The following is a 109086-nucleotide window of genomic DNA, read 5'->3' on the forward strand; positions in this document are numbered from 1 at the left end:
TTGCCGTACCCGTCTGAAATTGTATCACTTCAGAAAATAGTTCCTTTGATTTTTAGCGATCTCTTCGGATATGATATCGGTATTTTTAAGAATTTTTATATGCCACGATACGGTTCCTTTATTGATGCCTATACTGTCTGCAAGCTGCTTGTTTGTAACTCCGGGCGAGTCCCTTATTGTCCGGATTATTTTCTTTCTGACGGCTCTGTTGAATTCCTCAAATAAATCAATGAAATAACAGATTGAATCGCTTTCGTACGGATATGGAGAATTATTTCGATCTTAATTTCTTTGACCCGACACCGATATTTTCGTGCCTTTGGATTTTTCTAAATCTTCTTTTAATGACTGAGAATGCTGTTTCGACGTTATATCTTTCATGATAACGTTCAGCTCTTTGAAAAAGATCTGTTTTCTCCTCTGTCAATGATTGTCCCGGAAGAAACGGCAGTGGCCCGATATTTTGCATACCCCCCCGCATTGCGGTTTTTTGCACTACAGACAGCCCGGCCGTGTGATATGAGAAGATAATTGATATATTTCCATCGGGACGGGTCAAACAGATTCATCAGATCTTTTTCAATGGTGTCCGGTGCTGTCGCATCAGAAAAACCAATTCTCTGTGACAGACGCCGCACATGCGTATCGACCGCTATTCCCACATTCTGCCCGAACGCATGGTTCAGGACAATGTTTGCCGTCTTCCTTCCGACTCCCGGCAGGGTGACCAGATCACTCATCGTCTGCGGGACCTCTCCATCGTAATGCGCGACCAGGGCCTGCGCTGTTAAAATAATGTTTTTGGCCTTTGTATGGTAAAAACCGGTCGGACGGATGATTGCTTCCACGTCTTCAGGAGAGGCGCCGGAGAGGGCGCCCGCATCGGGGGGGTAGTGTTGGAACAAGGGGCCGCTGATTCTGTTTACGATCTTGTCCGTCGTCTGTGCGGAGAGAATAGTGAGGATGAGAATCTGGAACGGATTTTCGAATACAAGAAAAGATACCACGCCATTACGGACCGGATAATCGTCTACAAGAATACAAAGAATCAGGTCTGCTTCTTCCTGAATCATAATAATAGATGGGGGGGCAGGCAGATTCGAACTGCCGTCAAAGCGTCCCAAACGCTCTAGGATGGACCAGGCTACCCTACTGCCCCCCCCTTGGTTGCACATTATATTGGCGAGGTGGGTAAAAATAGTTGTCGATATGATTCTTCAGAATACTGTCTGATCAGGGGTATATGACACCAGACTGCCGTTGTTTACGCCATTTTGTATGAGGCCGAGCACGTTTTCCGGCACTCTGCCGTCAACAACTGCCATCGGAATTTTACTCCGCTGAATTACTTTTGCCGCCACCAGGTCAATGACATTATTTGAGCCTGCGTCCATACGCCCGGTCTGCACGATCTCGATCAGTTCATCGGGAGTCAGGAACGGTATCTTTTCAGCAGATGCATCTTTCCGGGGGTCTGCCGTGTATATGCCATCGACTGCGGTGGCGTTGATCAAGAGATCCGCTCCGGCCCGTTCTGCGAGCACTGCGGCAACCGCATCGGTGGTCTGTGCAGGGGTCACGCCGCCCATCACAACAACCTTGCCACTTTCCCCCCCGGCGATCAGTGCATCGTTATAGGATTCCGGGATGTTTGGGTAGCAGTCTTTTGCCAGGGCATGCATCAGAAGACGGGCATTCAGCCGGGTAATGAGGATGCCGATCTCGTCTGCGGTGCCTTCATCAATGTTTAGATCACGTGCTGCACCGATATAGCGGCGGGCTTCGCCTCCCCCCCTCCGACAACAATAAAAATACGGCAGGTATCTTTGAGGCTGCTCAGCAGGTCACGGTATTGTTTGATATTATTATTTTCGATATCCGGTACCAACACTGAGCCACCCAGCGAGATCACTATGGTTTTCATTCAGGATACTGATTTGTCTGCAGGGCTTAAAGTTTATTACATATCCTCACTACTTTTCAGGGAGTGCCGGATGGGGGGGAGGATGATAAGGGTGACCGAAAGAAAGGCTGATATGTGTCATGTATGCGAGGATAATGTGATCTGCTGTGATCTCTGCGCACACCGGTGTAAAATCCGTGACGGAAAGACCGGAATATGTGGTGTCAGAAAGAATGCAGGCGGCAGACTGATTCCCCCCCTCACCTATGGGAAAGTGAGTGCCGAAGCAATCGATCCAATCGAAAAAAACCCCCCCTGAATCATTTTCTGCCGGGAACAGAGGTATATTCACTGGGAGGTATCGGGTGCAATTTCCGGTGTAAACATTGTCAGAACTGGGAAATTTCCCAGATCGCTGAATTCAGGGGTACACTCTATGACATATCACCTGAAGAGGGCGTGCGCCGTGCGGTAAAGACTGGATGTCGAAGTATTGCCTGGACATACAATGAACCGACCATCTGGCATGAATACACCAAGGATATGGGCAGGCTTGCAACCGAACAGGACTTGAAGACCATTTATGTGACAAACGGGTATATCACCGAAGAGGCGCTGAAGGATATATCGCCCGTCCTTGATGCGTTCCGGGTCGATATCAAATCCTTCTCCGATTCCTTTTACCGGTCGGTCTGTTCGGCCCGTCTGGAACCGGTGCTCGAATCAACCATTGTTGCAAAAGAGTGCGGGATGCATATTGAAACCGTGACGTTGATCATTCCCGGAATGAATGACAGTCCGGACGAGATTCGCGCTCTTATCCGCTGGGTCGTGGAACATATCGGCCCGGAAACCCCCCCGATGCACTTCACCGGATTTTATCCGCAATACCATATGACCGACAAAGTTCCGACAACTGCTGCCACCCTCGAACGTGCGTGCAGCATTGCAAAAGAGGAGGGCATCCTGTATCCCTACACCGGGAATGTGGGGGGGAATACCGCCTATCAGCACACCTACTGTCATGCCTGCGGCGCACTGCTTATTGAACGACGGGGGGGCTACCGGACGGATATCGTCGGGCTTGACGGCTCCCGCTGTCTGGCATGCGGGGGGGAAAAATCCCCCCCCTCGTGGTCTGAGGTTATTCAATCCAGCCGCGATTTTTCAGATACTCGTATTCATGCTGCATGGTCTCCCGGTTTGCACTGACCAGTGCAGACATATGCTTTCTCATCTCCGCATGGAAGACTTCCTGTTCGGGATAGGGTGTCTTGTTTCGGATGGCATGCACCAGTAACTCTCCCGTTTTTTCGGCCTCACTGATTCGCTGTTCAAATCTCTCCGAACCTTCCGCCATGACAGCACCGACACCGCCGCACATGTCTGCTCCCAGCACCTGCAGGGTGTTTCCCAGATATGCGATCACCTCATCGGTGCCCCCTCCGCCCCCCGGTGGTGACCACAATGCCGTATTTTCCGGCAAATGCCTGACAATGAATCACGTCTGCCATCCGGTCCAGCAGGGTTTTGAGCTGTGCCGTAACGGCATTAATGTATACCGGCGTTCCGATAATCAGACCGTCGGCCGCCTGCATTTTGGATAATATCCCGGCATAATCATCCTGAATCGGGCATTCCCCGGTCTGGTAACAGATGCCGCATGCGGTGCAGTATCCAATATCAGATTCGCACAGATCCAGAAATTCTGTGTCCGCCCCCCCTGCATCCGCAGCTCCGGTGAGTGCCGCCTCCACCAGCCGGAGTGTGTTGCTCTTTTTTCCACGGGGGCTTGCGTTTATTGCAAGAATCTTCATACCATGACTAACCAGTGAGAACGGATAATACTATTTCTGTATTTATTTTGGTCCGTTTGATGGGTCTCCGGGGGGGAACCCTGAATCCCGGAGGAATGAGAATCCCTTCCTGATGAAAAAATGTAATATTTATACGTTCACTCGGTGTCTGCTTTCACCACAATATAGTAGTCTTCATCGCATTTGCCATACAGCTGTGATACAAATGAAATGGGTTCGTTCGGATTTATCCGGGTGAAAGGTTTGCTGTCGACATATGCTCTTTCATCATCAGCCACACGCATGAGGTAGGAACGGATGACGACGTTCATTTCCGGGGTGTCCCCGGTATTGGTGACATGAATGCGGCCTTCCCAGAAACAGGTTCCATCAGGTTTCCAGTGCTGAACAAATTCCGGCACATCAATGACGATATTTCCGTAGACCTGTTCGCCGGTTGATGACGTGGGGGGAAACGGTGTCGGGTATCACAGTCCGGTTATCGTCCCTAATACCTGCAGGTGCAGAATCGGTACATCCGGCGCATACGGTCAGAACGATCATGCAGCAGATGGCGATGACGGACGGGTTCATTTTCCCTTTCTCTGGAATCATCATAATGAATCCATGTCGGGAGAGGAAATAAATAGATATTGCTCTGTTATGCAGATGCTGACCAGATGCATGAAGGTAAAATACGGTTGATCATCTGCTGTGCACCTCTTCCGGGTGCCTCCATGAGATAGTTTTTATTTGGACAGAGAATACATAGCAGTAGATTTTTGTTAAGGTGATATACTGAATGGAAATGGTTCGTGAACACAGAAAATATGTTGTCCCGGAGATTATTACCGGCGATGATGCACGAATTTATGCAGGTAGATATGCCTCCAATTTTCATTCGAATACCGTGCTTCTGGCAACCGATGAAAGTATCTTTCGCCAGAAATGGATGCGGGAAATTCTTCAGGGCCTTGATGAAGCGGGTACTGAGTATGTCGTCTTTTCTGATATTGAGGAGAATCCCCCCCGGGACTATAATGTGATGGCGGGGGCAGATGTCTACCTGAGTGAAGAGTGTACCGGAATTCTCGCCATAGGGGGTGGCAGTGTCCTTGACTGTGCAAAGGGAATCGGTATTGTTGCAGCAAACGGGGGGACGATTCTTGACTATGTTGGCGTTGATCAGGTGAGAAATCCCATGCCTCCGTTGATCTGTGTGCCGACAACCGCAGGGAGTGCGGCCGATGTTTCACAGTATGCCGTAATTCGGAATGCAGACAAAAAAGCAAAAAATATTATCATTTCAAAATCCCTTGTGCCGGATGTATCTCTTCTGGATACGGTTCCCCTGATGACTCAGCCTAAGGATGTAACGGTTAATTCCGGTATTGATGCCCTCACGCATGCCATTGAAGCGTATGTATCCAACGGTGCCTCTCATCTCAGCGACATGATGGCACTTGAATCAATAACCCTTTCAGCCGGGTTTTTTCCGTTTTCCGTGGACCGGGCGGATGACCCTGATTCTCGCTTTCAGTCCCTGATGGCGAGTATGTATGCCGGTATCGCGTTTTCAAACGCAGGACTGGGGCTCATCCATGCGATGTCCCATGCCATCGGGGGCCTGTATGATCTCCCCCCCATGGAGTTGCCAGTTCAATCGTGATGCGGAGTGCGATTCAGTATAATTATTCCTCATCAAAACGGAAATACCAAAAAATTGCTTATCTTCTGGGTGTTTCTCCGGATATAACAGACGACAAAAGAGTCATCACCGGAATGTTTGAACAGATTATGGAGATGCGGGGGGGAAATACTGATAATCCATTGTCTCTTTCCGCCTACGGCGCATCGAAGGCTGATATTCCCGATCTGGTGGCACGCAGTGCCGTTGACCCCCTGTATCGCGACCAATCCGAGAATACCATGCAGAAGAGATCTCTCAAATCTGTTTGAGCGTCTGTTCTGAAAAATGAGTTACATGAAATTATATGTCTCCCCGATATGTTCGTGGCGACGGGTATGGAAATGACGACTGAAGAACAGTATAAGGCAGATCTCAAAGAGATCAGAAACCGTATTATCGGATTTGGGGGGGAAACCTCTGTTAAAAAAAGTTATTATCCACAGCTTCAGTATAAACAAGAAGAACTGGAACGGTTCAGGGTTGCACTTGACAGCACCCTTGATATCGTATTTATTCTTGAACCCGTTTCCGGCCGGATTATTGACGCGAGCAGCCGGGCTGAAAGTGTGCTGGGGTATACCAGTAAGGAACTCCTGAACATGACCATTTTTGATGTGGCAGATAATGACCTGCTTCGTCAGGTTGTTGCAGGAATGAAATCTGAGATACAGGCATCTGATATCAGGACATCGGTGTCTGCAAGGGATGGTCAGACGATACGGATGGAGCTGAGTGTGAGTGCCGCCCGCTTTAATAAAGACCATTATTTTACGGTTGTATGTCGTGACATTACCGAACGTGAGGATATGGAGGCGGCAATCCGTCACTCTGAATTTCAGTACCGGACGACGATAAATACGCTCCACGATATTCTGGTGGTCATTGACGAATCGTTTTGTGTCATTATTTTTAACGATGCGTTTGAGGCACTGTGCCATAATAGCGGTATCAAAGGGCGGATTCAGGGAATGGATCTGGAAACGATGCTCCCGCTTTTTTCTTCAGAGAGAGATACGAATTGCTGGGATGCCATTTCATCCGGAGAGTATTATGAGGGGGATATAAAATATCGGCATGGGGGTAAGTTTGCGATTTATTCTCTGCGGAATCTGCCCATTATTGAAAATGGTGCATTTAAGCGGTCGGTACTCTATCTGAGGGATACGACTGAATATTATGTTCTTGAAAATATGAAGAAAGAGGCATTTTTACAGATTGACAAGAATATGGAACAGTTTGCGGTCTTAAATGACCATGTCCGCAATCCCCCCCTTCAGATTATTCTGAGTATCGTTGATCTCGAGTGCAGTGAACTGACGGAAAAAATCCTGCCCCCCCACATCAAAGAGATTGATGATCTGATAAATGGCCTTGATAACGGATGGATTGAGTCAGAGAAGGTCAGAAATATGATCGCACGGCATTATGGTATTTCTCTGATTGAACGGTCAGATATTGCCGATGTGATCCGCTATCTTCAGGAAAGATGTGAGTCTGAAGAGCGATGAAATCCTTTTTCGGTAACGGGTGAGATACCCCGTAATCGGTTTCTCTACGAATAAAAAAAGAGTTTTCAGATGAGTCCTGTTATGGGTTCTTCCTTTTCTGCATCATTTGCAAAATCCGGGTGTATCTCCTGCCGCACAATAAATGTCAGTATCAGGATGATGATGCCAAAGATAAATGCGACAAAGAACGCCAGATCAAATCCTGAGGAAAGGACTGACATCTTGATGTTTATGGGGGGGGCATCCTGGGTGACACCCCGGTGGGCTGCAATGGTTGTCATTCCCTGGACAAATACCAGATTGAATAATGCAATTCCAATAGTCATAGGAGCGAAACGCTCCAGACTGGTCAGGCTTGATACCATGCCCTGATGGTTTCTGGAAACGGAATTCATGATCATATTTGATATGGGGGGGGTGACCATCAGGCCCAGGCCGAAGCCGATGGTGAGCAGGCATGCGACCACAAACCCAAGTGTTGTATCAACACCGAGTTTTGTCATCAGGAAATACCCTGTCGCAAGGGCGACAGCGGCGACAATACAGAGAATTTTTCCACCGGTTTTATTGAATATTGCCCCCCCTGCAAGAATGCCTGCAATCATCATCGCAAACGAAAGTGAGGTTAAGATCAGGCCTGCCGATGATGTGTCGAATCCCTGGACGTATTCCAGATAGAACGGAAGCAGATAGTTGATGCCCGAATAACTGAAGAAGACCAGGGAAAGGACCAGGTTCGTGAGAAGGAAATTCCTGTTCTTAAAGAGGGAGAGTTCGAGGATGGGGGGGTCGGCAGACTTCAGTTCGTGCCAGACAAAGTATCCCAGGGATGCTACGGCGAGGACAAGAGATCCTGCAATCATGGGGGATGTCCATCCCAGTGCATCTCCTTCTGAGACGACAAAGAGCAGGGAGGCAAGGCCGACAAAGATAAGGGCAGCTCCGCTTTTGTCAAAGTTGGACAGGTTGCCACGGGCGGTTGTGGCGGGGGGGATGACTTTTGCTCCCAGAATGACCGCGATAATTCCGACGGGCACATTGATGAAGAAGATCCAGTGCCAGGACATATACTGGGTTAAAAAACCTCCAATGGTCGGTCCCAGTGCCGTACCCAGTGCCGCAATGGTCATGATGATGCCCATCGCTTTTCCCTTGAGATTCATGGGGGGGATGAAGCTGGTGATCATCGCAGGCCCGATGGCTGAGATCATGGCACCGCCGACTCCCTGGATGATGCGTGATCCGACCAAGACATAAAAGGAATCAATAATTTCCGGTAAAAACCCGCAGGAAAAGGATCCCAGGGTGAATATGATAAATCCTGACAGGAATATCTTCTTAAATCCGATGACATCGGATATTTTTCCAAAGATCAGGACACACCCTGCCATCACCAGAAGATATGCCGTGGAGACCCAGCTTACCGTACTGGATGATATATCAAAGGCTGCCGATATCGTTGGCAGGGCAATATTTACGATGGTTCCGTCCAGGGATGCCATAAAAGTGGCAAGAGCGATGGAGAGGATTAACAAGCCATATCTGGCTAAGGAATCACCGTTTTCAGGATTTTTCATATAGGTTTATTCCTCCGTAAATTCATTACCATTCCGATTCGGAAACTACGGCAGGATATCCAATTGTTTCGTGCGGTGGATGACTCGTAAAGAGAATACGGAACCATTGTTTGGGAGGAGATACTGGCTGGTAAGAAGGCCGGGCAGATGTGCAGACCGGTCGGACGGGTGATCAAAAACACAGGTGTTCTCACCCTTTCTTACCCTCTGTTTGAGGGGGGGATCGGGGGGGGTCGGAACGGACGTATTTTCTGCCCTATTTTTTCTGCCGGAAAATGACGCTGGAATGCCTTTTTTTGCTGAAATACCGGATTATTGCAGACTACTGAGGGGGGGTCGCTATTGGCGAGCATTTTGAGAGGATGTATGGGCTATCTCCGGGTGAGATCGGCCCGTTCCGGGCTTCTGTGTGGATGTGATTTTTCCGAATGCAGGCTAATCCGGGGGGGTTATTTATGTGTTGCTTAACCGGATGGCTATCATCGGGTTCATCATCTGTATTCCGTGAATGAAGACAGAGATGTGAACGGGAGTGCTGATCTGTCTTCCCGGATTCAGGGTCAGTATTTTATAGTCATTTGATCATTATGCAGTTCATTCCATCGGGGGGGGATGGCGAAATATGGCAAAACTTGCGCTCATTGTTACATCAGAAAAACTGGACAAATTGTTTCCGGCAGTCACACTGGCAACGACTGCGGCGATATCCGGATGGGAAGCGGATATGTTCTTCACCTTCTGGGGGTTACTGGCCCTGAAAAAAGGGTATGAACCGTCATCGGTGAGCGAGGATTACCAGGAATATCAGGACATGCTGGCGGGGGCAATCGATTCCGGGACGATGCCGGGCTGGCGGGAGGTGCTGGAACAGGGGGGGAGAGAAACGGGCAAGATCAAGATATATGCCTGCTCGACAACCCTCGGTCTCTTTGGGATGAAAGAAGACGATCTGGAGACCTTTGTGGACGGCGTGGCGGGGGCCGCCACCTACCTCGGTATGGCCCGCGATTCGGATGTATCCCTGTTCATATCATGAGGGATTTGCATGAAAGCCGACATCACGTTGATGCGAAATTCAAGTCGTGTCCGGGCCCCCCCTGATTGCGTTGAGTCAGGCCATGTCCGGGGGGGCCGTCCCGTCACAGGTGGTGAAGCTGCTGGCAACAGATCCGGCCGCACCAATGGATGTAAAGGAATGGACGGCGAGTGTCGGCCACAAGCTCCTTGCGGTCGAGAAGGCCGGGGGGGAGGTATTTGAGATCTACGTCGAGGTCATGGAATGATATCCAGCGATGTCACGAAGGATATCGCGGATCTGCTGGCTGCGCATGGCATCCCGGAACGGGAGGTGTATCTCGACGCGGAGAACTCGGGGGGGCCGGTGTTCCCGGAGGCCCTTGAGGCGATGCACAATGCGTATCTGGGTGCCGGGAGGGGGGGGCATCCCTCCATCACCCACCGTATCGGGTGGGAGACCTACGAAACGCTCTATACCCGTTCATTGATGATCGGTGAGGCGTTACACTGCAAACCGGACGAGATTGTGTATACCCACAGCGGCACGGAGGCAAACAATCTCGCGGTCACCGGTCTTGCACAGGCGGGGGGGGAAAACGGAAAAAAATCATTGTTTCTGCCATTGAGCACCTGAGTGTGATCTTTCCGGCCGAACGCCTGCAGGAGCATGGGTATACGGTGGTAAAAGTTCCGGTGGACGGTGAGGGGGGGTTTGTGGATTTGGACTTTCTCTCTGAACAGGTCGATGGCGATACGCTGCTGGTCAGTATCGCTCCCGTGAACCATGAAGTCGGGGGGGTGAAGCAGGATATTCGCGCCATCATTGAACTGGTGAAGGACAAGGATGAAGCGGTGAAGATACACTGCGATGCATGCGATGCCTTCTGCCGGATGCCGCTGGATATGGAGAGGCTCGGTATTGATCTCGCCTCCTTCAGCAGCCATAAGGTCTACGGGCCAAGGGAGTCGGTGCCCTGTATGTGAAAGAGGGAACGGAGCTCGAACCATTGTCCGGGGGTCAGCTCAGTACCCAGAAGCTCTGGGCAGGGGGGGTGGAGAACATACCGGGGATTGTGGGTTTTGCCAAGGCAGTTGAGATGATGACGCAGAATCGTGAGGACTACATCACCCGTATGACCGCATTACGGGACCGGCTCATCCGGGGGTATCCTCGATGAGATTGACGATACGCTGCTAAACGGGCCCGCAGGGGGGGAGGCACGTGCACCGGATAATGTGAACATCAGTTTCCTGAACTGTGAGGGAGAGGCGATGACGGTGGAGATGAGTCTGAAGGGTGTGTATCTGTCCAGCGGGAGTGCATGCACCAGCCGTATCCTTGAACCAAGCCACGTGCTCCTTGCGTTAAAGAGAAAATACGAGGAGGCCCACGGGAGTGTACTCATGAAGACCACGCCGTTTCTCACGGTATCGGATATTGAATATGTATTGACGTGTTTCCCTGAGGCGGTGCAGAGGATCCGGTCAATTAGTCCATTTAGAGGAGGTTAGTGTTGTGTCAAGCAGAATTCCGTTAGCGTATAACCCAAAAGTTCTGGAGTTGTTTAAAAACCCGAAAAATCTGGGGAAGATGGAGGATGCGGATGTCGAAGCGCTCGTGGGCAGCAGGGCCTGCGGCGATATGATCGCCATCTATCTGAAAATCGATGACGAGACCCGGACGATCACGGATGTAAGTTTTGAAAGTTACGGGTGTGCGGCAAATATCGCGGCATCAAGCATTATCACCGAGATGGTGAAGGGAAAGACCCTTGAAGAGGCATGGAATGCCAGCTGGAAGGAAGTCTCTGAAGAACTCGGCGGACTTCCCAGTGTGAAATTCCATTGCGGCGTTCTCGCGGTGGGGGCACTCCGGCGGGCGATCCGGAATTATTTCGAGGGAAAGGAGCTGCCTCCCTGGATACCGGAGAAGCTCACCCCGGATGAAAGGCATGCCCTGGAAGAAGAGCAGCTCATGGAAGTCCTGACGAAAAAGATGGAGCGGATGGACGAGAGGATTGCGAAGGAAGAGGAGGAAGAATCTCAGGAGGAGGGGGGGAAGGAGAAGACAGCGGTTCCTCTGTGAATCGGTGTGAGTGGGCGGGGGGGAGGGATCATTCATATCCGGAGAAGACGGAGAAGGTCGCCCAGAATACCGTGGACACAACTGCCACCTCGAGGTAAAATCCGAGCGTCACCCCCCCGATGGAGAAGAGCAGACTTGATCCTGTCTGTCCTGCGAGGCCGAGTGCTGCCACACCTGCATCAAGGATGTGTCCCAGTCCGGGAATAAATTCCGCGAAGAGGGGGGGTGGCGGAGCACCTGCCCAACCGTCCGGATTTACGAGCAGCGCAACCAGAAACGGGATCTGGAACATCGACCCGATTAAGAGGGCAAGAGTTTTCATTCTCCCGGAAATTGCCGGTGTGAAGTATATTTGTGTGAAGCAGATGTAGGGCATGACGACGGCCATCGCGGATATGGTCAGGAGTAGGGCGAGGAGTGTGTATGACACCAACAGATTCGGTGGCGGCGCAGGGGAAAGTGTCGCCCCCGCCAATACTCAGAAGGAGTGCAAGGGATGTGATGACTGCGTAAACGGGAATCCTCCTTTTTTCTCTGACCAATGTGAACAGTCTGTCGAGAATAAACGGGTATATCAGTATGAATACGATTGCAAGCGGGATAATGAAGGGAGCAATCAGTCCGAAGAGTGTATTGTTTGACATTTTTTGAGTACCTTTAGGAAATAGGTGCCGTATCGCTAGGAGATGAACTCAGGTTCTGGTGCCATGCATCATCGTTCGTGCACCATCGTTCTGATGTCACGTGCCAAACGTTTGACGTTGCTTTATTAATGGTTTATGGCCCAACCGTTTACACGTCATCCACCTGCTTCCGTTCAGATGGATGATTCATGGTGTTTCATCGTTGAAACCGGTGTTTGCAGAATATTTCCGGGATTTTACAGAGGTTTGCGGTCAAATCATTCACGGGAAAATTCAGACCGAATGAAATGGATGATCCGTCAGAGCAACCGCGGGTACTGGCATTTACCTGCAAAGAGATGCTCTTTCGGTCTCTCACATCATTTTCATATATATTTACAGCTCTGTAGAAATCCATACCTTTTTCCAAATAGTCATATTATGAAGAATCATTCGGATTTTGCGTATTATAATTTAGGTATAGAGGATTTCTACAAAGCCGAATTACCCAAATTATCATGGACAATTCATTGACTCATCAGAGAATTCTTGTTGTCCTAATGGATAAATATCAAACCAAAATATAGATTTTAAAAAGAAAGAGAATATTGAAATTAAAGGTGATCAGGGTCTATGAGATATTCATCATCTGTCATTGTTGAAATTCGCTCAAGGAGAGTTTGCAGGTATGTTTTTGCTTCATTTTCATCAACAAAACCATCTCTGATTATGTAGTCTACTGTACCCTCAGAATCAGGCACTTTTGCTGCATAAACAGAATACTCTTTTTGTTGAGGATATAATTTCCCCGCGAAAAAAAAGTCAATTTGGTTAAAATTGAGGTAGAGTTCGCTTCCTAATCTGGCTTTGATAAATACGGGTTTAGATCTCTTCTCCATGATACAATTATTGTAATTGTTTGAAATAACTCTATGGGATTAATAATTGGTCATTTCATCATCTATGGATATTTCCCCGCTGGATTCTGTGGAAGTGGGTTAAGATGGAAATGTGCAGGTATTTCACCCTGATGATAGATTTCCTTCAAAGAAATCGTCAAAAATATCCATTCCGCTCTGAATAAACACTCAAAAAAGTTTCAGTATGCTGATATGGGGGGGATTCGAACCCCAGTCGCTGGCGTGAAAGGCCAGCATGATTGGCCCCCCCTACACTATATCAGCAGTGGGCACAGTTGTGCCTGAATATATACGGGCCGGTTAGATATATAATTTTCGAATTGAAATTTTGAAAAAAATTGTGGAAAAAAATTGTGGAAAAGAATTGTGGAAAAGATTGGAATAAATTAGTAGATCGGCGTCCCCCCCTCGTTCTCGGTCTTGGTTGTGAATCCGGCCATCAGCTGTTTGACAACCGGCCCCGGCTTTCCGGTACCAATCTCCCGGCCGTCAATCTTTGTCACCGGTGCTACTTCTGCGGCAGAGCCTGTTACGATCACCTCGTCTGCGGTATAGAGATCAAAATATCCCATGTTCCGCTCAACGATTGGAATGCCCAGTTCGTCAGCCACTTCAAGCAGCACCATACGGGTGATGCCCCGGAGATTGTTCAGCGTGTCCGGGGGGGTGATGATGACGCCGTTTTTCACCACATAGATATTGTCGCCGGAGCCTTCCGCGACATAGCCGTTGGTGTCAAAGAAGATGGCCTCGTCCCCGCCCTTGTAATTGGCCTCAATCTTTGCCATGATATTATTGAGATAATTGAGACTCTTCACATTCGGAGGCAGGGATTCTGCCGGGTTCCTTCTGATTGAGCAGGTGATGGCGGTCAGCCCCTTATCATAGAGATCACCGTACATGGCGCCCCATCCGGTTGCAATCACGATAATGGTGGGGGGGGTACTGCATTTATGCGGGTCAAGCCCCAGGTCACCGACCCACGGGTGATGATTGGGCGTATGTAGGCATCCTTAAGATCGTTCTTTCGGAGCGTCTCAAGGATGACTTCGGTCATATCTTTTTTTGATATGGGTATCTGCAGGTCAATCGTCTTTGCAGAATCCCACATCCTGTCGATATGTTCCTGGAGACGAAACACATGCCCGTTATAGGCACGGATGCCTTCAAAAACGCCATCTCCGTAGAGCAGACCATGATCAAAGACGGAAACCTTCGCATCCTCTTCCTGGACAAACGCTCCGTTCAGGTAAATCAGCATAGAGTAGTATACCGTGCGGGAATTCAAATGGTTTGCGATCAAAAAATACGCAGACTCCAACCGATGCCCTGACAGCAGTCGCGGACGTTCGGTCGGGTATGCGTTCGGTTGGTTATCTTTCAGACCGGCACCGGTTGGTAAATTTCCGGAACATGCCGGGAACCGAGGACGGGTGCAGGTGGGTATATCCGGCCATCGTATTGTTGCACACCGCTCCGTCAAGATTGTCTTTGATACCCTTCCCCCCCCGTGTCAGCCGGTATGCATACTCCGTATCATCCGCCAGACGCACATCGGTGTGGTGGAACTCGTGGCCTGCGAAGGCACCGCTTCCGAGGGGGGGACTCTTATCCGACGCGGTTCCCTGCACATAGCCGATGACCCGTCTCACCGGCATCCGGGTCTCTCCCCCCCTGAAGACACCTGCCATCGTGTAGTGCTCGTCTCTCGTCCGGTTGTCATGCCCTGCCGCAAGAACGAGATCTTCCGTGAGATAGATGAGACCGCCGCATTCTGCATAGATGGGCGTGCCGTTGGCGGAGACCTCCCGTACAGCCTCCCGCATCCGAGTGTTCTGTTCCAGCTCGTCTGCAAACAATTCTGGGTAGCCCCCCCCGCCGATGATATATCCGTCGGCGTCCGGCAGGCGGTCATGGATGGGGGGGCTGAAAAAAACAGGCTCTGCCCCCCCTGTGCCCGGAGGAGATCGAAGAGATCGTTGTAGTAAAAATTAAACGACTCGTCAAGGGCCACACCGATTCTGATGTCCGTTGTATCCGCAGGCTGAAACAGGGCGGGCCTTTCTGTGGGTGCGGGGTTTCCTTTGCGATATCAAGGAGCTGGTCAATATCGACATGATCCCCCCCGATGATGTGGGTGATCGCATGAATTTTTTCATGGAACACCTCTTTTTGCGAACCTTCAAGGAACGGCACCAGCCCCCCCAGATGCCGCATCGTCAGTTTCATCTCTTCCCGCCGGGGAATCGCACCGATCACCGGGATGCCACAGGCATGCTCTATTGCTGTCGTCGCCTTTTCGCGGTGGATATCCCCCCCGTTGATCTGGTTGAGGATGACCCCCCCCTCGATTCGGACGGCAGGATCAAACGCCTGAAAGCCCTTGACCAGCGCCGCTGCACTGCGGGTGATGCTCCGGGCGTCCACCACCAGAATCACCGGCAAATCAAGCGTCTTTGCGACGCTTGCCGTCGAACCCCTGTCGGTGAGGGCATCCGATCCCTCGTAGAGCCCCCCCCTGACTCCCTCCACAATCGAGATATCCACACCGACGGCACCATTGGCATACACATCATGCATCAGGGCGCGTCCATGACAAAACTGTCCAGATTTCTGCAGGGCCTGCCGGTGACACCGGTGAGGTAGGACGGGTCGATATAGTCCATTGCCACCTTAAAGGGCTGGACAACATGATCTTCGGAGAGCAACGCGGCTATCGCAAGGGTGATGCTTGTCTTGCCACTGCCCGACCGGTCACCGGTAATAAGCAGGCTCTTCATGAAAGGCTCCGGACAATATCCCCGAATTCACTCGCCACAATCTCCTGCACTCCCAGCGTCTTCGGGTGCAGGTCAATCTCCACCACCACATGCTGGTGGCCGATGTCATGCAGCGGTTCGACCTGCCGGGGGCCGTTGGTGACCGAGAAGACCTCGACACCTTCGGTATACTGCGGGGGGGAATGGCGTGCGGCACTCCCACAATGACGGCAAAGTCCGGTTGCACGTCTTGGATGATCTCGCCCACGCTGTCGCCGAGGACACCGTATTCATCCAGCGCCCCCGGTCATCACCGGGTCAATGCCCTGTGCCTTCAGGCCGTCCCGGATATTTTTTGCATCCCGGCGAACCTTCGCAAGGCCGAGGTCGGAGAGATTCGCATAATACTGCATGTCAGCGTCAGGAGACGATGCATGCACCGCGACGAGAACGTCGGCGAACATATACGCCGTCTCCTTTTTCGCATTCATAATGACCATACCTTTCTTTCCGGCACGGATGCATTCCAGGAGGCGTCCTGCCACCACGTGTTTCAGGTCACCGCGGGAAGGCTCGATATAGGGTTTGCATGCAGCGCCGCGGGCCCGTTCAACCGCATTCGCACCGTCCAGCAGGCGCTTTTGACGGCCCAGTTCTTCTTCGCTGATCCATCCGGCATCGGCCGCCGGGCGCAGCGCCGCCATGACTCCGTCGATATTCTCCCGGAACCCGGCATGAATGTCCATGGCGATGGCAGGGGGGGTTGTGATCTCCGAATCCCGTATCGCCGCCTCCATATCCTCGCCGATGATCATCGAGACACAGGTACCGATCACGGCAATACGAGTGGGGGCAAAGGTCTCTTCTGCATACTGCAGGACACGTTCCAGTGCTTCCTGTCCCCCCCCGAAGATGAACTCATTGTCGCCAAGGGACGTGGTCAGAACCCGTAGTCCGTCTTCTTCCAGCAGACGTGCATGTTTGAACGAACAGCCCGATGGCCCGTGTAATATGGCAAGGTCACAGCCCAGATCACGGGCGGTATATAGGGCGGCAACAATAGAACTGGGGGGGCGTGGCTGAATGTATTGCATAGTGTCTCTTATCTCCAGGTTTTTACCGCGAGCACAATGACTCCGGTGTCAGATTGAGTGTGTGCATACTCTTCTCCCTCTTTGAGGGAAGAGACATGCACGCAGGGAGGGGGGGAACGGCAGGTGTCCGCATCATCCGGGTAGCGTCTCCCACCAGTATTACCGAGTCCGGATTCGTTGTCTCGATTACCTGTTTGATATCTGCGAGAAAAAAGCCTTCGCAGATATTCTCTGCCTCGGCGCCGATGACCAGAGTCAGCGGTGATCCCGGCAGAAGGGTTCTTGCATACCGCACCGCTTCCGTTGCGGTCTGTTGCGATGTGCCGGAATTCGCATCGTCAATAACCACCGACGAACCATTTCGTTTCAGCTGCAGTCTGCCCGGAAGGGCAGTAAACTCACTGAGGGAATCCGGGGGGGGATACCCCAGGATACAGGCAGCGGCAGCAGCGGTCTGTATGGCGTTCCGGTAGGCGGGCAGCACCAGAAGGGGGGGATTGTTGAATGCACCCTTCTTTCCGTCATACGACCAGGAACAGACGGTGCCTTCGCAGCAGACAATGTCCTCTGCATGCAGAACCTGCTCACGGTCCCAGACAATGCCGGGTGCAGCGAGTATCTTGTCGCAGGAAAAGAGCATCTCTTTTTTGATCTCCCGTGCATGCTTCTTCCCGCCTGCGCAGAGGTAGTCCTCGTCAGAAGTGAGGATGCCCAGGTCTCCCATGCCGCTGACGCCGATGGACTGCTCGGCAACCAGCCAGCCCCCCCCGGAAGCAACCGCCATACTCGCTGCATGGATGGTCGATGCGGGGGGGGTGATGCTTTTTTCCCCCCCGCATTGTTCCGTGACGGGTATTCAGTGATGCCGATAGAGGAAAGCAGCACTCCCGTTCCCGGCAGCACGGATGCAAGGGCATGGGCGGTCGTCGTCTTTCCCCCCCGTGCACCAGTTATTTCAACCGTGAGATACGGCCGGGCCTTTCCCAGACAGAAAGGAATCATCTGATGATGCGTCCGGTAATCTGTTGCCAGATGCATCAAAGGATGGTCCGGGTCGAGATGGACCGGCGCTGCTATCATATCATACCTGCGTCCCAGGGCCTCTGTAACCGTGATGCTCCCTTTGTTTCGGTAGACATCAACGCTGTCAACAGTATATCCCTGAGATAAAAGATGGCGGGAAATTTCTGTTCCGCCATGAATGGTGTCAACCACCAGAATATGCATAGAAATCAGGACTGATTGTTCAGTACATCATCCGCGTTTTTGATCATCAGGTCAGCGAGCAGCGGGTCGCTGCCGATGGGCTGTGCGTAAAGAAGCGGAATCTCGGTTCCGTTCGCAAGCGTGAATGTGCCGGAGTTGGTTCCTTCTTCAAGGCCGAGGATTCCGGGGGGGATATCAATGAGAATGTGGATACCTTTTGCAAGAAAGAGGGGGACAACAACGAGTTTCTCAATGTCTGCTGCCTTGAATTCTTCGAGTACATCCTGCACCGAGGTTCGTTGATGCTCATGAACCCGGACTTTACGAGGAACCGGTCCTCTTTTGCTGCAACCTGGTTTGCGGTTGTTTCAATCAGTTCCTTGTTGTATTGTTTTTTACTTCCGTGTCCTACCAGTAAGAATCCTGTATGTGACATATAATACTATGTAACACGATACTGAATATAATAATTACCTATTTGATTTTGCGTCTTCTTTTTCAGGAGTAGTGTATGGATGAGGAATTTTGAGCGCAAGGGTGTCCCTGCGCCGATATTATTCCCTGAACGAACCGTTTTTTCCGGGTTTGGGGGGGCAGCCTGAAACAGGCATGGGGGGGAACGCCCCGTACGGTGATGATACTGTTGATCTGCCTGACCCGCGCCAATAACGGGCGGCTGAATGAAAATCCCCGGTATTCAAAGACATGATTAACCCCCCCTGCGTCTCTGCGAATGGTATCCCTCTCTGACACCCGGACTCTGAAATAAGAAATGCTGCGGGGGAATTTCCGTTGCAGAGGCATGTGCCGGGGGGGAGCATATAGGAAGTCATTACATATGCAGAAAAAAAGAATACAATAGAATGATTATGGACCCCCCCTATGACCGGTATGAACTGATGGTGAATGGAACTGTTGTACAGACTCCCATTGTACTTGCATCAATGGCAGGTGTGGTTGATGCCGAATATGCACGGGCACGCAGGGAGCATGCCGGCATGGTCTGTATCGGGGGGGCTACTCCATTGACGAGACCACCCTGGCTGCTTCCCGTCTGCTCGTGGAGGCAGGAAGGGATGAATTTCTGACCGATGACCCAATAGCAGAGATTCAGGCACAGGCGGAGATGCTCTCTGAAAGTGGTCTTGTCGTTGCCGTAAATATGCGGGGGGGAAGTACCCCCCCGGAATCCTTTGCAGCGGTGGCCCGAACCATCGGGCCCGACATCGTGTATGAAATCGATGCACATTGCAGACAGGCACCGATGATTGCAGCAGGCTGCGGTGAGGCGCTGCTGCACGATACCGGCCGACTGGAAGAGACCGTCCGTGCCCTCAAGGCTGAGCAGGTCACCGTCTCTGTCAAAATTCGCGCCGGGGTGGCGGATGATGACCGTGTTCTTGCACGCAGACTCTGGCAGGCCGGTGCCGATATCCTTCACATCGACCTGATGGATTTCGGGCATACCAAACTCCGGCAGATGCGCAATGCCTGCCCGCTGGTTCTGATCGCAAACAATTCCATCACCTCGTTTTCGGTGGTAAAGGACATGCTGGCACACGGGGCCGACATGGTATCTCTGGCCCGTCATGCCGACCCTGCAACGCTGGCTTCCCTGGATGAGAAGCTGGCTGCCTACGCCGATGAGACCGGGTGGTACAATGCACCGAAGCAGCTCTGCCGCGGCGGCGATATCCGCAGCCTGACCTTCTGCTGTATGCCGGTGAAAAACTGTCCCCCCCTGATCCCGACACTTGAGCATCTGGACATCTCCCGGAATGAATTTATATCCGTTAAACTTGACGGGGTGAAGAATACGCTTCTGGAAGGCGGGGGGGAGAATACCTGTTTCGGGAGTCTTGCCTGGTGCTGCAAGAGTTCAACCCCCCCTGCATGTTCCGCAATATGGCTTTGAAGGAGGTCGGTCTGAGTCTGCCGGATTATATGCGATATAAGAGACGTCTGTCGGAAAAACTGATGAAGCGCGTGTTCGAGGGCGATGCATTCTATGCGAAGGAGTGAATGCGCACAGATAGCAATGATGCTTGAGGTCTGTGCATACCCCAAACCGGGGGGGAATGTGGACCGGTGCCATGATTATGACGATACGTGGCTCGAGCATTTTCTTGCATCCGCCATCCTTGCCCGGCCCGCCTTTGTGACAGCGGAGACCGGGGGGGCCGCGGGGGGGATGGGTGCGTGCATCAAAGAGGCTGTCTCCCTGACGGCGGTGCACAGAGGGGGGCAATACCCATTTTGGTGCATACCTCCTGCTTTTCCCCCCCCTGATCATGGGGGGGACGGCATCGCCGGTGCACAGACGGTCATTGCAGAGACGACGACGGACGATGCCCTCCGGTTTTATGAGGCCTTTGCCCTGACGGAAGTCCGGATGAATAAGACCGATGATCTGGATGTCAACGACCCGGAATCCGCACAGCACATTCGGGACGAGGGGGGGCTGACACTCAGAGATATTATCTCCTACTCTGCACCGGGAGATATGGTCTGTCGGGAATGGTCGAACGGTTTTGCCCTCAGCCGCCGGGTGGCAGATTATCTTCTGTCGGCACCGAACGGGAAGCAGGCAATTGTCCGGGCATTCTTCTCGCTTCTGGAGAGCGAGCCGGACACCTTCATCATCAAGAAGCTCGGCAGGGAGGCGGCCGAGTGGACGATGGCCCGTGCACAGGAAGTCTGTCGCGGCATATACGCAGCAGAGGAGTTTGATGAGGAATGCCTCGAACGCGGTATCAATCCGGGATCGATTGCGGATATCACGATTGCAGGCATCTATCTTGCATTACGGGAGGGCTGGGATTGGGAATCCTGCAGGCGGGCATAAACGAAGTCATCGCGACGACAAGAGATCCCGTGACCGGGAAGAGCAACGCCGCACCGATGGGTATCATCTGCCGCAACAACCGCATCATGCTGCGGCTCTTTCACGGCACCCATACGGAAAGAAACATCCGGGAGTCTGGCTGGGTGGTGGCCAACCTCACGTATGATCCGATGGTGTATGTGGAGTCTGCCTTTGGCGATCTTTCGGAGGAGGCGTTCACCGAATGCACGGAGACCAAAGAGAGTGCGGAGTGCGCAAAGACTGCAACAGGCGACAGCACCAGAACGATGCCGGTGCAGATCCCAACCTCGATGCAGCGGTTGCGCAGCTGCGAGGCATGGGAGGCGTTCACCACCACCGTCGTGAGCGACAACCCGGAGACGCTCGTCGTGGAGCTGACGCCGGTGGCATTCGGGGATTCTCAGCCTCCAACCCCCCCACCCGCCCAGCCGGGCCTTTGCGAATATCATCGAGGCGACGGTGCATGCGACGCGGTATGTGATGACGCGTGATCCTGCATTGTGGGCGCTGATCGAGCAGTCGGCAGCGCTTGTCAGGAAATGCGGCGGCAGAGAGCATACGGACGCACTGGATCTGTTGCTGAGTGTTTGTCAGGCATAACAGTGATTCGGGCAGGTTGTCCGGCAGTGCCTGCACTGACCATCGGCAAACTGGCTGTGCATCAGCCGACTCGGTTCCCTTTGAATAATGATTTTTTTCTTTTGCCGTTCGGTTTCCTTTTAGACCAGTGTGCAGGTCAGCCGTACGATCATCCGGTTCACTTGATAGTTATAGATCTGTGAGATTCAGTGATCCGTCATTGTGAGTTATGATAATTCCCGGATACTATCAGGAAATGGAACAGAAAAGAGCACACGGACACACCCGACGCCGGAGTGATCGGTTGGAACGAATAAAAAAAGATTAGAGCTGTTTGTCAAGCAGTACTTGGTTGCTACCATCGTCAAATACTGCGGTGACCACAACGCGTTCCTGTGCTGAGGTACCCGCGCCTGAAATGGTCATTGTGTAACCAGGTTCAGGGTTATACCAGAATGTTCCGTTTGCAGCAGTTGATGCATTGGTACCTGTTATTGCAGTTCCTTTTACGTTGTCAGTACCAGTCAGTACCGCACCATCTGCCTTATAGGTATAACTGAAACTTTTGTAACCTTGGATGCATCGGTCCGCCCTGGTAGGTAACAAGAACATCTGAACCAGACTGCTTCGCAGTTGCGGCCACACTCTTTGTTGTCTCAATATCGCTTGCCATGCCGAACACAAAGACAGCGATGACTGCTGCCAGAATCACGGTGATGGCGACCATCAGGATCACACCGATGACGGGTGATACTGCTTCTTCGTCTTTATTAAATCTCATTTCATTTCACCTCTCCCGAGCGGGGGGGTGATACTTCACCCCCCCATGGTAGGTATACGTAATATTCACCTATATTAATGATTTGTGTATGTGTGTTCCGTGGAACGATTATCCTCCATATTTGCCCCCCCATTTTTGGAAATATTATGTATTTTTTCCACAAATTATGAAATATTATTTCCCTATTTTTTGCCCTATTTTACTCTATTGATTATCGATAGTTACTTTTATTATGACAAACATGGCGAATATTATCCCTTCTGGTAAGGACGCACAACATTTATATATTTTCGGTTGTCGGGAGATTCATTTTGCATGGTTTTCCGTCTCAAAAATGGATTTCAAGATGGTTTTCTGCACGGGTGACTGCGGCACCACCGGCCACCGCCCGGACATATCCGGTCACATATGCTACGGCAGGTTCTGCCATACTGAACGGATAACCAAAGAGGCCCTGTGCATCCAGATTCACCGTGATGATGATGATTCCGTCCCCTTCGTCCTGCCGTTCGGTTTCCACACCCGCCACCAGAAGCGTGCTCTCAATAATCTCTGACGCTGCATGAACGGAGGCATCCGTTCTTTTGCCTTCTCTCCGTCTTCAAACCCGATATCGCTGATGACGTGGAGGATACCCATCACCGCCTCCGGTGTGCCTTCCTGCATCACCCGTTCAACCACCTCACCGCCGATGTCACGCGGTTCCCAGGTGCGGGCGAGTTTCAGGAGGGACCAGTCACGTGAGAACTGCCCTTTCTTCATCCGGTCATCATCCCCCCCGCAGCACCGCGAAATTCATCACGCCGATACCGATGATCTCGAGAATTCGGGACGTCACTTCACCCCCCCAGTAAAGGGCAGATAATTCCGGTTCGAACAGGTAAATCACATCAGGAAGGACGATGCCGATGACGAGGATAAAGAGGCCAAGGGTAAAGTAGAGCAGGGTCGGCTGTTTGATGACCTTGTAGGCATCATGGATGAAGAGGATCAGGGCGCCACCCAGAATCAGGGTGACCACAGAGAGAATTTGCTGAATAAGGATAAACTGTGATTCAATCATAACGGCGGACACTCCAGTTCTGTTCCTTTATTCGCTTCACCGTAATAAAGGGTTTAATCTCTTTCACCCCCCCTGCGTAGCGTGACAGCGGTATGAGAATATCATTTTTCAGGTTTGTAATGGACGACACGACCACCTTTACCATGAAATCACTCGGTTCCAGGGTCTCATAGAGTTCAAGGACGCAGTCATGGTTTGCAAGAAAGGACGCCACATCTTCCTTGTCATCAGGCGAGACCGTGATTGTCAGAAACGAGATGAGGCTTTCTGCAAAATAATCCGGGTTAATCGAAATGGTAAACCCTTCAATCACCCCCCCGGATGTCTTCAGTTTTTCAATCCGTTTGAATACGGTTGATGGCGCAATATCGAGCTGCTTCCCCCCCAGTTCTGCCATCGATATTCTGCATCCCGGGCCAGTTCACTTAAAATGGCGTGGTCGATATCATCCATATGATTTTCAATCCCTTTCTGATAGTAATTCATTCATAAAGCAGATATAGGTGATGCAGATATTTCCAAATCCGGGCGATGAGTGAATATTATGCATTTCAGTATCCACAAAAAAGCATATCCGGAGTTCATCATTCAGAGGTCGGACCGCGGGCCCTGATAAATATCCGTCCGTCCCACCACATATAGGCAGAATAAATGGAATCGTTTGGAAAAATACGAGAACACGTGTATGAACTCACCGGGTTTGTGAATGTGCAGGAGATCAGGGAAGGCTATTCAGACGAGCGAAAATACCTGCTCACCCCCCGCACGGAGACAAAAAATATCTGCTGCGGATCACCACACCTGCCAATGAAGATATCATACAGAGAAAAAAGGCTGAATTTGACGTAATTCAGAACCTCAGAAGATATTCTGACAAAATCCCGGATGCAAAATATTTCGGAATATCCAAAGACCATGATCTCTGTTTCATGATTTTAAGCTTCATTGAAGGGGGGGTAAATGCAGAACAATGTCTGCCGGATTTTTGTAATGATATGCAGTATATGATTGGTGTCGCTGCCGGGAAAGAACTGAAAAAATGCATTCCCTGAAGGCACCTGCATGGTATCAGATGGTACGAAACAAAAAAACGGAAACACGCATATTATCTGCGGTCGCTCAGGGAATGCAACCTGAAAACCGAAGGCATTGATCTGGATGCAATCATCACGTATGTCGAATCCGGGATGAGTCTCATGAAAAATGTCGCATCGTCATTTCAGCACGATGATTTTCATCCGGGTAATCTCATCGTCAATAATGGAGAATTTGGCGGCGTGATCGATTTCAATCGCTATAACTGGGGGGGTGATCCCATACATGAGTTTTATAAAACTGCACTTTTTTCACGCAGTGTCAGCGTTCCGTTTTCTGTCGGACAGATAGACGGATATACCGGGGGGGGAACGTCTCAAAAGAGTTCTGGAAGAGATATTCCTTCTATGCCGCAATGAGCATCGTTCCCGATATGGTATGGTCATACCGATACTCCGTCCGGACAGGCACCACAGACCAGATCAAACGATCGCAAAAGAGAGTTCAGTTGATCGTATGTGATCACGAGGGCTTTGAACAGGAAATCCCCCCCCACTGGTATGAAAAATTCAGAGATGCCGGGAATTTTCATCGGGGCCATCTCTCTAAACGTTGCCGTTTTTCAGATGATTCGCTGATTTGTCTCCCTACCCGTATCAATGAATTTGGTTTGGATCAAAAATATCGGGCGATTATCTGTTATCTCTTGTGGACGAACATCCCCCCCGGGACCATCCCGCCGGGGGGGTTGACCATCCGCCTCCCGGAGCAGGCGGGCACCGCGTCCCGGATGGCGTCGGAGACAAACGCCTTCCCCCTGTCGGCATGCCTCCGGCAGCATCTCGCCCCGCACCAGATATGCGGTGATGGCCGCGGCAAGAGCGCACCCGGAGCCGTGCACCTCATAGGGGGGGTAGCGGGGGGGACCGTCAAGGACCATCTGTTCTGTGGAACAAAGAAAGACGTCCGGGGGGGACGTTTCGGTGGTCAGGTGCCCGCCTTTGATGAGCACCGCTTTTGCTCCCATGGCAAGCAGCTCCCTTCCCGCGGCGGTCATCTCCTCAACCGTGGTGATCGTTTCCCGCTTGGTCAGCACACAGAGTTCCGGTATGTTCGGGGGGGTGACAAGTGCGGCACGGGGGGGTATGAGCCGCTCGCACAGGGCAGAGACACCTTCCCGTGAAGCGAGGCGTTTGCCGGATGTGGCAATCATCACCGGGTCGACAACAAGGGACACGGCACGGGGGGGAAGATTCTCCGCCACCGTTTCAATCGTTTTTGCATCCGGCAGCATACCGGTCTTCACCGCCGAGATGGCAAAATCCTGAAACACCGCGTCCATCTGGCAGGTGAGGGTATGCGTATCAACCGTCAGGCTGGAGAGCACCGCACGGGTGTTCTGGGAGGTCACTGCCGTTATCACCGTACATCCCCCCCACACCCCCCCGAGGGCGGAAAATGTCTTGAGATCTGCCTGAATCCCGGCCCCCCCTCCGCCGGAATCCGATCCTGCAATCGTGCAGCGCAGGGTATCTGCGGTCGTTCCATTGCTGTAGTATTGCACCCGTATCCGATTGAAGCTTTATGCCGGTTTTAAGTGGCGTGGTGGACAACATTCATCTATGGATATTGAAGAGCTGACACGGCGATGCCTGTCGGCAGGAACGGATGAAGAGACCTGTGCCCTTCATCTCCGGGATCAGATTCTTTCGATGAAGCCGGATGTTTCATCAGAATATGCGTTATCAATGGCCCGTGCCGTCGTGGAAGAAGTACAGAACAGCAATCTGGCTGAATCAGATCTGATCACCTACACCAAGGCCGATGTGACCATGGGTGAGTTTGGTGTCGGTTCCCGTGGGGGCCGGAGACTTCTTTGCCCACCGGCAGTTCCCGAAGATCATCGGCGGCAGCGATGCCTCGGTCGGCGTCGATGAGATGGACGATGCCGGTGCCGTGGAGGGGGGCCGGGAAATATATCATCACCACCGTGGACGGCATGCACTCACGCCTCTCGGACTATCCCTTCCTTGCAGGCTTTCATGTGACCCGGGCCACGCTGCGGGACGTCTACGTCATGGGCGCAAAACCGGTGGCCCTGCTCTCCGACATCCATGTCGGCGACGACGGCGACGTGGCAAAGATATTCGATTACACCGCAGGCATCGCGGTGGTCAGTGAAGCCATGGGTATCCCGCTCGTGACCGGCTCAACGCTGAGAATCGGCGGCGACATGGTGCTGGGCAGCCGGATGACCGGCTGTGTGGGTGCGGTCGGCATTGCCGATCACCTCACGGCACGCACCGCAACCGAGCCCGGCGACTGCATCCTGATGACGACCGGGGCAGGCGGCGGCACCATCGCAACCGCGGCCATCTATTCCGGCTTCCCGGATGTGGTGCAGCGGACGATCAACCTCTCGTTCCTGCGGGCGTGTGAGGCATTGCTGAAAAGCGACGTCCTGACCCGTATCCACACCATGACCGATGTGACGAACGGCGGTCTCCGGGGGGGAGACGCCTATGAGATGGCAGAGACGGCCGGGTGCCGGATTGTCATCGAAGAAGAGGAACTGCGTTCCTTGTTGACCCTGAAGTGCTCAGCATGCTTGACGCACTGGAGATTGACTATCTGGGCGTCTCGCTGGATGCCCTGCTTGTCGTGACCCGGCCGGAGGATGCCGACGCGGTCATTGACGTGGTGCAGTCAACAGGTGTTACCATGAAGAAAATAGGCTATGTCACCGAAGGGCCGGGAGATGCGAAACTGGTCACAGGCGGCGAGATGACCGACTTCATTCCCCCCCGCTTCCGTGAATCGGCATACACCCCCCCGGTCAAGAAAGTCGTGGACACCACGCCGCATGATGACTTCGAAGCGATGAAAAAGCGGGTGGCACGGGCCGGAGATGCCGCACGGGATAAAAAAGAGAGAGTGCTTGCAGCTCTCCGACAGGCAGAATAACCTATTCTGCCGAAAATACTTCTTTTACGATACCGGAGAGAAAGGCGTCCATCTGGATATATTCATTGCCCGCATCCCGCATCATTAGATCCGCATCCGCAATCGCCACCGTTACGCGGGGGTCGTTGTACTCCTGTTTTCGGGCCCGCGAGAGTTCTTCGAGCACCTCGGATCCGGAGAGGCCGTACTCCAGCATCAGGATTTCAATGACCGATTTTGCCTTGTCAATGTCCCCCCCGTTCTGGAGAATGCGGAAGACCGACCGGGCGATATTGCCCGTCTCTGATTCCAGATACTCTTCAAACCCGCCTTCAATCCGGTCGTCGCAGTTCATCTGGCAGAAGAGAATGGCCTTCCGGGCGTCTCCCTGTGAGGCGGCGGCGATTAACTCCATCTCTTCTTTGTCATATGCTGTCTCCGGCACCCCCCCTTCCTTTTCAAGAATTCCGGTCATCAGGCGAGCACGGTCTCGTCAGAGAGCGGCCGGAAGAAGAGGGGGGGCAGGGCACGAGAGGTGATCGCCGGGATGATTGCGCTCTGGGTTCTCGTGATGAAGACGAACCGGCAGGTCCCGGAATACTGTTCCATCATGCGGCGCAGTGCCTGCTGCGCCTCAAAGGTCAGGGATTCCGCCTCATCAAAGACCATCAGTTTAAACTCTGCATCCAGCGGTTTCACCGAGGCAAACCAGCGCACGATATACTTGAAATTCGCGATGACACTGGCCTCTTTTTTATAGAGATGGGAGAACTTCTCCTCATTCTCCAGATAGGTCCTGCCGCCCCCCCGGAAGAGCGCTCCTGTCTGGATGACGGTCATATTCTCCTTCCAGAACTCGCCATAGAGTGCCCGTGCGATGCATTCCACCGCAGCACTCTTTCCGGTACCGTGACGACCGCTGATCAACAGATGCGGCAGCATCGAATCCGCGGAGAATGCCTTCACCATCTCGATGACCGCGTCCTGCCCGCGGATGTCGGCGAACGTCTCCGGCCGGTACTTTTCAATCCATAGCATCGGCGAGCGTCTCCTGCATTCTCTGCAATGCGGCATAGAGCAGGCGCTGGTTGTCATGATCCGCCATCAGCTGTTCGCCTGTTTCATGGGTCATGTTCCTGCACGCCTGCGTAATACGGGGGGGCAGTGCCCGCGTCAGTTCGTCGACAATCGTCAGGGTTGCGGTCTGTGCGGTGCGGGAGAGGGGGGGGTTGAGATCAATCGTGATGACGGTCTTTCCCATTGAGACAAGGGCCTCGCACCGGTCCCCCCCGTCTTCGAGCGGCACAAGCACCACGTCGGCCGCATAGATACCCTCCCGCAGGCAGAGCGCCCGGTCGTGGGACAGGGGCAGGAGGCGTTCGGCGGTGCCTTCGAGGACCGTGACGCCCGCTGCCTGCAGGTGTGCGGTGATGGCCGCCATCCGTTCTTCGGTGCGGTGAAACAGGTTGACCTCCACTGCGGCGCCGGAGCCTCGGCCAGTTCGCGGATTTCGTCTGCGGCAAGGGCCGCGGTGTTTCCGTTTACGGATATGATCGGGCGGGAGCCCGCCAGCAGGAATGCGGCAGCGGTTTTTTCCGCACGCTTTGCGGAGGCGGATGACGCTTCTCCCAGGAGATAATCGAACGCCTCTCCTCTGCCATGCGCACTGGCTCCTTCGACGACAACAATGTTGGAACGGACCGCGTCTGCAATCCGTTCGCGTGCCACCAGTGACTGGTAGCGGGGGGGATGATCTTTGGGTATCATGGTATCACTTCAATAAGCCGGAACCCCCCCTTTGCTGCCACATGCAGTTCCAGAGGGGTTCCGAATTCAGATAGTACAGGGAAGGCTTTGTTTCCAAGGGCAAAAACACCCTTCCCCCCCAGCATGGTCATGGACGCGGGAATACCATTGGCTTCGCATGCCTGTAGTGCCGGTCGGATCTCATCCGGTATGAGCCCGCTTTTTTCGGCAAACGCTCTTGATATACGGAAAAAATCCTCCGGGCTTTCGGCGCATCCGGGGGGATACGCCTCCGTGACGCGGGCCATCTCGTTTGGAGAGGTGATGACGTCAGCGGTACTCAGTGCTCCGAGGCTCAGTGCCGCAATGTGGATACTCTCTCCGTGCATGCGGGTGATGGCAGGAGTGATGCCGGGCTGTGTCCGGCAGACGATACCTCCCCCCCCGGTGCATGCGGCCACATCGCCCAGTCCGGTCCGGGAGTGCAGCTCGGACAGGTGGGCGAGCCGGGCGAGGGCCACGTCGGTATGATGGAGATCAAAGAGGGCGTTTGTTGCAGCGAGGGTGGCCAAAAGTGCCGCTGCCGAGAGACCAAACCCGGCACCCGGCGGCAGGGACGTCACCGTCTTCACCGCTGCGGTCACCCCCCCAGTTTTTTGAGCGCATACTCGATGGGCGGGGACGTATGGCCGATACTGATCTCCTCGCCCGGACGGTGCTCAAGACAGACCGAGACCGAGGTTCTGTCCGCAGGCGTGACCGTGGCATATACCCCCCCTTTGTCAATCACGATGCCCCCCCCGCCGCAGCTCCCGGTGTTCTCCGGTGTGTCTCCATCCACTCTCCGGAAATACCCGGAGATGTGGCCGGGGCAAAAGCCTATCGCAGCAGGTGCCATAAACGCTCTGCCACCTCTGTCTTCGTTCCTTCCACGTGCACGCACCCATCTTTCGTGATCAGGTCGTATGCACCGGAATCCGCTCCCAGTGCATCCGGGGGGGTGTTGGCCGCCACCAGATCCACCCCCCCTGCATCCAGCAGGTGTTGGGCCTCTTCGTGGCTGTTCCATCCCAGTTTAAACCCGACAACGGTCTTCGGCCGGTTCTCTGCCTGCATCACGTCCTGAATGATCTTGGGCAGGGGGGGAAGAGGTCAACCGAAATCTGCTGCCCGCTGGGAATCTTCCCCTCGTATGCTGCCGGTGCGAAATCGGAGATCGCGGCTGCACTGATATAATAGTCAAAGGTCTGTTCGGCACAGAGCGAAAGGACGGCCTCCCGCATCTCCCCCCCGGCCGACTCTGCATGGACATTGTCTACGTGAGGCAGGGAGAAGGTGTCCCCCCCGTGCACCACCCGGACTTCGGCACCCAGACGGGAGGCCTCGCGTGCCAGTTCTCTGCCCATTTTGCCGGTGGACCGGGTGGTCATGACCCGCACATCGTCCAGACGTTCGCGGCAGGGCCCGCTGGTGACGAGCACCGTCTTCCCTTTGAGAGGCAGACCGGAGAGGGCCCGTTCGGTCTCATGCACGATGGTCTCGATATCGGCAATCTTTGCCTTCCCCCCCTCTTCGATGCGGGGGGGGTCAACGATCATGATGCCCCACGTCCTGAGGGTCTCAAGACAGGCGCGGACACCGGGGGGGTGGCGGTACATACTCTCGTGCATCGCGGGCACCAGAACGATGGGCATGCCGCTGCCGATGGCCGTGGTGGCAAAGGTCGTCACCGGCGTGTCGTCGATGCCGTGGGCAATCTTACAGATGGTGTTCGCTGTTGCCGGTGCGATCAAGAGCAGGTCGGCGCTCCCCCCCCGTCGCCACAGTAGGTGACATGCTCGACCAGTCCTCCGCACCGGGTCAGGGTAACGTTTCCGGTGGCATAGGTGATCGCGTCCGGGTGGAGAATGCCGCAGGCAGCGGTTGTCATCACGCCCTGCACGTCGGCTCCGCAGCGCCGGAGTGCATGGCCCAGCCGTACCCCGTCAATCGCGGCAATGCTGCCGGTGAGGCCCAGAACAATCTCTTTTCCTGCCAGTGTTGTGCGTATTGTATTCATTGTATCATCACATCATGCACCATGTGCCAGACGCCCGGTGCATATTTTTTGACCCGGTACGGGATAATCTCTGTGGCATATCCTGCCTCGGCGCAGCACCGGGCGATTTCTTCGGACTGTTCCCCGACCGTGTGGACATGCAGCACACTCCCCGACCGTACATGCGCACAGGCATCCGAAAGAAACGCGGGTGCGTCAAAATGGCCCATCAGGATATGGTCGTAGACGCCTCTCAGGCAGTCCCGGCAATCTCCGTGTTCCGGCGTGACCATGGGCCCGACACCATTGGCCGCGATATTTTTTTCCAGATAAGAAAACGAATCGGGATTGATTTCCATGGCATGCACCGTCGCACCGCTCACTGCCGCGGGTATGGTGAAGTAGCCGATGCCCGCAAACATATCCGCACAGCGGATCGGAGGATCTTTTTTGGATGCCCGGATAACCCCCCCGGAGATTCGTGTTTTTTCTTCCCGGTTGCCCATGGCAAACATCACCTTCAGGGGGGGATCCAGATAAAAAACAAAACCCGCTTCGTGGTGACAGACCTCACCACATTCCCCGTATACCAGCGATGCCGCGGGGGGGATGCGTTTTTCTCCGGTGTATCCGGATATATAGACAATGCCCCCCCGCGGGTGCAGCCAGTCGCAGATCCCGGTGATCTCCTCCGGTGTGGGGGGAGTGCCATGCAGGATGGCAACGTCACCGAGCATCTGGTAGCCTCTCCCGGCATACGGCGTCTTTTCGGCAAGCACCGAATCCGCATCATACCCCCCCTCTTTGACCGGAATGAACGCATCCGTCCCTCTGACATACGGGCGGCGGGACGCATCCACCCATTCCGCATTCTTTAGTTCCGGAAGCATCTCACGGGGGGGATATTTCCGCACCCTCATGGTTATCCGACCAGAATGATCTCTTCTTCCTCGTGGTCGCGAAGAATTTTCACTTTTTCATGGGGGGGCTGAGTCTCAGCCAGGCATGCGCCTTGACTTCCTTTATGTCGTATGAGACCGGGTCAAGGATGCCTGCAATATCATTGTCCGTATAGGTGACGTCGGCTCTTTCCGCCTCCCTCACATTGCCAATAAGCCGGAACCCGCTATCATGTTCGTGCAGGACATTGGATCTGCCTTCAATCAGATCGAACACCCGGATGAGGCCGGAATCCGTGCCTTTGACCTCGTAGTATCTTTTATTGAACATAATGACATCGCCCTTCCGAAACTCCGGCAGCCGGAGGAGATGGTGATGCGGTATACCTTTTTCCCGTCCTGCTCCCCCCCGATCAGTTTGGGATGCCGGGTGGCCTTCCCGCCCATCTCGGTGATGATCTGCCGGGTAATGGTGTCCCCCCCGATACTATGGCTGGAGACCACGATGTCCACCCCCCCGTCACGGTATCATCAATCCGCGTGATAAACGAGAGGCGCTCCCCCCCTAATTGCTGCACACTCTCCTCAATATCATAGGCGATCTTCACCGCCCGTTCCCGTTCGAATGTGTCCGGTCTCCGGCCGGTTGCGCGCACCTGAATGGTCGATGCATAATACCCGCCGGATAACCGGCTGCACCGGTCGCAGTTCTCTTTTGTCCAGACAATTAACGTCTCACAGGTCTTGTACACCGGTTCTCCGTAGAGTATTCCCCGTACATAGACCGTGCACTGGGTGCGGTTGGGACTGATCTCGCGGGTACTGATGGCCAGTTCCAGATCCTGCACATCGACATGGGCGGAGACGGCCCCGAATGCCAGTTCTTCGGAGAGTTTCTGGCGGTCATAGGGCACATCCGTCCAGGTGTTCACCTTTTTAATCGAACCGCAGGTGGGGGGGCAGATGACGCAGGGCAGCCGCGGTTCACAGGTGAGCCATTCAATATCTGATCGCAGGCATGTATTGCATAGACCTTCGTTTTCGGTTTTGCCCCCCCCGCATTTGGGGGGGCAGAAGTTTTCCTGTATTGTCATATTTCATCCGGTCTCTTTTTAGGTACGGTAAATCTGGGCATGGGGGACGCCCCCCCGATTCTCATATATCCGTTTTGATCAAGAATTCCACATGCTATTGCCGTCCGGACTGCTTTCTCTCCGATCAGGTTGCAGTTCGTGGCATGCTCTATGACGTCTTTTACCTCCTCTTCGGTGCAGACCGTCGTGCCGTAGAATGCCTCGGTTACGTGTATGGTCAGATCTCCGTCGGTAAGGGTGGTGTTAAGCAGTTCTTTGTCGCATATTGCAACGATGCCGCTTACCCCCCCTGAGTAGCGGTGTATCTTCATATACATGATGTAATAGTATTTCGCAGGAATGATTAAAAATATGGGGAATACCCTAGGAAAGGGTAATTTCCACACCGTATACCTTCGCGGGCGTGTGTGCATGGATTCTCCATGCATCATCCTCGCTGAAGATGCCCCGTTCAAGATATTTCCGGGTATACCGGGGGGGTACGGATTTCGGGCCGATGACCGCTCCCGGACGGGAGTTGTCATCCATATAGTCGCTTTCCATCGTGAACTCCAGATGGCTTTCCACGCTGCCGGGATACTCTCGAGGCGTGCCAGGAGGGAGGGCATCAGGGGGGGGTGTCCGGCATGCCGAAATGTTTGACCACGCGTCTGGGTGACATACCGATGTGTCTGGCCATGTCGGCCACATCGCTGCACGGCCCGGTCTCCGCATGTATCTGGAGGGCACAGCCACTGTCATGCGCAAGAGAGAGGGCGTGCTGTAATATGCGGTTCGATGCCTCCCAGACATCCGGTTCGACCGGGTAATGCGGGCGCCCGGATTTCAGGGCGACGGCGGTATGTTCCCCCCCGACATATTCTGCGGCAATGTCAAGGCCACGTTTCATCACCCGTTCTGCATCAGACAATGACATCCGCTCGGTTAGTCTGCCGATCTCCGCCGGGTGGACGCCGAATACCGGAAAGACCACGACACCGGTCTCCCGGATGGCCGCCGCGGTCTTCAGGGTTATTTCGTAGACCTCCCGGAACTCGTCTCCGGTGATGGGGGGGTGTATGCCGTGAGACCACGACGGTTTGGTGACGAGGAACATGTGGGTGCCGCCCGCCCGGAAAAAATCCTTGGCTGCCTCTGTCCCCCGGCCGTTCTCCCGGTCGATGTGGATATGGTCGTCAGTTACCGGGATGCCCAGTCCTGTCATCGATATCAATGATTTCCATCAGGGGATATTCACCGTCAAACTTCAGGGATGCGGTGCAGGTGATGTCTTCCACCGTGGTCTGGATCTCGACCTCAAGCATCTTTCCTGCCAGTTCACTGTAGCCGAAGGAATTTATTTCCATCATATTGGTATTGATGGTGACCGATACCGAGTCCACGCAGGGCTGCAGGGCGACCGCATTGGCAATGGCCGTCTCTACGGACTTGGCGGTGTCGGGAGATATAGGAGTACCCACCCACTGGTGGTAGAGGGCACCAAGCTTTATTCCTGCCTCAAAGGCAGCCTGAACGTCATCTCTTGTCATTACAGGTGGTTTCTCCGGTGAATCAATTAAACCAGTGGTTCCGGTGACATAATTATGATTCTTTTACGAGTCTTATTTGACCATACCTTGGTCTAAATGCATCACCTGAAATTGACAGTTGTTCGATCATTTTTTCAACATCGTCCTTTTTGTGTCCGGATGACACCAGATGACTGATGATGTCAGATTCCTTTGCGATGCCATTTTCGTCTGCCAGTTCGCGGATGGTCTCTATTAATATTCGCCCAATATCCCGGCGTTTCTTTGAGACCCCCCCGGTGACCAGTTTGTCGATATCGTAGGTACCGGTCTCGGCGTCATAGGCCACTTTCTTGAGACACCGGTCGGCAATCTCGATGACCCGGTCCGCATCGGAAAACTCGATCACGTTGCTGAGCCGGATACGTGCACTCGCCTCGGAAAGACGCACCAGTCCTTCCAGCTGCCGCGCGGTGACCGGCACCGGTTTGCTGTTATCGTCCGCCATACTCCTCAGGTTCAGATAATACCCGATGAGGTGTTCACGGGCCTCATCCGAGAGAATCGGGAAACAGTTCCGTTTTGCATAGGCGATGTATTTCCGGAATACGTCCGGCTCTATCTCCGGGGTGACGGGTGCCAGCTGGCGGGTGATGTAATCTTCATCAATGCCTTCCTCCGGGTATTTGTTGTTGTGCTGGATCAGTTCACCGACACTGTGGGACTTTAGGATATGTTCCCCCCCGATGGCACGGTCCAGTTTCTTTTCCGGCTTGTCCTCCATGATGAAGATGAGATCAAAACGGGACAGCAGCGAGGGCGGCATATTGATCTGCTCGGCAATAGGGGGGGCATACTCGTCAAACCGGCCCATCTTCGGGTTCGCGGCTCCCAAAAGAGCACACCGTGACCGAAGGGTGGCGGTGATACCCGCCTTGGCAATGGATATGGTCTGCTGTTCCATTGCTTCATGGAGTGCACTGCGATCTTCCTTTGCCATCTTGTCCATCTCATCGACCGCAGCGATACCCATGTCCGCAAGGACCAGCGCACCGGCCTCAAGGGTCCACCTGCCGTCACCGAACTCGTCTTTGACCGCCGTTGCGGTCAGTCCGGCAGAGGTGGACGATTTTCCGCTGGTGTAGATCCCGCGGGGGGACAACTTGATCACGTAGCGGAGCACCTGGGATTTTGCAATACCCGGATCTCCGACCAGAAGCATATGGATGTCCCCGCGAAGACTGCTGCCGTCCGGCATCTGTTTGGCGATACCGCCGAAGAGCACGAGTGATATCGCCGTTTTTACATCCTGCATGCCATAAATCGAGGGGGCGATGGAGTGGGATATCTTATCATAGATGTCGGGGTCCGTACTCAGATCCCGGATGATCTTTTCATCCTGTTCTGAGATCTCCACCTCTTCAAACTCTTTTTCCCCCCCGATCTCAATCGAATTGGCCTCGATGTAGATATCAAAGAGAGTACTTTTCTGGCCGTGATTCATCCGCTGGACAGAGCGGAGAATCCCGTTGATGATCACCCGGTCACCCGGAGCAACGGTGCCGGTCAGGTCATCGATCACGTCCACGTCAAGCGTCTGCGGCTGTTCCCCCCCGCCTCTCAGCCCTTCTGGTGATTCCTGAATCCGCAGTTTCTGTGCATCGACAAAGGTGGACATGCTCGGCACGAGTTCCATCTTTGTTGCCCGTTCACACTGGGCGCAGGGCCGGTAGGGTTCCTGAAACCGGGAATACTCCTGATGGTAGGGCGCACTCATCGTACCGCATTGCAGACACCGGAAGACGGCCTCGGTCAGCCGCGGCCGCACTTCCGTTGTCTTTCGGAGAATTCCCTCAACCGAGACGAAGGTATTGATATGGTGGGCACGGATGTCACGGACATCGATTTTTTTGGGAAGGCAGCGGAAGCGGATATTGATTGTGTCCGCATTTTCACTCTCATCCTTGGTAAAGATCAGATTGTGATTTCTGATGGCGTCCTTTACATCCCCGATGACCTTACCGGGAGTGTGCAGGATTTCATCTGCAATCTCCAGACCGGTCTTTCCCCAGTTGGAGAGTTCCCGGTAATCAATCTCAAGGGATTTCAGATGCGGATACTGCGCACTGATCTCTCCCAGCTCTTTCCGGTAATGCTTTGTTAAAAAACTGTTCCAGTCGGCTGCACGGTCGGTAATCTCCAGATCATCAATGTCGTCTTCCACCCGGCTTCCTCACTGTCTCGCGGCGTCCGCACTCAGTACAATATTTGCAATCAGTGCTTCCATCTGTATCTCGCTGTTTGCCCCTTCACTGAGACGGAAATCCGTTTCCCCGAGATGGGCAATTAACTGGGTTTTCAGCCGTCGTTCCAATGGGATTTTGATGATGGACCGGTACATCTGGTTGATCAGCTCGTTGGGTGCAATGTCCCCCCGTGAATAGAGGAGGTCATGCACCAGCGCTTCCGCCCCCCCTTCATAGTCACCGGCAACCGATGTCTGCATCAGCCCGGCGATCTCTTCGGGACGTGCCGTTGACGTGATCTCATAGATCATATCTTCGTTTATCTGCGTGGTGACAATGGCAGCGCCCTGTAACGCGTTGATCGCTTTTCTCATATCGCCCTGAGCGACATAGACGATGGCATCCTCTGCTCCGGGCTGCACACCAGCCCTTCGGTTTGGGTGATGCGGGCGATCTCCGTTTTTATTGCCTCCGGCGAGAGGGGCCGGAACCGGTATATGGCGCACCGGCTCTGAATGGGATCGATGATTTTTGACGAATAGTTACAGGAGAGGATAAACCGACAGTTGGGCGCGTAATTTTCCATCGTACGGCGGAGCGCTGCCTGTGCGTCAGGGGGGGTCAGCGCGTCTGCCTCGTCAAGAAACAGAATCTTGAATTCAGCCCCCCCTCCGAGAGGTGCGGTACGCGCAAACTGCTTGATCTGGTTTCGTACGACATCGATGCCCCCCCGTTCATCGGACGCGTTCAGTTCCCGGAAATTCATCTGCCAGGTTTCCCCGAAAAATTCCCGTGCCAGAGCTACTGCCGATGTCGTCTTGCCGATACCGGCATTTCCGGTAAACAAAAGATGCGGGAGGTTTCCTGATATAACATATGATTTCAGACGGGAGACGATCTCGTCCTGCCCGACCACATCATCCAGCACCAGCGGACGGTATTTTTCAATCCAGATTGTATTTGCAGTCATTTGTGTTCCCCGACCCGGTAATTATGCACTGAGAGAGACAGTGTACACCTGTTGTTATCATATTCTGCACATAAAGAGTATTTAGCTAATCGATTGATGTCGGTGATCCGGGAGTGATGATCCCGATGCGTTGAACAGATAGCATATAGACTGTCCGGACAAAGTGATCTGATAAGGACCGAGTGTATGGAACCCTACCTGAAAGTATTTGCCGATGACCTGAATGCCGGGAAGAATGATGCACAGAAGAATGGAATCCGGACTCTTTCCCAAAGAACGATTTCAAAATGTCTTTTTTGTGGTGCACTCACGGAGGTCCCGGATGCCGATAAACCGATGCTGCACCTTTCTCTCTATGACCCGACGGGCATGCTGACGGTGGGCTACTATACCGGCAATCCGGATATATCCACATTTCTGAACGAGACTGACCTGCCGGTGTTCGTTCTGTGTGCGGCGGGGGGGATGCGCTGCACGGCAGACGAGTGCATGCCGGTGCTGGAATCTGTCGTCCCAGTCTCACGGGCGCTGCGTGACACCTTTGTCGTTGCTGCGGCAGCAGACTTGATCGGGCTGCTTGAGCACGCGGATCTGTCTCCTGACCGAAAAGAGCGCATATGCAATATGGCAGAGCAGGCGCTGGCAACCGTGCTCACCGAACATCCCGTCGCTGCGGTGCCGGACGATGCGCTGCTTTCAACGGTGGAACAGGTGATCCGGGATATATCCGACGAGAAAAACGCGGTGTCGCTCGATCTGCTGCTCGCCGCACTGGGGGAAAATGGCATCTCCCGCGAAACCGCCCTTGCGGTGTTGAAGACCATGATCGAGGACGGGGACTGTTATCAGCCCAAACCGGATATCATCCGGCTGTTGTAACACAATGACCCCCCCGAATTTCTTTCCGAAGGGCCCGCGCTTCTGATGACACACACGCAGAGGATACTGGTGATTGCGGATGCGCATTTCGGTGCCGAGTCCGGGTTCTCCCGGAAGGGGGGTGCATATCGCAAGCAACAGCACCGACCGGCTCCGGCGCATCAGTGCGTGTATCGATGAGACCGACCCGGACCTGCTGCTGTTTCTCGGCGACCTGAAGCATTCGGTTCCGATGATGAGCCGTCAGGAGTGTGCGGAACTTCCCGGTATTCTGGATGCCATCCGAAACCAGATCCCGTTCCGGCTGATTCCGGGGAACCATGACGGGGGGGGCATCGAACGCTTTCTGCAGCCGGAAGAGCTGCTGCCGAAAACGGGAGTGATTATTGACGGCACGTGCTACGTGCACGGGCATATGCATCTTCCCCCCCCGGCATCAGCGGGGCACCTGATCGTCTGCGGGCATCACCACCCGGTCGTCAGCCTGTATGACGAGGTGGGCTGTTCCCTCCGGGCCCAACCGGCGTATCTTCTCGCGGAGGTAGACGAGGCGTCCGCCGGGTTTGCCCCCCCCATACTACAGGCAGGGGGGGCACCCGCATCCTGTTCATGCCCGCATTCTTTGAATATGCGGGGGGGGTGTTGATGTCCGAAAGATTCCGGTGAGCGGGATGGGCCCCGTCTCGCGCTGTTTTGATACCGGAAGTGCGGAAGTATTCCTGAGTGACGGAACCTACATCGACCGACTGGAGGCACTGATCACCGATGCCCGCACGTAATCTGCTGTCGCCTGCAATACAGGCGACACTTCGGAAACGGAATTTTGCGGAACTCTCGCTGACCCAGCAGCAGGCCATACCCCCCCCGATCACCGAAGGAAAAAATCTCCTGCTCATCGCCCCCCCGACGGGCACCGGAAAGACCGAGAGTGCCATGCTCCCGGTGTTCGACCAGCTGCTCCGGCTGCAGGGGAGCGGGTTTAAGGCCGTGTATATCACGCCCCCCCTGCGATCCCTGAACCGGGACATTCTGTTGCGCCTGCAATGGTGGTGTCATGAACTGGGGCTGAGCGTCGGCGTCCGTCACGGGGGATACCTCGCAGTATGAACGGAGAAAACAGGCGCTGCATCCCCCCCGGATCTCCTGATCACCACGCCCGAGACCCTGCAGGCGCTTTTTATCGGCAAACGTCTCCGGGAACATCTGCCGCAGGTCCGGCATGTGATCATCGATGAGATTCATGAACTCGCCGGAAGCAAACGGGGGGGGCGCAGTTATCCATCGCCCTTGAACGTCTGGCGGCATATGCCGGGGGGGAGTTCCAGAGGGTCGGTCTGTCTGCCACCGTGGGAAATCCAAAAGAGGTGGCCGCCTTTCTGACGGGTACCGGGAGGGACCATACGATTGTCAATATCCCTGCCGCACCCCCCCATATGGATATCTCCGTCCGGTTTGCCGGGGAGGCCTTTGATTCGCAGGTGCGTGCGGTGGAACAATGCATCGAACATGATGCCTCCTCGCTGCTGTTTGTCAATACCCGGTCGACCGCGGAGGCGCTGGGGCACCGCCTCTATGAACGGGGCGATGTAGAGGTGCACCACGGCTCCCTTTCCAAAGAAATACGGATTGACGCGGAGGACCGGTTTAAACGCGGGGGGGAGATCCGGTCTCTTATCTGCACGTCGTCGATGGAGCTGGGCATCGATATCGGCCATGTTGAACGGGTCATCCAGTTCGGTTCCCCGCGGGAGGTCTCGCGTCTGCTGCAGCGGGTCGGGCGGGCGGGTCACCGTCTGGATACCGTTTCGCACGGCACGGTCCTTGCCACCGGGTTTGACGATCTCGGGGGGGAATCTCTTGTCATCAGCGTAAGGCCAGACAGAACGAGTCCGAGGATATCCATATCATCCATGGTGCACAGGATGTGCTGGCGAACCAGATCGCCGCTTTGCTGGTGGAGTACGGCGAGCTCAGTATCGAACGGGTCACGTCCGTTATCGAACGGGCCTACGGATTTTCCGATTGTAGGGTGGCGGTCACCGACGTATGCAGGCAGATGGCGGAGCACCGGTTGATCACGATGGAGGAAATCTCCTGACCCGGACGGGGGAGGTGCCGGACCTACCTATACGGCAATCTCTCGATGATCCCCCCCGATGAAAAGAAGGTGCCAATCTTTGATCTGGTCTCCCGGCGCACGGTGGGCACCCTGGACGAATCGTTTGTCATCGGCTGGATCACCACCGGCGCGACCTTTATTGTCAAGGGTCAGCTCTGGCAGGTGGTTGATCTGGATGACGGCAAAATCATCGTCGAACCGGCCCACGCGGCGGGCGGCGAGCTGCCTCATGGGAGGGGGGGGAGCAGATTCCGGTGCCGTTTGCGGTTGCACAGGAGACGGGAAGTCTCCGCCGGACCCGTGCCTTTGCCGCGTATGGCGCGGACTCTGTGTCCCGGAGATACGCAGAGAATATTCTCGCATCGATGGATGCCGGTGGTGCCCCCCCCGTTCCTTCCGACCGGCTGGTGACGCTCGAACACTTTGACGAGGGCGTTGTCATGAACATCTGCGGGGGACACAAGGCAAACGAGGCCCTGTCCCGCGTCATCTCGATTCTGCTCACCGCCCGGCACGGTTCCAGTGTCGGCATTGAGACGGGGGGCCTACCGTATTGTGTTCCGTCTGCCGTCGGGCATCCGGGCGAAAGATATCCGTGACCTGCTGTATTCCGTTGATCCGGCACATATCGAAGGCCTGCTCCGGCTCGCGATGAAACGGACGGCGCTGTTCAAGTACAAGATCGTGCAGATTGCAAAGAAGTTCGGGGGGGCCATTGATGCGCAGGCCGATTACGAACGCATCAGCATCCACCGACTGCTGGAGACCTTTGAAGGCACGCCCATCCAGACGGAGACCTACCGGGAACTCTTTACGACCATCATGGATGTCAAAGAGGCCGCCCTTCTGGTGCAGCAGATCCAGTCCGGTGATACCGAGGTGGTCATCGCCCCCCCTTTCCGCCATCGGGCGGGAGGGTCTCTCCGCATCCCGCGATATTATCCCGCCGCCCAGCGCCGATCAGGCGATCATCGCTGCGGTGAAGCGCAGAATCGAGGATGACCGGATTCTGCTGTTCTGTATGAACTGCCGCAAATGGAAGAGTCTGACCAAAGTGTCACGCGTATCCGGTCCGCCCCCCCAGTGCCCGAAATGCGGGGGGCCCGTCTGGTGGCGGCGCTCAAACCCTGGGAGGATGAACTGATCCCCGCGGTCAAAAAGAAACAGAAGACAGACGATGATAAGGCGACTGAAAAGAGATTCCTGAAAAATGCCAATATCGTGCTTTCCAGCGGCAGGCAGGCGGTGGTGGCCCTTGCCGCACGCGGGGGGGTCGGCCCGGAGAACGCCTCCCGGATCATTGCCCGGATGGCTGACGGCGACGACTTCTACCGGGAGATCCTGAAAGCGGAACGCAATTTCATCAAAACACACCGGTTCTGGTAACCTATTTCGGGGGGGGAAAAATGTCCCTGCAGAAGGAAATACTATACCCATCCCCATCAAACAATTGTTGATTCTATGGCGGATGCAGAGTATAATATGGTGGACTACGATGAGACCTATCGCAGCTTCTCCATTGATGTACCTGAATATTTTAATTTTGGGTATGATGTCATCGACGACTGGGCACAGCGTGACAGAAACAAACTGGCGATGATCTGGGCGAACCAGGACGGGGGGGAGGAGAAGAAGTTCACCTTCCGGGACCTCAAGAACCTCTCCAATATGGCGGCCAACATCCTGTTGAAGTTCGGCATTAACAAGGGGGGGACCGGGTCATGATCATGCTGCCCCGTGTGCCGGAGTGGTGGATCTTTGTCATCGCCATCATCAAACTGGGTGCCGTGGTCTGTCCGGTGCCCTCGCTCCTGACCCCCCCCAAAGATCTCCATTACCGGATTAACGCAGGAAATTTCCGGATGGTCATAACGGACTGTGAAAATTCCGAAAAAATCGATGAGATCTCCGAGGAATGTCCGTCGCTGCAGACGAAACTTATTACCGACGGGGGGGAAAAGGACGGCTGGGTGAGCTATCAGGAGGAGCTGGTGTATCCGGCACCGGTATCGCACCGCAAGGTCAGCATGCCGTATACAAACCGGACCCGTGCAACCGATCCGATGCTCATCTACTTCACCTCCGGGACAACCGGGGGGGAACCAAAGATGGTGCTGCACAACAATGCGTATCCGCTGGGTCATATCGTGACCGCGAAGTTATGGCAGGACGTCTGTGAAAATGACGTGCACTTCACCTATTCGGATACCGGCTGGGCCAAATGCGGCTGGGGGAAAATATTCGGGCAGTGGATTCAGGGCACCTGCCTGCTTATCTACGATGTCTGGGGCAAGTTCAAGGCGACCGAACTGCTCCCGCTTATTGAAAAGTATGAGGTGACGACCTTCTGCTGCCCGCCGACGGTATACCGGATGCTGATCATCGCCGACCTTGCCAAGTACGACCTTGCCGAACTGCGCCACTGCTGCAGTGCGGGCGAACCCCCCCTGAACCCGGAGGTCATCAAGGTCTGGGAAGAGGGAACCGGCCAGAGGATCTATGAAGGCTACGGCCAGACGGAGACCTGCTGTGCCATCGCATCGTTCGGGTGCATTGAAAACAAACCCGGTTCCATGGGCAAGCCATCGCCGGGCTGGCATATCGAACTCCATGATGAGGACGGCCACCCGGTTGCCGATTATGAAGAAGGACGCATCGCTGTTTCCCTGAACCCCCCCCGTCCGGTCGCTGATTGTAGAGTATATCGATAACGACACGGCAAACGAGGAGTCGTTCCAGAACGGGTATTATTACACCGGGGACAAGGCCTACCGTGATGAGGACGGCTACTTCTGGTTCGTCGGCCGGGACGATGATGTGATCAAGAGCTCCGGATACCGCATCGGCCCGTTTGAGGTGGAAAGCGCCCTGCTGGAACACCCCCCCGCGGTTCAGGAATCCGCCGTCGTCGGTTCGCCGGACCGCATCCGTGGTCTGGTGGTAAAGGCGTTTATTGTTCTGAATCAGGGATTCGAGGGTTCGGAGCCGCTGATAAAAGAGCTGCAGAACCATGTGAAACGGGTGACTGCCCCCTACAAGTACCCGCGTATCATTGAATTCGTTGACGTGCTCCCCCAAGACCATTTCGGGCAAGATCAAACGCAATGTGCTGCGGGAAGACGAACTGAAACGATCCACAGACGACTGATCTCTTCTCCTGTGGTGCACTGCACCACAATTTTTTATTATGATGTGCACCAACATATGCTGTAATGGTGCGTTACTCTGTTACAATGGACGACGAGCTCGTCCGAAAAATTGACCGTGACTCAAAGGATCTGGGAATATCCCGTTCTGACTGGATATCTGAGGTGTGCACCACCCATTTTCCCGAACTGGAGGGGAATGGCATATCTCAGATCAATCCTGATGATTCGATTCATTTCCGGCACAATATTGTCGATTATGATGAGACCTACGAGTCATTCTCCATCGATGTACCGGAATATTATAACTTCAGTTTTGATGTCGTTGATGCCTGGGCAAAGCGGGACCGGAACAAGCTTGCGATGATCTGGGCGAACCAGCAGGGCGAAGAGAAGAAGTACACCTTCCGTGATCTCTCGCGCCTCTCCAATCAGGTGGCGAACATGCTCATCAAGTACGGGCCGGGGGGGAAGGGCGAACGCGTCCTCATTATGCTGCCGCGTGTCCCGGAATGGTGGTTCTTTGTGCTGGGCATGATCAAGATGGGAGTGGTCTACTGTCCGGCACCGACGATGCTCACCGAGCAGGATCTGAAGTACCGGATCAATGTCGCCGACATCAAGATGGTCATCACGAATGAGGAGAACGCCCATAAGGTGGACGCCATCTTTGACGAGTGCCCGTCTCTGGTCTCAAAGTTTATTGTTGACGCCGAACGCGAGGGCTGGATCAGTTATCCGGTGGAGCTGGCGTATCCTGCACCGGTCTCCAGTAAGCTGGTGCCGTTCCATGGTCTGGAGGGAACCAAGGCAACGGATCCGATGCTTATTTTCTTTACGTCGGGGGGGACGACGGGGGGGGAACCGAAGATGGTTTTGCATGACCACAGTTACGCACTCGGCCATATCGTGACCGGGCGGTTCTGGCATGATGTCCGGAGTACGGATCTTCATTTCACGGTGGCGGACACCGGCTGGGGGGGAAAGAGTACCTGGGGGGGTAAGCTCTTCGGGCAGTGGAATGAGGGTGCGGCCATCATGGTCTATGACATCCGGGGGGGCAAATTCAATGCGACCGGGCTTCTGCCGATCATCGAGAAGTACGGGGGGGTGACCACCTTCTGTGTTCCCCCCCACCATCTACCGGATGATGATCCTGGCGGAGCTGGAGAAGTATGACTTCAGTGAACTGCGCCATTGCTGCAGTGCGGGCGAACCGCTCAACCCGGAGGTGATCAAGGTCTGGAAAAAGGCGACCGGTCTGACAATTTATGAGGGATACGGCCAGACGGAGACGGTGCTGTGCATCGGGACGTTCCCCCCCTGTATGGAGTCAAAACACGGTTCCATGGGCAAACCGTCGCCGGGCTGGCATATTGAAATCCATGACGACGAGGGGGGGAAACCGGCTCCCCTGCATGAGGAGGGGGGGCATATCGCGATACGAACCGATCCACGGCCGATTGGTCTCTTCCACGAATATATCGATAATGATGTGGAGAATGCCAAGTCCTTTTCTGACGGCTATTACTACACGGGCGATAAGGCCTATCAGGATGAGGACGGCTACTTCTGGTTTGTCGGCCGGGACGACGATGTTATAAAGGCGTCGGGATATCGTATCGGCCCGTTTGAGGTGGAGAGTGCGCTGATTGAACACCCCCCCTCGGTGCATGAGGCGGCAGTGTCGGTACGCCGGATGTCATCCGGGGCCAGATCGTGAAGGCGTTTATCGTGCTCGCTCCCGGATACACGCCGTCGGAGGCCCTGGTCCATGATATCCAGAACTATGTCAAGAAGGTGACGGCTCCGTATAAGTACCCGCGTGCCATCGAGTTCGTGGAGAGTCTGCCGAAGACCATTTCCGGGAAGATTAAGAGAAAGGAGCTCAAGCAGCGGGAGATGGAAAAGGCCGAGAAAAAGAATAAGGATATTCAGGAGACGAATCCGGATGATATTCCGGAGACGAGTCTGCAGGTTGATCGGCAAAAAAATCAATAACGAAATGAATATATATTGGTAAATCAACCGGTGAACTGTTCATAAAACTGAACAACAAAATCCAGCATTCCAACCAACAAAATAAAATACACATCTTTATTTTGTTTAAGCACGAACTATGTTAGGCGCGAGGGTTGCCGAGCTTGGCCAAAGGCGCTAGGTTCAGGGCCTAGTCCTGTAGAGGTTCGAGGGTTCGAATCCCTTCCCTCGCATTGTTTTATTTTTTGAGTTGTTCTTGTCTTGTTTGTTTTTGAAAAAATACCCGAACGCGGACGGGTAGGAATTAAAGATGAATAAGGTTATACACTTCATTCGTGGCGGTTGTTATGGACATCAACGCGAGTATTATTGATCAAAGAATCCGGTTTTCTATCAATTGATCGGTGTAATCTCAGGCAATTATCTGTGCATCATGGCTGAATTGGTGCGAAGGAACAACCACACCCGTTGAATGTTCAATTTTTTCGATCAGATATATTATGAATAAATCCAAATTGTGCCTCAATAATGACTTAAAATTTATATTGGACAATTGAAACATATAAAAATGTTTTTCGTCTAAAAGGTAAACAATCAATTGTTCATATAATAATGAAAACAAGCACTTCAAAATTATACCAATACACAACATTACAAAATTGCACAAAATTGCGAATCCCTGAATGTGATTACAGAGATGGATTCGTTATTCTGAAAAACCACCAAATACCTGTGTGGAAGAATTTGAACAAATCATCAGTATCACATGAATCAGGAATATATCGCATTGAAAGGGATTGAATTCATTATCGATAATGATCCGATGAACTCAACATATAAATTAGCTCTTTGTAAAGGTGCAACTGAAATTTCTTACACTCACGCAGAAAAGGCATTTTTGAGTTGTGATTCCAAAAAATTGTTTTCCCTCTCTCATATATCACTGCGTACTTCATCCGATATTATTTCCCCCATATTTGACTCTCATTCATACATTCCTCAACTGAATACTGAATCTCATAAAAACAACTCATCATCCAATCAGCATTTCGAAAAGATTTTACTCCAATCATTGATTATTATTCAGGACATGGTGGTTTTGGTATACTCTGGGATCAAATGCAAAAAGACACCATACCTCCACAAATCAAAGATGGGTGGAATAAACTGTGCCACAAGATCAATGCCACCATTGTCAATCAGCCAATGAAATATTTCGGCAGAAAAAATTCCAATCAGATATATTCGGTTTTTGAGCTGGTTCCTGACTATTTGCCGGATGATTATTTTGAAGATTTTCCCGGATGTTCGGTCAATAATGATTTTTTTCCTATCCTCTGGAATATCATGATCTGTTCAAAAATGTTTCATATTCTAAATATCTGATTGAAAAAATCCACCAAAGATGGTGTTCGTTTACGATGTCTCTTGTGGATGACGAATCCGGAATATCATCCAAACAGGTTATGAATATTCTCATACATTCCACTAATGGAGAAATCGTCACTCAAAGTGAACAAAAATATCATGATGCTTCCGATCGGCCTCCCTTGCAGATCATACCAATTATCCAAAACTTACATTCAGGAGAGATAAATGAGAATGATTCCGACATTTTGTCATATTCTGCTGAAAATGTTGTGGATTCACTGCACAAAACAGTCAGTGAGTCATATACAGATCTAATTTTTGTTAAATCAGAATGGAATGACGCAGAAATTGAATTATCTCAAATCGATTCGGAAATTAAAAAATCAAAGGCATCCATTCAAAAAATAATGAACCAATACGGCATCGTAAGCAGCCCGGTTTCTGCCGTTATTGCTACATTGGAAAATGAGAAATCCTGTGTGAAAAGTGAACTCAATTCAAATGAACAAATAACCAAGCAGAGAAGAAATGATCTAATTCACCAGATTGATGGACAGAAAACAGAAATAAAAAGATCTGGAACGAATTTATGACTCTCTCTTATTTGATCATAAAGAATTTGCAGAAAAGAAGGCAGAGGTTCTTCAGCTGAATGAAGAATATGAAACTCTGGAACGGTATCTGAACGGAAGACCTCCGGCATTTGGCTATATAGGGAAACCAATCAAGAGGTTTTTGACGCACTGCGATGATATCGCTTCAAAATTTCTCCTTCAGTCTATTAATCTGTATATTGAGAAAAATAGTCCATCTTCACAGACAAACACGATATCTGACCTTCCTGAATGGTTCATTTCAGCGTTTGATAATTGGTGGAAAGACAAACAGAATACTCTTCACAGGGAGAGAACTGCCGGAGGAAAAATATCATATAACCCGGTATTATTGTTTGATCCCGGACATTGTGAAATCACCCTGATGGTTCCTGCACAACATATTCAGAGTAAACGTCCCCTTGATGAAGTTGTTTTCACCGTACATAGTTCCTCAGAAATAATATATGAAGAGACCCATCCCCCCCTGTGTCATGAAGGGCAGGGATATGTAAGTGAAGAGTTTCTCCTTCCACTCTCAGTACCTTCTGATACCTATTATGTTGAAATAGTGAGCAAAGATTCATCAAAACGATTCCCGCCAGTTGCGATATTTTCACCACAAAAAAAGTATGCCTGCTTTGATTATGAGACGGGTCGGTTAATCTCAGGTGATAATACTATTCTGGAAAAAAGTGCGTATGTAATCTATTCTGAGCCTGTCACCATAAACCGGAGAGTGCAATAATCGGATCCGGCCGGTTTTATGGTCCTTGGCAAGGATATTCGTATTGTTTGGTTGAGCCGGAATATTCTGACAGCGAACATGTTGTAATTGGAGTGGCAGATGGAACGGATGACGCAATAAATCATACATATCCATCCATTGCACTCGAAAACTACCATTCTCTTGACAAGATTAGGGTAAACAGTAAAACAACATTATCAGGACCGCCTCCGACAATACTCCTTTTCCTGCCTTTGCCTGAAGATCTGTCAGAATATCGTCTTTCAATTCATCCGCTTTGCCCGGGAACACTCTCTGAGACACATGTGTATTCTTATGATGACTTTAAAGAACATTGTTCGTTGAGTGAAGACGGGACGGCCTGCAGGTTTGATCTTGCATCTGACTTTTATTTGGGAAAACGGCCTATTGGCACATTTGCTGTTCGAATACGCAACCAGAAGAAAAAATTTGATCACATCCTTGAATTCTCGATTATTCCGGAACTCTCCGTTTCCTTTTCGAAGCATCTCTATACGCCGAAAAAAGGCAAAGAGATAGTAGCTCTGAGACTCGGTGGACCAACACAACTCCAGTGCAGGGTGGATGAGCCATTCGTCGCTGAAATAGAGAATCATTCATGGTTCATTTCCGGTCCGCTAATGCAGGACGTCAATGGAACCCTGAGTCTTGCCATCCCCGGAGAGATATCATTTAGTGGTACATTCTCCCTCCCCATTTCCCATCTGTCATGGCGGTTTGAAAACCCTGAAAAGGAAATTATCTGCCCTATTCAGCGAAATGTGATCACCGTTTCAGATGATGCATATGATGAACTGGGTGACGGAAAAACACTCACCATATTCCTTCCAGAAGAATATTCTGGGACGGGAACCATCACCATAACACCAGGAAAGAGTTACATCATGCATAACATCAGAAAGGGGGGGAAGGCAATTTTCTCTCTTTCGCGGTTTAACGATATATTACGGGAAACACATGCTCTGAATTATTCGTTTGCATTTTCCTTTGAATCACAGAAGGAGCACTTTGATACTCACCTGTTTGATCTGGATATCTGGGAGATATCAGGCTTTACCTGGGATGTTGCCACAGATGGTGACACAAGAGAAATAACGTTTAACTGGCAGGAAGAGGGGGGGGATGTTCCGGGAAGAAAGATGATCGTCTGGAGGGCTGGTCTGAAAGACGGTTCACCCCCCCAGAAAAAGGCTGAACTGGTGATACCTGCCGGAGCCAAGACATTAACCATGTCTGATGCCCGAAATAAAGTTCCTCCGGGAGTATATTATGCCCAGTTCATTAGAACCCGTGATGAATGGAGTTCTCCATCAGTTATGTTCCCCGGGAACATACACCAAATTTCTTCCAGTTTTCTGTTGAACTTGAAGGTTCTGATCTGTTGAAGGAAGGAGATGACCTTCTTGCAGCGGGACAGTATATTGAGGCAATTGAACGGTACCGTGAACTCGAACAGCTTAACACTCAACTCGACGGACTGTGGAAACAAAAAATCCAGAATACATTCATGTATACATTTCGGTATGATGAAGCCCTGAATCTCTTTGATGAGCTCCTACGAAACACCAGTTTCTTAAAACAAACTGATTATTCATATATTACTTTCAGGGTTTTTGAATGCCTGAAAAAACCTGAAAAAATGACGTATAATACGTTTATTCGTCTTTTAGTTGTTTTGGATCAACTCGTGAACATAAATGATAAAACGTCAGTTCAGATTATTCTCAATCATTTGCCTGATTTTACAAAGGCAATGAAATCATGCCGAGTTCTTGAAGAAGATCAAATTGTTTACATTCAAAAAATGATTCAAGATGTAAGATATTGTATGAACAATCAGTAAGGGCGTTTTGCAGAAAAAACGTAATTGATCTAAGTAAATAGCTGAATGGGGGGGTAGAATATGTCACTAAATCCAGTTGTAGTAACAGAAGAAATTAATAAGAGATATCTGGGGGGGTATCTCAGAACAACCTTTCACATCGATGACCCGGAGATCGCATCGCTTTTTCAGGAAAGACTGGAGACGAAGGAATTTATCAAAGGGCCAATCCTCGAAATAACGCCCCCCCCTATAAAACAGGCTCATCACTGGAGAACCTCATTCGTGAAGGTGTGGTATCCCCGTATTTTCATGACCTGAATCAAAAGCAACTCCCCGTAAACCGTCCACTTTACCTTCATCAGGAACAGGCGCTGAAAAAAACGATTGTTGACGGACAGAATATTGTTGTTGCAACGGGTACAGGCAGTGGTAAAACCGAGATTTTTATGCTGACAATTCTTAACGAATTGTTCCGGCAAAAAGAGGCGGGAACGCTCAATTCGGGAGTCAGGGCGCTGCTTCTCTATCCCATGAATGCACTTGTCAATGATCAGCTCAAACGGATGCGTTTACTTCTTGCAACCACACCGGACATCACCTTCGGCAGATACACTGGTGAAACGCCGGAAAAACGAAAACAGGCGGTAGAACAGCACAGAAACCTTCACGGATGCGATCCGCTGGTCAATGAACGGGTATGCCGTGAAGAGATGCGACAGTCTCCTCCACACATTCTTCTCACCAATTATGCGATGCTTGAATACCTGCTGCTCCGGCCATCTGACAATGTCTTTTTTGATGGCAACCATGCGAATTCATGGAAATTTATTGTTCTGGATGAAGCCCATACCTATAACGGTGCAAAAGGAATCGAGATGGCAATGCTTCTGCGTCTCTGAAAGACAGGGTTGTTCAAAGTCGTGAGGGATTACTCCAGTGCATTGCGACCAGTGCAACGATGGGGGGGGAGGAACGGAAGACTTCCCTGCAGTTGCAGCATTTGCACAAAATATCTTTGGAGAACCCTTCAGCGAACAGGGAATCGTTACTGCCGAACGAAAAGATCTTATCCATGATGATTGCTGGGGGGGTAAAGCAGACTCCCTGTGCTACCCGGCATGGCAGGAAATCCTGTCGTCAGATAAAGAGACTGTTCTTCAGGATCTGGTTGAAACCGGCAAACAATATGGGATTCCTGATACTGTTCTTCAGAATGCAGTATCCCGGTCTAATGGAAGAACCGGAGAATTTCTCTATCATGTGCTCTCAGGTGATGCATATGTGATGGACGTGAAGTCGCTCTTCTCTTCTTCCCCCCCCACTACACTGAATGAGGCAGCAGATCTTATTTTTTTGATGAGGAGAAGAATAGGGAAATGCTGGTTGCTCTCGTAGATCTTGCAGGACGGGCAATTACAGAGGGTTCTGATCCTCTCCTGCCTGCACGATATCATCTCTTTGTCCGAAGTGTCGAGGGAGCGTATATTCAGTTCTACCCGTATCCAAAAATATTCCTTGAACCAATCACGAAGAATGAATCTGACGGAGCTCCTCCTGTTTTTGAGCTTGGCGTGTGCAGGTATTGTGGTGCTCCATATATTGTTGGTAAGATGGAACGAAATGGTCCCAATACCATTCTGAAACAGGCTATTCAGTCGTTTTATGATGAAGATGAGATACGGGTTCATTATTTTCTCCTGAAAAAATGATACTTTCGGAAAACGAGAATGAAGATGATAGTATTGAACTCAATTCTGAATTAGACATAAAGGGAGTTGACTATACCCTCTGCACCAAATGTGGAGCTCTCGATAAAGCAAGTCGGGTCAAACCTTCCTGCACATGCGGAGAGAAATACAGGATTCCGGTCATTGAAATCGCGTATAAAGGCGAAACACTGCACAAGTGTCCGGTCTGCACCCGGCTAAGTCCGGGGAATGCTGTTGTAGGCCGGTTTTTGATGGGAAAAGACGCCATCCCGAGTGTGCTGGCAACAGCCATCTATCAGCAGCTTCCGGATATTGAGATACATACAGAGGAGACAAATCAGTCCTCGAAAAACGATGACCCCCCCTGGGCACAGACTCCTGTCCCGATTGCTTCTGCGTCTCCCGAGAGCAAACGAAATTTACTCATATTTTCTGACAGCAGGCAGGATGCCGCATTCTTTGCACCCTATCTCACGCAGACATACAGTAAGATTCTCCGGAGAGCACTGATCATAGAGGTCATTGAAGAAAACCGAGGTGACATTTTCCGCAATGAATGGAGGGTCACTGATCTTATTCCTCCACTTCTTGAAAAGACAAATAAACTAGGTATTTTTCCAAACAAAACACGGCAGGAGTTACAGAATGAACTGGCACGATGGGTTTTCTATGAGTTCAGTTTTGCCGGTGCTGCCGGAAGTCTGGAGAGCCTGGGATTATGCGGGTTTACACTGGTGCGTCCGGATGCATTCAGTGCACCTCCTCCACTCCTAAGAGAGCCGTGGAATCTGAATGAGGAAGAAACGTGGGCCCTGTTTCAGATCCTTCTGGACAGCTTCAGGAAGGACGGAGCACTCCATTTTCCGAATGGAATCAGTCCGGAAGATGACTTTTTCCAGCCCAGAAATTATCAGTTTTATTTTACCCAGAGAAATGGGAACCGCGATGAACATATTCTTGCATGGACACCACAGAGCGGATACTCCAACCGAAGGCTGGACTATCTGAAACGGCTTGCAACGGCAACAGGTGCGTCTGTTTCTGATGATGAGTGTAGAGCTGTCTTGGATGGAATGTGGAGATATTGCAAGCCTGAGGATAATTATTCAATATTCAACGGATATTTCTCTCAGGAACGTTCCGGGAGGCAACAGGAACCCGCATATCTCATGGAACCCAGGAAATGGAGAATCTGTTCTGATGATGACGGAGAACCAATCCAGTGGTATTACTGCACCCGGTGCCACACGCTTACCCATATCAATGTCAAAAATGTCTGCCCGACGTATCGTTGTGAAGGCACACTCAGACCTGTTGACCCTGAAAAACTGTTTGCATCCGATCATTATCTCCGGTTGTATAAAGAGATGGAGCCGGTTCCCCCTCCGTGCTGAAGAACATACCGCCCAGTTAACGAATGACCGGGCTTCGAGTCTTCAGCAGGACTTCATTAACGGGAAAATAAACGTGCTCAGTTGTTCAACGACCTTTGAGCTGGGTGTTGATGTAGGTGAACTGGAATCGGTATTCATGCGGAATATGCCTCCTTCTGCTGCAAATTATATTCAGCGTGCAGGAAGGGCGGGGAGGAGACTGGAGTCAAATGCATTTGTGACAACCTTCTGTCAGCGGCGATCCCATGATCTTACCCAGTTCAAAGACCCGATGCCGTTTGTTAAGGGTATTATTGCGCCACCCCCCCATTGTGATGTCAGAAATGAAAAAATAGTGAAACGGCATATCTATGCAACAGCAATAGCGTCGTTCTGGATGAAATATCCGGAAACATTCAAAAATGTTCGGGAATTTTTCTTTGAAGAGAACATGGACGGCCCCCCCACCCTTTTGAAAGAGTATCTGCTTTCACATCCGGAGGAACTGATGGATTCTCTGAAAAGGATTGTACCGCCTGATGTCCAGGATACTATTCACCTGTCTGACTGGGAATTTATTGATGATCTCTACTGTGTTGAGACGAATCATCCCGAAAAGGTCTTCTGGTCAAAGCGGCAGACGCGGTGCGTTCCGATGTGGCGGGTCTCGAAGAGATCAGACTGGAGAATGTAGAGAAGGGATTGAGTTCGGATTATCTTATCAGGCTCATTCGGACGATTAAAAATAAGCAGATTATCAATTATCTGTCATCTTCCAATATTCTCCCGAAATATGGATTCCCGGTGGATGTGGTTGAATTTAAAATCATGTACCCATCAGATGAAGCAAAGCATCTTCAGCTCGACCGCGACCTTGCGATTGCCATATCTGAATATGCTCCGGGGAGTCAGATTGTGGCAGCGGGGAACGTCTGGGAGAGCAGATACATAAAGAAAGTGCCAAAACATGAATGGCGGATGTACGATTACATCATTTGCGAGAATTGCCACCGGTACAATCGGGTGCTCTCTGAATTAAAGGAAGACCTCACTGAGTGTGAGTCCTGCCATCAGATTCTCTCAGGAAGGAGACGCAGATTTATTATCCCTGAATTCGGGTTTCTCTCAGAGAATAAAAAACCCCCCCGGAGTGTACGGGAAAAACGGCCCAAAAAGACCTACTCTTCACGGGCCTACTATTCCGGAGAGAGTGTTCCGGAGAAAAAACTGGCTTTGCCGCTTGACGGGGGGGGTATTCGATACTGGCGGAATCTGCTCCAATGGCCGCCTTGGTATTATAAATAATGCAGGGAAGGTAGGTTTTCATGTTTGCCAGTTTTGTGGATATACGATATTTGGGAATGCACCATTTCCGAAATCCCACAAAACAGCAGCGGGACGATCCTGCAAAGGGAGGTTTATTTCACAGGTGGACCTTGGACATGAATATCTGACAGACATTCTTCTCCTTGAATTTGTAGGGTATGATAATAGTGATGAAGGGTTCTGGTTGTCCCTTCTCTATGCAATGCTTGAAGGAATCAGTTCTGCACTTGACATCAGCAGGGGGTGATCTGGATGGTGCACTCTATCCGATTCGGGGGGAAGGTAAGTGAGCCTGCCCTTGTCCTGTTTGATACCATTCCGGGTGGTGCTGGTCAGGTACGGCGGGCCATTGAAGATGAAGCAACGTTACGGAAGGTTCTGACGGCTGCGTGGGAGAACCTGAACAATTGCACCTGTGGTGGAGAACAGGGGAATGCAAGTTGTTATGGGTGTCTGAAGAATTATTCCAATCAGTTCTGTCACGAACAGCTTGAACGGGGGGGAAAAGTTCTGGAATTCTTTACTTTGATGGGTATTGGGAAACAATAGGGAAATTTCCCCTTTTATCTTCTAAAGAGAGCATCTATCAACCGGGAAATGAATGATTTTTTCCTGAATTTTATGGGGGATTTTTGTGTCATCTGCAAGAGAGATCGCCCCCCCTCTCTGTGGTTTTTGAATTACAGGGTCTTTAGCCAGACTCGTGGATTTGTATGTATCTGAAAGAATCTCTTCTGAGATTTCATCTCCAATGCCTGCTAATTCGATTCGATTTATTTCCTGTACTGAATGTATTTCTCTGGCATCTGTGTTTTCAGAAGAAATTTCATCAAATTCAGATTTTGTTGCGAATTCATCAGATTTGCTATCTATTTTGAGGGTCGCCTCTTCAGTATTATGTGGGGGGGTTTCGGCCTGTGTGTCTGAGGAGGTTTCTTCTTCAAATAGAGAGATGTTCCACTCCGGAGTATTAGAGGGTATTTCAGGATCCGTTGATGCACCCGGGTCATTGCATACATATTCGTATAAAGTGTCCTCTGTATTCTTTTGAACATCTTTCTGAACACAACAGGTTTCAAGAAGTTCATCTCTCACTTTCTGAATCGTTTCTACGGTGAGAGGGTGGCTGTTGTCTGCCTGTTTCAGACCAGAATGGATCTGTTCGTTTTTAGTCTTTTGAACATTTTGCATCTGAATATGAAGTGATTCTGCAATTCGTCCCAATTCCGGTTTAGTGTTGGAGGTATTGAGGGTGCTTTCCACATTATCTTTTGGAAAGATATCATCGCTAACAGAATCAGTTGCTTTTGTACCTGTGCAAATATTCTCGATGTCTTGTTTCTGGGATGGGTTTTCCTGGATGTCGGGTTCTGCCGGTGGATGAATTTCGAAGAGTTCATCTGAAGAAACAGGGGGGGTATCCGAAGACGGGGTCTCGTTACCCTCTGTTTCTGTCCCGATACATATGTCAGAGGGAGTATCCTCGATGGCATAGAGTGACTGAATGTCATGAAACGCACCATCCTGATATATTTGAGCGGTATCTGAATGATTGAATGGCAATTCTCTTTGAGAGGATTCCTGGCTGATGAATGCTGAGGTGCCATTTACATGAGCTGCAGAAATATCTGTTATTTCATATTCATCGGTTTCCGGCAGATGGGCCATGGAAACCGAGAGCAACATGTAGTATTTTTCCATTGCTTTGTCTGTTAAGTGGATGGAACTGTTGGTTATCCCATCCGAGAATGACTGCATAAATTCGTTCAGTCTCTCTTTTTCTTCAGAGTTGCCCGTTTCTGCAATGGAGCTCAGGTAGTTAATCAATTCGTTTTCAGCATACGTGATGAATGCATCAGGGTCGGATACTTTTCCGGAAAACAGAATAGAATAGATTTTGTTCATATGATTGCGATATCGTGCGAATCCGGTTTGAAACATTTTCTTTTTTCTGCTCTAATAGGTAGAGGTCTGTTTCAAGATTTTTTGCTGTGGCAATGTCGCGTTTGATTGTCTGATATTTTTCGAATTGATCACGGGAACTGTCGAGTGTCTGCAACTCGTCTGATAGCAATGTGATCTGACGATTTAATGCATCTATTTCTTCAAGAACGGTATCCGGATCTACGTATTCACCATCCGGAAATTCATTCAGCAGTGTCTCAATTTCTTTAGAAAGTTCTTGGAATCGCTCTTCATCTTTTTGAATTTTCCTGTTTTCTGTAAGCCAGTCGGAGATTTCAACGGTATCTGTCGGGCAGACCAGTTCACGTGTTACCAGAGGATAGATGATATTTTCAAAATATTCCTGCACCTGTTCCTGCGGGATAGTTCCATGCATGAGGATAGGAGTGACATATTTTTGTGAACGGGGGGGATTTCAACATGAAATAATCCGTTTTTCTCAATGAATCTCAGGAATGCTTTTCCAAGCATTTGGCCTTTAGCAGCATTGAATTCTTTAATGTCATCCCGGACATAATTCCAGTATTTCCCTTCACTATAGTTGAAGATCCCTTTTAACACAAGATAACACGCAATAGTTGCCGGGTAATTCACGATCTCGTCTTCAAATCCACTATTGGTTGAAAATGAGAATTCCTTTGAGACATAATTGCAGAGCATCTCAAAATCATTATTCGTAAGGGGGGGATCTGCCCCCCCAGAAGGCCGACCTGATGTACCTGTTCTGATAGCAAAGACTCACATGAATCGATTGTGACGCAGTTTTCCAGCATTTTCCCGCATTTCCCCCCCTCAATAATGTTAGTATATCATTCTATCACGGCATTCTGTATAAAATGATTGAAATGGTGATTTCGTGGGATAACAATTACGCTTTTTTTGCTAAAGATGTGTGATTGAATTGATAGCAATTTGCGATGCTCCCTTCTCCAAGAGAGATAAGGCATGATTGTAATGATATACCACTTCACTGATGTGGCAAGGCGACGGTAATTGTGTGAAATTCCGACATATGATTCATATGGACGTGTGACGCTGTCCTTTATACGACATCATCCCACTGCCCCCCCAGTATCATAGAACGGTGACGGGAGCGTGGGATACACCCGATAGACATGCCGATACACCTCGGCTGATTTGCTTGCCACATCTTCTTCCGTATAGGTATCCACCGGGAGACCGGTTGAATCACTCCAGAGGAAATCATGAATGATGATCCGGACCGCATCACGGGTGGCTTCCTTGTCACGCCAGTGATCGATGCGAAGTTTCTCTGCCTTGAGCGTATCAAGGAGCTCAACGGACACGCCCTTAATGCGTTTGATCTCTTTTGGTGAAAGATCCGGTTTCTTCAGGAGGTCAAACACCGCCAGTGATTCCTCGTCCAGCCCTTCGCTCACCGCCCGACCTTCTTCCTCTTCCATCCCGGTAATGAAGTGAATAAGGGCCTCGAATGTCTTCTCGATAGTGACCTGATCCTTCTCACGGTTATATTCAGCCACGATATCTTCGTAATGCCGCTGAAAGTCGGTTCGCAGGGGGGGTTCTGTTGCAGGAGCCGCATGAGACGCTTGTCGATGGCCTGTCTGAGATTCTGCACCGTAGTCCGTTTTGTCGGACTGCGTTCGAACTCCTGCCGGAGCCGGGTAAAGTCGATGGTGCTGATGTCATACGGGTGGGTCTCACTGTCTACCCCCCGGATGGGTCTCTATCGCCTCATCAACAACCCGGTGCAGCTGCCGGATGATGTCGGTGATGTCTGCATTGTCCCGATCCTTTTGCAGGCTCTTGTAGATGATGTTGGTTGCGTCGTAATCATTGCGGAAATCGTTGATGCCTTTGATGTTGATGCACGCCTTGAACTTTCGGAAGACCGCACGGCTCATCACCTCGAAGTGTTTCCGTGTCTCGTCGTTCTCGTTGGCCGCCTCCTTCGCAGCAAGGATGGCAGCGTTGCGTGCAAAGCTTTTCTTCGAGATGATGTCATCGAGTGATGCGTTGCGGTCGGTCAGAAACGTCCGGACAAGGGCAAATGCTTCCGCGAGGTCAGCCAGCAACTCCTCTTCCGGTTTTGCGGGATCGATTTCGTTGCCCTCGCCGTCCCTGCTGTCATCACCGGCTCCGGCAAATGTGGCGAGTGCTTTGCGCAGGTTCTTCAGGATGCCGCAGTAGTCCACGATCATGCCGTTGTTCTTGCCTTTGTTCACCCGGTTCGCACGGGCGATGGCCTGCATCAGGGTGTGAGCCTTAAGCGGTTTATCCAGATACATGGTTGAGAGGCTTGGGACATCGAACCCGGTCAGCCACATTGCACAGACAATGGCGATTCTGAACGGGTGTTTTTCCTCTTTGAAAGCATCGTCCAGTGCCAGTCTCTGCATATTCCGGAACTGAGGGTCTTCCCGCATGTACTCCGGCAGGTCAATGCCCTCTTTGATCAGGCGGCGGTGGGGGGGAGTAATGTCCAGGTCCCACTTTCGGAATTTATCGACCTCGCCCTGCTCTTCGCTCACCACGACTGCCATGCGGGTCTCACGCATCCAGTCGATCTGCCGCTGGAGGTATATCTCCTCCTGCTCATCGGCTGTGTTGGATATGTTCTTTTCCCGTTCGGTGATCCGTTCGTCCCAGTATTTGCTGATCAGATCGTACATCCGCACGCAGGTCACCTTGTCGATGCAGACCACCATCGCCTTGCCGGTCTCCCAGGCGGTGGAGTAGTGTGTCACAAAGTCACGGGCCACCTGGTCGAGGCGTTTGTCTGCCGTGATGATGTGATAATCCCGCTTGAGTTCCCGTTCGAGCCGCTGCTGGACATCGATATCGTCCGTCTCCAGTTCTTCCAGTTTATCTGCTATTCGCTCGTTCAGATCCCCGACCGAGACGCCGAGTTTGTCGCCACGGGCGTCATAGTAGAGCGGAACGGTGGCATGATCTTCGACGGCCCGCTGGAAGTCATAGGTTGAGATATAATCGCCGAACACTCTTCGTGTAATCTCATCGTTTTTGAAGAGCGGTGTCCCCCCCCGTGAACCCGATGAAGCTCGCGTTCGGGAGTGCGTTACGCATGTTTAAGGAGAGGGTTCCATACTGGGTGCGATGTGCCTCGTCGGTGATGACGATGATGTCATCCCGCTGTGTGTAGCCGTTTTCGGAGTTTACCTCCTGGTTGAACTTCTGAATAAGGGAGAAAATGTAGGATTTGTGTTCGGTGAGAAGGCGGCTGAGGTGATCACCGCTGGATGCCCGGCAGGGGGTCGCGGTCATTGTCCACCACGCCGCACCCGGCAAAGGTCTTGTATATCTGGGTGTCGAGGTCGTCGCGGTCGGTCAGAACGACGAAGGTGTAGTTTCCGCCGAGTTTGCGATGAACCTTTCGGGTGAACATGACCATCGAGTAGCTCTTGCCCGCCCCCTGTGTGTGCCAGAAGACACCCAGCCTGCCCTGCCGTTTTTTCCGGTCAATTACTGCTTCAATGGCCCGGTTGACGCCAAGGTACTGGTGGTTGCGTGCGAGAATCTTCTTTGTCTCTCCGGTGGAGTCGTCAAAGATGATGAAGTTCTCCAGGAGATCGATGAAGTTTCTCTTGTCGCAGATTCCTTTGAGCAAAGTCTCCATGTCCACGACACCCGGCTGATCTTCTTCAAGGCGTTTCCATTCATGAAAATGTTCGAAACGGCTGGTCAGTGAACCAAGCTTTGCGTCCACACCGTTTGCAAGCACGACGAAGGCGTTGTGATGGAAGAGGTGCGGGGACGGTGTCCTTGTAGTCGGCGAAGTTTTGTTCGTAGGCAGCCGGATGTCTTTATTGACGTTTTTGAGCTCCATGAAGAGGAGTGGCAGGCCGTTGACGAATCCGACGATGTCGGCCCGCCGGTGGTAGAGGTCACCCTGTACCCAGAACTCCCGCACACAGAGGAAGGAGTTGTTTTCTGGACGGGTGAAGTCAATGACCCGCAGCCGTTTTCTGACCCGCTCGTCTTTGTCATTCCGGAAGGTGACCTGCACGCCGTCACGGATGAGTGCGTATTTCTCGCGGTTTGTCGCGATCATGGACTGTGTTGTCGAAATCGTGACAATCTGTCGAACCGCATCGTCGTAGGCTTCCTCCGGCAATCCGGGGTTGAGTTCGACCAGTTTGGCCCGGAGTGGTCGGGTGAGGACAACTTCCCGGTCTGATCCACGGCCCAGCAGACTCTTTGGCCCGAAGTTCTCGTTGTTGTAGGCATACACCGAATCCCACCCCCCCAGCTCCTGCTCGAGGTATGCGGCCGTGGTCTGCTGGACGAGGGTGTCTTCGGTGTAGGTGCCGTGTGTCATGGATTACCTCTTCGGTTTTTGTGATTTTTCCAGACTGTTCCTGCCTTTGTCAGTGAGCCGGTATTGCTGGAGCCTGCTGGTAAGTTTTTCGGGAATCGTGAATTCGATGTACCCATCAGCCAGCAATTGCCTGATGACCTTATTGAGCCGACCGGAGACAGACTTCTGGCCCAACCCGGTGGCAATTGCGGACTTTGCCATAGGCCCATGACGTAGTACGTTGATAACACGAGTTTCCATTGACTCTGGCCGTAACTCTGGCTCTAACTCTGGCCGTAACTCTGGCTCTAACTCTGGCCCTGACTCTGGCTGCGGCCCGACTTCAGCTGTGCGTCCCGGCCGCCTGAATGTTGTCATCACCCAGGATTCTGAAACGTCGATATCCGGTTCTGCCACTCCATAATTCTGGCACACCTGGCGAATCCTCCGGATACCACTGCCGATCTGTTCAACCAGCCCCCCCATGCGCTGGAAGATACCAAACAGGAGCGGATTGCGTGGCACACTTTTTGTCCCCCCCAGATCTTTTTCCTGCATTCCGGCAGGCAGACCGCCGGGGGGGTTACGATCTCCACCCGGTCCTGGAAAATGTAGACCTGTACATTCGCGGTCGAACGGTAATCGCGGTGGACGATGCTGTTGACCAGCGCCTCCCGCAGGGCTTCGACCGGCAATTCCAGCCGCTCGTCCCGTCCGGTTGCATGCGGAATGAGGGCAGTGGTGAGTTTGGACTGGAGGTAGGCCATACAATCACCGTAGATGGAATAGAGATCGCCCGTATACTCCTTGCGATCGAGAATGTGCACCTTGTCGGTGCCCTGAAACAGAGCACAGGTAACCGTGGCACTCCTGCTGATGCCGGTAATGTCTTCGGTTAAGAGCCAGGCACCGGCCTGTGTCATCTGGTCATCATGAAGTAGGTGCAGATTGCGCAGGGCAGCGTACATATCCAGCGTCGGCAGCCGGGCCCGTTTGACAAAACGCTCCCAGCTTGCCACGGTTAAATCCCGGTCAATAGCAAATCGTTTGCAGGGCGTTTCGTCAAAGTGGATGAGCTTCCGAGTAGAAGAACTCACGAATTTCGTTGCGGGACATCTGTTGCGAGCTCGCCCCCCCTTCGCGGATGAAGAATTTGCCGCCGAAGGAGTAGGGCTTGCTCTGCTGGGCGGGGACAGTCACACTCAGCACCTCGCCGATGCTTTCGACCTCCACCGCGATGGGCGGTTCAGCGGAACGGGCGATGGTTTGGACTTCGGACTTCAGACGGTTGTGATCAGTTACTCCCGCAATCTCCCCCCCATCGTCCGAGACACCGATCAGGATTACTCCTCCGGTGGCATTGGCAAAGGCGCAGATCTCACGACCGAGGCTGGATGTCTTGATTTTTTGAACTCGGTAGTATAGCCTTCTCCGAGGGTGATGAGGGCGGTGAGCTGTGTTTCGTTCACGTTCATACGGCAATCTCTCCGTTCATCAGCCGTGGCAGGAGGAGGTCGCGGGCTTGTGTGAGATCATCTATTGCCTGTTGGAGATTTTCAATCTGAAGATCTATCGCCCGTGTGTGTTCTATGAACATCTCAGCGATCCGATCTGTGGCTTGTAATATTTCAACTCTGTGAAGGTCTTTTTTCGTAATCGCAGCAAAAATTGCACCTCCACCCATCATGTCCTCTTTGAAAAAATGACTTTTCAGTGCATAGAATAAGAAATTTTGCTGACCACAATTCGATCGAATGGCAGCAATACCGCGTCCAATTACAATCTTGTCAGGCGTGATGTTTATTCTCCCAACGGGTGCTCGAACACTAAAAAGTATATCGCCCGGTTCTGCAAGACGGTTTATAACCGTACAATAGGTTTGATGCGAGGGAAATCGAATTCCAAAGTTGGTAACACCTTGATGAAACGGAAGTCCGTTTCCCTCTTCATTGTAATAGATAGACTTTGGACTTTGACCCATAATGATGTCGGCAACCTCACTCAGTGGCTTCTTTTCCCACCCCTCCGGCACGCCATCCACAATTCTGACATGCTCGTGGCCGGGGGGGAAGCGGAGGTGGACGAACCACTCGCGGTAGAGCAGCCGCGCCGCCTGTTCTAAAAGTTCAATCCGCCGCTGGTTGTTCTCGACCAGGTCGTCGTAGGTAGAGAGCATCGAGGCGATTTTGTTCTGGATCACAAGGTCAGGGATCAAGATTTCCAGTCCATGAATGTGGTTTCGATTTAATGTTGGATTTGCATTTCCTACATTATAACGTTCGAAATTCATAGTTCGTAAGAAATAGTAAACAAAACGGGCGTTATTACCTTTAAGGTCCTTACTCCAAAGAGTAGTGTCGTGTGGCCAATAAGGTCCATCGACATAGTGAACTGTGCCAAGTGATCCCTTGCGACCTACGACAACTCCGGGACCATCCACTTTATATTCTGAATGATAGCTATTAATCCCTGACGATGAGACTACCGGAATGTCTCCCGGTTTTTGCTCAGCCTTAGTGATATCATATCCACGCTGAAAGAATACGAGATCCTGAAGAGTCGCTGTTCGCCAACCAGTTCGTATTTTCATTTTCCCGCTCATATCCTCACCCCTCTAAATTCATCAGGATGATTGCTGCTAAAGTCACACCAATATTGCTACCTTCCAGTTCTACACGAACACCCTCGCTCATTCCACATCCCCCCCCAGTTCCGCCTCAAATTCCTCAATAGTAGGCAGACTGCCTTTCAGCTCTTCCGGCAGACTTTCGGTTACCTTCGTTTCCCACTCTGCCACCCCCCCCATCGGGCTGTTAAATCCACGCAGGGAATACTCCACAACCAGCTCGTTTTTGCTCTTGCACAGCAGGAGGCCAATGGTTTTATTGTCATCCGGATGCCGCAACAGGTCATCTGCAGCAGAGAGATACAAATTCAGTTGTCCAACAAAAGCGGGATCAAAGGAGACTGCTTTCAGTTCGACCACGACAAAACGGCGCAGTTTGAGATGGTAAAACAGCAGGTCGACATAGAAGTCACGGTCCCCGACCTCGAGTAATACCTGTCTGCCCACAAAGGCAAATCCTGAACCCATTTCAAGAAGAAAACTCTGAACATGATCCACCAGGCCTGCTCAACCTCCCGTTCCTTTCGTGGGTCAGCAGTTCCAAGAAAATCGAAGAGGTATGGATCTTTAAACACCTGAGAAGCCATATCCGAATCAGCAGGCGGAAGGGCTGTATCAAAATTATTCAGTGCCTTTCCCTGACGTTCGTGCAGGCGGTTTTCTATTTGAATAGTGAGTATATCGCGGCTCCAGCCATATTCAAGAGTTTTTTGGGCGTACCATATGCGTACTTCCGGATCTTTCAGCTTATCGAGCAGGGCAATATTACTGCCCCCCCAAGGAATTTGTGCAACGGTGCGTTGCACAATTTCACGGTTCGGCCATGACTCGGAGAATCTACGCATATATTTCAGATTGCGGGGGGGTGAAAGGCCCGTCATATCAGGAAAATCTTTTTTCAGGTCATGCGATAACCGATCGATCACCTTCGCCCCCCCATCCCTCCTCTCTCTGGCGTTTTCGGATCATCGTTCCGATATCCCAGTACAAAAGGATCATGGCTGCATTGGCCGCAAGAGTGACCCGCAGGCGCTCTGACTGTATCCTTTCCTTTATGTCTCCGAGTACCTCCGTATAGTCTGCGGGCAGGACATCCCTGCCAATGGGAGAAGGAAATAAGGCATTACCCCTGATTCTTCCTCTGGACTTCCTCTGCTCGTCAGGGACTGGTTCCCTTGAATGCTCCGTCATATCCCCAGTTCCTCAAAGTTCTTCTGGATGGTCGCGGCGAGTTGGGCTGCTTCGGTGTTCAGGCTCGCAAGTTCCACGTGAATCTCCCGCATCGTCTCTTCAAAGTCGAAGTTCTCGTCCTCTTCCTCAGGGCAACGCCGACATACCGTCGGTGTGAGCGACCAGTCATTGGCCTCGATTTCCGCCCGATCCACCAGCTTGACCAGTCCTTCCACATCGCAGAGTTTTGCTTCCGGGAAGCGTTCGGTCAGCCAGTGGGCCTGCCGCCAGAAGTAGCGCACCTCTTTGAGCTGAAGGGTGGCCTGCTGCCGGGCCTCGTCTGCGGCCTTGCGGGCACGGCTGATCTCACGGCCCGCCCAGGCGTTACTCTCGCGGGCATGGCATTCCGTCTCACAGACATCGATGAGACGGCTGGCGAGTTTGTAGAGCAGATCGCTCTGCTTTACCATGTCGCGGCTGCACTCTGCGAGCGGGACAAGACGATCAACGGCCTTTTTCAGCTCCCCCCCGTTGGTCGTCTTCTGCGTCTGCCACACGATGTTTTGTTTGGATACGCCCTCCCGGAATCGCTTTACATCATCTTTGAATATCGGCATCGCGTCATCGAGTTCTTTCAGTGCCTCGGTATGAGAACTCTCAGGGGGGGAAAGGGTCGCCAGAAATGGCTGGAGGGCTTTTTGCAGTGTGGTAAGTGAGGCAATGAAGGTCGGCAGCGGCTCAATTACTGCGTCGTCATCATCCTGTCCCGTGAAACAGCCCTCTCCTTCATCCAGCATCCGGTGGCAGTATCCCGCCACGAGATCAAGGTATTTCTCAGTCTGGCCACGGTAGAGCCAGACAATCGCGAGAAGGTTTTTCTCCTGCTCCGGGCTGAAATCGTAAATTTTCCGGGTGACCTTGCGGTAGACATTCCTCGCATCTACCATCAGCACCTTGTCCCGGTGCTCTTCAGGCTTGTCCCGGTTGAGGAACCAGAGCTCACACGGCACACTCCGGTGTAGAAGAAGTTGGAGCGGATGGCCACCATCAGGTCCACATCGCCTGTTTCAACCAGTTTCTGCCGGACCTTTGCCTCATCACGGCCCGCACTGGAGGCCTGTGATGACATGACAAACCCTGCCCGGCCGTTTTCGTTCAGGTAGCTGTAGAAATAGCTGATCCAGACGTAGTTCCCATTTGAAACTTTGCCTTTCTTGTTGGTGCCCGGCAGACCAAAGGGCAGTCGGGGGGGATCTTTTTTGACCTTGTCGGCATCAATTTCATCGACGTTGAACGGAGGATTGGCCATCACAAAGTCGGCCTTGCCCACCAGTTCATGAGGATCTTCGTAGTAGGTGATGGCCTTCTGGATGTCGCCTTCGAGACCGTGGACGGCGAGATTCATCTTCGCCAGACGAATGGTAGTGGCGTTCTTTTCCAGCCCGTAGAAGGTGAGCTTATCGATGGGGTTTTCGTGCTGGTGCTCAACAAAACGGGCACTCTGGACGAACATACCACCGGAACCACAGGCAGGGTCAAGAACCGTCCCTCCCTCTGGCCCGAGGACATTGGCAATGAGCGAGACCAGAGAGACCGGCGTAAAAAACTCGCCGCCGTCGTGGGCCTTCTGATCGGCAAACTGGGTGAGGAAATATTCGTATATGCGGCCGAACACATCGCCGGAGACACGTTTGAGTTCATCCGGATTTAAGGAGCGGAGGAGCTGGCCTAAGACACTGTTGTCCAGTTCCTGGTATTCGCTCTTGGGCAGAACACCCCCCCGGAGACTGTCGTAATCACTTTCGATTGCCTCCATCGCCTCAATGATGGCCGTGGCCCGGTCATCACTGTCTGTGAGGGAGACAAGGTAGTCAAACTGTGCCTGGGGTCGTAAAAATATTGCACTCTTCTGTGAGAAGTCTTCCTTGGTCAGTGACCGTGTCTTACCACCGCGTTGAGGGAGATTTGCAACAATTGGGTCTTTGACTGACAGGAACCGGCTGTATGCATGGCGGAGAAATATCAGACCCATGACGGGCATGAAATACTCGTTGCTTGCGTAGTTTGAGTTGGCCCGTAATGTATCCGCCGCATTCCAGAGCCGTTTTTCGATTGCTTCAATATGTTCCAGTTGAGCCATTGTTCGTCCTTGTAGTAATGTATGGGTTACGATGCTATATTGATCCGCATATGGTGCATCGTTCTGCTGATCTGTTTGAATTGGTGGATGCAATTCATTTATATGCCAATTAATCGTCGTATTTAATTCAATTATGTCGTTGTCAGCACATAAATTGTTACTTTATAAAATAAGTCACAGATTGAGACGACCATTCATGCACATCAAATCCATATCTTCATCGCAAACAATCTTCAATATCTTCATAAGGACGAAAATCATATGGAAATATGGCTCTGTAGAAATCCTCACATTATTTTAAAGAGTCATATTATGAAGAATCATCCTGATCTTGATCTCTTTAACTTGGTTGACATATTTTCTTGATCTAACAGTGTCTCCATATTTCCGTTTTATCATGGAAAATACAGTCTCTACCATATTTCTCTGTCCGTATTTTTTCTGGTCAAAATCTCTGAACATTTCCATTCTATATTTTCCCGAGTAAATATTTCCACCCCATTTTCTGACAGGAATTACTGATTCTGCTCCTATTGTATTCCTGATATACTCATGAATATTTTCAGAATCATACCCTTTATCCATCGTATAACATTCACTTTTTGTAATTTTTTGAACTTGATTTATCAAAGACTTGGCATGCCGGGAATCGTGTACCGGAAATTTTGAAAACTTCCAACCCATGATCATTAGGCTATTCGAATCAACTGCAATTGAAGCTTTGATGAAGCTTTTACGTGTTTTATTGATTCTTTTTGAGTAGTAATGACTTGCATATGAACTGGTAAATCCTGTTGCATCGATTGATGTAATCTTAATTTTGTCACCTTTTTTATGCGACATACGAATTACATTATTCAGTATTGTGCGAAATGTATGCGATGGAATTCGTTTCATAAATTTCTGAAGTGTGGTGAAATGGGGCACTTCCTTTAATCCAATTATTCTTTTCAAAGGAGTTAAAACATGGACGAATTCACTAAAATCACGATAATCCTTGCCTATTTCTTCTTTCAGAATTAGCAAAATAAACAGCTGATGCTGATTATATTTCTTTTTGGAATATTTTGAAGAATGCAAGGGTATACGAGAATTTCTTATGACTTCAAGAGAAGTTTTCACAAGATTGATGTATCTGTTTTCAGACATTAACTAAGGAACTCCGTTTTGTTTTTGGTTGAATAAATTTGGAGTTCCTGTACAATTGATCTTCCGGATGCTATTTTTTCAGAGGATTTCTACAAAGCCGGAAATATCATCATTACGTAAAATAAACTCAATTCTCGAACGCGATGCCAAGTCTGCATCATACAAATTCGCTCTTCTTCGCGGGACAATTGATGTCTGCCAGAAATACTCACACCGAAAGACTGAGATTGACGGAAGAGTTCGTTATCCCATGGGCCTCTGGTTGAAAGCTGGGTGCGCTACTATTACCCGATCATCGACTCCCCCCCTGTATTCATTCCCCCCCAGATGAACGGTGAATCAGATGGGAATCCCGGAGGGCGACAGATTGCATTCCGCCCCCTGTTTAGGACAGTGACCGATTACTATAAGGACAGAAAATGTTTCAATGGCTTCTGGGAAGATTATCGAAACGGGGGGGAAATTCCAGAAGAGATCTCTCCCGATGTCATGGCACTCTTCACAAAAATCCGGGATACCATCATCAGCAACCCCATAAAACACATCGGAAATTCGAAGTCAGATAAATTTAATTCGATATACCAATCTGACAAAGCAGGTCTCAAAATTCCTGATGATGCATATCCGGATCCTGAATTCATCATGGAGAATTTTGGATACTTTTACATTCCCGCAGAGGTAAGCATTGCATTTGAGTACCTGGGGGGGAGTATCATAAGCGGCGAGGAATCAATTATCGAAAACTGGGCGGAATTTTCTCATAAAATATCCAATAATAAAAGCAATAAGGCCGTTAATACCGTTCCAAAAGCAGATATTCTCACGCTCCTCGTCACAGAACCGGAAACCAAACGGGCAGTAGATTTGGCAAAAACGTTCTACCAGGATGCATTCAGGGAAGGCCCTCTGGAATGTGTATGGTCCGGAAAAATAATCCCGGACGAATCTAAGATGGATGTTGACCACATGCTCCCGTTTGCCCAGTGGAAGAACAATGATCTCTGGAACCTCCTCCCTGCGGAAAAGAAGGAAAACGGGAATAAAAGTGATCTGATACCGTCCCGGATTCTTCTGGAGAGAAGGAAAGAGATCATCATTGAATATTGGGATCGCCTCTACCAGGAACACCCCGCACAATTCAGCAAAGAAATTTCCATCTCACTCCTGAGGAAACCATTCGCCGAACAGGAAAACTGGAAGGAAGAAGCGTTTGCCAGTCTCCTGCAAAAAGTAGATTATCACATTGACGTCCGGGGGGGATACGAATCGTGGGACCCACTTTCATCATGAAAACATATGAGAAAGCGATTCGGGATGCCATACCTGCTATTATCCGGGCGGAGGGAAAGCAGTGTGTTGTAAAGCAGGTTTCTGATGTTGAGTTTCTGAGATACATGGAATCAAAACTCTTTGAAGAACTGCATGAATACTCCGAAACAAAATCCACTGAAGAACTCGCAGATCTTCTTGAAGTGATTTACCGGGTTGCAGAGTTGCGGCAGACAGGAAGAGACGAACTTGAAATGATACGTAAAAAGAAGTGTGAAGAACGGGGGGGAGGATTCAAAGAGAATCTGATACTTGTTTCTGCCGAAGAATAGTTTCTGCTGGTTGAAAACAGACAACCTACAAAAACGACTCCCCCCCTATTTTATCCAAATACCTTGTATGATATGCGACTCTGTTGTGCCTCATGCAGAGCACAGTTCTCCTTTTATCAATGATCCGGCACAGACCAGTTGCATTTTCAATAGTAAATCAGATTAAATGACCTATGCGAACTCTCCTGAGATATATTTTGATTTTTCTGCCTAAATTTCGGATTATTCTTATATCAATGGCCCAAATGGCTCATAATGGTAAAAATATCATATGTATACCCTTCAATGCGGCAACCACGGGGGGGTACTTTCCGTAACGGACTCCTCTCCCGCTTTGAAGAGGCTGCCCCCGTTCGGGTGCCGGTATCTAGAAATTCCGGCGAACGGTATCAGGAGCAGAACAGAAGAGAAACAGACCGGTATTGGGGGGGTATGCGAGATACTCAACAGCTATGGCATCGAAAAACTGTATGCACCGGCAGAAACTGTCCCGGACGGACTCGAATATATTCTTCACACGGATCCTTCGTTTCCTCAAAAGGGTGCAGATGGCCTCACCCATCCGGCAGCAGACCTTCGGTGGCACGATGCCGAATGGCTGCAGCAGTTCTGTGATATACAGATTGCAATATCAGAATACCTGGGGGGGCACCCGCCAGCATCATCGAAATTCACCCCGGTTCCAACCGCTCGGTCTCGATGAAAGATATTGCCCGTGCCATGCAGAACATTCAGCAGACATATGGCGATCGTTTCGGTGGTATCGCCCCCTCAGATTGTGCTGGAGAACAGAAACGGTTCGATTATCGAAAACGGACGGCAACTGAGAGATTTCTGGATGGCAGTGCAGCAGCATGCACCAACACTTGCCAAACAGTCAGGAATTGTGCTGGACATATCTGCTCTCTATACTACTGCCAACAGACGAAACGATTCTTTCGAAGCCTCCCTCACGGCAGTCCCGATCGCGGGTATCAGGGGACTGCATGTGCACACCCGTCACCAGGCCCCCCCATCGGCAGATGATACCATTCCCTGGGAAACAGTGTTTGAGAAGGTGAGAGAGATCCCACACGACTTTTTCATCAACCCTGAACTTCACCACAAAAATCAGGTTGGAGATACAATTGCATTTTGTGAAAGGTATTTGGGAGAGGAGTGAGCGGGGGGGGAAAAATGGGGGGGTGCATTGTTCATGTATCATTATTATCTTGGAATTATTCCCTCCAAATCTAAATTCACAACCCAAAATCTATATTTCCTTTCTATAGTAACTCCTCAACAATGAGAAAACCCCCCCGGCAGGGAAATGATGCCGGACGTTCCGTGTCGCAGAGCTACCTCCCGGTGTGCAGCATGTACACCCATGTACACCGTGTTGCAGCAGGGGGGGCTGCAACCATTCGGATGGATATCCTCGCATTGTCCGGCCTCTTTCTCCGGTATTCGGCCGGAAGCAGTATTATGTGCAGCATCTGTCAGAGTGCACCCGCCCGCACCCGCACCTGCATGAAAGCTGTCCAAAAGCCGGGGGGGGTCTCATTCTGCTGCACCTTCCTCTTCTCTTGAAGAAGCGTCTCCTTATTCTCTCTTCGATCTCTACCATTCGGCTGGAATGTCCCGGTTTTACGTTGCAGCAGGTGCTGCACATCCGTTGTACATATGCTGCAACGGTGCCAACGTCGCCCCCCCTGCCATCGGGGAGGGTGCCCGGGTCAGAGCAGATGCGGGCCCTGCGATGATGGAACCGGGCCGCGGTGTCGTCCCCCCCCTTGCGGGCAGGTGGTGCCGTCAGATCCAGCCCGCCGGGAGAGCAGGGCGGGTTTCATCTCTGAAAAGAGCATGAAGGGGGGGCAGGCTGAACAGACGTCATTTTGAAATCCCCGATATGCAGAGGGGCAGCCGGGATACTTTACCACCATCCCGGGCAGAATAAAACAAACGCACGTAATTGTTTCAATTATATACAGATTCCCTGTTCACTCCGGGCAGAATAATTCAGGGAACCTTCACGATATTTTTTCGGGGATGGATTTCATTTAGACCAGACCCCCCCTTTCAACGTCACTTCCGCCTTTTCTTTGGTATCCCGTCCTGACAGGGAACCTTAACCTGACATTTCCCACAGCCGTATCTCGGATGAAATGCTTCAAGCATCCCGTCCAGATAGTCTGCACACAATGTGTGGTCTTTTCCCCCCCGTTCTAACGTAATGGCCCCGGCCGGGCAGTTCCGAACACATACCCCGCACATCGTGCAGTATTCATAAATGTCCTGATAGTCCCGGTGTGATGGCTCATGCTTCAGGTCAGTTATGATACTGGTAAATCTCCCTGCAATACCCTTTCTTGTGATCAGTCCCTTCGACAACCCAAACGTTCCCAGTCCGGCAACAAAGGCCACATGCGCTCAGACCAGTTACTGCCGTAATCACTATTGACATGACCTTTTTTTTCACTGGTTCCGGTACCCAGAAATGATTTGAACCGATCATCGATACCGGGTGCAACACATTGATATCCTCTTTTGGTAAGTTCATCGATGAGGTACCGGGAAAGTTCATTAACCAGCTTCTGGCCTTCATACCGGGCATGTAACCACTCATTTGAGGGTGTAATCATGTCTCTGCGGTTACCGGATTTTATTTCCCGGGAATACGGCATAAAAATCGATACCACCGTATGTGCATCATGCAGCCATTCTAACGGCTGCATAAACCGTCCGCCGGTTATCTCTGGATCTGTTTTGAACCGTTCAAATAATGCGTCAGCGGCATCTGCATATCCAATGAGGGGCGTATCAAATAATTTCAGTCCTATAACCGATTCATCCAGGGCATCTGCTTTTGAGACGGAATTTCTTTTGGGATTCTGAATAAAATCCATCACCCGTTCTTCTATCATGACACGACGGTACCTCTATCTGCGATCATCATTCATCCCCGATTACCCGATCAAAATATCTGTATCATGATAAAAAATATATATCTGAAGTACCTCGTCTGCACATTTTTACGATCTTCCCGTCAAATGAGGAAACATCCGTGAATAACCTCCATATGGCTCCTATAATCCTAAATATGCCTTATCGTGAATATCTTGCTGTTTGGGTGCCCACATTGGCCAGAAAAATGGGTCCCTACAGACGCCCGGAGCGACCCTTTCTCCCCCCCCGGAGACATGCTACACATCCTCTCAAAATATCCGCACATGAAACAGGGTTATTAGTCCTCAATACTTCGTATTTAGAGTAAATAACTGCCAAAAAAACCGTATTTTTCGGCAGCAAAACCGTGCATAAAAAAACGCCCGTTTTCCTCCCCCCCAAAAGGCCAAAAACAGGAGAAATATGGAGACACACAGACAGGATCAACGGGTGATTATGGGTTGGGTGAAGGGTTGTTACCGGATGGACAAGAAGGTATAAAAAACAGAGGGAAGGCAGTACCCCCCCTGTTTTCTGGTATTCTCCCGGTATTTCAGGAGGTTCCATGAGATTTCAGAAGAACTCAGCTGAGTTCCGTTCAGCCAGGTTCTTTTGTGTTCAGCACACTTTTTCCGTTCAGATCAAGCCGTTTCCCATTCTTCATGCTCGTTTGTGATCCGCATTGGACGGCCGGGAGGACACCTCCTGAGGGAGGGAAAAGCTCCTTTTATCTGATACATGGGCAAAAATCCAGGCATATGTATTATATAAAATCTTTTTGTAGTATTGACCGTAAAACCGGCAGTCTTATTACCTGAAATGCTATCTACATCATTATGTACCCCCCCATGAAGATGCCGTCACCGGATTGCTCAGGGATATTAGGGATCTACTCAGCAGAGGGCCGGACGAAGAGGCGACCGATGAAATTCTCCGGTTGATAGGTGTGCCGATGCCGGGCAATGGCCTGCTCCGGGACGCCCGGATTTACAGCGAGTACCTCCCGAAGGCCAAAGAACTGATCTTTACACCGGAAAAACGTCACCTGCATCTTCTCTGGGACGCCTTCGACCGCTCCCCACTCTCCCTTAGCGTTAACTTCGCGTTCCCCTTTCGTCGCATGATCGCCTGCCAACTATTCAGTACCTGTGGAAAAAACTTCTGTGCCGAGGGTGATATGCGTTTCAACTTCGGGCAGAACCTCACCGTTGGGGGGGACGACGTATTCATCAACCGCGGCCTCTTCATCGATACAAAAGCCGGGGTCACTCTTGGAAATGCTGTTGGGATCGGAGACTTCGTGCGGATCTTTACCCACAGTCACGGCGAGGCTAATCACGAAGAAAGGACCTATGCACCGGTCACCATAGAACCTATGCGAAGATCTACACCAACACAATGATCCTGCCGGGGGGGGTGACGATCGGTGAAGGGGGGGCGATCGTGGCAGGCGGCGCCGTCGTGACAAAAGACATCCCACCATGGACCGTTGCAGCCGGCGCCCCTGCAAAAGCGTTCAGAGAGCGGAGGACGGAGGGGGGGAATACGGGACCTGCCCTCAACCATATGTGGCTCGCCGACGGGGGGGCGTTTCAGGATGAATAATCACGCCCGCGAGTTAAATGTTGGACGCGGTCTCACTTTCATTGTTTGTGCATGCTATTCGGAAAAATATCCTGAGTGTTTTAGAGAAACCAGAGTCGATACGGTTCCACTACGTAATTTTCTTTCTCAATCCTCCACCAAATCCAAACGTTCAACCATTCCCGCTAACAAAAGTAATCTTTGATACAATTGTCCAAACCGTCAACTCTCGAACGCTATCACGGATCCCTTCTCGGCCTCGCAATCGGGGATGCAATGGGCGTCCCTCTGGAATTCAAACCACCGGGATCGTTCACCCCCGTCAACGCAATGATCGGCGAGGGGGGGTGTTTTGTCTGAATCCCGGTGAATGGACGGATGATACTTCAATGGCCCTCTGTCTGGCCGAAAGCCTCATCAATTGCAAAGGATTTGATCCAAAAGATCAACTTGTACGCTATGGTGACTGGTATCACAACGGGCACCTGAGCAGCAATGGTAGATGTTTCGATATCGGCAACACGACACTAACGGCGCTTATCCATTTCGAAGAAACGGGTAACCCCCCCTGTTCCGGTCTTACCCATCCCCCCCGGTCGGCGGGAAATGGATCCCTGATGCGCCTGGCACCGGTTCCGCTGGCGTATGCAAAGACACCCTCCCGGGCAATCGAACTCTCCGGTGAATGTTCAAAGACCACCCATGCCCTTGACGTATGCGTGGATGCATGCCGCTATATGGGAGCACTCATTGTGGGAGCGGTCTCGGGATATGCAAAGGCACAATTACTCTCCCCGCAATTTTCCCCGGTGGAACAGTACTGGGAACTCTTTCCCCTCACCAGTGAGATTCGCACAATAGCAAACGGCTCGTTCCACGAAAACGAGCCCCCCCTGAAATTCAGGGGGGACGGGATACGTCGTGGACTCACTCGAAGCAGCTTTGTGGGCATTTGCCCGGACAGAAACGTTTGAGGAAGGGTGTCTTGCGGCAGTGAATCTTGGAAACGATGCGGACACAACGGGAGCGATATATGGGCAGCTTGCCGGTGCATATTACGGCGTCGGTGCAATTCCCGGGGGGGAATGGAAAAACACGATTGTACAAAGAAAATTGATCGAACATTTTTCAGACGATCTGTTTCTCCTTGATCCCGGTGACCGACAACGCGGTACATTATCATAGGGTCCGGACAAACACTCCATAAGGAGCATTCCAATGCGTGATACACAAGCCATAGCCGAGAAGACCGAACGCCTCATCCGGATGACGGGTGAGTATTGCGATGAATATCTTGATGAGGAGTACAAGGTGCTCTGCGAAAAGCTCATCCGCAAGATGTCCCGGAAACGCCCGGTGCCCTTTCTGTCCGGAAGAATCGAGATCTGGGCGGCGGCCGTTGTCTACGCCCTGGGGAGTATCAACTACCTCTTTGACAAGTCGACGAAACCGTATGCATCCCCCGCTGACATCTGCGACTACTTCAAAACAAAGAAGAGCACCACGTCACAGAAGGCCAAAGGAATACGCGACATGTTCGATTTGTACTTTTTTGATGAAGAGTTCTCGACCAGCCGGGAGGACGAGGAAGACCTGTATGAGGATCTGGTTCTGATTGACGGGGTTATCGTGCCCAAAGATATGCTTCCTCCCGAACTCCTGAAAAAACTTGAATCGGACAGATGACAGAGACGTGACTGATCGGATACAGGAGTAGATTCGATCTCAGGGTTTCACCTCTGGTAAAGAGGGTTGAAGATGATCAGCCATCCTTCATATCCCCCCCCTCCCAATTATTCCGGCAGAACACACCGGCACCGGCCGATGGTGAGGGTCACTAAGAGACAGAAGAACCCGCTGACAAAAAATGCCGCTGCATAGCTGAAATATTCCGAAAGGATACCGGCGATAAACGGCAGAAAAGCCATCCCGCCGTACGATGCGGCGGTCAAAAGGCCGACCGCGGTCCCCCCCTGCATCTTTTCCGTGACAGCAAGATAGTTCATCTGGGAGACGAACACAAACCCTGCCGCGGCCCCCCCGACGACCATAAACAGGAAGAAGACCCCCCCGCCTATCCCTCCATAAACCGGTGCGACAAACGAACCGATCACCGCGATTGCCACCAATGCGGATGCCAGACGTATCGTCTGTATCGGCTGAAGGGAGAGACGCGGGGGGGCAATCAGGGAACTGCATATCGTTGCGGCGTTCATCGTTGCAAACAAGATGCCCAGAATAAACGGACTCTCATCGGTGAATTCCGGGTATAACGATATCAGCACACCGGAAATACCAATGAGAATAAAGGATGACAGATACAGCCACTTGTTCCTCCAGCCAATCATATGCACCTCCGGCATGCCATCCGTGCGTTCACTTTTTGGATCGGATAAAAAGAAGGAAAAGATCAGGGGGGTATCACGGCCAGTCCCGTAAAGAGCATGACCCGCTGTTCTGGCCGAAATGGGCATTCAGGAGGCCGGTTCCCATCAGTCCCGCGATCAGCCCCCCCGCGTTCAGGGCCGCAAAATACAGACCCGAGAGTCGGGCATGGTTCGGCTGCAGATTCACCCATGAGAGGGCACAGGAGACAAACAGTCCCGCACCCACCCCCCCTTCGACAATCCGTGCGACGGCAATGGCATACGGGTTCGAGACCAGCAGAATAACGGCCCCCGGATACTACGGTAAAAAGCAGGCCTGCAATAATAAACGGTTTGCGACCGAACCTGTCACCCAGCACGCCTGCCGGAAGCACCATCACAAACGCACCAAAGAAATACGCAGAAAAGATAATTCCCTGAAGGGCGGGCATCTCATCGGCAAATTCAGGAAGCACCGGCACAATAGCATTGGACAGTGCCATGATGATGAAAATGCCGATGACCAGTGACAGGCGTTGCTTCATTGCGGTAATATTCGCAGAGAAAATAAAAGAGAGTATGTTATACCAGACGGTAGGTTTCGAGATTCATCGGTGAAACGGTCTGGATATGATAGTTTTTGTAGATGGAGGATGCCAGGTCAATCGTGCTCTTCTCATCGCCGTGGATGGTGAAGATACGTTCCGGCCGGGGCTGGAGATGCTTCACGTAGCGCATCAGCTGATTTCTGTCGGAGTGACCGGAGAACCCGTCAACGGTCTGTATTTCACAGTTCATATTGATGGTCTCACGCCGTCCGATGGGTATCTCCTTCCAGCCCTTCTGAATCCTTCTTCCGAGCGTACCGTCCGCCTGATATCCCACAAAGACGAGGGAATTCCTTTCATCCGGGGGGGCAAGGTTACGCAGATACTCCATTACCGGGCCGCCGGAGAGCATACCGCTGGTGGTGATGATAATGCACGGGTCGCCTTCGATGACCTTCTTGCGGAGTTCGGATGAATCAACCTGCTCAAAGCATTCAGCCAGGAACGGATTCATACCTTCCTTGAAGATCTGTGTCCTGAGGTCAGGGTTCAGGTATTCAGGATAGGTCGTGTGAATGGCCGTTGCTTCCTTGATCATGCCGTCCAGATAGACCTTGACATTCGGAATCTTTTTCAGCCGCACCCCTTCCTCAAGGGTCAGCATCACTTCCTGGGAACGTCCGACGCGAATGCCGGGATGACAACCTTCCCCCCCCGGTTTATCGTCGTATTGACAATATCGTAGAGTTTTTGTTCGGCATCCTTTTTGGATGGCTGCATATCATGGGAACCACCGTAAGTATCTCCATGAAGAGTGTCTCCAGACGGGGGGGAACTGCACGGTCGCCGGGCCGAAGAGACGGGTGGTGTCGTAATTGAAATCGCCGGTGAACGCAACGTTATAGAGACCGTCTCCCACGTGGAAATGACTGATCGCCGATCCCAGAATGTGCCTGCGTTATGATAGGTCAGTTTGACATCCGGGGGGGCGATATCCGTGACCGAGCCAAAGTTCAGGGTGATCGAATGCTTGAGGTACTCCTGCACTTCCCGTGATGAATACGGGGGGGCCACTCCGCCGTCCTTGTTGACCACATCGATATAGTCCAGCTGAAGCATGGCCGAGAGGTCGCGCGTTGCAGGGGGGGTGCTGTATACCGGGCCATCAAACCCGTATTTGTAGAGCAGCGGTATCATTGCACAGTGGTCCAAATGCGCATGCGTCAAAACGACCGCGTCCAGTGAACTGAGCGGAGATATCTCCGGCACTCCCAGGTACGGGAATCCCTCGGACTGACTGCCGGGCTTTTCTCCGCAGTCAATAAGGATCCGGCTCTCCGGGGTCGAGAGCAGAAACGCCGCCCGGCCCACTTCACGGCAGCAGCGAGGGTGGTGACCCGGACCCATTTGTCCTTGCTCCTGACATCCCGATGGATTCTCTTTCCGATACGGCGAAGGAACTCCTTTCGTTCATCCTTTACCGACCGGAGATACTGGCGGATATCCTTGACCGTCTTGCTCTCGATGGGAGGGGTGCGCACGACCTTTGCCGTCCACCCGATCTCTTTGGTGATGTCACGGAGGGTTGCCCCCCCGTTCTTTCCAATCACAAGTCCGGGTTTTTCGGCTTCAACGAGCACTTCACCGGTATCGGGATCAAAGAACAGATCCGTTATGCCCGCAGTATCCGGCACAACCGCGCGCACTTTTGCCGCAGCCTTTTCCGGGTCTTCCAGGATATTGGGGGGGCGCACGACAATTCGTTTGCGTAACTCACGGGCAAGGATCTTGATTAAATCTGCCTGTTCGGCAAATTTCTTGGTATCATCGGTGTAGATGACAAGTTCCGGCCCTTCAAATTCAACCTCTGATATCGAAATGCCCGCAGGCACTTTGGCGTTGATCTTATTCCTGAGATCTTCTAATCGCTCATCAATTAACATTAAAATCGTCCTAAAAAAGAAAAATAGTAGAGAGAATGCGGGGGGGTTTTAAAGAACCTCCTCAGTCATCTCCTCGTATTTATCTTTGGTAATTATTACAATATTCATGGATTCACCGGATGCCGAATCCCGCCGGATGGCTGACCGCAGTGCCCGTTTTGCAAGGTCAACCGCTGCTGCTTCATCCATATTGGGTTCATACCGGTCTTCCAGTACCCCCCCGTATGCAAACGGAGAACCTGAACCGGTTGAAACAATATCCTCTTCCTTTGATGCTCCTCCCATCGCATCTACTGAGTAGACGCTGGGGGCCGTCAATATCAAATCCGCCGACAAGCAGCTGGACATAATACGGATAATGCCGGTTCTGGTTCAGAACATTGGAAAGAAGTGATGCGGATGCACCTACGGTCATATCACGACCGCGACGAATCTGGTAGAGGTTACACTCCACCTGCATCAGCCGCACAAGGGTCTGTGCATCGCCCACTCCTCCGGCTATGGTCATGCCTATCCGGTCTGCAATCTGGTAGACTTTCTTTGCTTTCTTGCTTGCAATCATTGTGCCCATTGTGGCACGTTGTTCTGTTGCAAGTATTACCCCATCCTGAAACACAAGGCCTACCGTTGTAGTACCTTTTGTTACCCCTTCTGGTAGTTCTGACAATTCACAATCCTCCGATCAAAAGTACGCTATATAAGGGAGTAAAAGCGCTTAGGTATAGAACGCGCCATTCTTTCATAAAGGTATTGGATATATTTTCAGAAAAGCGTTCTGAAAATATGCTGAAATGAAGAAGATATTACGCTTCTTCAAGAATGATTCTGATTAACTCGCGGTCGTAGAGCATGGAGACCATCTTGCGGTCACCATTGATCACCGGGAGCTGGTCCACCCGTGCACGCTTCATCTTCAGTGCACATTCACTGACCTCCGCGTTCAGGGAGACAGCAACCACTTCCCGTACCATTGCCTCTTTGACCGGTTTGTCCGGGAGCTGGACCTTGGAGATGCCATAGGATATGGTGTAGTTATCGCGGAGCGATTCCCAGGTCCATTCGTCATCGTCCGTGCCGTTTGAAAAGTCACTTACTTCGACACTGTCTTCAATACTGGAATGCCGGATTAAATCCCGTTCTGATATGATACCGGTCAGCTGACCGCTCTCATTCAGGATGGGCACCGCATCGTATCCCGACATCTCCATGATCCTGCCCACAAGCGGCAGGGGTGACTCTTCCCAGACGGCAAAGGTATGGGAACTGAACTTGTTGCGGATCTCGTCAGTGAACTTCATGCGGGCGATAGCGCCCACGATATCCGATATACTGATGAGACCGATCAGATCCCCGCCTTCAACGACCGGCAGACGGCGGAAATTATTTTTTATTAAAATGGCCGCCGCACTCTGAATGGTTTCATCCGGGGGGGTGATGGTGACCGGGTCCGGCGTCATCAGCAGTCCCAGCTGCATTTCTCCGGGATTTCTGAGCAGATCCTTGCGGGTGATGATGCCTACCAGCACTCCCTCTTTCAGGACGGGAACGCCACTGATACCGGTTCGTTTCAGTATCCTGAGCACATCATCTCTGTTTCCGGGTATCTCCACGCAGACAACATCCGTTGTCATCACGTCACGAACCGTCTCCTGTGTTATGCTCTCACCACCAGGGTGCTGACATGACTGTGGCGTACGACATGGGTCGTCACGCTGCCCAGCAATATCTTCTCGATATCACTCTTCGCGTGAGATCCAAGAACAATAAGATCTGCACTCAAATCGGTTGCTGCAGCAATTATTTCAATGCCTGCATGACCTTTTTTCAGATGCGTCTTCAGAGCAACACCTTCCTCTTCACACCTCTTTTCCGCATAGGAAAAACATTCAGTCCCTGCTGTTCCAGCATGTTTCTGATATATTCCATCGTTTCATCTGCAGGAATGTCATCAAAAAGGCCGGTCTCAAGAACATAGACTACATTAAGCTGCGCATTCCACACTTTGGCTTCGGTCAATGCCGTTTCCAGAGTTTTAATACTGATTTCTGATCCATCTACGGCAACGAGAATATTTGTAAACACAGTCCACCTCTAAAGAATTGCTTTATTACCTATTTTAAATAGCAATTTAAAAGACTTCCTTCCATGCTGATGGAATTGAGTCGGGTTATTATGGTATTTAATATGTTTTTTGAGAATCCTGCATTTGAACGCGCCATATTATACCGGGTAAACCGTGCGTCATGATCTTTGATAAGGGAATAGTTCCTGTCCACTATCTGTGCCCCCCCGCCGGTTGCCATTTTGAGAATTGTCGGTGCATCGATGTGATACACATAATGGCAGAATGCCATCTCCGCTGCCATATCAGGCTGTACAAACATGACATTGTCCGTTCCCAGCCAGAGTTCGACTCCTGCCTCAAGCATCGCATGCACCGGTGGGTTTTGGTTGGAGGAGGTGACGCCCAGTCTCCAGTTGGACCGGGGGGGGCAGATGACCACCGGGATGCCGGCATCGGCGATGCGCCGGATCTGTGCAGGAGTGACATGCGTGCAGTGAACGAGCATATCCGGGTCAAACGCGAGGGCGGCATCCACATCCCTACTGTCCTTTTCTCCTGCATGAAAGGCGATCTGTTTTCCGTCGGCACGTGCACGTTCGATGATTTTGGTTAATTCCTCACCGTAATGGCGGCTGCTGGAGACACCCAGACCTGCACCGACGGACTCTCCCCCCCCGTCCCTTCCGAAGATGACCGCGTCAAGGGAACAGTCGGTATTGGCCTGCTGCAGGTATTCGACACCGGGAATACCGCCTTCCCGGAAATCGGCAAATCCCCCCCATGTTCCGGTCTGTGCCATGGTCCGGATACTTGCCGCCATCGCTTCCACACAGAGACGGGGGGATGACGCACGCAATATGCGATGTTTCAGGCCGTCCGGCGGGGGGGCGACGAGATCTCCGATACTCCCGGCGGCATCGACGTCCATGGCAACGGTGTCGCCCAGATGGGTATGGGCATTAAAAAATCCCGGAACGATCCATTGATCCGGCACCCGGTCTATCTCTTCGATGTGGGTGATCACCCCATCGGCGACAACGATACGGACATTTCGTTCGTCAAAATCATCTCCCAACAGGGCCCTGCCCTCGTATATCTGTTCAGTGTTCAGCGATTGTCACCTTCCAATTTAAATATGCTAAAATTCAATTGTATGCTATGGCAAAAAAGAGTGGTGGAAGACTGGTATCCTCAGCTGGTCTCGTCACATATTATGACAGTGAAGACCGCAGGGCAGTGCAGATCTCCCCCCCGAATATGGTGATGATCATTGCAGGAGCAATTGCGCTCATTACGATCGTCCTGAATGCAGTATATTAATACTTATTTTTCATCGCCTTTCTGGTGAGATCTTCCTCTGCTTTGAAGTAGAGGTCATCATGCCCTTCCCAGACGGGCACGTTTCTGCAGATGACCGCAGGCACGCCACGGTTGCTCTCGCCCATGACAAAGTTTGCAATACCGGCAATCTCGTCAACGACCGCTTCTTCGGTGATCTCGAGCACATGGCCGAAGAGGTCGGTATCCCCCCCGCGATAATCCTGAATGGCGGGCATACCGCTCCATCCGATGGCAACTCCGGCCTGTCCTCTCCGGAAGGAACGCCCGCAGGTATCGGTAAGAATAACCCGTATATTTTTCCCGGTAATCTTTTTGATCTCTTCCCGAATCTCTGCTGCGGCCTCCATCGGATTGGGCGGCAGCACAATGATGAGTCCGTCTTCCACATTGGAATGGTCAATACCTGCCCGTACCCCCCCCACATGTCCGTGCGGCAGTGAACAGAGAATAAACGGATAATCGATGATGATGTCGTCGGATTCATCCAGCACCGCCTGAATAAACCGGGGATCTTCGCCGCACTTCTTTGCGATTTCCGCGGCACGTTCCGTCGGCTGAATATCGGCAAGACACCGTAGATATCCCTTTGATTTGGAATAGGCGGATGACGCCACACAGAGCACATCGTTCTCCTCTATGGAAAGACAGTTGGCGATGAATGCCGGGAAGTTATCCCCCCCTGCCTGAACAATGGGTATTCCCTCTACGGGAATGATTTCAATTGTCATTACTCAATAATAATCGTTGGAAATAAAAACTCTGCGTAAATGTCCTCTTCGGAAGATAAGATTCCATTCCTCAAAAAGATTAATCATCTGTCGGATAGATTAGCGATATAAGAGATGTATCTTATCATCCGCTGTGAGAACTGTGCGACGTTCAGCTACATTGACCGGTTTCAGAAGTGGAAACTCTGCCCGGTATGTGGGGGAAACGATGCAGCGGGGGCAGTGTTCAGGAATATATCGAGGTTGAAAATCATCACGAAGCGGATGCGGTCATTGTTGAACTGGAACGGTATTTGCACCAGAACAACCGGGAGAATCTGACCGCTGAGGAGACCGGAAAACTGCGTGCAGTGTATGCACGTCTGGTCGCCAGAAGCACCAGCTGGTAACCGCCGCCATTACCAGGGCTTTCCGCATCCGGGACAGATCATCGTCACGCGGCGGCCACAGTAGGGACAGTAGAGTCCGTCTTTTTTATGATCGATGAGTGGCCGACCGCAGTTTTTACAGTGGATGGCAGCAGTATATCCGCAACGATGTTTCAGCATTAATCCATATATTTGCAGTTCGCCACATAAATTGTTCCCAACCGCGGGAGGTGTAATCCCCCTGAGAACCGGGTGACCGGAACGGAGTCAATCGTTGTCGGGCCGTCATTCCGGAACGTCGGCAGCATATCATGTGCCGTTCCGAAAACCCTGCACTCTCCGCCGGACATATTGCCGCAGGGCCGGGAACAGTCACCCATGATGGTCAGCCGTCCGTCCCGGATATCAACCCCCGGCATGTCCCCCCCGGCGTTGCCATGAATGATGATCTCGCCGCCTGCCATGGTCTCTCCGGCAAAGTCTCCTGCATCACCCATGATCTCAATCAGTCCGCCTTGCATGCCCTGCTTTTCCCCCCCCGGTATCCGGAACCGGCATAGTCCATGGCATTGCCGTGACAGAGAATCTTGCCGCCATGTATCTCCCGACCCAGCCAGGAGTCTGCATCCCCCCCCTGGATTTCAATGAGCCCCCCCGCACTCATGAAATTCCCGCAATGCATCCCGATATCGCGTTCGATAAGGATCTTGCCGCCGTCCATGTACTCACCGACCCGTTTGATATGGGAACTGTCGCCCCGGATGATGATCTCGACCTGTTCGGCGGATTTTGCATTCCCGTCCTTTCTGACGTGGAAGACATCCGTGATATCCAGTTCCTTATTGCCTTTCCAGACATGAAACTCCCGTTCCGGGTCCAGAAAGTTTTTGGGGGGGGTGATACACTCCGCTTCAATCGGGAGATTCGGTTTATGCCGCTCTTTTACTTCAAGAATGACTTTCATCATAAGGATGCCTCCGTCTCCATGCAGACATTGCGGCCGATATACTCCTCTCCGACCGGATAGTTTGCCAGTCGCATCGAGTAATATTTGTTAAATCCGTCAATAAACGCCGGATCCGTGCTCATATCGTATGCCGGAGGCACATGGGGGGGTTTCACCCAGTAGGTCGAATGGTTTCCTTCCAGGGTGCAGGTACCTCTCCGGCAGACAACTTCTCCGCGTTTAATGGTGTATTCCGTTGTGGAAAAGCCGTTGATGATCCGTTCATAGTCATGTGCCGGGTCGGTGTTCGTGACATCAATCGGGTAGATGGCAATATCCGCTTCGGCACCTTCCGAAAGGTAACCTTTTCCATAATCAACCAGACCCAGTGCACGCGCCTGTGCCGCACGGGTCATGATCACAATCTCATTCCAGGTGAGTTCCCGTTCCAGTGCAGGCAGAATCACCCGTCTGCCGGTTGATTTGTGCAGCGTGGCAAATTCCTTGTCGCGATATTCCTTGCTCATTAAAAGGGCCATCACTTCCGGATATTTGACGAAGGGCGCCCCCCCGTTGGGGTTATCGGTCGCAAGAATGCACCGCCACGGGTCATTGACCAGCAGGCCCAGTTCCAGACCGATGGCCCACATGATCGCGTTGACCAGGTTCTTCTTTCGGTACTGAACGGGAATAACCCCGGACCCGGTCTCCATCTCGACGTCATGATTGCTCCACTTGTTATGGTAGAGACGATAGAGGTTGAACTCCATCGGCCCGTCGCAGTCATTGTAGTCGTCTTCCCGAACATCACCTGACCGGTGTCGATGACAATCTGGGGGGGTTTGTCGTTCACCGACTTGGCGATATCCTCTGCCTTGGAACAGAAATCGTTCCATGAAGAGCCGCCGTAGGAATGGAACTGCACATGCGTGGAGTAGAGCGACTGGCGCTTATCGTTGAGGTCGGGAATGGCGTTGTAGGTGTCGAGCGTGCACATGTAGTTGCCCGGTTTTCCCAGGTTATTGCAGTGCAGATGCACGGAATGAGGCAGGTTGAGCATCTCGTTTGCCTCGATCATCTTTACGATGATCTCACGGGGGGGCGTGATATTGAATCGCGGAATCGGTTTATGAATGCAGGAGATATCCTCGCCGAACCCCCCCATGCTTCCGTCCCGCCGGGATTGGTCAGTTTGACCCCCCCGAAGCCCTTGGCGGCCGAGAGGTACCATGCGAGAACCCCCCCCGCAAGGCGTTTGATGTCCCCCCCGTCCTGAATTGCCTCCAAAGCAAACCAGTTGCCGTCAAAGAGCGTGTTTGCCAGACAGTCCTGCAAGGGGGTGTAGCGGAACTCCTCATGGGTGTGGCGTGCCTCCATCGGTGCCATCGCCCCCCCTTCCAGAAGTGTCGTGTATCCCATCTTGGAGTAGCGGTAACTGTTGCCATAGGTTGTCGGGACGCTGTAACCGGCGGTTGCATGCATATCCCCCCCTTTGCGTGATGTGCGCCCGGCCCGCATATCCTCCGGGCTCATGTACCTGCCGAAGTTGACTTTTGTTCCGCAGATATGCGTATGGGAATCAATCCCGCCGGGGGGGAGGGTGAGCATGCCTGTAGCGTCAATCACCTGATCCGGGTTTTTGACGTCATCGACAATTTTGCCGTCCCGGACGGCGATGTCCATCGTCTCGCCGGATATCCGCTGTATCGGGTCGATGACATAGGCATTTTTTATCAGGAGTGTTTTCATAGGCCTTTCACCTCAAGCATTCGGTCATAAATTCGGGTGAGGATCTCGGTGTCGGAGGGGGGGTATGCGGAGTCCATTGCTTTCTTAATCTTGATGGGAATGCCGTCCATCCGGTATGCCGTCCCTTCCGCATCGATACCGGTCACCGCGACCGGTATCTGGAGGTCGGCAAGGGTGGTGGTCATCGACTCGAACGGGTCGATGACAATAAGGGGGGGATATCACGCAACTGCTCCATACAGGCACGGGGGGGGAAATGGCCCCCCCCGGATCGCTTGCGATGATCATACCGGCATCACACTCCTTGCGTGCAAGAACATCAATGGCCGTTGTCTCTCCGGGGGGGTTATAGAAGGCCACACCCCCCCGGCAGAAGTCAACTGCAAAGGGGTAGCCGGTCATCCATGACATCACTTCGTTTGCCCCGTAGACATTCCAGTGTCCCCCCCGCATCGGGGGGGTGAGCGTAAATTTGGTATGCCGGTTCAGGTCATCGACGAGTTCGATGGCGTTTCTGACGTTCTTGTATTTGCCTTTCGCCATCGTCAGGCCGACACCGAAGAATAAGGCACCGAATGAACAGGTCTTACACATCTCCGCCACCTGCATGAGCTGGGTTTTGGTGACCCCTGCGACCGATTCCGGTATCATATCGCTTTTGCCCCGGAGAATGGCCCGCAGAGAGGAGAGCACCGCATAGTCGCCGCCCGGTTTGATGCGGATAAACTCATCGGCAACCTTTGCCGTCTCCGTTTCCCGCACATCGACGACGATGACCTTCCGGTTCCGGAACGCATTGTCCAGGAAATATCCGTCCGCATAGGTGGTATACCGGCTCATATGCCGGGGGTGGGCCTCAATGGGGGTTGCAGCCCCCCCAGTAGATGATGAGATCCGCACGGTTCTTCACCTGACCCAGCGTACAGCCGGGATGACCTACTTCCTGAATGGCAAGAATGGACGGGCCGTGACAAACAGAGGTGGTGCTGTCAATGACGCCGCCCAGAATTTCGTTCATATGGACCCCCGACACACTGCGCCTCTCCGTGCGTCCCGGACCAGCCAAAGAGCAGCGGCCGGTCGGCGTCCAGCAGCATATCGACCGCGGTCTCCACCGCTTCATCGTAGCTGATCTCAACCCACGCGCCGTCCACCTTTTTTATCGGGGTTTTCAGCCGGTTTTTCCCCCCCAGAAATTTTGCGTTCCCGATGGTGCAGCAGTTATTTGCTGATACGATTTTGTCATTTTCTACTTCCAGAGTGATGTCATCACACAGACACCCGCAGAAGGGGCATACCATATCCTTAATTTCCTGCATACCTGACTCCTCCTAACTGTTCCAGTAGTTCAACCGGTGTTTTCCGGTCTTCCGACGTCGGGCTGATCTCCACTTCATGAATCTTATAGTCGGGCATCCCGGTGCCGTGGGTGCAGGCTGCGATGATTGAATTGCAGTGGATACCGTAGGAGACAAAGGCCATCCCTTTCGGCAGCCCTTCATCGGCAACGGCCATCAGTACGACTTCACCGATCGCACTTGTCACCAGCACATTCTCACCCTCTTCCACGCCCAGTTCCAGCAGGTCCAGCGGATGAATCTGACACCGGGAGGTCTCCTCGGCATATCCCTGACCCAGTTTGTTCTCGATATATTTCCCCTGCCGGATGGTCCGTCCGGTGTTCAGGATGAACTTCATTGGTCCACCCCCCCTTGCATACCTTCGACCACGCGTGCCACCCGGATGGCATGGTTCGCGCAGGTCTTTTCACAGGTCTTACAGCCGGTACACTTCTCCGGGTGGATGATACGCATCTCACCGTTGATAATGCGCATGATCACCTCTTCGCTGGATGCGGTACCCGTCCCTCCCAGATAGGGTCGATCTCTTTATTGATGGGGGGGCAGGCCACCGCACAGTTCCCGCACCGGCTGCACAGCACAGGGTCGATGGAGAGATGGAAGGATGACTGAAATGAAGTCTGTTCTGCTTTTTGCGTTTCGAGAATCACCCCCCCTGTCGTCAAAACATCCTCGGGACAGGCCTCCACACAGAGTCCGCACCGGATACAGTGGCCGGGGGGGTATATCTCCGGGTTCCAGACGCCGTCCGTTTCAACTACGGCGATGGCGTTCGGTGCGGGACAGATCATCATGCATGCCAGACAATGCGTGCACTCCTTATCGGTGATGGTGGGAAATCCCCCGGAAATGGGGGGGGCGGGGGGGTGATAAGAGGGGGGGGTCTTCACGGTGAAAAATTTCGTGAGCCACTCGCCACGGGCAAATTCTTTCAGATACCAGATTATTGACGATGCCATCGGTTTTTTACCTCTCATTGCATGCGATGCACGGGTCTGAACTGATATAGGTGGAGGTCACATCGGCCGAGGAGTCCACCCCCCCTTTCAGCATGTAATGCACGCATGCCTCGATATTCATAATGGACGGCGTGCGTATCCCGATCTTTTCTATCCGTCCGAACTCGTCTGTGTCGATGATATACGAGAGTTCGCCGCGGGGGGGGCTTCACCCGCCCATGTACCGGAGCCTGCTCCGATGACGCCGCCGCCCCCGGATGGTGCCCGGCTCCATCTGTGAAAGACAGCTACGGATGAGGTTGGTGCTCTGGAATACCTCAAGGAACCGGAGCATTATGCGAGCATAATTGTCCCCCCCGTCATCGAGGAGAACAGATTCAAATCCCAGTTTCTTATAGGTCGGGTGGAAGAGTCGGCAGTCGTTGTCCAGATTGCTGGCACGGGCCGTAGGCCCGACCGTGTGTGACTCGATTGCCTCTTCACGGGTAAACACGCCGACATCCTTGCTCCTGAGGGCGATCATCGAGCCTCCTTCAAACATCCCGACAAACCGGGTGAGTTCGGAGTCGATGTGGTCGAGCATGGTGTGCAGGGACTGTTCTTTCTCTTTTGTGAGGTCGAACCGCACGCCGCCGGGGGATGATGTAGGAACAGGTGACGCGTGCTCCGGTGATCAGTTCGAGGGCGTCCATGGCCGTCTCCCGCAGATTGAGCAGGTACATGGCGAGGGTCTCATGCTCGATGGTGTAACAGTAGGAATAGTTAGCCAGAAGATGGCTCTGAATCCGGTCCAGCTCGTTTACCACCGCCCGGAGATAGGCCGCCCGGTCGGGGACGGCGATATCACCGATGCGTTCCATGCCTTCGATGTAGACGTAATTGTGTATGACCGAACAGATGCCGCAGACCCGCTCTGCCAGAAACATGACCTCCTGCCAGGGCCTGCCGACCATGATCCGCTCGATACCTTTCTTTACGTATCCGAGTTCCAGTTCTGCCTGAACGACATATTCACCACGGGTCTCACACTTAATCCGGCACGGTTCCTTAAAGACCGGATGCACCGGCCCTATGGGAAGGGATACATCAACTGTCTTTTTCATTCTTCTCTCCTTTCATAATCACTGAATACCACGGGTGCAAGTGACAGAATCGCTTCCAGAATCTCGGTCGGCCGGGGGGGAGGACACCCCCCCGGCACCTCTGCTGCGATGGGGGGGATGTGCTTTCGCACCGGCGGGTCGAGATAGGTGCCTTCTCGGTTAAAGACACACCCGGATATGGGACAGTTTCCGATGGCGATTGCCGCCTTGGGTTCGGGAATCTTGTCCCAGACCATCTTCAGTTTGTCTTCCCACTGGGGGGGGAAAATCCCCCGGTCACCAGCAGGATGTCGGCTTCCCGCGGGTTGTTATGCACGTAGATGCCGTACTGTTCGATATCATACCGGGGGGGTGCCAGACAGGCAAGAATCTCGATATCACATCCGTTGCACGAACCGACATTGACATAACAGACATGGATGGACCGTGAACGGACCGCGTTTTTCATGTCCTGTAATGCTGTCATGAACGGATTACCTCTTGTATCATTGTTATTCCTTCATTTATTGCCTGTTCTTTGGTGCAACCGGCGGAAATTTTGTCGTTTGTCTGCTGGATGATGGTGTTCATCTCGTCATCGGTGAGGAGAGGTATCTGCCGGGTAATGAGGCTCGCCCCCCCTAATAGGGATTCGACGGACTGATCCGTTTCGGTCTGTTCTCTTTCCCAGACCTCATAGCGTGCCGGAATATTTTCCAGCAGGGACATGTCATGGAGACTGATCAGTTTTTTTCGGAGGATCTGGCGGCGGACCCCCCCGTATTTTTCACACAGGGCGGCCATTGTCACTTCATGAAGCGGGCTGGAGAGGATGATGAGTTTCATCTCCCGCAGATCGTTTTCGTAGAGATAGGTGACCATCAGGCCATCCCCCCCCTGCGACGAGTACGGCATAGAGGGCAAAGAGCCCGACACAGATCCAGAGGATACCCATCTCCGCTTTCTTGAGGTGTTCTTCATCTGTCGTCCAGGCGATACCGGTCAGGATGAGGAACACCACACCGAGACCGAGTGCCTGCAGAGAGATCTCCGGGTGCAGTGTCACCTGCCACACGGCGATCAAAAGGTAGGCAACGAGGCCGCCGGAGAGGATGGTTTTGATTGATGTCATGCGATCAGCCCCCCCAGGATGGCCATCCAGGCCACAAGAATCACGATCGTTACCAGCTGCACCGTCACACAGTCATACGGGCTGAGCATGGGTGTTACTGCACACACAAACGAGAGCGATATCAGAATGATGAGCATCGCGACCACCAGCAGAACCGGTGATAAGGCTCCCCAGAAGATCGCGACAAACGTCATCAGCAGGACGACGGTGCGGATGGCATCCGATATCTCCAGACCCGCACGCCAGGCACCGAAGTGCTCGGTCTTATACCCGCTGACAATCTCCTTTGCCTCGACAATGGAGAAGGGTCCGTAATGCATCTTGGAGAGAATGACCATATACATCGCAATCGCTGCGGGGAACAGACTGAACAGAAGCGGGCCGTGTATTGCCTGGTACTGCATGATGTCTGATATCATCAGGGATCCAGTGGTAAAGTAGATGCCTGCGACCACGGCAAAGAGGGGTATCTCAGACGAGGCCGATATGACCGAACGCACACCGCCGAATTTTGCATACGGGGATCCGGGCGATAACCCCGACGCCGTGCTCCACCATTTTCTGCACCATGTAGATGCCGAACAAAAGCAGCAGACTGCCGCCGAGGACTACGGTGTAGAGCGCTCCGACCCATATGGCAATGGCAACGAAGACGATGCTGATATAGAGCGGTTTACTCGCGGTGCGGGGGGGGACCCAGGTCTCTTTAAAGGAGAACTTCAGGGTATGCAGGATCTCCTGCCAGATGGGAGGGCCGGGCCGGCCCTGTATCCGTGCAATGGCCTTCCGGTGTATCCCCCATAAATAAGAGCCCGAGGAATGGTGCTGCAATCAGATAACCGATCATATCTTTAGTACCCCCCCATAAACGGATAGTCCTCTTCTCCGTTCCGGTATTTCCAGAGCAGCATGGTTCCCAGAACGAATAGCGGCAGTGCAACGATACAGATGAGTGCCTGTTCGATATCTGACATTAAACCGATATACGGTCCGATTCCTCCGATGATGAGGCAAATCAGCGCGACAACGGTTATTATCTGAATTATTTTTCCATTCATAATATATCACACTGTAAGCATTATCTCCACAACTCTCAGGAACATCAAGAGGGAACTGACGTGAATCATAATCACATAGGGCGCACCCGGTGCCCGGAACAGTTCCGCCTTTGCCGCATAGAACGGCGCGATACCTTCTCCCATGACTCCCACCAGAATCAGGGCCTTGGCCATGCCCGGCATGGCGGGCGCCATTGCCGAGAGTTCCCAGATGGAGAGCGTCCCGGTCGCCGCAAGGGTGATTGCCGCTGCGCCGAAGAGGGGGGGATGGTGGCCAGCATCGATATGATGCCGTAGTTGAAGGCCGCGTTCAGCACATGTTTGTTTTTCACCGATGCCACGATGCCGATGATGCAGATACCCACCATGCTGACAAAGAGGGTGAAGTTAAACACGTCTCCGCTGGTAACAGCTCCCATTGTTGCAACACCACAGGCAATTGCCATAAAGCGCCGGAAATGCAGATCCTTTCCGGTGACCTCCTTTGCATAGATGGCATCGGTGCCAAAGGCGACGTCCAGCTGTTTTTCCGGTCTGGAAAAGATACAGATGAGCGTGAATATCAGGGCGAAGAGGAAGAGCGCTCCGGTGTAGGGAGTGAAATAATTCACAATATCCCCCCCGAACGGCAGCACGAACAGTTCCTGTCCGCCGATACTGGATGAGGGTAGTTCAAACATCGTTTTCACCCCCCCGCATGGTTCCCACAAGGGACATCTTGGCGGTTACTTTGGCAAGGATTGCTCCTCCGGCAAGCATGACGGCAAAGAACCAGTATTCGGGAACGATCATGAAGATAAAGAACGCGACAATCCAGAAGGTCCATGCATATCCCGATACGGTCTCGACAAGGGCAAAGCGTTCGGACGATTTCTTTCCCATGAAGTAAAAGACCATGCCGGTGCCTGCGACCGCTCCTCCGGTAAACCCGGAGAGTACGATGCCGTAAAGGACGAGGATGACCGCGATGATCGTGGGGGGCGGTGTCCATGACCTCAATCCGGAACGGGGCTTTTATGGGACGGGTCAGGTGTTCCCGGACGAGATATATCTCGGAGAGCGCCATCAGTTCGGATATGCCGACGACAAGGCCGGGGGGGATGATGAGGGCTTCTGCAAGGTCGGTTGCGATGAGCGCGATGACCGCGAGGGCCGATACCTCGGCAAGGTCGGCAATGATCAGCCGGTGGATGTCGTTTTTCTCCCGGAATGCCGCGACAAAGGTGATGATGATGGCAACGAGGGCGACACTGAGGCCGATGGTGTATTCATTCATCATTCGTCCTCCCTCCGGTAAAGGAATGAGGCGATGGCAAAGGCGGCGAACAGGATACTTGTCTCGACGATGGTATCCAGTCCCCCCCGGGTGTTGTAGAGAATCTCATCGATGATGCCTCCCGGATGGGAGACGATGGTGGTGCCGAGATACTGGTTTGAGATGGCCATAAGTGCGGAGAGCGGAGTGAGGTATGCGGTCACATATCCCAGGTAGGGGGAGTTCTGCGGGTACTGTGCTGCCACTTCGGTTGTGCCGAACGGAACTCCTCCCCCCCGGTCGTAGGGGGGGTTCAGGGCAGAAGAGGTGTTGATCTCCTTGGGATAGAGCTGTGTCTCTTCGTATCCGATGGGGGCTGCGATGCTAATTATAAGGGCAATACCGGCGATGGCAATGACGATCACCGCATAGATGGCGATCAGGTTGTCGATGTCCGCCATGTAGCGGGAGAGCTGTTTAATCACAGGGTTCACCCCCCCGTTCAATGACCCGTATCAAAACGATGGTGGCAATCGCGGTCACGGCGACAAACGTCAAAAGCGCGATGGTCTCATTGTAGGCGAGCATGATCAGCATGAGGCCTGCACCTGCCATTTCTACATGGATCAGCCGGGAGATGTAATCCCTCTCGCGCGGGAAGGCGGAGGCCGCAACGCCTGCCAGAAGAATGATAAAGCCGAGGATGAGTTCAGGCGTCATCGGTATTCCTCCCGGTGGCCTGAAGAATGAATATCGTCGTCAGGGGGGGCATGATGATCGCAACCAGTATGGCCACATCAAGGTAGCCCTTCAGTACGATGAGGGGGGATCACCCCCCCGCCCATCATGACGGCAAGCCCGATAAGTTTGTCAAAGGGACTCGGTTTGATGTAGACCGCGATGACGCCCAGCAGGGCAATCAGGCCGAGGATGAGCATATAGAATTCATTCATGTGAAATCCCTCCTGCATAGGTGCTGGCAATCGCATTGGCTTCCAGGGTTGAACCGACAAAATAGGCGATGCCTGCGAAAAGTACCATGATGTCAGGGATGGACAGCACAATCAGTCCCGTGATGGCGAAGTTCATGACGTTCAAAAAGACCAGTTTTTTGAGAGTGTGCTTCTCAGTCAGAATACGGATGACCGCATACAGGGCGACAATCCCGCATAGATATGCAGATCATGCCCGCATCATATATGGGAATCATGCCCGGACCCTCCATATTCTGGTCAGGAGATGGCTTGCATATGGGTGGGACAGTCCCTGGATGGTGAGGATAGCGATGACCATGCCCGCGATGAAGGCGTCGGCGGGTATCCCGATGAGGCTGAAGCCTGCGATCAGGAATGTGGCGCAGAAGGCGCCGGTGTTCCGGCGTATCCTGGGTCATGACAGATCCTGTTTCCGACGAATACAAGGGCGGTGGCGATGAGTCCGCCGGGGGGGATACCGGCGACGAACACTCCGCAGGCCGCAAGCAGGGTTCCTGCGGATGCATCGGGGGGGGAACAGACGATATTTCCCATCATATATCCGCCATTCAGTGCGCCCTTGTCGGCGGCGATGCTGGTGCCGATGGCAGTTGCACCGCTCACCCCCCCTCCCTTCTCCGGAAGCCTGAATATAATATCAATTGTAATAAAAAGAATCCAGCAGACAAGCGCTGCAACTATTATGTTTACGACCACGCCGGGCATTTATTAACTCCGAATAATAACAGATACTCTTTCAGAGGTTTAACATTTCCCATTGTCACAGTAAAATTACCGTTTATTATCCTAAATAGGTTAATTGTGGGAAAGATCCGCGTAATGATGGAATAATACCGGAGATTTGGTAGTAAACGGGTTCAATTTTAGGCGGACCGGGCATACAGTTCTCCATCTGTGAGTATGTATATACCTCTTCAGGGCGACTTTATTGATAATGAAAAGCGCATTCGCGGATCATGATAAACTTGCCCTCCTGATTATAGGGATTGTGCTGTTTATCACGCTCTACGCTTTCGGTTCTCTGCTGGGTGTTGTCATACTTGCAGTATCTCTTGCCGTTGTTGTCATGCCGCTGAATACGTGGCTTGCACGGTTTGTTAGTAAACAGGTTGCAGCATTTGCCGTCACGTTTATTGTGAGTATTCTTGCGATTGGTGCGTTGGCGTTTGGTGCGGTCATACTCTATGGGAATGCAGATTATCTGACGCAGATCATTACCCAGATATATGCTGCGCTTATCGATATGGCGTTGATCCCGCCGGGGGGGATGCAACGACTCCGCCGATTGATGTGGCAGGGATTCTGGATTCCCATATGGACACGATTCAGTCGGGGGGGTTCTTTTCGGTGTTGTCCGGGTTTACCGCAGCGATATTTAATGTGATTATCTTTTTCCTGGTGTTCTTTATCTTCCTTTTATTTGGAGAACAGATCTGGCAGAACCTGCTGTCCGGTATTCCTGACTCTCTGAAATCCTTTGTGAGTCATATCGAGGAAATAAGCTCGAACACCCTGTATTCGATATATATTGTGCATATCTCAACGTCGGTGATCACCTTTCTTCTGGCGATACCGTTCTTTTATGTGCTGGGATACGGGCATATCATCTTCTGGTCGCTGATCGTGGCATTGTTCCAGCTGATCCCGATCATCGGCCCGACCCTGATTATGATCTTTTTGGGCATTTATGCGATTGCCATGGGAGATTACCGGGCGGCGGCGCTGATTGCAATTATCGGGTATCCGGTGGTATGCGCTGTCCCTGACCTGCTCTTCCGGCCGATTATGATGGGGAAGAGGACATCCATTCACCCTGCAATTATGTGGGTCGGGTTCTTTGGCGGGCTGTGGATCATGGGGATTGTCGGGTTTGTCATCGGGCCTCTTGTGCTGGCACTCTTAGTCGCCTGCGGACGCGAGCTGATTGGGATCATGAAGCGGGCCAAAGAGAACGGGTGGCTGGAGAAGGTGCAGGTGTGAGGAGAGAATAATAATTCTAACACTCATACCCGTTTTTCCGATTTTTCCGATTTTACCCTGATTTTTTCAACGAGATATACAAGGATTATACCTTTTTAGTGACAACAATGTTGTCTGTATTTGGCGAGGGTTGCCGAGTCGGTCAAAGGCGCTGGGTTTAGGGCCCAGTCTTGTAGAAGTTCGCGGGTTCGAATCCCTCCCCCCCTCGCATGACTTTTTTGGGTTATAGTTAGTTGTGAAAAACGCCACTATTCTAAATGTAAACATTCAACAAATATTCTAACTGTTTTGGGCAAGTTGGATAGGAGATATTAGAAATGTTGCAAAATGATTCTAAAATAAAACCCTACATACACAGAAGCTAGACCAAATAAAAATCCTGATACAAATCTCTTGGTATTATTACTGGTATAGCTGCTTAAACATTGTAAAAATCCATCAATAATTAAAGGCAATAATAAGACTGGAAGTAAAATAATGGGCAAATGGTAGTTCATTAATAGTAATATTATACCAATTATGCCTCCAACAAGCATACCAAAGCATCTGGCACACAAGTATCTTTCAATTCCAAAAAACTTAATCGATCTTTCTGGCATATGATGACAAAAACAAAGGACATATGTTCTATTTTTTATAGTCATTAGTAAAGATAAGCCGTAAGAGTCAAGATTACAAATAGAAAGGTCCACACATTATCATAAGATATTATGCATTATTGTTTTATGCTACAATTTTTCAATAAATATTCTGCGGATCTCTTTATCGAATTAATTCCTGGAAAATGTCTGGAGGATTAATGCCACTCCATTTTGGTTTGAATCCATCACCAAGACAATTCGTTTGAGATCACAATGACCATCCGTTAGATAAATGTATTTTATCTAAATTTCTTCAGTACAAAAATCTACCTAATATTCACCAATTTCACTGAAGTTTGTTATCTACGTGAATACAAAGCAAACCAAAATCTGTTAAAATATGGCAGTTTACAACGACTTTGTTGAAGATTTGGATGCTCCAAATTCTGTGATGGCGTCCGACAGAAAGGATTGATTTGTCATCCAATCCGTCAAAATATGATTAATTGGATTTTTTTCCTGAATATAAAAAGAAATTCAAGTCAATTAATAATTAGGCTTATATTTTCTTGGAGGCCATCATATGATTTTCGTCATTTTCCAAAATGAGCATATGTTTCCCAATCCATCCCTCAACATGATATTCATCAGATTTAATTTTACAGGAAACATAACCCTCGTCAAGGATTTTTTCATCAATAATCTCTACTCTTACATTCTTATCTGCAGGCAGTTTACCAACAATTTTTAGGTATTTTCTCTCTGGAGTTTTCCAAACGTTAACAGTATCTCCGATCCAATATTCTGCAGATTCAGGATCATTTATACACAAATTAATGATCGCATATGTTTTGGTTGGTGTAGGCGTAACAATTGTTTTGGTAGGTGATACTTGAGATGATTCAGGCAGTTCTCCTATTATTGCTCCCCCAAACTGCTCCAAATATAGTGAAAAATAAAAAGAGTCCAACACATCCAACACATATAATGACAAAATTCTCTTTATTTGATCTTTTAGGTGGTGAGTCTGGTGATGGTTTAGCTGCATCCATAATTATATGAGAATATTAATCCTATATATGCCTTTATAATCGTTATTTTTACAAAATAATTTGCAGAGTGTCTCAAATAACAATTATATTTGCAATATGGGTATTTTATCATTGTATTTTGAATTATCTGGAGTAATTATGTTTAAATATTCATACAATGTCACACTTTTACATGAAAGAAGAATCAATTGAAATTACACGAAACCACATTGATATAATAAATTCAGTGATTGAAAATTCCATCCAATACGAAGATCTAATGGATAATAAACGAAGACTTGGTATTACGGGAGAAGTTGGTGAGATCGGAGCTTGTTTCAAATATAACTTAAGATTGGCAAAAAATTCTCAATCTGCTGGCTATGACGCTATTGATAGTGAAGGAAAAAAGGTTCAAATTAAAACACGAAGAATTGTTTTAGGCCGGAAATCAATAGAATCAAAAAGGCTCTCTTCGTTCTCTGAACATAAATTTGACTATTGCCTTTTAGTTCTCCTTGATGAGAAATATGATATTTATGAAACGTGGAAAGCCGAGTCATCAGCCATAATGGCTGTTGCTCGTGATCATAAAAAATGTCAACCATCTATACGTGAATTTAAAAATGAGGGCGAGAAGATTTTCGATAGAAAAACTATGGAAATCTCATGATCTAAAAAGGGGGGGATAATCGTTGAAGATCAAATTATCATCAGCCTTTTAACAGCAGGAGTCTTCAAATTCAAATCCCCCTTTCTCCCGAATCCTCTGCTTCATCCTCTGGAACGTCTTTCTATCAACCCCCACACTCTTCAGCTACCTTCTGAGACATGGCAATAATCTTCTTCATGATCTCAGCCTTATCGATAAACTTCTGAGCCTTCCGAACTTCCAGTGCCTGTTCATCAATGTTGTTCGCTTCCTTCCCTATGTGAGCCACATCATCAGCCACAATATGTCTCCTTTCAAGCAAACCAACATCCCCCCCATCAAACTTGTGTTCCGGGTGATTGGCATAATCAAGAATGGTCTGGCAAAGTGCTCTGAAGTAGTGCGAACCCCCCCGCTTGATTTTTCCGGTCTGATAATCGATGAACTCCCTGTGAACAATTGACTGTGGGTCTTTGGAGAACGGACATAGCGGTTTAACAGGAACACCATTCTCATCCTTCGTTTTAAAGCCGACAAGATAGAAATTGAACGGCTTAATCTGATCATCCCATGCTTTCCCTTCATTAAAACTATCAAACCTCTTCCATACATGAGAGGTGCTGACCGAAAGACGGGAGACCGCATAAAATTTTGAATACTTCTCATAGATCTCCATCGCTGAAACAAACCCATAGTGCATACTCAGGATGTCCTGCCAGACTTCAGCCTGCCAGTCCTTCACATTATTCGGGAAGGGGGGGTTTGCCAGATGTCCCAGACCATGCAGCTTGTATGACCGTTCACCATCCATGAACCGAATGTCCTTGCCGTCAAGATAGTAGAGAGCATACCGCTTTGAAGAGATGCCATAGAACCACATGTCCTCCTTTTCAGGCTTGAGCAGAGGTATTTCAATGCTATACGGGTTCAGTGGCTGGAAGAAGTCAAGGATGGGCTGTGCAAGGTCGGGCGGAACAAAAATACTGTCAGTATCCATGTAGGCATGCTGCCCACCCAGCTCCAGCACCTTTGCCTCAGCCATTGCGAGAAAGAGACGTGACCCTGCAGTAATCATTACCGCCATAAGAGGGTGGAAATATTTCCCTTCTTTCTCATGCCGGTTCTCTACAGTCGTGAAAGAATCAATACCATTCACCTCAACAGGACTTTTCTTATCTTCTGGATTGAGTTCAATGAAGATACCATAACTCATCGCATTGACAAGAATCTTGATGGCCTGTGCCTGGCTTGAGAGGTGAAGATATTCAGGATCATCTTTGGAGATGGTCTTGAGGTTTTGTTTAATCTCCTGTCTCTTTTCAACCAGCACCTGAAACAGATTGTCCCTGCGAGGGTCAATATCAACCCCCCCATGAATCCGGGTCTTCTGAAGGCTGGCCTGTTGTCCTACCGGGACAAACCGGATGGCTTCAATAATGTCAGGCACTTTCCCGGTGAGCAGCACCGAGCCGATGACATCCGGCAGGGCATACCACATATCTTTCGCACTGGAGAGGTAATTGAGTCCGACCACATAGGGAGAGTCATCTCCTTTATAGTCCATCCTCGCCGGGAGAATATCATCATCCGGTCGCAGCTTGACAAGAACACAGAAGTCCTTCCAGATATCAGGGTTCTGTAAGTCTGCAAGGGTGAGAGAAGAAAGGAACGCTTGTATTTCGTCAGTCGCATCCATTGATTCAACACGATCTGCAATGAGATAGGGCCAGAGACCCAGAATCATGGTAATGGTTGGATACATACTGGTAAAGTCAAGCACCGACACCTTGGTCGGCTGTTTACGTATCCTGCATTCCGTCCTTCCCCCCCCGTAATACGCTGACATGATATTACCGAGAATAGCATCCGGAAAGTCAGGGTTCTGCTGATGAAATGGTGTGACAACCATCTGTTTGAGGGCATACTTCCCGATGGATGCTGAGCTGAACACCTTCGTGAGAGGGATACCAATCTGGAAGAGATCCAGTTCCTGTACAAGCCTGCGATAGACTTCATAGGTCGCTTCGACATCCCGGATGTTGTATTCAATATATTTCTCCGTCACCCGTCCATGAGAGACATTGGTATATTTCTCATGGCTGATGTTGAGCATCTCACCTGCACGCTGAAGGGAGACACGTTTTGCCTGAAGCATTACCTCAGCCAGTTTCTGCACGTCCAGAAAATACCCGCCAAAAAATCTTTTTTCATATTTTTCTTAGTCGAGCTGAACTTCATGCTGTAAGCGCTTCCCAGCTGTTTTACAATAATGGGTGGTTGCATACGGTCTTCAGAAAGGGTGAGGGTGAACCCTCCTTTGTTTCGTCCGCGTGAGTGAGCTGCCTTGTGAGCAATCCGACTGAGGTCAAACGGGAGGTTGAACCCAATACAGAGGTTTTTAGATCAAAGACTTCTCGGTAGAATACTTCATCGATGAACTCTTTCTGGGAGTAAAGCTCAATGGAATTCTGCTCTGCATACCGTTTCAGGGTCTTTCGTTCACGGTTGTCAAGGTGTGCAGCATTATAGATCAGGCCGTGATGCTGTAAGATGTCGTCCTGATAGATCTGGAAATACCCGATCTTCAGATTCTGATACAGGTCAATGGTGGTCTCTGTATCAAAGACCAAGACACGGGAATGCCTGGGCGGGTGGTCGGGATAAAAGGCTGTTTTCCCCCCTTCCCCTTCTCATTGAGTTTTCGAGTGTATCCACGGACTGCTAACACTGGCATTCTGCTGCACCTCATGGGCAAATTCGATAAGTGACTGACCAACATATTTCAGAAGTGCACCAAGGCTCAGGAGCCAGAATGCAACCTGTTCTGCCTGAAGACCATTGGCAGCGCGGGCTTTCGGAGGAAAACGGTTCTGCTCCATTGTTACCTTTGCGTGACAGTTCTTGCAGAGAGGAACGGTCTTCTCAGATGTCGCTCTACCATCGACATGGTGCATCTCAAGGAGGGCTGGATTATCTTCTCCACACATTACACAGCATTGCACGGTCTGGCCTGACCGGATCATCTTCTTTGTTGTATTTTGGTAGGTTTTTTTGTCCATATGCATCGCTCCTATGACTGATAGATCTCGAAAAATTCCGGTTCTTCTTCTGCATCCTTGATCTCATACAGGCGTTCCAGATCGGTTTCAAACCGGTAGCGGATACCGTTGGCATCAATAACTACCATCTGCTCAAATCGCTTCAGGAGTGCTGGGTTGTTATCCTCAATTGCAAACCGGACATAGGCATGGTATCGTGCAATCCGTGTTCGGTCTACTGAGTTTGCAACGGGAATCGAAATATGACCCTTCTCACGGTCATAGATCATCATCTCAACTTCTATGCGGTCTGTTTTGTTGATGTGCCAGTAACCACGTTCCTTCCGGAGATTCAGGCCAAGATGTTTGACAGCAGTGTCACGTGAAAGACCCAGCTCTCTGAACTTTGGGGAGAAGTGTTCACCATTCCGCATGGCACGGAGCAGTTCAAGGGAGAGGAGCCGTTCACGCTTCTCTTCAGGAGAGAGATCATTCCACGGGTTATTACTCAGGTCATAGTCTCGGACGCGGAGACCCTTCAGCTCTTTCAGGCTCTTGCCGGGAAATCGTTCATGGAACCGGATGATACGCTTTGCATACCGTGATTCCCGTGGGTGTGCGTTGAGCCACTCGCCATAGGTGCGATACTCCTGAGAGAACCGTTTGCGGCTCATCTGTCTGCCTCCAGCATCCGGATGAACGCCATCCTGAGGACTTCAGCCTGGGAACATCCATAGCGGTCTGCGGTCTCAACGATCTTCGCCTTCAGATACGGCGAAACAGAAATGACCAGTTTGTTGGTCTTTTCTTTTGGTGTCATAGAGTCATGAAGGAGAGCAGACACTATCGTTAGTAATGATAGCTAATATGATAGCATATATTATATCATATAAAGATAATAGTGAATGTTGATAGTCAAATGTCAGATGCTAAAAGTGATAGTGCAATAATCCAGTATCTCTCCACTCATCCCCCCCAACAAGAACCTCCAAACTTGTGAGAGAGATCGTGGAAAATCACAAAGGTGAAAGGGGATTTAGTGAACCAAGCCTGTACAGGTCAATTGAATATTTGGACAAAGCAGGCATGATTGCAAAAATTCAAAATCCAGACCTTATCGCCTATGGAATCAAAGAATCCAATAATAGAGCCGTCTATCTCACGCTGAAGCCCTTTGCAGAACGAAAAGAACATCTTGACACATTATTTGGCCTGCTTTCCAAAGGTGACACAGCAGATATCAGGATGGTTCTCGATGAAATCCGACTTTACCGTGACAAATACATTCTCACACCAAAACAGTTAGACTCGATTGTCAACCTGCTGACCAAAGACGCTGATATTGCCAAAGCAGCTACCGAAATTCTCTATGATTATTTCATAATACGGGAAATTCCACCTTTTGAGAAAGACCGGTTTAGGGTTCTGCTGCGTGCAAGCCTTACACAGTTTGACATTCGTGTGCCGCAAAATTCACAGATGCGTAATCAACATATCCGCATGCTCGGAAAGTTGAGGGATGAAGGGGGGGTGGTATCCCAACTCATTGAGGATGCCCGAAACGCAGATGACTTTGAATCTCTGAAGAACGATTATCTGACAAATTTCACTGCCTTTATCATTGAATCACACCGCACGGAACTCTTCAATCTGGAACGCGAACTGCGAAAGGGAGACCGGGTGAAAGAGGCCGATACTCTTGCAGAGATACGTAAGTATGCAACGGAACATGAGAGTGACCCGCTTGATGCAACCGACCCGATGGAAGGCATCATAGGTGCGCCTGAACTGAAAGGACTGCTCAAGGGGATGAGGTCATGAAGTTCCTGCTTCTCAACGGGCATGGGATCAGCATGAAAGTTGACCGTGCACACCTCCATATCACGGACGGACGGTTCTCTACCGAAGAGGAGCCTGCGAAGTATGTCTTCCATCCACAACGTATTGACATCGATTCCATTGTGATCTACGGGAGGAGTGGCAACCTCAGTCTTGAAGCCATTCGCTGGCTTGTCAAACACAATGTGCAGGTGTCTGTTCTCGATTGGGATGGAACCATGCTCACCACCATGCTCCCTCCGGAGAGCGTGCAGGTGAAAACGAAGTTTGCACAATACCGGGCATTTGACGATAAGAAGTTGAGACTGAAACTCGCAAAGAAGTTTATTGAATCCAAGTTTGACCGCTCCCAGATCGTCCTTGACTATCTGCACCAGCGCTATCCGGATGTTGACCCTGAGATTCCCTATGAACCAAAGAATCTGAAAGACGCAAAGTTGATCCGTGAAGTGATGGGAGTTGAGGGAGCTGTTGCCCAGCACTACTGGAAGCAGTTTGCCAAAGTCATCCCTGAAGAGTATGAGTTTGAGAGCCGGACGGGACGTTACCACACACGGCCATCAGGTGCAGGGGGGGATCAGGTCAATTGTATGCTGAATTATGGGTATGCCCTTCTCGAAGCCGAGTGTTTGCGGGTCATCAACAGTGTTGGTCTTGATGCACATGTAGGATTCCTTCATGAGATGCAATCCGGCAAGAACAGTCTGGCCTATGACATGCAGGAGTTGTTCCGGTTTCTTGTTGACCTAGCAGTTGTCAACCTCGTTGAGCGCGAAGCGATGACCGCGAAGGATTTTGTCAGGACTGAGAGCTATGCACTGAGGTTACGGCCCACAGGTGCACGCAAGATGACGGAAGAGGTGAACGCATGGTTCAACAAGACGGTTGAGTATCAGGGCAAAGAGCTGATGTGGAGTTATGTGATGGTGCTGAAGGGCAGGGAGCTGGCGCACTATCTGACTGGGAAGAAACAGTCGTTGTGTTTCATGAAACCGGAGTATCAGGTTGACAGGGTTGATACGGATGACGTCCGTAGGAAGATACTCAGTATATCATATGCTGACTGGAAGAAACTGGGTTTCTCAAAAGGTTCATTGCACTATATGAAAAAGAACGCAGAGTCTGAGAAGCCGTTTTCCCTCAATCAACACGTTGTTGAACGGTTGATGCAATGGGATCAACTGAAAGAGACGCTTACGGTCTGATATTTATTTCAACTTTCTTTTCTGTTGAGGCAATTCAACGTCCATTGATAGTTGATGTTGAAGTATTGTTGATAATTATTGAGAATTAGCGATGTTGATTCCACGAGGATGAGGAAAGATGTCAATTGAGTTTAATCTGTTTTCAAATCACTTTATTTCAAGTTTAAGAAATTAGTATGGGAGAAACGAGTATCATTCAAAGGTTGTTATGCTCGCCGGGTTCAGTGTAAGGTAAGAATCAGTGAGGTATTAGCTAAACGGCCCTCCCAATATCTTATTAAACCACTATATTTGAAATTTTTTAAAATTCATGGATTATATTATTTAATAAAACTTAAACACAATCACATCGTTACGTCGTATATATATGTCCATAGAATGGGATCGATTAAGATCCTTTGACGGATCTGTCCAACATGCTTTTGAAGAGCTATGTGCTCAATTAGTTTCAAATGAAAAGTTTCCTTCAGATTCAACGTTTGTTCGTAATGGATTGCCCGATGGAGGTGTTGAATTTTATTGGACATTACCGGATGGAAAAGAATACGGTTGGCAGGTCAAGTATTTTACTAATTTAAATGATAGTCATCGTTTTTCTCAAATAGACCGTTCTGTCAAAGATTCCATTAGAAATCATCCAAATTTGATTAGTTATACAGTCTGCCTAGCAATGGACTTGCCTGATGCAAAAGTTAAAAACAAGAAATCGGCTAAAGAAAAATGGGATGGATATGTAATAAAATGGAATAAAATAGCACAGGAAAATGGAAAGTCCATTGAATTTCGATATTGGGGTGATCATCAAATCTGGAAACGATTGAGTGCTGAAGAAAACCGAGGTAGACATTATTTTTGGTTCAATAAAGATTTTTTTAGCAATGAATGGTATAAAAAAAGCATTGAAGTATCTCGTGCTAACGTTGGCCCTCGATATTCAAGTGAATATAATGTGGATTTACCAATTATAAAATACTTTAATGGGTTAGGACGGACGAATGATTTTTTTAAAGAATTCACGCCTTTATTCAATAATATCCAACGCGCATATAATTATTTGGATCTCAAAAAAATTGAGGAAATAATTGGGACATCTGAGCCGGTTATTGATCAAGACATTGAAGAATTAGAAAGAATTCATGGCAAGATTTTAAAACACCAACTTGGTTTTATTGATTTTAATTCAATTAATGTATTATGTTCGACAATCCAGGTCATATTAACAGATTGGAATAATAATATAAAACAAAAAATTAGAGATGAAAAACGGGATTGGATTGAACAAAATCGAGATAAGGATAAACTCTATTCTCACCTTCAAAATTATGAAGATCCTTATAGCAAACTGTTACAATTAAATCAGGAATTATCAAATCTAAAAGAATTTGCATTAGGTAACGCTGGTAGATCCGCGAATATCCCATTATTGTTAATTACTGGTAATGCAGGAAATGGTAAGACCCATCTCCTTTGCGATGTTGCGGTGAGAAGGATCGGAACAGATTTACCAACAATCCTCTTATTAGGAAGTCATTTTAGAGATGATGAACCTTGGAATCAGATTATAAAGCATCTTGGTTTAAATTGTAATCGTGATGAATTTTTAGGAGCACTAAATACAACAGCCGAGATTGCCAAATCAAAATGTCTAATCTTCATTGATGCACTGAATGAAGGTGATGGGAAAAAACTATGGAGAAAGTATTTAGCGGGGATGATCGAAACTCTCAAAAATTACCCCCCCGTTTGGGAATTGTTTTAAGTGTACGAAGTTCTTACAAAAATATCATAATCCCTGAAGGATTTGATTCAAATAATTATGTTGAAATAATTCATGAGGGATTTTCAGGTCATGAATTTGAAGCAAGTAAAATTTTTTTTGATCACTATAATATTGAGAGACCCACAATACCAATCCTAAATCCCGAATTTAAAAATCCATTATTTTTAAAAACTTTCTGTGAAGCCATTCAAAATCACGGTGAGACAAAAATACCAGAAGGAATCCAAGGGATTTCTAAAGTTTTTAACTACTATATTGACTCTATCGATGAAAAATTATCAAGAGAAGAATATTTGGATTTTGATCCAAAATCGAAAATTGTCCAGAAAGCAATGGAAGAGATTGCATCACATATGGCAGAAAACGGAAATCCTTGGCTATTATACGAAGATGCTAAAAATATTGTTGACAATATTCTTGGGAATAAAAAACATTCTCAATCCCTTTTCCGACATTTGGTTTCCGAAGGAATACTATCTGAGGATGTGATTTGGGATAAAGATGATAATTATAATGAGGTTATTCGTTTTTCCTACGAACGTTTCTCTGATTATTTAATAACCGAAAGTTTGTTTAAATTACATTTTGAATCTGGTGAAATTTGTGATCTATTCAAAAATGGAAAACCTCTGTTTCAACTCATCAAAGATGAACCAACCTGTTGGCAGAATCAGGGACTAATTGAAGCGCTATCTATTCAAATTCCGGAACGTTACGGACAAGAGTTATCAGATGTCGCACCACATTGTGCTAACTTTCAATCGGTACGAGAAGCATTCATAAATAGTATTATTTGGAGACATCCCACTGCGTTCTCTAAGTCTACATTGACATACATCAATAACTATATTCTTAAAACAAGAAAACCCCATGACCAAAATTTGGTTTTCAATTTGTTAGATGCATTCTTACAAATCTCCTCTAATCCAAATCATCCGTATAATGCAGATCAACTTCATAAATGGCTTTTTAATTTAAAACTTGGAGTCAGAGACAGTTTATGGACAGTCTATCTCTCTCGTCGATACAACGATGAAACATCAATTGATTCTTTAATTGAATGGGCTTGGTTCAGTGATGTTAAAGAAACTATAGATGATGAATCAAGAAGGTTATACGGAATTACTCTTGCTTGGTTCTTGACATCATCTCATAGATATCTACGAGATCGAACAACCAAGGCTCTCATTTCACTTTTCTCAAACCACTTAGATCTCTTTCATAAGATCCTTGAAGATTTTATCGAAGTAGATGACCCATATGTATTGGAACGCCTTTTTGCAGTTGCATATGGTTGCGCAATGAGAGGTAATGATACGGAAAACATTGCAATACTGGCAAAAGATGTATTTACTTGGATCTTCGAAGATGGGTGTCCGCCACCCAATATACTTCTACGCGATTATGCACGAGGTTTAATCGAATGCTCTCTCCAAAAAAACGGAGATATGAATATTAATGTTGAAAAAATTCAACCCCCCCCATATACAAGTGCGTGTGAAGACTTTATTCCTGATATAAATGAATTGAAAAAAGATGAAATTAGAATAAAAAAATTATGTGAAAATAGCAAAGCTGCGACTGAAATTTATGATTCAGTAATGGGTTTTGAGGATTTTGCACGATATGTTATAGGAACAAATTCAGATTCGTTTGATTGGTCTTCAAGACGATTAAAGAATTCACGACCTACTGTCATGGAGAGATACCTGAATTTTGTAGGATCATTAAATAAAGATAAGAAAAATGCTTGGGATAAATTTGAATATCACTTTAACGCAACAAAAAATCCGATTATATCAGAAAATAATGGTGACTTTTCAATAATAATTGAGAAGAAATTCTCTGCTAGAACAATTAAGAAATATGAGAATTTGCTATTAAGTTCTTTAAACTCAAAAGAAAAGAAAATCTTTGATAAATATGTCATTCCCTATCTTGAAAACCCACATAAATACAGAAAGGACGACAAAAAATTCAATATTACTATAGCACAGCAATGGATTTTAAAACGAGTATTTGATTTAGGTTGGACCGAAGAGCGTTTCGGAGATTTCGATAATTGGATGATCATTTTGAACAATCGGAATTATATCCGAGCCGCAAATAAACCTGAAAGAATTGGGAAGAAATACCAATGGATTGCATATTATGAATTTCTTGCAATCGTTTCTGATAATTTCAAACTTAAAAATGATTATTGGGGGGGAGGACAATCTTCTTTAAAATATGACGGCCCTTGGCAGTTAAATGTGAGAAATATTGATCCTTCTATTTTATCAATAAAAACCGAACCTCCAGGATGGGAATCAGATGGGTCAGAAAATAACTGGTGGTTCACAGAACAATATAACCAAAAAGAGCCGAATGAAACAGATGAACAATGGATATCAGGTTCCAATGACCTTCCTAATGTAAAAGCATTAATCCAAGTTACTAATCCCAAAGACTGTTCTGAATGGTTGAATTTAAATGGCATATACAATTGGTCTCAACACACGGATTCTGATGAAATTATGCATAAAACAAAGCGAGAATTGTTCTATATAATTCATGTATATATTGTGAAGAAGCAGGATAGTCAAAA

At 50.5% G+C, this 109086-nt stretch carries 134 protein-coding genes, 4 tRNA genes and 25 pseudogenes (1 of these 163 only partly in view); 67 read left to right on the plus strand and 96 right to left on the minus strand.

What is annotated here, in order from left to right; genetic code table 11:
* On the plus strand, window positions 1-225 hold a 225-nt coding region (locus tag JCM10550_RS21740), incomplete at its 5' end, for a hypothetical protein (protein WP_245618686.1).
* A gap of 164 nt (window positions 226-389) precedes the next feature.
* Here the strand turns inward: JCM10550_RS21740 and nth are convergent.
* From nth to JCM10550_RS21745, 4 genes are all read right to left on the minus strand, one after another.
* Entirely contained in the window at window positions 390-1073 is a 684-nt protein-coding gene (nth, locus tag JCM10550_RS03485; RefSeq protein ID WP_083475273.1) for an endonuclease III, read from the minus strand.
* Window positions 1074-1082: 9 nt separating this feature from the next.
* A tRNA-Pro gene (locus JCM10550_RS03490) sits at window positions 1083-1159 on the minus strand.
* Window positions 1160-1217: 58 nt separating this feature from the next.
* Window positions 1218-1745 carry a UMP kinase gene (gene pyrH / locus JCM10550_RS03495; protein ID WP_245618735.1) on the minus strand — a complete coding sequence of 176 codons (528 nt, stop codon included), beginning with the start codon at window positions 1743-1745 and terminating at the stop codon, window positions 1218-1220.
* Window positions 1746-1747: 2 nt separating this feature from the next.
* Window positions 1748-1924: a hypothetical protein gene (locus JCM10550_RS21745; protein ID WP_245618687.1), complete on the minus strand. Its 177-nt coding sequence runs from the start codon at window positions 1922-1924 to the stop codon at window positions 1748-1750.
* 112 nt (window positions 1925-2036) lie between these two features.
* Here JCM10550_RS21745 and amrS point away from each other — a divergent pair.
* Window positions 2037-3016, plus strand: a pseudogene (gene amrS, locus JCM10550_RS03500) (AmmeMemoRadiSam system radical SAM enzyme); the annotation flags it as partial.
* A 31-nt stretch (window positions 3017-3047) separates the two neighbouring features.
* On the opposite strand, the gene JCM10550_RS21750 reads toward amrS, so the two are convergent.
* From JCM10550_RS21750 to JCM10550_RS03510, 3 genes are all read right to left on the minus strand, one after another.
* The gene (locus JCM10550_RS21750) at window positions 3048-3332 is read right to left on the minus strand and encodes a hypothetical protein (RefSeq protein ID WP_245618688.1); all 285 of its coding nucleotides are present in this window, start codon (window positions 3330-3332) and stop codon (window positions 3048-3050) included.
* 1 nt (window position 3333) lies between these two features.
* The gene (locus JCM10550_RS21755) at window positions 3334-3720 is read right to left on the minus strand and encodes a flavodoxin family protein (protein ID WP_245618689.1); all 387 of its coding nucleotides are present in this window, start codon (window positions 3718-3720) and stop codon (window positions 3334-3336) included.
* A 137-nt stretch (window positions 3721-3857) separates the two neighbouring features.
* Window positions 3858-4121: a hypothetical protein gene (locus JCM10550_RS03510; RefSeq protein WP_062397019.1), complete on the minus strand. Its 264-nt coding sequence runs from the start codon at window positions 4119-4121 to the stop codon at window positions 3858-3860.
* A 386-nt stretch (window positions 4122-4507) separates the two neighbouring features.
* Here JCM10550_RS03510 and JCM10550_RS03520 point away from each other — a divergent pair, with 386 nt between their 5' ends.
* From JCM10550_RS03520 to JCM10550_RS03530, 3 genes are all read left to right on the plus strand, one after another.
* Window positions 4508-5368: an iron-containing alcohol dehydrogenase gene (locus JCM10550_RS03520; protein ID WP_172673750.1), complete on the plus strand. Its 861-nt coding sequence runs from the start codon at window positions 4508-4510 to the stop codon at window positions 5366-5368.
* The gene (locus JCM10550_RS24310) at window positions 5368-5658 is read left to right on the plus strand and encodes a hypothetical protein (RefSeq protein WP_062397024.1); all 291 of its coding nucleotides are present in this window, start codon (window positions 5368-5370) and stop codon (window positions 5656-5658) included. The genes JCM10550_RS03520 and JCM10550_RS24310 overlap by 1 nt, the downstream gene beginning before the upstream one ends.
* 72 nt (window positions 5659-5730) lie before the next feature.
* The gene (locus JCM10550_RS03530) at window positions 5731-6897 is read left to right on the plus strand and encodes a PAS domain-containing protein (RefSeq protein WP_218185096.1); all 1167 of its coding nucleotides are present in this window, start codon (window positions 5731-5733) and stop codon (window positions 6895-6897) included.
* A 65-nt stretch (window positions 6898-6962) separates the two neighbouring features.
* Here the strand turns inward: JCM10550_RS03530 and JCM10550_RS03535 are convergent, their stop codons facing one another.
* The gene (locus JCM10550_RS03535) at window positions 6963-8474 is read right to left on the minus strand and encodes an MFS transporter (RefSeq protein ID WP_062397028.1); all 1512 of its coding nucleotides are present in this window, start codon (window positions 8472-8474) and stop codon (window positions 6963-6965) included.
* 622 nt (window positions 8475-9096) lie between these two features.
* On the opposite strand from JCM10550_RS03535, the gene JCM10550_RS03540 reads away from it, so the two are divergent.
* The 6 genes and pseudogenes from JCM10550_RS03540 (at window position 9097) to JCM10550_RS16790 (ending at window position 11577) form a co-directional block, all read left to right on the plus strand.
* Window positions 9097-9510, plus strand: a complete 414-nt coding sequence (locus JCM10550_RS03540; RefSeq protein ID WP_062397030.1) for a DsrE/DsrF/DrsH-like family protein — start codon at window positions 9097-9099, stop codon at window positions 9508-9510.
* A 70-nt stretch (window positions 9511-9580) separates the two neighbouring features.
* A complete protein-coding gene (locus JCM10550_RS03545) occupies window positions 9581-9757 on the plus strand; it encodes a sulfurtransferase TusA family protein (RefSeq protein WP_157199893.1) in 177 nt (58 codons plus the stop codon).
* Between the two features lie 122 nt (window positions 9758-9879).
* Window positions 9880-10475: pseudogene (locus JCM10550_RS21760) on the plus strand (aminotransferase class V-fold PLP-dependent enzyme).
* Entirely contained in the window at window positions 10472-10669 is a 198-nt protein-coding gene (locus JCM10550_RS20290; protein ID WP_062397039.1) for a hypothetical protein, read from the plus strand. Before JCM10550_RS21760 ends, JCM10550_RS20290 begins: the two are co-directional and overlap by 4 nt.
* A gap of 58 nt (window positions 10670-10727) precedes the next feature.
* Window positions 10728-11003 carry a hypothetical protein gene (locus JCM10550_RS20295; protein WP_062397041.1) on the plus strand — a complete coding sequence of 92 codons (276 nt, stop codon included), beginning with the start codon at window positions 10728-10730 and terminating at the stop codon, window positions 11001-11003.
* Between the two features lie 4 nt (window positions 11004-11007).
* Window positions 11008-11577 (plus strand): iron-sulfur cluster assembly scaffold protein, encoded by a 570-nt coding sequence (locus tag JCM10550_RS16790; RefSeq protein ID WP_083475274.1) that lies wholly within the window; start codon window positions 11008-11010, stop codon window positions 11575-11577.
* A gap of 28 nt (window positions 11578-11605) precedes the next feature.
* Here JCM10550_RS16790 and JCM10550_RS03575 read toward each other — a convergent pair whose 3' ends face one another.
* Complete coding sequence (locus JCM10550_RS03575) at window positions 11606-11899, minus strand: hypothetical protein (protein WP_218185097.1); 294 nt, start codon at window positions 11897-11899, stop codon at window positions 11606-11608.
* 52 nt (window positions 11900-11951) lie between these two features.
* Here JCM10550_RS03575 and JCM10550_RS20300 point away from each other — a divergent pair, with 52 nt between their 5' ends.
* Window positions 11952-12218 (plus strand): hypothetical protein, encoded by a 267-nt coding sequence (locus JCM10550_RS20300; protein WP_218185098.1) that lies wholly within the window; start codon window positions 11952-11954, stop codon window positions 12216-12218.
* Window positions 12219-12814: 596 nt separating this feature from the next.
* Here JCM10550_RS20300 and JCM10550_RS03590 read toward each other — a convergent pair.
* The 8 genes and pseudogenes from JCM10550_RS03590 to JCM10550_RS03615 all read right to left on the minus strand — a co-directional run bounded on the left by JCM10550_RS03590 (window position 12815) and on the right by JCM10550_RS03615 (window position 17757).
* Complete coding sequence (locus tag JCM10550_RS03590; RefSeq protein WP_062397049.1) at window positions 12815-13099, minus strand: hypothetical protein; 285 nt, start codon at window positions 13097-13099, stop codon at window positions 12815-12817.
* A gap of 206 nt (window positions 13100-13305) precedes the next feature.
* Window positions 13306-13384 (minus strand) — tRNA-Glu (locus JCM10550_RS03595).
* A gap of 122 nt (window positions 13385-13506) precedes the next feature.
* Window positions 13507-14381 (minus strand): annotated as a pseudogene (gene ilvE / locus JCM10550_RS03600) (branched-chain-amino-acid transaminase).
* Between the two features lie 112 nt (window positions 14382-14493).
* Window positions 14494-15003: a hypothetical protein gene (locus tag JCM10550_RS21765; RefSeq protein ID WP_245618736.1), complete on the minus strand. Its 510-nt coding sequence runs from the start codon at window positions 15001-15003 to the stop codon at window positions 14494-14496.
* A gap of 28 nt (window positions 15004-15031) precedes the next feature.
* Complete coding sequence (locus JCM10550_RS21770) at window positions 15032-15700, minus strand: AAA family ATPase (RefSeq protein WP_245618690.1); 669 nt, start codon at window positions 15698-15700, stop codon at window positions 15032-15034.
* On the minus strand, window positions 15700-15900 hold the full coding sequence (locus JCM10550_RS21775; protein WP_245618691.1) for a hypothetical protein: 201 nt from the start codon (window positions 15898-15900) through the stop codon (window positions 15700-15702). The genes JCM10550_RS21770 and JCM10550_RS21775 overlap by 1 nt, the downstream gene beginning before the upstream one ends.
* Window positions 15897-16973 (minus strand): annotated as a pseudogene (cfbD, locus tag JCM10550_RS03610) (Ni-sirohydrochlorin a,c-diamide reductive cyclase catalytic subunit). The gene JCM10550_RS21775 and the pseudogene cfbD overlap by 4 nt, the downstream one beginning before the upstream one ends.
* Window positions 16974-16995: 22 nt before the next feature.
* Window positions 16996-17757 carry a hypothetical protein gene (locus JCM10550_RS03615; RefSeq protein WP_062397051.1) on the minus strand — a complete coding sequence of 254 codons (762 nt, stop codon included), beginning with the start codon at window positions 17755-17757 and terminating at the stop codon, window positions 16996-16998.
* A 78-nt stretch (window positions 17758-17835) separates the two neighbouring features.
* Here JCM10550_RS03615 and JCM10550_RS03620 point away from each other — a divergent pair, with 78 nt between their 5' ends.
* Complete coding sequence (locus tag JCM10550_RS03620; RefSeq protein ID WP_157199894.1) at window positions 17836-17979, plus strand: hypothetical protein; 144 nt, start codon at window positions 17836-17838, stop codon at window positions 17977-17979.
* A gap of 226 nt (window positions 17980-18205) precedes the next feature.
* Here the strand turns inward: JCM10550_RS03620 and cfbA are convergent.
* Window positions 18206-18615 (minus strand): annotated as a pseudogene (gene cfbA / locus JCM10550_RS03625) (sirohydrochlorin nickelochelatase).
* Window positions 18616-19048: 433 nt separating this feature from the next.
* Between cfbA and JCM10550_RS03635 the strand changes: the two are divergent.
* From JCM10550_RS03635 to JCM10550_RS03645, 3 genes and pseudogenes are all read left to right on the plus strand, one after another.
* Window positions 19049-20201 (plus strand): annotated as a pseudogene (locus JCM10550_RS03635) (methanogenesis marker 9 domain-containing protein).
* Window positions 20188-21024, plus strand: a complete 837-nt coding sequence (locus JCM10550_RS03640; RefSeq protein ID WP_172673752.1) for a triphosphoribosyl-dephospho-CoA synthase — start codon at window positions 20188-20190, stop codon at window positions 21022-21024. Before JCM10550_RS03635 ends, JCM10550_RS03640 begins: the two are co-directional and overlap by 14 nt.
* A pseudogene (locus tag JCM10550_RS03645) lies at window positions 21000-21645 on the plus strand (DUF447 family protein). The gene JCM10550_RS03640 and the pseudogene JCM10550_RS03645 overlap by 25 nt, the downstream one beginning before the upstream one ends.
* A 523-nt stretch (window positions 21646-22168) precedes the next feature.
* Here the strand turns inward: JCM10550_RS03645 and JCM10550_RS03650 are convergent.
* From JCM10550_RS03650 to JCM10550_RS03665, 5 genes are all read right to left on the minus strand, one after another.
* A complete protein-coding gene (locus JCM10550_RS03650) occupies window positions 22169-22405 on the minus strand; it encodes a type IV pilin (protein ID WP_062397059.1) in 237 nt (78 codons plus the stop codon).
* A 328-nt stretch (window positions 22406-22733) separates the two neighbouring features.
* A complete protein-coding gene (locus JCM10550_RS18075; protein WP_157199895.1) occupies window positions 22734-22925 on the minus strand; it encodes a hypothetical protein in 192 nt (63 codons plus the stop codon).
* Entirely contained in the window at window positions 22874-23167 is a 294-nt protein-coding gene (locus JCM10550_RS03655) for a hypothetical protein (protein WP_062397062.1), read from the minus strand. Before JCM10550_RS03655 ends, JCM10550_RS18075 begins: the two co-directional genes overlap by 52 nt.
* A gap of 7 nt (window positions 23168-23174) precedes the next feature.
* Window positions 23175-23468: a hypothetical protein gene (locus JCM10550_RS03660; protein ID WP_062397063.1), complete on the minus strand. Its 294-nt coding sequence runs from the start codon at window positions 23466-23468 to the stop codon at window positions 23175-23177.
* Window positions 23461-23865: an Lrp/AsnC family transcriptional regulator gene (locus JCM10550_RS03665; protein WP_245618692.1), complete on the minus strand. Its 405-nt coding sequence runs from the start codon at window positions 23863-23865 to the stop codon at window positions 23461-23463. Before JCM10550_RS03665 ends, JCM10550_RS03660 begins: the two co-directional genes overlap by 8 nt.
* Before the next feature lie 254 nt (window positions 23866-24119).
* Between JCM10550_RS03665 and JCM10550_RS03670 the strand changes: the two genes are divergently transcribed.
* Complete coding sequence (locus tag JCM10550_RS03670; RefSeq protein WP_062397065.1) at window positions 24120-24317, plus strand: hypothetical protein; 198 nt, start codon at window positions 24120-24122, stop codon at window positions 24315-24317.
* Between the two features lie 628 nt (window positions 24318-24945).
* Here the strand turns inward: JCM10550_RS03670 and JCM10550_RS18080 are convergent.
* Complete coding sequence (locus tag JCM10550_RS18080) at window positions 24946-25095, minus strand: hypothetical protein (protein ID WP_218185099.1); 150 nt, start codon at window positions 25093-25095, stop codon at window positions 24946-24948.
* A gap of 30 nt (window positions 25096-25125) precedes the next feature.
* Complete coding sequence (gene thiD, locus JCM10550_RS03680) at window positions 25126-26067, minus strand: bifunctional hydroxymethylpyrimidine kinase/phosphomethylpyrimidine kinase (RefSeq protein ID WP_062397069.1); 942 nt, start codon at window positions 26065-26067, stop codon at window positions 25126-25128.
* 58 nt (window positions 26068-26125) lie between these two features.
* Between thiD and JCM10550_RS03685 the strand changes: the two are divergent.
* Window positions 26126-27467, plus strand: a pseudogene (locus JCM10550_RS03685) (AIR synthase-related protein).
* Window position 27468: 1 nt separating this feature from the next.
* Here JCM10550_RS03685 and JCM10550_RS21780 read toward each other — a convergent pair.
* The 14 genes and pseudogenes from JCM10550_RS21780 to JCM10550_RS03750 all read right to left on the minus strand — a co-directional run bounded on the left by JCM10550_RS21780 (window position 27469) and on the right by JCM10550_RS03750 (window position 37947).
* A complete protein-coding gene (locus JCM10550_RS21780) occupies window positions 27469-27921 on the minus strand; it encodes a hypothetical protein (RefSeq protein ID WP_062397071.1) in 453 nt (150 codons plus the stop codon).
* Complete coding sequence (locus tag JCM10550_RS21785; protein WP_245618693.1) at window positions 27921-28541, minus strand: AAA family ATPase; 621 nt, start codon at window positions 28539-28541, stop codon at window positions 27921-27923. The genes JCM10550_RS21780 and JCM10550_RS21785 overlap by 1 nt, the downstream gene beginning before the upstream one ends.
* Window positions 28471-29213, minus strand: a pseudogene (locus JCM10550_RS03700) (4-phosphopantoate--beta-alanine ligase). The gene JCM10550_RS21785 and the pseudogene JCM10550_RS03700 overlap by 71 nt, the downstream one beginning before the upstream one ends.
* Window positions 29210-29836, minus strand: coding sequence for a GHMP kinase (locus JCM10550_RS03705; protein ID WP_245618694.1), 627 nt, complete (start codon window positions 29834-29836; stop codon window positions 29210-29212). Before JCM10550_RS03705 ends, JCM10550_RS03700 begins: the two are co-directional and overlap by 4 nt.
* The gene (locus tag JCM10550_RS21790) at window positions 29833-30090 is read right to left on the minus strand and encodes a hypothetical protein (RefSeq protein WP_245618695.1); all 258 of its coding nucleotides are present in this window, start codon (window positions 30088-30090) and stop codon (window positions 29833-29835) included. The genes JCM10550_RS03705 and JCM10550_RS21790 overlap by 4 nt, the downstream gene beginning before the upstream one ends.
* Window positions 30072-31251: pseudogene (coaBC, locus tag JCM10550_RS03710) on the minus strand (bifunctional phosphopantothenoylcysteine decarboxylase/phosphopantothenate--cysteine ligase CoaBC). Before coaBC ends, JCM10550_RS21790 begins: the two are co-directional and overlap by 19 nt.
* Entirely contained in the window at window positions 31248-32150 is a 903-nt protein-coding gene (locus tag JCM10550_RS03715; RefSeq protein ID WP_062397076.1) for a class I SAM-dependent methyltransferase family protein, read from the minus strand. The pseudogene coaBC and the gene JCM10550_RS03715 overlap by 4 nt, the downstream one beginning before the upstream one ends.
* A gap of 49 nt (window positions 32151-32199) precedes the next feature.
* Window positions 32200-32460, minus strand: coding sequence for a hypothetical protein (locus JCM10550_RS03720; protein WP_062397078.1), 261 nt, complete (start codon window positions 32458-32460; stop codon window positions 32200-32202).
* An 82-nt stretch (window positions 32461-32542) separates the two neighbouring features.
* On the minus strand, window positions 32543-33223 hold the full coding sequence (locus tag JCM10550_RS03725; RefSeq protein WP_062397080.1) for an NMD3-related protein: 681 nt from the start codon (window positions 33221-33223) through the stop codon (window positions 32543-32545).
* The gene (locus JCM10550_RS03730; RefSeq protein ID WP_218185100.1) at window positions 33220-33534 is read right to left on the minus strand and encodes a DUF424 domain-containing protein; all 315 of its coding nucleotides are present in this window, start codon (window positions 33532-33534) and stop codon (window positions 33220-33222) included. Before JCM10550_RS03730 ends, JCM10550_RS03725 begins: the two co-directional genes overlap by 4 nt.
* A gap of 52 nt (window positions 33535-33586) precedes the next feature.
* Window positions 33587-34427 (minus strand): annotated as a pseudogene (locus tag JCM10550_RS03735) (TatD family hydrolase).
* The gene (locus JCM10550_RS03740; RefSeq protein WP_062397084.1) at window positions 34399-34752 is read right to left on the minus strand and encodes a dihydroneopterin aldolase family protein; all 354 of its coding nucleotides are present in this window, start codon (window positions 34750-34752) and stop codon (window positions 34399-34401) included. The pseudogene JCM10550_RS03735 and the gene JCM10550_RS03740 overlap by 29 nt, the downstream one beginning before the upstream one ends.
* A gap of 52 nt (window positions 34753-34804) precedes the next feature.
* Window positions 34805-36955 (minus strand): minichromosome maintenance protein MCM, encoded by a 2151-nt coding sequence (locus JCM10550_RS03745; RefSeq protein WP_083475279.1) that lies wholly within the window; start codon window positions 36953-36955, stop codon window positions 34805-34807.
* A gap of 9 nt (window positions 36956-36964) precedes the next feature.
* Window positions 36965-37947, minus strand: a pseudogene (locus tag JCM10550_RS03750) (replication factor C small subunit).
* 186 nt (window positions 37948-38133) lie between these two features.
* On the opposite strand from JCM10550_RS03750, the gene JCM10550_RS03755 reads away from it, so the two are divergent.
* The 26 genes and pseudogenes from JCM10550_RS03755 (at window position 38134) to JCM10550_RS03845 (ending at window position 55586) form a co-directional block, all read left to right on the plus strand.
* Window positions 38134-38826 carry a hypothetical protein gene (locus JCM10550_RS03755; protein WP_062397086.1) on the plus strand — a complete coding sequence of 231 codons (693 nt, stop codon included), beginning with the start codon at window positions 38134-38136 and terminating at the stop codon, window positions 38824-38826.
* Between the two features lie 45 nt (window positions 38827-38871).
* Window positions 38872-39605: pseudogene (locus tag JCM10550_RS03760) on the plus strand (metallophosphoesterase).
* On the plus strand, window positions 39592-39933 hold the full coding sequence (locus JCM10550_RS21795) for a DEAD/DEAH box helicase (protein ID WP_245618696.1): 342 nt from the start codon (window positions 39592-39594) through the stop codon (window positions 39931-39933). The pseudogene JCM10550_RS03760 and the gene JCM10550_RS21795 overlap by 14 nt, the downstream one beginning before the upstream one ends.
* Before the next feature lie 114 nt (window positions 39934-40047).
* On the plus strand, window positions 40048-40206 hold the full coding sequence (locus JCM10550_RS21800; RefSeq protein WP_245618697.1) for a hypothetical protein: 159 nt from the start codon (window positions 40048-40050) through the stop codon (window positions 40204-40206).
* Window positions 40191-40901, plus strand: coding sequence for a helicase-related protein (locus tag JCM10550_RS21805; protein WP_245618698.1), 711 nt, complete (start codon window positions 40191-40193; stop codon window positions 40899-40901). Before JCM10550_RS21800 ends, JCM10550_RS21805 begins: the two co-directional genes overlap by 16 nt.
* A gap of 92 nt (window positions 40902-40993) precedes the next feature.
* Complete coding sequence (locus JCM10550_RS21810) at window positions 40994-41356, plus strand: hypothetical protein (protein ID WP_245618699.1); 363 nt, start codon at window positions 40994-40996, stop codon at window positions 41354-41356.
* Window positions 41311-41544, plus strand: a complete 234-nt coding sequence (locus JCM10550_RS24315; protein ID WP_281175247.1) for a hypothetical protein — start codon at window positions 41311-41313, stop codon at window positions 41542-41544. The genes JCM10550_RS21810 and JCM10550_RS24315 overlap by 46 nt, the downstream gene beginning before the upstream one ends.
* The gene (locus JCM10550_RS21815) at window positions 41501-41947 is read left to right on the plus strand and encodes a hypothetical protein (protein ID WP_281175248.1); all 447 of its coding nucleotides are present in this window, start codon (window positions 41501-41503) and stop codon (window positions 41945-41947) included. The genes JCM10550_RS24315 and JCM10550_RS21815 overlap by 44 nt, the downstream gene beginning before the upstream one ends.
* Before the next feature lie 33 nt (window positions 41948-41980).
* Window positions 41981-42331, plus strand: coding sequence for a hypothetical protein (locus JCM10550_RS21820; RefSeq protein WP_245618700.1), 351 nt, complete (start codon window positions 41981-41983; stop codon window positions 42329-42331).
* A 75-nt stretch (window positions 42332-42406) separates the two neighbouring features.
* Window positions 42407-44093 (plus strand): annotated as a pseudogene (locus JCM10550_RS03770) (AMP-binding protein).
* A gap of 64 nt (window positions 44094-44157) precedes the next feature.
* Window positions 44158-46092 (plus strand): annotated as a pseudogene (locus tag JCM10550_RS03775) (AMP-binding protein).
* 127 nt (window positions 46093-46219) lie between these two features.
* Window positions 46220-46304 (plus strand) — tRNA-Leu (locus JCM10550_RS03780).
* A gap of 886 nt (window positions 46305-47190) precedes the next feature.
* Entirely contained in the window at window positions 47191-47457 is a 267-nt protein-coding gene (locus tag JCM10550_RS03790) for a hypothetical protein (RefSeq protein ID WP_062397090.1), read from the plus strand.
* Between the two features lie 35 nt (window positions 47458-47492).
* Window positions 47493-48035 carry a hypothetical protein gene (locus JCM10550_RS03795; RefSeq protein ID WP_062397092.1) on the plus strand — a complete coding sequence of 181 codons (543 nt, stop codon included), beginning with the start codon at window positions 47493-47495 and terminating at the stop codon, window positions 48033-48035.
* Between the two features lie 142 nt (window positions 48036-48177).
* A complete protein-coding gene (locus JCM10550_RS03800) occupies window positions 48178-48783 on the plus strand; it encodes a hypothetical protein (RefSeq protein WP_062397094.1) in 606 nt (201 codons plus the stop codon).
* A gap of 47 nt (window positions 48784-48830) precedes the next feature.
* The gene (locus JCM10550_RS03805; protein ID WP_062397095.1) at window positions 48831-50189 is read left to right on the plus strand and encodes a hypothetical protein; all 1359 of its coding nucleotides are present in this window, start codon (window positions 48831-48833) and stop codon (window positions 50187-50189) included.
* Entirely contained in the window at window positions 50186-50647 is a 462-nt protein-coding gene (locus JCM10550_RS03810) for a hypothetical protein (protein ID WP_062397097.1), read from the plus strand. The genes JCM10550_RS03805 and JCM10550_RS03810 overlap by 4 nt, the downstream gene beginning before the upstream one ends.
* 60 nt (window positions 50648-50707) lie before the next feature.
* Window positions 50708-50947 (plus strand): hypothetical protein, encoded by a 240-nt coding sequence (locus JCM10550_RS20305; RefSeq protein ID WP_218185101.1) that lies wholly within the window; start codon window positions 50708-50710, stop codon window positions 50945-50947.
* The gene (locus tag JCM10550_RS20310) at window positions 50920-51528 is read left to right on the plus strand and encodes a DEAD/DEAH box helicase (RefSeq protein ID WP_062397099.1); all 609 of its coding nucleotides are present in this window, start codon (window positions 50920-50922) and stop codon (window positions 51526-51528) included. The genes JCM10550_RS20305 and JCM10550_RS20310 overlap by 28 nt, the downstream gene beginning before the upstream one ends.
* A 37-nt stretch (window positions 51529-51565) precedes the next feature.
* Window positions 51566-52024, plus strand: a complete 459-nt coding sequence (locus JCM10550_RS20315) for a hypothetical protein (RefSeq protein WP_062397100.1) — start codon at window positions 51566-51568, stop codon at window positions 52022-52024.
* Window positions 52006-52338 carry a hypothetical protein gene (locus JCM10550_RS03825; protein ID WP_062397102.1) on the plus strand — a complete coding sequence of 111 codons (333 nt, stop codon included), beginning with the start codon at window positions 52006-52008 and terminating at the stop codon, window positions 52336-52338. Before JCM10550_RS20315 ends, JCM10550_RS03825 begins: the two co-directional genes overlap by 19 nt.
* Window positions 52335-53732 (plus strand): hypothetical protein, encoded by a 1398-nt coding sequence (locus tag JCM10550_RS19495; protein ID WP_062397105.1) that lies wholly within the window; start codon window positions 52335-52337, stop codon window positions 53730-53732. Before JCM10550_RS03825 ends, JCM10550_RS19495 begins: the two co-directional genes overlap by 4 nt.
* Entirely contained in the window at window positions 53632-54405 is a 774-nt protein-coding gene (locus JCM10550_RS16805; protein ID WP_245618701.1) for a helicase-related protein, read from the plus strand. The genes JCM10550_RS19495 and JCM10550_RS16805 overlap by 101 nt, the downstream gene beginning before the upstream one ends.
* A complete protein-coding gene (locus JCM10550_RS03840; protein ID WP_157199899.1) occupies window positions 54357-55016 on the plus strand; it encodes a hypothetical protein in 660 nt (219 codons plus the stop codon). Before JCM10550_RS16805 ends, JCM10550_RS03840 begins: the two co-directional genes overlap by 49 nt.
* 124 nt (window positions 55017-55140) lie before the next feature.
* Window positions 55141-55284 (plus strand): hypothetical protein, encoded by a 144-nt coding sequence (locus tag JCM10550_RS18090; protein ID WP_157199900.1) that lies wholly within the window; start codon window positions 55141-55143, stop codon window positions 55282-55284.
* A gap of 5 nt (window positions 55285-55289) precedes the next feature.
* A complete protein-coding gene (locus JCM10550_RS03845; RefSeq protein ID WP_157199901.1) occupies window positions 55290-55586 on the plus strand; it encodes a DUF1998 domain-containing protein in 297 nt (98 codons plus the stop codon).
* Between the two features lie 21 nt (window positions 55587-55607).
* On the opposite strand, the gene JCM10550_RS03850 is transcribed toward JCM10550_RS03845, so the two are convergent.
* The 17 genes from JCM10550_RS03850 to JCM10550_RS03900 all read right to left on the minus strand — a co-directional run bounded on the left by JCM10550_RS03850 (window position 55608) and on the right by JCM10550_RS03900 (window position 68387).
* A complete protein-coding gene (locus JCM10550_RS03850) occupies window positions 55608-56942 on the minus strand; it encodes a hypothetical protein (protein WP_062397113.1) in 1335 nt (444 codons plus the stop codon).
* Window positions 56893-57351: a hypothetical protein gene (locus JCM10550_RS03855; RefSeq protein WP_062397115.1), complete on the minus strand. Its 459-nt coding sequence runs from the start codon at window positions 57349-57351 to the stop codon at window positions 56893-56895. The genes JCM10550_RS03850 and JCM10550_RS03855 overlap by 50 nt, the downstream gene beginning before the upstream one ends.
* Entirely contained in the window at window positions 57312-57662 is a 351-nt protein-coding gene (locus JCM10550_RS03860; RefSeq protein WP_062397117.1) for a hypothetical protein, read from the minus strand. Before JCM10550_RS03860 ends, JCM10550_RS03855 begins: the two co-directional genes overlap by 40 nt.
* A gap of 392 nt (window positions 57663-58054) precedes the next feature.
* The gene (locus JCM10550_RS20320; protein WP_281175256.1) at window positions 58055-58540 is read right to left on the minus strand and encodes a type I restriction enzyme endonuclease domain-containing protein; all 486 of its coding nucleotides are present in this window, start codon (window positions 58538-58540) and stop codon (window positions 58055-58057) included.
* Between the two features lie 144 nt (window positions 58541-58684).
* Window positions 58685-59986 (minus strand): hypothetical protein, encoded by a 1302-nt coding sequence (locus JCM10550_RS20325; RefSeq protein WP_218185103.1) that lies wholly within the window; start codon window positions 59984-59986, stop codon window positions 58685-58687.
* Window positions 59987-59999: 13 nt separating this feature from the next.
* On the minus strand, window positions 60000-60269 hold the full coding sequence (locus tag JCM10550_RS24320) for a DEAD/DEAH box helicase family protein (RefSeq protein WP_218185104.1): 270 nt from the start codon (window positions 60267-60269) through the stop codon (window positions 60000-60002).
* A complete protein-coding gene (locus tag JCM10550_RS20335; protein WP_218185105.1) occupies window positions 60235-61323 on the minus strand; it encodes a type I restriction endonuclease in 1089 nt (362 codons plus the stop codon). Before JCM10550_RS20335 ends, JCM10550_RS24320 begins: the two co-directional genes overlap by 35 nt.
* A 3-nt stretch (window positions 61324-61326) precedes the next feature.
* The gene (locus JCM10550_RS21825; RefSeq protein ID WP_245618702.1) at window positions 61327-61524 is read right to left on the minus strand and encodes a hypothetical protein; all 198 of its coding nucleotides are present in this window, start codon (window positions 61522-61524) and stop codon (window positions 61327-61329) included.
* A gap of 155 nt (window positions 61525-61679) precedes the next feature.
* A complete protein-coding gene (locus JCM10550_RS21830) occupies window positions 61680-62321 on the minus strand; it encodes a hypothetical protein (protein ID WP_062397119.1) in 642 nt (213 codons plus the stop codon).
* Window positions 62322-62364: 43 nt separating this feature from the next.
* Window positions 62365-62784: a helix-turn-helix domain-containing protein gene (locus JCM10550_RS16820; RefSeq protein ID WP_083475285.1), complete on the minus strand. Its 420-nt coding sequence runs from the start codon at window positions 62782-62784 to the stop codon at window positions 62365-62367.
* Complete coding sequence (locus JCM10550_RS03885; RefSeq protein ID WP_083475286.1) at window positions 62774-63904, minus strand: restriction endonuclease subunit S; 1131 nt, start codon at window positions 63902-63904, stop codon at window positions 62774-62776. Before JCM10550_RS03885 ends, JCM10550_RS16820 begins: the two co-directional genes overlap by 11 nt.
* Window positions 63905-63991: 87 nt before the next feature.
* The gene (locus JCM10550_RS20340; protein WP_218185106.1) at window positions 63992-64375 is read right to left on the minus strand and encodes a PDDEXK nuclease domain-containing protein; all 384 of its coding nucleotides are present in this window, start codon (window positions 64373-64375) and stop codon (window positions 63992-63994) included.
* On the minus strand, window positions 64276-64854 hold the full coding sequence (locus JCM10550_RS20345) for a DUF1016 N-terminal domain-containing protein (RefSeq protein ID WP_245618703.1): 579 nt from the start codon (window positions 64852-64854) through the stop codon (window positions 64276-64278). The genes JCM10550_RS20340 and JCM10550_RS20345 overlap by 100 nt, the downstream gene beginning before the upstream one ends.
* Window positions 64832-65119: a DUF1016 N-terminal domain-containing protein gene (locus tag JCM10550_RS21835; RefSeq protein WP_245618704.1), complete on the minus strand. Its 288-nt coding sequence runs from the start codon at window positions 65117-65119 to the stop codon at window positions 64832-64834. The genes JCM10550_RS20345 and JCM10550_RS21835 overlap by 23 nt, the downstream gene beginning before the upstream one ends.
* Window positions 65116-66108, minus strand: coding sequence for a hypothetical protein (locus JCM10550_RS20350; protein ID WP_218185107.1), 993 nt, complete (start codon window positions 66106-66108; stop codon window positions 65116-65118). Before JCM10550_RS20350 ends, JCM10550_RS21835 begins: the two co-directional genes overlap by 4 nt.
* Window positions 66045-67238: an N-6 DNA methylase gene (locus JCM10550_RS20355; RefSeq protein WP_218185108.1), complete on the minus strand. Its 1194-nt coding sequence runs from the start codon at window positions 67236-67238 to the stop codon at window positions 66045-66047. Before JCM10550_RS20355 ends, JCM10550_RS20350 begins: the two co-directional genes overlap by 64 nt.
* Window positions 67239-67535: 297 nt before the next feature.
* The gene (locus JCM10550_RS03900) at window positions 67536-68387 is read right to left on the minus strand and encodes an IS5 family transposase (protein ID WP_062397123.1); all 852 of its coding nucleotides are present in this window, start codon (window positions 68385-68387) and stop codon (window positions 67536-67538) included.
* 273 nt (window positions 68388-68660) lie between these two features.
* Here JCM10550_RS03900 and JCM10550_RS03905 point away from each other — a divergent pair, with 273 nt between their 5' ends.
* The 6 genes from JCM10550_RS03905 to JCM10550_RS03930 all read left to right on the plus strand — a co-directional run bounded on the left by JCM10550_RS03905 (window position 68661) and on the right by JCM10550_RS03930 (window position 71834).
* Window positions 68661-69677, plus strand: a complete 1017-nt coding sequence (locus JCM10550_RS03905; protein ID WP_062397125.1) for an HNH endonuclease domain-containing protein — start codon at window positions 68661-68663, stop codon at window positions 69675-69677.
* Window positions 69674-69988 carry a nucleoside triphosphate pyrophosphohydrolase gene (locus tag JCM10550_RS03910; protein WP_062397127.1) on the plus strand — a complete coding sequence of 105 codons (315 nt, stop codon included), beginning with the start codon at window positions 69674-69676 and terminating at the stop codon, window positions 69986-69988. Before JCM10550_RS03905 ends, JCM10550_RS03910 begins: the two co-directional genes overlap by 4 nt.
* Window positions 69989-70259: 271 nt before the next feature.
* A complete protein-coding gene (locus tag JCM10550_RS03915) occupies window positions 70260-70691 on the plus strand; it encodes a hypothetical protein (RefSeq protein ID WP_062397130.1) in 432 nt (143 codons plus the stop codon).
* A 39-nt stretch (window positions 70692-70730) separates the two neighbouring features.
* Complete coding sequence (locus tag JCM10550_RS03920) at window positions 70731-71150, plus strand: hypothetical protein (protein ID WP_062397132.1); 420 nt, start codon at window positions 70731-70733, stop codon at window positions 71148-71150.
* Window positions 71151-71314: 164 nt separating this feature from the next.
* Window positions 71315-71557: a hypothetical protein gene (locus tag JCM10550_RS03925; RefSeq protein ID WP_157199902.1), complete on the plus strand. Its 243-nt coding sequence runs from the start codon at window positions 71315-71317 to the stop codon at window positions 71555-71557.
* Between the two features lie 46 nt (window positions 71558-71603).
* On the plus strand, window positions 71604-71834 hold the full coding sequence (locus JCM10550_RS03930; RefSeq protein WP_062397136.1) for a hypothetical protein: 231 nt from the start codon (window positions 71604-71606) through the stop codon (window positions 71832-71834).
* A gap of 508 nt (window positions 71835-72342) precedes the next feature.
* Here JCM10550_RS03930 and JCM10550_RS20365 read toward each other — a convergent pair.
* Window positions 72343-72876, minus strand: coding sequence for a hypothetical protein (locus JCM10550_RS20365; protein WP_218185110.1), 534 nt, complete (start codon window positions 72874-72876; stop codon window positions 72343-72345).
* A gap of 905 nt (window positions 72877-73781) precedes the next feature.
* On the opposite strand from JCM10550_RS20365, the gene JCM10550_RS03940 reads away from it, so the two are divergent.
* The 6 genes and pseudogenes from JCM10550_RS03940 to JCM10550_RS03950 all read left to right on the plus strand — a co-directional run bounded on the left by JCM10550_RS03940 (window position 73782) and on the right by JCM10550_RS03950 (window position 76183).
* Window positions 73782-74315, plus strand: coding sequence for a hypothetical protein (locus JCM10550_RS03940; protein WP_218185111.1), 534 nt, complete (start codon window positions 73782-73784; stop codon window positions 74313-74315).
* Window positions 74315-74518 (plus strand): annotated as a pseudogene (locus JCM10550_RS20370) (acyltransferase); the annotation flags it as partial. The gene JCM10550_RS03940 and the pseudogene JCM10550_RS20370, both read left to right, overlap by 1 nt.
* 189 nt (window positions 74519-74707) lie before the next feature.
* Entirely contained in the window at window positions 74708-74857 is a 150-nt protein-coding gene (locus JCM10550_RS21840; protein WP_245618705.1) for an ADP-ribosylglycohydrolase family protein, read from the plus strand.
* Window positions 74845-75471, plus strand: coding sequence for an ADP-ribosylglycohydrolase family protein (locus JCM10550_RS03945; protein ID WP_281175250.1), 627 nt, complete (start codon window positions 74845-74847; stop codon window positions 75469-75471). Before JCM10550_RS21840 ends, JCM10550_RS03945 begins: the two co-directional genes overlap by 13 nt.
* Entirely contained in the window at window positions 75419-75682 is a 264-nt protein-coding gene (locus JCM10550_RS24325) for an ADP-ribosylglycohydrolase family protein (protein WP_281175251.1), read from the plus strand. Before JCM10550_RS03945 ends, JCM10550_RS24325 begins: the two co-directional genes overlap by 53 nt.
* Before the next feature lie 33 nt (window positions 75683-75715).
* The gene (locus JCM10550_RS03950) at window positions 75716-76183 is read left to right on the plus strand and encodes a DUF6398 domain-containing protein (protein ID WP_062397138.1); all 468 of its coding nucleotides are present in this window, start codon (window positions 75716-75718) and stop codon (window positions 76181-76183) included.
* A 107-nt stretch (window positions 76184-76290) separates the two neighbouring features.
* Here the strand turns inward: JCM10550_RS03950 and JCM10550_RS03955 are convergent, their stop codons facing one another.
* Together JCM10550_RS03955 and JCM10550_RS21845 are read right to left on the minus strand one after the other, a co-directional pair.
* Window positions 76291-76845, minus strand: a complete 555-nt coding sequence (locus JCM10550_RS03955; protein WP_157199903.1) for a hypothetical protein — start codon at window positions 76843-76845, stop codon at window positions 76291-76293.
* A 73-nt stretch (window positions 76846-76918) separates the two neighbouring features.
* Complete coding sequence (locus JCM10550_RS21845) at window positions 76919-77110, minus strand: hypothetical protein (RefSeq protein WP_245618706.1); 192 nt, start codon at window positions 77108-77110, stop codon at window positions 76919-76921.
* A gap of 28 nt (window positions 77111-77138) precedes the next feature.
* On the opposite strand from JCM10550_RS21845, the gene JCM10550_RS21850 reads away from it, so the two are divergent.
* Window positions 77139-77393 carry a hypothetical protein gene (locus tag JCM10550_RS21850; protein ID WP_245618707.1) on the plus strand — a complete coding sequence of 85 codons (255 nt, stop codon included), beginning with the start codon at window positions 77139-77141 and terminating at the stop codon, window positions 77391-77393.
* A gap of 52 nt (window positions 77394-77445) precedes the next feature.
* On the opposite strand, the pseudogene JCM10550_RS03965 reads toward JCM10550_RS21850, so the two are convergent.
* From JCM10550_RS03965 to JCM10550_RS03985, 5 genes and pseudogenes are all read right to left on the minus strand, one after another.
* Window positions 77446-79354: pseudogene (locus JCM10550_RS03965) on the minus strand (beta-CASP ribonuclease aCPSF1).
* Window positions 79355-79402: 48 nt separating this feature from the next.
* Window positions 79403-80021 (minus strand): annotated as a pseudogene (gene psmB / locus JCM10550_RS03970) (archaeal proteasome endopeptidase complex subunit beta).
* A 136-nt stretch (window positions 80022-80157) separates the two neighbouring features.
* Window positions 80158-80985, minus strand: coding sequence for a CBS domain-containing protein (locus JCM10550_RS03975; RefSeq protein ID WP_062397143.1), 828 nt, complete (start codon window positions 80983-80985; stop codon window positions 80158-80160).
* Between the two features lie 23 nt (window positions 80986-81008).
* A pseudogene (locus tag JCM10550_RS03980) lies at window positions 81009-81436 on the minus strand (universal stress protein).
* Window positions 81437-81465: 29 nt separating this feature from the next.
* Window positions 81466-82494, minus strand: a complete 1029-nt coding sequence (locus JCM10550_RS03985; RefSeq protein ID WP_245618708.1) for an amidohydrolase family protein — start codon at window positions 82492-82494, stop codon at window positions 81466-81468.
* An 83-nt stretch (window positions 82495-82577) separates the two neighbouring features.
* Between JCM10550_RS03985 and JCM10550_RS03990 the strand changes: the two genes are divergently transcribed.
* Window positions 82578-82739, plus strand: coding sequence for a preprotein translocase subunit Sec61beta (locus JCM10550_RS03990; protein WP_062397148.1), 162 nt, complete (start codon window positions 82578-82580; stop codon window positions 82737-82739).
* Here the strand turns inward: JCM10550_RS03990 and JCM10550_RS03995 are convergent.
* Window positions 82736-83488, minus strand: coding sequence for a coenzyme F420-0:L-glutamate ligase (locus JCM10550_RS03995; RefSeq protein WP_062397150.1), 753 nt, complete (start codon window positions 83486-83488; stop codon window positions 82736-82738). The two genes, JCM10550_RS03990 and JCM10550_RS03995, sit on opposite strands and share 4 nt — an antisense overlap.
* Before the next feature lie 176 nt (window positions 83489-83664).
* Here JCM10550_RS03995 and JCM10550_RS04000 point away from each other — a divergent pair, with 176 nt between their 5' ends.
* Window positions 83665-83877, plus strand: coding sequence for a hypothetical protein (locus tag JCM10550_RS04000; RefSeq protein WP_062397152.1), 213 nt, complete (start codon window positions 83665-83667; stop codon window positions 83875-83877).
* Between the two features lie 9 nt (window positions 83878-83886).
* Here the strand turns inward: JCM10550_RS04000 and JCM10550_RS16830 are convergent, their stop codons facing one another.
* The 25 genes and pseudogenes from JCM10550_RS16830 to JCM10550_RS04085 form a co-directional block, all read right to left on the minus strand.
* Complete coding sequence (locus JCM10550_RS16830; protein ID WP_083475288.1) at window positions 83887-84036, minus strand: DNA helicase PriA; 150 nt, start codon at window positions 84034-84036, stop codon at window positions 83887-83889.
* The gene (locus JCM10550_RS18095) at window positions 84036-84377 is read right to left on the minus strand and encodes a hypothetical protein (RefSeq protein ID WP_157199904.1); all 342 of its coding nucleotides are present in this window, start codon (window positions 84375-84377) and stop codon (window positions 84036-84038) included. Before JCM10550_RS18095 ends, JCM10550_RS16830 begins: the two co-directional genes overlap by 1 nt.
* A complete protein-coding gene (locus tag JCM10550_RS18100; RefSeq protein WP_157199905.1) occupies window positions 84362-84823 on the minus strand; it encodes a hypothetical protein in 462 nt (153 codons plus the stop codon). Before JCM10550_RS18100 ends, JCM10550_RS18095 begins: the two co-directional genes overlap by 16 nt.
* Entirely contained in the window at window positions 84820-85698 is an 879-nt protein-coding gene (locus JCM10550_RS21855; RefSeq protein WP_245618709.1) for an amidohydrolase family protein, read from the minus strand. The genes JCM10550_RS18100 and JCM10550_RS21855 overlap by 4 nt, the downstream gene beginning before the upstream one ends.
* 184 nt (window positions 85699-85882) lie before the next feature.
* Window positions 85883-86551 (minus strand): amidohydrolase family protein, encoded by a 669-nt coding sequence (locus JCM10550_RS21860; RefSeq protein WP_245618710.1) that lies wholly within the window; start codon window positions 86549-86551, stop codon window positions 85883-85885.
* Window positions 86552-86635: 84 nt separating this feature from the next.
* Window positions 86636-87451, minus strand: a complete 816-nt coding sequence (locus JCM10550_RS21865; protein ID WP_245618711.1) for a hypothetical protein — start codon at window positions 87449-87451, stop codon at window positions 86636-86638.
* Window positions 87408-87569 (minus strand): hypothetical protein, encoded by a 162-nt coding sequence (locus tag JCM10550_RS21870; protein ID WP_245618712.1) that lies wholly within the window; start codon window positions 87567-87569, stop codon window positions 87408-87410. Before JCM10550_RS21870 ends, JCM10550_RS21865 begins: the two co-directional genes overlap by 44 nt.
* A complete protein-coding gene (locus JCM10550_RS21875) occupies window positions 87541-87870 on the minus strand; it encodes a hypothetical protein (protein WP_245618713.1) in 330 nt (109 codons plus the stop codon). Before JCM10550_RS21875 ends, JCM10550_RS21870 begins: the two co-directional genes overlap by 29 nt.
* Window positions 87857-88249 carry a molybdopterin dinucleotide binding domain-containing protein gene (locus JCM10550_RS21880; protein ID WP_062397154.1) on the minus strand — a complete coding sequence of 131 codons (393 nt, stop codon included), beginning with the start codon at window positions 88247-88249 and terminating at the stop codon, window positions 87857-87859. The genes JCM10550_RS21875 and JCM10550_RS21880 overlap by 14 nt, the downstream gene beginning before the upstream one ends.
* Window positions 88246-88871 (minus strand): annotated as a pseudogene (locus tag JCM10550_RS04025) (4Fe-4S dicluster domain-containing protein). The gene JCM10550_RS21880 and the pseudogene JCM10550_RS04025 overlap by 4 nt, the downstream one beginning before the upstream one ends.
* Before the next feature lie 208 nt (window positions 88872-89079).
* On the minus strand, window positions 89080-89454 hold the full coding sequence (locus tag JCM10550_RS21885; protein WP_245618714.1) for a hypothetical protein: 375 nt from the start codon (window positions 89452-89454) through the stop codon (window positions 89080-89082).
* Window positions 89405-89974, minus strand: a complete 570-nt coding sequence (locus JCM10550_RS21890) for a nickel-dependent hydrogenase large subunit (RefSeq protein ID WP_245618715.1) — start codon at window positions 89972-89974, stop codon at window positions 89405-89407. The genes JCM10550_RS21885 and JCM10550_RS21890 overlap by 50 nt, the downstream gene beginning before the upstream one ends.
* A pseudogene (locus JCM10550_RS04035) lies at window positions 89971-90440 on the minus strand (hypothetical protein). The gene JCM10550_RS21890 and the pseudogene JCM10550_RS04035 overlap by 4 nt, the downstream one beginning before the upstream one ends.
* Window positions 90437-90835: a hypothetical protein gene (locus JCM10550_RS04040; protein WP_172673754.1), complete on the minus strand. Its 399-nt coding sequence runs from the start codon at window positions 90833-90835 to the stop codon at window positions 90437-90439. Before JCM10550_RS04040 ends, JCM10550_RS04035 begins: the two are co-directional and overlap by 4 nt.
* Entirely contained in the window at window positions 90765-91085 is a 321-nt protein-coding gene (locus tag JCM10550_RS04045) for a hypothetical protein (protein WP_062397158.1), read from the minus strand. The genes JCM10550_RS04040 and JCM10550_RS04045 overlap by 71 nt, the downstream gene beginning before the upstream one ends.
* Window positions 91082-91932, minus strand: a pseudogene (locus JCM10550_RS04050) (NADH-quinone oxidoreductase subunit H). The gene JCM10550_RS04045 and the pseudogene JCM10550_RS04050 overlap by 4 nt, the downstream one beginning before the upstream one ends.
* Before the next feature lie 4 nt (window positions 91933-91936).
* Window positions 91937-92143: a hypothetical protein gene (locus JCM10550_RS04055; RefSeq protein ID WP_062397160.1), complete on the minus strand. Its 207-nt coding sequence runs from the start codon at window positions 92141-92143 to the stop codon at window positions 91937-91939.
* 6 nt (window positions 92144-92149) lie between these two features.
* A pseudogene (locus JCM10550_RS04060) lies at window positions 92150-92823 on the minus strand (proton-conducting transporter membrane subunit).
* Window positions 92816-93422: pseudogene (locus JCM10550_RS04065) on the minus strand (EhaG family protein). Before JCM10550_RS04065 ends, JCM10550_RS04060 begins: the two co-directional pseudogenes overlap by 8 nt.
* Entirely contained in the window at window positions 93419-93892 is a 474-nt protein-coding gene (locus tag JCM10550_RS04070) for a DUF2106 family protein (protein ID WP_157199906.1), read from the minus strand. Before JCM10550_RS04070 ends, JCM10550_RS04065 begins: the two are co-directional and overlap by 4 nt.
* Window positions 93876-94118, minus strand: a complete 243-nt coding sequence (locus tag JCM10550_RS04075; RefSeq protein WP_062397163.1) for a DUF2107 family protein — start codon at window positions 94116-94118, stop codon at window positions 93876-93878. Before JCM10550_RS04075 ends, JCM10550_RS04070 begins: the two co-directional genes overlap by 17 nt.
* Window positions 94108-94194: a hypothetical protein gene (locus JCM10550_RS21895; RefSeq protein WP_245618737.1), complete on the minus strand. Its 87-nt coding sequence runs from the start codon at window positions 94192-94194 to the stop codon at window positions 94108-94110. Before JCM10550_RS21895 ends, JCM10550_RS04075 begins: the two co-directional genes overlap by 11 nt.
* Window position 94195: 1 nt before the next feature.
* Window positions 94196-94351 (minus strand): hypothetical protein, encoded by a 156-nt coding sequence (locus JCM10550_RS21900; RefSeq protein WP_245618716.1) that lies wholly within the window; start codon window positions 94349-94351, stop codon window positions 94196-94198.
* On the minus strand, window positions 94344-94562 hold the full coding sequence (locus JCM10550_RS04080; protein WP_062397165.1) for a DUF2109 family protein: 219 nt from the start codon (window positions 94560-94562) through the stop codon (window positions 94344-94346). Before JCM10550_RS04080 ends, JCM10550_RS21900 begins: the two co-directional genes overlap by 8 nt.
* A 42-nt stretch (window positions 94563-94604) precedes the next feature.
* A pseudogene (locus tag JCM10550_RS04085) lies at window positions 94605-95098 on the minus strand (hypothetical protein).
* Between the two features lie 229 nt (window positions 95099-95327).
* Between JCM10550_RS04085 and JCM10550_RS04090 the strand changes: the two are divergent.
* The 3 genes from JCM10550_RS04090 to JCM10550_RS04100 all read left to right on the plus strand — a co-directional run bounded on the left by JCM10550_RS04090 (window position 95328) and on the right by JCM10550_RS04100 (window position 96583).
* Window positions 95328-95777 carry a hypothetical protein gene (locus JCM10550_RS04090; protein ID WP_062397167.1) on the plus strand — a complete coding sequence of 150 codons (450 nt, stop codon included), beginning with the start codon at window positions 95328-95330 and terminating at the stop codon, window positions 95775-95777.
* The gene (locus JCM10550_RS04095; RefSeq protein WP_218185113.1) at window positions 95684-96373 is read left to right on the plus strand and encodes an AI-2E family transporter; all 690 of its coding nucleotides are present in this window, start codon (window positions 95684-95686) and stop codon (window positions 96371-96373) included. Before JCM10550_RS04090 ends, JCM10550_RS04095 begins: the two co-directional genes overlap by 94 nt.
* 123 nt (window positions 96374-96496) lie before the next feature.
* Window positions 96497-96583, plus strand: a tRNA-Leu gene (locus JCM10550_RS04100).
* Between the two features lie 930 nt (window positions 96584-97513).
* Here JCM10550_RS04100 and JCM10550_RS04105 read toward each other — a convergent pair.
* Window positions 97514-97927 (minus strand): hypothetical protein, encoded by a 414-nt coding sequence (locus JCM10550_RS04105; RefSeq protein ID WP_218185114.1) that lies wholly within the window; start codon window positions 97925-97927, stop codon window positions 97514-97516.
* A gap of 251 nt (window positions 97928-98178) precedes the next feature.
* On the opposite strand from JCM10550_RS04105, the gene JCM10550_RS04110 reads away from it, so the two are divergent.
* Window positions 98179-98658 carry a DUF6998 domain-containing protein gene (locus JCM10550_RS04110; RefSeq protein ID WP_157199909.1) on the plus strand — a complete coding sequence of 160 codons (480 nt, stop codon included), beginning with the start codon at window positions 98179-98181 and terminating at the stop codon, window positions 98656-98658.
* A 124-nt stretch (window positions 98659-98782) separates the two neighbouring features.
* Here JCM10550_RS04110 and JCM10550_RS04115 read toward each other — a convergent pair whose 3' ends face one another.
* The 5 genes from JCM10550_RS04115 to JCM10550_RS19505 form a co-directional block, all read right to left on the minus strand.
* Window positions 98783-100813 carry a DNA polymerase gene (locus JCM10550_RS04115; RefSeq protein ID WP_218185115.1) on the minus strand — a complete coding sequence of 677 codons (2031 nt, stop codon included), beginning with the start codon at window positions 100811-100813 and terminating at the stop codon, window positions 98783-98785.
* Window positions 100814-100898: 85 nt separating this feature from the next.
* Window positions 100899-101267 carry a hypothetical protein gene (locus JCM10550_RS20375; RefSeq protein ID WP_218185116.1) on the minus strand — a complete coding sequence of 123 codons (369 nt, stop codon included), beginning with the start codon at window positions 101265-101267 and terminating at the stop codon, window positions 100899-100901.
* Window positions 101268-101327: 60 nt separating this feature from the next.
* The gene (locus JCM10550_RS04120) at window positions 101328-101696 is read right to left on the minus strand and encodes an HNH endonuclease signature motif containing protein (RefSeq protein WP_157199910.1); all 369 of its coding nucleotides are present in this window, start codon (window positions 101694-101696) and stop codon (window positions 101328-101330) included.
* An 11-nt stretch (window positions 101697-101707) separates the two neighbouring features.
* A complete protein-coding gene (locus JCM10550_RS04125; protein WP_062397177.1) occupies window positions 101708-102349 on the minus strand; it encodes a hypothetical protein in 642 nt (213 codons plus the stop codon).
* The gene (locus JCM10550_RS19505; protein ID WP_172673756.1) at window positions 102346-102495 is read right to left on the minus strand and encodes a hypothetical protein; all 150 of its coding nucleotides are present in this window, start codon (window positions 102493-102495) and stop codon (window positions 102346-102348) included. The genes JCM10550_RS04125 and JCM10550_RS19505 overlap by 4 nt, the downstream gene beginning before the upstream one ends.
* A gap of 266 nt (window positions 102496-102761) precedes the next feature.
* Here JCM10550_RS19505 and JCM10550_RS04130 point away from each other — a divergent pair, with 266 nt between their 5' ends.
* The 4 genes from JCM10550_RS04130 to JCM10550_RS04155 all read left to right on the plus strand — a co-directional run.
* The gene (locus JCM10550_RS04130) at window positions 102762-103496 is read left to right on the plus strand and encodes a hypothetical protein (RefSeq protein ID WP_157199911.1); all 735 of its coding nucleotides are present in this window, start codon (window positions 102762-102764) and stop codon (window positions 103494-103496) included.
* A complete protein-coding gene (cas1, locus tag JCM10550_RS04135) occupies window positions 103493-104719 on the plus strand; it encodes a CRISPR-associated endonuclease Cas1 (protein ID WP_062397180.1) in 1227 nt (408 codons plus the stop codon). The genes JCM10550_RS04130 and cas1 overlap by 4 nt, the downstream gene beginning before the upstream one ends.
* A gap of 367 nt (window positions 104720-105086) precedes the next feature.
* Entirely contained in the window at window positions 105087-106478 is a 1392-nt protein-coding gene (locus JCM10550_RS04145) for a hypothetical protein (RefSeq protein ID WP_157199912.1), read from the plus strand.
* Window positions 106409-109086: the 5' portion of an AVAST type 2 anti-phage system protein Avs2 gene (locus tag JCM10550_RS04155; RefSeq protein ID WP_157199913.1), read on the plus strand. Its footprint extends 229 nt past the window's final position; the window shows 2678 of its 2907 coding nt (coding positions 1-2678); it begins with the start codon at window positions 106409-106411; its stop codon lies off the right edge, out of view. Before JCM10550_RS04145 ends, JCM10550_RS04155 begins: the two co-directional genes overlap by 70 nt.

Source organism: Methanogenium cariaci JCM 10550 (genome assembly GCF_001315945.1).
Lineage (GTDB): Archaea > Halobacteriota > Methanomicrobia > Methanomicrobiales > Methanomicrobiaceae > Methanogenium > Methanogenium cariaci.

Bases quoted from the DNA above. Each gene is read 5' to 3' on its own strand.
- JCM10550_RS21875 (WP_245618713.1), bottom strand. From the start codon at position 87,870: ATGCAGGAAATTAAGGATATGGTATGCCCCTTCTGCGGGTGTCTGTGT.
- JCM10550_RS24320 (WP_218185104.1), bottom strand. From the start codon at position 60,269: ATGACCGCGACCCCCTGCCGGGCATCCAGCGGTGATCACCTCAGCCGC.
- JCM10550_RS21890 (WP_245618715.1), bottom strand. From the start codon at position 89,974: ATGAAAAAGACAGTTGATGTATCCCTTCCCATAGGGCCGGTGCATCCG.
- JCM10550_RS18100 (WP_157199905.1), bottom strand. From the start codon at position 84,823: ATGATGAAAGTCATTCTTGAAGTAAAAGAGCGGCATAAACCGAATCTC.
- JCM10550_RS03590 (WP_062397049.1), bottom strand. From the start codon at position 13,099: ATGGAGAAGAGATCTAAACCCGTATTTATCAAAGCCAGATTAGGAAGC.
- JCM10550_RS03725 (WP_062397080.1), bottom strand. From the start codon at position 33,223: ATGACAATACAGGAAAACTTCTGCCCCCCCAAATGCGGGGGGGGCAAA.
- JCM10550_RS03930 (WP_062397136.1), top strand. From the start codon at position 71,604: ATGTCCCGGTTTTACGTTGCAGCAGGTGCTGCACATCCGTTGTACATA.
- JCM10550_RS03915 (WP_062397130.1), top strand. From the start codon at position 70,260: ATGTATACCCTTCAATGCGGCAACCACGGGGGGGTACTTTCCGTAACG.
- JCM10550_RS18095 (WP_157199904.1), bottom strand. From the start codon at position 84,377: ATGCAAGGCGGACTGATTGAGATCATGGGTGATGCAGGAGACTTTGCC.
- JCM10550_RS03655 (WP_062397062.1), bottom strand. From the start codon at position 23,167: ATGAAGAAAGGGCAGTTCTCACGTGACTGGTCCCTCCTGAAACTCGCC.
- JCM10550_RS03790 (WP_062397090.1), top strand. From the start codon at position 47,191: ATGCAAAAAGACACCATACCTCCACAAATCAAAGATGGGTGGAATAAA.
- JCM10550_RS21770 (WP_245618690.1), bottom strand. From the start codon at position 15,700: ATGCATGATGTGTATGCCAATGGTGCCGTCGGTGTGGATATCTCGATT.
- JCM10550_RS03990 (WP_062397148.1), top strand. From the start codon at position 82,578: ATGGCAAAAAAGAGTGGTGGAAGACTGGTATCCTCAGCTGGTCTCGTC.
- JCM10550_RS24310 (WP_062397024.1), top strand. From the start codon at position 5,368: ATGCGGAGTGCGATTCAGTATAATTATTCCTCATCAAAACGGAAATAC.
- JCM10550_RS21745 (WP_245618687.1), bottom strand. From the start codon at position 1,924: ATGAAAACCATAGTGATCTCGCTGGGTGGCTCAGTGTTGGTACCGGAT.
- JCM10550_RS03650 (WP_062397059.1), bottom strand. From the start codon at position 22,405: ATGAGATTTAATAAAGACGAAGAAGCAGTATCACCCGTCATCGGTGTG.
- JCM10550_RS03540 (WP_062397030.1), top strand. From the start codon at position 9,097: ATGGCAAAACTTGCGCTCATTGTTACATCAGAAAAACTGGACAAATTG.
- JCM10550_RS21795 (WP_245618696.1), top strand. From the start codon at position 39,592: ATGCCCGCACGTAATCTGCTGTCGCCTGCAATACAGGCGACACTTCGG.
- JCM10550_RS20305 (WP_218185101.1), top strand. From the start codon at position 50,708: ATGTCACTAAATCCAGTTGTAGTAACAGAAGAAATTAATAAGAGATAT.
- JCM10550_RS04125 (WP_062397177.1), bottom strand. From the start codon at position 102,349: ATGAGCCGCAAACGGTTCTCTCAGGAGTATCGCACCTATGGCGAGTGG.
- JCM10550_RS03640 (WP_172673752.1), top strand. From the start codon at position 20,188: ATGCGAAGGAGTGAATGCGCACAGATAGCAATGATGCTTGAGGTCTGT.
- JCM10550_RS03955 (WP_157199903.1), bottom strand. From the start codon at position 76,845: ATGATTGGCTGGAGGAACAAGTGGCTGTATCTGTCATCCTTTATTCTC.
- JCM10550_RS21825 (WP_245618702.1), bottom strand. From the start codon at position 61,524: ATGGCAAAGTCCGCAATTGCCACCGGGTTGGGCCAGAAGTCTGTCTCC.
- JCM10550_RS21870 (WP_245618712.1), bottom strand. From the start codon at position 87,569: ATGAACGAAATTCTGGGCGGCGTCATTGACAGCACCACCTCTGTTTGT.
- JCM10550_RS03900 (WP_062397123.1), bottom strand. From the start codon at position 68,387: ATGTCTGAAAACAGATACATCAATCTTGTGAAAACTTCTCTTGAAGTC.
- JCM10550_RS03850 (WP_062397113.1), bottom strand. From the start codon at position 56,942: ATGAACAAAATCTATTCTATTCTGTTTTCCGGAAAAGTATCCGACCCT.
- JCM10550_RS04040 (WP_172673754.1), bottom strand. From the start codon at position 90,835: ATGGTCACCTATCTCTACGAAAACGATCTGCGGGAGATGAAACTCATC.
- JCM10550_RS03845 (WP_157199901.1), top strand. From the start codon at position 55,290: ATGGTGCACTCTATCCGATTCGGGGGGAAGGTAAGTGAGCCTGCCCTT.
- JCM10550_RS21780 (WP_062397071.1), bottom strand. From the start codon at position 27,921: ATGACCGGAATTCTTGAAAAGGAAGGGGGGGTGCCGGAGACAGCATAT.
- JCM10550_RS04120 (WP_157199910.1), bottom strand. From the start codon at position 101,696: ATGGACAAAAAAACCTACCAAAATACAACAAAGAAGATGATCCGGTCA.
- cas1 (WP_062397180.1), top strand. From the start codon at position 103,493: ATGAAGTTCCTGCTTCTCAACGGGCATGGGATCAGCATGAAAGTTGAC.
- JCM10550_RS03665 (WP_245618692.1), bottom strand. From the start codon at position 23,865: ATGGCAGAACTGGGGGGGAAGCAGCTCGATATTGCGCCATCAACCGTA.
- JCM10550_RS03910 (WP_062397127.1), top strand. From the start codon at position 69,674: ATGAAAACATATGAGAAAGCGATTCGGGATGCCATACCTGCTATTATC.
- JCM10550_RS20300 (WP_218185098.1), top strand. From the start codon at position 11,952: ATGACGACGGCCATCGCGGATATGGTCAGGAGTAGGGCGAGGAGTGTG.
- JCM10550_RS04110 (WP_157199909.1), top strand. From the start codon at position 98,179: ATGAAAGAAGAATCAATTGAAATTACACGAAACCACATTGATATAATA.
- JCM10550_RS03520 (WP_172673750.1), top strand. From the start codon at position 4,508: ATGGTTCGTGAACACAGAAAATATGTTGTCCCGGAGATTATTACCGGC.
- JCM10550_RS21855 (WP_245618709.1), bottom strand. From the start codon at position 85,698: ATGGAACGATTTCTGTTCCAAGGCAGAGGATATCGCCAAGTCGGTGAA.
- JCM10550_RS19505 (WP_172673756.1), bottom strand. From the start codon at position 102,495: ATGACACCAAAAGAAAAGACCAACAAACTGGTCATTTCTGTTTCGCCG.
- JCM10550_RS21790 (WP_245618695.1), bottom strand. From the start codon at position 30,090: ATGGCACCTGCTGCGATAGGCTTTTGCCCCGGCCACATCTCCGGGTAT.
- JCM10550_RS03740 (WP_062397084.1), bottom strand. From the start codon at position 34,752: ATGACAAGAGATGACGTTCAGGCTGCCTTTGAGGCAGGAATAAAGCTT.
- JCM10550_RS16830 (WP_083475288.1), bottom strand. From the start codon at position 84,036: ATGCTGAAACATCGTTGCGGATATACTGCTGCCATCCACTGTAAAAAC.
- JCM10550_RS03885 (WP_083475286.1), bottom strand. From the start codon at position 63,904: ATGAGCGGGAAAATGAAAATACGAACTGGTTGGCGAACAGCGACTCTT.
- JCM10550_RS21835 (WP_245618704.1), bottom strand. From the start codon at position 65,119: ATGACGGAGCATTCAAGGGAACCAGTCCCTGACGAGCAGAGGAAGTCC.
- JCM10550_RS21880 (WP_062397154.1), bottom strand. From the start codon at position 88,249: ATGAAGTTCATCCTGAACACCGGACGGACCATCCGGCAGGGGAAATAT.
- JCM10550_RS21755 (WP_245618689.1), bottom strand. From the start codon at position 3,720: ATGAAGATTCTTGCAATAAACGCAAGCCCCCGTGGAAAAAAGAGCAAC.
- JCM10550_RS03575 (WP_218185097.1), bottom strand. From the start codon at position 11,899: ATGAAAACTCTTGCCCTCTTAATCGGGTCGATGTTCCAGATCCCGTTT.
- JCM10550_RS21775 (WP_245618691.1), bottom strand. From the start codon at position 15,900: ATGAAGAGCCTGCTTATTACCGGTGACCGGTCGGGCAGTGGCAAGACA.
- JCM10550_RS21820 (WP_245618700.1), top strand. From the start codon at position 41,981: ATGGAAGAGTCTGACCAAAGTGTCACGCGTATCCGGTCCGCCCCCCCA.
- JCM10550_RS03860 (WP_062397117.1), bottom strand. From the start codon at position 57,662: ATGCTCTGCAATTATGTCTCAAAGGAATTCTCATTTTCAACCAATAGT.
- JCM10550_RS21860 (WP_245618710.1), bottom strand. From the start codon at position 86,551: ATGAAAACACTCCTGATAAAAAATGCCTATGTCATCGACCCGATACAG.
- JCM10550_RS24315 (WP_281175247.1), top strand. From the start codon at position 41,311: ATGGATGCCGGTGGTGCCCCCCCCGTTCCTTCCGACCGGCTGGTGACG.
- JCM10550_RS03620 (WP_157199894.1), top strand. From the start codon at position 17,836: ATGCCGATAGAGGAAAGCAGCACTCCCGTTCCCGGCAGCACGGATGCA.
- JCM10550_RS03670 (WP_062397065.1), top strand. From the start codon at position 24,120: ATGGAATCGTTTGGAAAAATACGAGAACACGTGTATGAACTCACCGGG.
- JCM10550_RS03950 (WP_062397138.1), top strand. From the start codon at position 75,716: ATGCGTGATACACAAGCCATAGCCGAGAAGACCGAACGCCTCATCCGG.
- JCM10550_RS20355 (WP_218185108.1), bottom strand. From the start codon at position 67,238: ATGGCTCAACTGGAACATATTGAAGCAATCGAAAAACGGCTCTGGAAT.
- JCM10550_RS21785 (WP_245618693.1), bottom strand. From the start codon at position 28,541: ATGACAACCAGCGCCTGCTCTATGCCGCATTGCAGAGAATGCAGGAGA.
- JCM10550_RS21885 (WP_245618714.1), bottom strand. From the start codon at position 89,454: ATGCTCGACCACATCGACTCCGAACTCACCCGGTTTGTCGGGATGTTT.
- JCM10550_RS20335 (WP_218185105.1), bottom strand. From the start codon at position 61,323: ATGACACACGGCACCTACACCGAAGACACCCTCGTCCAGCAGACCACG.
- JCM10550_RS03825 (WP_062397102.1), top strand. From the start codon at position 52,006: ATGCTGGTTGCTCTCGTAGATCTTGCAGGACGGGCAATTACAGAGGGT.
- JCM10550_RS21850 (WP_245618707.1), top strand. From the start codon at position 77,139: ATGGCATACGGGTTCGAGACCAGCAGAATAACGGCCCCCGGATACTAC.
- JCM10550_RS18080 (WP_218185099.1), bottom strand. From the start codon at position 25,095: ATGAAAATTCCCGGCATCTCTGAATTTTTCATACCAGTGGGGGGGGAT.
- JCM10550_RS21900 (WP_245618716.1), bottom strand. From the start codon at position 94,351: ATGAATGAATTCTATATGCTCATCCTCGGCCTGATTGCCCTGCTGGGC.
- JCM10550_RS03530 (WP_218185096.1), top strand. From the start codon at position 5,731: ATGACGACTGAAGAACAGTATAAGGCAGATCTCAAAGAGATCAGAAAC.
- JCM10550_RS03995 (WP_062397150.1), bottom strand. From the start codon at position 83,488: ATGACAATTGAAATCATTCCCGTAGAGGGAATACCCATTGTTCAGGCA.
- JCM10550_RS03795 (WP_062397092.1), top strand. From the start codon at position 47,493: ATGTCTCTTGTGGATGACGAATCCGGAATATCATCCAAACAGGTTATG.
- JCM10550_RS03720 (WP_062397078.1), bottom strand. From the start codon at position 32,460: ATGTTCAATAAAAGATACTACGAGGTCAAAGGCACGGATTCCGGCCTC.
- JCM10550_RS03975 (WP_062397143.1), bottom strand. From the start codon at position 80,985: ATGACAACGGATGTTGTCTGCGTGGAGATACCCGGAAACAGAGATGAT.
- JCM10550_RS04145 (WP_157199912.1), top strand. From the start codon at position 105,087: ATGTCCATAGAATGGGATCGATTAAGATCCTTTGACGGATCTGTCCAA.
- JCM10550_RS04075 (WP_062397163.1), bottom strand. From the start codon at position 94,118: ATGACGCCTGAACTCATCCTCGGCTTTATCATTCTTCTGGCAGGCGTT.
- JCM10550_RS04045 (WP_062397158.1), bottom strand. From the start codon at position 91,085: ATGACATCAATCAAAACCATCCTCTCCGGCGGCCTCGTTGCCTACCTT.
- JCM10550_RS03730 (WP_218185100.1), bottom strand. From the start codon at position 33,534: ATGAAGATACACCGCTACTCAGGGGGGGTAAGCGGCATCGTTGCAATA.
- JCM10550_RS04055 (WP_062397160.1), bottom strand. From the start codon at position 92,143: ATGAATGGAAAAATAATTCAGATAATAACCGTTGTCGCGCTGATTTGC.
- JCM10550_RS04130 (WP_157199911.1), top strand. From the start codon at position 102,762: ATGATTGCAAAAATTCAAAATCCAGACCTTATCGCCTATGGAATCAAA.
- nth (WP_083475273.1), bottom strand. From the start codon at position 1,073: ATGATTCAGGAAGAAGCAGACCTGATTCTTTGTATTCTTGTAGACGAT.
- JCM10550_RS19495 (WP_062397105.1), top strand. From the start codon at position 52,335: ATGATACTTTCGGAAAACGAGAATGAAGATGATAGTATTGAACTCAAT.
- JCM10550_RS03615 (WP_062397051.1), bottom strand. From the start codon at position 17,757: ATGGCGGTTGCTTCCGGGGGGGGCTGGCTGGTTGCCGAGCAGTCCATC.
- JCM10550_RS04090 (WP_062397167.1), top strand. From the start codon at position 95,328: ATGAAAAGCGCATTCGCGGATCATGATAAACTTGCCCTCCTGATTATA.
- JCM10550_RS03660 (WP_062397063.1), bottom strand. From the start codon at position 23,468: ATGATTGAATCACAGTTTATCCTTATTCAGCAAATTCTCTCTGTGGTC.
- JCM10550_RS03755 (WP_062397086.1), top strand. From the start codon at position 38,134: ATGGAACCCTACCTGAAAGTATTTGCCGATGACCTGAATGCCGGGAAG.
- JCM10550_RS03920 (WP_062397132.1), top strand. From the start codon at position 70,731: ATGGCGATCGTTTCGGTGGTATCGCCCCCTCAGATTGTGCTGGAGAAC.
- JCM10550_RS03535 (WP_062397028.1), bottom strand. From the start codon at position 8,474: ATGAAAAATCCTGAAAACGGTGATTCCTTAGCCAGATATGGCTTGTTA.
- JCM10550_RS03715 (WP_062397076.1), bottom strand. From the start codon at position 32,150: ATGAGGGTGCGGAAATATCCCCCCCGTGAGATGCTTCCGGAACTAAAG.